Origin of the sequence: Glycomyces sp. YM15 (genome assembly GCF_016918015.1) — a bacterium.
Classification (GTDB): Bacteria; Actinomycetota; Actinomycetes; order Mycobacteriales; family Micromonosporaceae; genus Glycomyces.
This window is the reverse complement of record NZ_JAERMK010000001.1, coordinates 326,805-442,147: the sequence shown is the minus strand read 5'-3', so window position 1 is coordinate 442,147 and position 115,343 is coordinate 326,805. Positions and strand designations below refer to the sequence as shown.

Below are 115,343 nucleotides of genomic sequence, written 5' to 3'. Positions count from 1 at the left end.
CCTCGGCGAGCACCTGGGCGACATCAAGGACTACCTGCGCGGCTCCAACCCGCTCATCCCGTCCGCCGATCTCATGCTCAAGACCACCCCGCCCGGACCCGGCTCCCGACTCCTCGCCGTCGGCGAATCCAACCCGGTCTTCGACACCCTCTTCACCGAACACGACGGCATCCGCTTCGCCGCCACCGGCGGCTTCGTCGACGACGACCTCGGCGTCTCCTGCTATCACTCCAAAGTGGGCGCCGTCGAACTCCTCCTCAACCACCTCGTCGACAGCACCGGCGAATTCGTCGTCGTCGACATGGTCGCCGGCGCCGAAGCCTTCGCCTCCGGCATGTTCACCCGCTTCGACCACACCTTCCTGGTGTGCGAACCGACCCTCCGCAGCGTCGGCGTCTACAAGCAGTACCTCGGCTACGCCGAAGACTACGACGTCCGCATCTCCGTGATCGGCAACAAGATCGACGACGAAGACGACATCGCGTTCCTCCGCGGGCACGTCGGCGACGCCCTCATCGGCTGGTGCACGCGCTCCAAGTACGTCAAGGCCGCCGAACGCGGCAGCGTCGGCCCCGTCGACGCGCTCGAACCCGACAACCTCGCCGTCCTCGACGCCGCCCGCGAACGGGCCGTCGCCGACGGCAAGGACTGGGCCAAATTCACCCGCCAAGCCCACGACTTCCACCGCAAGGCCGCGCTGGCCTGGGGCAACGACCGCGCCGGCGTGGACCTCGCCGACCAGATCGTGCCCGGATTCGTCCTCGGGGAGCACCTGCTCCGCGCCCAGACGGTCTGACCGGAGGGCCGCACAGCGCCGTGCGGCCCGCCTGGACGCTCGCACATCGGACTGAACTGTTTCAGGACCTGTCTGCGTCGATTTCCCGACAGCGGAGAGTCACCGCGACCGAGCACAATGAACCGATTCGAACCGAGAGGAGAACGCATGTCCCTTGACGTCTCTGAAGACCTGCTGCACAAGGCCGAGGCCGGGGAGGTCGGCGACGCCGACTTCATCGACTGCGTCAAGCAGTCGCTGCCGTTCGCGTGGGAGCTCATCGCGAAGGTCGTCAACGACCTGAAGAACGGGGTGGTCTCGTCGAGCGGCTCGACGCAGTTCGCCGACAACACCACGCCGCCGCCGGACGAGCAGTCCCGCGGCCAGCTGCTGCGGGTGCTGGCCTCGGACTCGATGCGCGGTGCGCTCGAGCGCCACTACGGCGTGAAGCTCGCGTTCCAGAACTGCCACCGTATCGCGGCGTTCCCGCTGGCGGAGGTCGACTCGGACACGTACCGCAAGTTCATCTCCCCTCGCGGGCAGCTGCTCAACCAGTCGCCGGAGCTGCGCGACTGCTGAGCCGCCGGCTGAGCGAACCACTGTGAGACAGGCCGAACGGGGCCGGCGGGGCACTCGCCCCGCCGGCCCCGTTCGGCGTCTACTGGGGGCGTCTGGTGATGAGGAAGTCCCGTACGAGCTCTTCGCCCTGCTTCACCAAGGGCCGCAGGATCTTCAGGCGCGACAGGGCGACGACGCGGGCGGCGAGCGGCGCGGTGCGCTGCGCCAGCTCGCGGGACTTCTCCTGGCCGGGGGAGGCGTCGTAGACCCAGTACAGGACCACCACCATCTGGTGGAGCCACAGCATCTCGGGCAGGATGTCCGCCATGTCCTTGGGGACCTTCGTCTTCGAGCCCTCCAGGACCTCCCGGTAGAGCGCGATGTCCCGGTCGCGGCTCTCCGTCGAGTCCGCGGAGAACGGGCTCAGCGGGCTCGACGGGTCGGCGGCGTTCCTGAAGAACTGGCCCGCGAACGCGTGGTAGGGCCCGGCGATGTCCAGCCAGGCGAGCAGCGCCGCCTCGATCCGCTCCGCGAGCGTCTCCTTGCCGTCGAGCAGGCGCGGGGTCAGCTCCGCGTGGCGGGTGGTGGCCTGCTCGTAGAAGCCCTGGATGAGGTGTTCCTTGGACTTGAAGTAGTAGTACGCGTTGCCCACGGACACACCGGCCTCGGCGGCGATCGCCCGCATCGTGGTCTTGTCGTAGCCGCGTTCGGCGAACATGTCGAGCGCGGTCTCGATGATGCGCTGCCGCGTCCGCTCGCCTTTGGAGAGGCGGGCGGACGCGTCGGAAGACTCGGCTTCGGTGCTCACGCAGGCGATCCTACTTCGGGTCAGGCGCCGTATGCCCGCGGCGGCATCGGCGGTTCCAGGGTGGCGAGGGTGCGGGCGTCGACGTGGGCGCGCTTGCGGAAGCCGTTGAGCACGATGACGTTCAGGACGTGGAGCACGCCGAGCACGAGGAGCACGGCGCCGATCTTGACGGCGACGGTCTCGAAGATGCCGCGGGCGGTGAGGATCGGGTCGGCGGTGCGCAGCCACAGTGCCACGAAGCCGAAGTTGAGGAGGTAGAAGCCGACCTGGAGGAGCTTGTTGACGGCTCGGGCGAGCTGCTCGTCGCCGGCGAAGACGTCCTTGATGAAGTGGTATCCGTTGGCGCCGAGGGTGCGGGCGACCCAGACGGTGAGGGGGATGGCGACGAGGAGGTAGGCGATGTAGCCGATGACTGTCAGGTCGTCCATGACAGTGCTCCGTTCTCTGCGGGGTTCAAGGCTTGAGTTGAACATGTTCAACTTCTGGCTCGAAACTACACCTTGTCTTGAACACGTTCAAGTCCGGTGCGGAAATATGGCGGACGACACGACGACCTCCGCCTGTAGGCTTGCCCCGTGACTGTTGCGGTGCGAGTGATCCCCTGCCTGGACGTGGATGCCGGGCGGGTCGTCAAAGGCGTGAACTTCGAGAACCTGCGCGACGCGGGCGACCCCGTCGAGCTCGCCGCCGCCTACGACGCGGCCGGCGCCGACGAACTCACCTTCCTCGACGTCAGCGCCTCCTCCGGGGACCGCGCGACCATGTACGACGTCGTCGCCCGCACCGCCGAGCAGGTCTTCATCCCCCTCACCGTCGGCGGAGGCGTCCGCACCCCCGACGACGTCGACCGGCTGCTGCGCGCCGGCGCCGACAAGGTCGGCATCAACACCGCCGCCATCGCCCGGCCCGAAGTCATCTCCGAGATCGCCGAGCGGTTCGGCAACCAAGTGCTCGTGCTCTCCGCCGACGTCGCCTCCGGACGCGACACCGACTCCGGCTGGGAGGTCACCACGCACGGCGGCCAGAAGCGTCCCACCGGACTCGACGCCGTCGAATGGTGCGCCCGCGCAGCCGAACTCGGCGCGGGGGAGATCCTGCTCAACTCGATCGACTCGGACGGCATGAAGCAGGGGTTCGACCTCAAACTCATCGCGGCCGTCCGCGCCGCCGTCGACATCCCGCTGATCGCCTCCGGCGGCGCGGGCAAAGCCGCCGACTTCCCGCCCGCGGTCGACGCCGGCGCCGACGCGGTCCTCGCCGCCTCGATCTTCCACTTCGGCGACGTGAGCATCGGCGAGGTCAAGCGGGAGCTGCGCGAAGCGGGCCACGCGGTTCGGTGAAGCGGCCGGGGCCGCCCGAGTGACGGTCACCGCGAATCGGACGGTTCGGCCGACTGACGGCTCGCAAGCGCCGCCGAGACCGGGTCGGTATCGATCCCGCCCGGTGAGCCGGGCAATCCGCCGCGGATCTCGGCCGCGAATGTGAGCGGAGAGTCCCGGCAAAAAGGACATCGGTGGGCCCCCGGTCTCAACCCTGACCTAGGGGTACGACACGCTGTCGATGCGTGGCGAACGGTGCGTGACGGCGCCGGGAGGTGCCGCAGGGTCGAATTGCGGTTGGCGACTGTCGCCCACGCGAGGCATGATTGCTAGCGGTTGCTTGCCGACCGGCTAGCCAGCGCACACGACGGCTGGCACCCGCACCCACCGACCGGAGACCCAATGACGCTGCCCACCGGCGCCGCCGCATCGTCCCTCGACGATCAGCCCGCTGACGACCGCATCCTCCGCCAAGGACTGCGCAACATCGGCGACATGATCCGGCTCGAGCCCAAGCCGTTCGCGGTAGGCGCCGCCGGGGCCATGGCCAACACCGCCGTCACGCTCTTCCTCTCCTTCGTCGTCGGCTGGGTCGTCTCCGCCATCGCCGTACCCGCCTATGAGAACGGCGAAGTCGTCTTCGGCACCGTCATGGTCGGTGCGGCCGCGCTGCTCGGCACCTCCATCGTCCGCTTCTCCACCATGTGCGCCCGCCGCATCGGCGCCGGCGTCATGATGTTCGGCGTCCAAGCCCACTGGCGCCGCCGCATCACCCGCCGCTACCTCGCACTCCCCGTCTCCTGGCACCAGAGACACCCCACCGGCACCCTCCTCTCCAACGCGAACGCCGACGTCGAAGCCGCCACCCGCCCCCTCGCACCGCTGCCGTTCGCCGTAGGCACCCTCTTCATGGTCGTCGTCGCCATGGGCGCCTTCTTCTGGATCGACTGGGCCATCGCCCTGGTCGCCCTCGGGATGTTCCCCGCCCTCTTCGCCCTCAACGCCCTCTTCGCCACCAAGATGGCCCCCCGCGCCAAACGAGCCCAGGAACTCCGCGCCGAAGTCTCCGCCGTCGGCCACGAATCCTTCGACGGCGCCCTCGTCGTCAAGGCCATGGGCCGCGAAGCCGCCGAGACCGAACGCTTCAGCACCTCCGCCGAAGCACTCCGCGACGCCATGATCGGCGTCGGACGGCTCCGCGCCGCCTTCGAACCCGCCATCTCCGGCCTCCCCGAGGTCGGCGTCCTCGTCGCCCTCCTCGTCGGCCTCGCCCGCTTCGAAGCCGGCGCGATCGACCTCGGCCAGCTCGTCACCGTCTCCTTCATGTTCTCCGTGCTCGCCTTCCCCGTCCGCGCCATCGGATGGGTCCTCGGCGACCTCCCCGGCTCCGTCGTCGGCCGGCGCCGCGTCGACCACGTCCTCTCCGCCACCGGCGACATGACTTACGGCACCAAGGAACTCCCCGAGACCACCACCCCCGCCCGACTCGAATTCGACGCCGTCGCCTACGCCTACCCCGACGGCCACGAAGCCCTCCACGAAGTCACCTTCACCGTCGAACCCGGCACCACCGTCGCCCTCGTCGGCGCCACCGGCTCCGGCAAATCCACCCTCGCCCACCTCGCCGCCCGTCTCATCGACCCCACCCGCGGCACCGTCACCCTCGACCACGAAGACCTCCGCGACCTCACCCACGCGACCCTCGCCCGCACCACCGCCCTCGTCCAGCAGGTCCCCTTCGTCTTCGACGACACCATCCGCGCCAACCTCGCCCTCGACCGCGCCGGACTCACCGACGACCGCCTCTGGGACGCCCTCGTGGCCGCCGGCGCCGAGAAATTCACCGCAGCCCTCGACGACGGCCTCGACACCGAAGTCGGCGAACGCGGCACCACCCTCTCCGGCGGCCAGCGCCAGCGCCTCACCCTCGCCCGCGCCCTCGCCGGCACCCCCCGACTCCTCATCCTCGACGACGCCACCAGCGCCGTCGACCCGAAGGTCGAATCCCAGATCCTCACCGGCCTCAAACACTCCGCCGACGTCGCCAGCGTCCTCGTCGTCGCCTACCGCAGAGCCACCATCGCCCTCGCCGACGAAGTCGTCTTCCTCGAAGACGGCCGCATCACCGCCCGCGGCCCCCACCAGGACCTGCTGCAAACCCACCAGCCCTACGCCGACCTCGTCACCGCCTACGAACGGGCCGAGGCCGAACGCGAATTCGAAGGCGAATTCAACGACGAGGAGGCCACGGCGTGAGCCCGCAGGAAGACACCCGGACGCAACCCGGCCCGTGGCAGACCGTCAAACGCGGCCTCCGGCTCTCACCCGAACTGCGCCGCGGCCTCGGCTTCACCGTGTTCCTCGCCGCCGTCACCTCGATCGGCCGCCTGGTCGTGCCGGTCGGCGCGCAGCAGGTCCTCGACAAGGGCCTGCTCGGCGAAGGCGGACCCGACATCGGGTACGTCGTGCTGGTGGCCTCGCTCGGCGTCGCGGCCCTGCTGGTCACGACCGGCACGAACTATCTGATGAACCGCCGTCTGTTCGTCATCTCGGAGCACGCGCTGGCGTCGCTCCGGCGCAGGACGTTCCGGCACATCCACGACCTTTCGATGCTGCACCAGCAGTCGGAGCGGCGCGGCGCGCTGACGGCCCGCGTGACCACCGACATCGACCAGGTCAGCACGTTCCTGCAGCAGGGCGGCATGGTCCTGGTGACGGCGGCGGCGCAGATCGTCGTGGCGACCGTGGTCATGGCGGTCTACTCGTGGCAGCTGGCGATCGCGGTGTGGATCGTGTTCATCCCGGTGACCTGGCTGATCAAATGGCTGCAGGGACATCTGGCGGCGGCGTACACGGATGTCCGCAAGAGCGTGTCCAAAATGCTCTCGGCCGTTGCGGAGTCGGTGGTCGGGGCGGGCACGGTGCGCGCGTACGGGGTCGGCTCGCGCACGAGCGAGCGGCTGGACGCCTCGATCGACGAGCACCGGCGCGACCAGACCCGGGCGATCAGCCGCTCGGCGTTCTCGTTCGGCGCGGGGGAGCTGGTCTACCTGGGCGTCAATGTGGTCGTGGTGGTCCTCGGGGCGTTCCTGGTCGCGGACGGGTCGATGACCGTGGGCGAGCTGACGGCGTTCCTGTTCCTCGTCATCCTCTTCACCCAGCCGGTGGTGATCGGCACCGAGACGCTCAACGAGGCCCAGAACGCGGTCTCCGGCTGGCGCCGGGTGCTCGACATCGTGGACACCGAACCCGATGTGGCCGACCCGGTTGACGGCGTGGTCCTTCCCGAAGGACCCCTGGGGGTCCGCTTCGAGGGCGTGCGCTTCGCCTACCCGGGCGGTGAAGAGGTCCTGCACGGCGTCGACGTCGAGATCCGCGCGCACGCGAAGGTCGCGGTGGTCGGTGAGACCGGTTCGGGGAAGACCACGTTCGCGAAGCTGCTGACGCGTCTGATGGACCCGACTTCGGGGTCGGTGCGCATCGGCGGCGTCCCGCTCACCGAGGTCACGTTCGCGTCCCTGCGCGGCCGGGTGACGATGGTGCCGCAGGAGGGCTTCCTGTTCAACGGGACTCTCGCGCACAACGTCCGCTTCGCCCGGCCCGACCTGACCGATGCGGAGATCTATGTGGCGTTCGCCGAGCTCGGCCTCGACGACTGGCTGGAGACGCTCCCGGCAGGACTCGACACGGAACTGGGTGAGAGCGGCGCGAACCTGAGTGTCGGTGAGCGCCAATTGGTCTCGCTGGTACGCGCGTACGTGACCGACCCGGACCTGCTCGTCCTCGACGAGGCGACGAGCGCCGTCGACCCGGCCACCGAGCTGCGGCTCTCCTCCGCGCTCGACGCGGTGACCCGCGGTCGCACCACGGTGATCATCGCGCATCGCTTGTCGACGGCCGAGACTTCCGACGAGGTGCTGGTCTTCGATGCCGGGAACCTCGTGCAGCAGGGCCCGCACGCCGATCTCGCCGCCGAGGCGGACTCGGTCTACGCGGGGCTGCACGGCTCCTGGGTGGAGCAGACCCGCTCGAATTGATCCTCGTGGCTCCTGCGTGGCGCCGTCTCCGCGCGGGCGGTGGGGGGGGGGGGGGGGGGGGTCCGGGCCCGACCGCCACGCGCGGCCTCCGCGGCGGCGGAGGGGTGTGGCACCTGGCGGGGACCGCGCGCGGGATCCCGCAGATCCGCGTGAGACCGGTGGCGGACGAGTTGCCAGGTCACCGGCACGCGGCCCGGTCAGGCGACCGTGAGCACGATCTTGCCGATCGTGCGACCCGACTCCAGCGACTCGTGGGCCTTGGCCACTTCCTCCAGCGGGAAGGTCGCCGATACCGTGGGCTCCAGCTTCCCCGCTTCCACCAGTGCGCTGATCGACTGGAGTGCGGCGAGATCGGGTTCGACGAGCATGAACCCGGCCTCGATGCGCCGCCGCTCGGCCTCCGGCAGCGCCACGGGACCGGCGAGGCTGATCAGCGCGCCGCCGTCGCGCAGCACCTTCGCCGAACGCGTCTGGTAGTCCTCGCTGCTGATCGCGTCGATCACGACATCGACGCCGCTCAGCGCCTCGGCGAAGTCGACCGCGGTGTAGTCGATGACCTCGTCCGCCCCGATGCGGCGGAGATACTCGTGCTTCGCGGCGCTGGCGGTCGCGATCACATACCCGCCCTTGGCCTTCGCGATCTGGACGGCGAGGTGCCCGACTCCGCCGGCGGCGGCGTGGATCAGGACCTTCTGGCCCGGTTCGAGCTTCGCGATGTCGACCAGTGCCTGATAGGCGGTGAGTGCGGCCAGCGGCAGCGCCGCTGCCTCCACATGGGAGAGTCCGGCGGGTTTGGGCGCGAGGTGCCGCGCCGGGGCGGTCACATACTCCGAGTAGGCGTCGGCGAAATGCGGGAATCGGGGCATGCCGTACACCTCGTCGCCGACGTTGTAGAGCCGCACGCCGAAGCCGACCGCTTCGATCGTTCCCGAGACGTCCCACCCGAGCCGGAACGGTGGTCGGCGGCCCTGGAGGCCGCCGGTGGCCCGGGACTTCCCGTCGACGGGGTTGATCCCGGCGGCGTGGACCTTGACGAGGACCTCACCGGGGCCCGACTCGGGCTTGTCGACTGCAACGAGTTCGAGCACTTCGGGTCCGCCGAGGTGCTGTTGCGTCACGGTTCGCATGGTGGTCATGGTGGCTTTCCCTCCAACCGGCCGCGCCGATGGTCTCCAGTCGCGCGGCAACGCCGTCCAGTCTCCGGGAACGGCGGTCCGCCGCCCAGAGGCCCGCGGGCCGCGATATGAAAGGATCGGGCCATGGCCGTCTACAGCGCCGCCGGAACTGTCCCTGCCGCACCCCACCGCGTCGCAGTGCTGGCCCTCGAGGGCGTCATGCCGTTCGAACTCGGTGTGCCGCATCGCATCTTCGGCGCCGCCATGCACGACGACCTCACCCCGCGCTACGACGTCCGGATCTGCACCCTCGGCGGCGGTCCAGTGCGCACCGCCGCCGGCTTCACCGTCGCCGCCGAGCACGGGCCCGAACTGCTGGCATGGGCCGACACGGTCATCGTCGCCACCCTCCAACCCGACGGCCCGATCTGCGACATCCGGGAGCTGCCCGACAGCCTGCCCGAGGCCTTCGCCGGCATCAGGCCCGACGCCCGCATCGTCTCCTTCTGCTCGGCTGCGCTCGTGCTCGCGAAGCTCGGCCTGCTCGACGGGAAGACGGCCACGACGCACTGGATGCTCACCGACCGGCTGCGCACTCGGTTTCCGAAGGTCAACGTGGATCCCGACGTCTTGTTCGTCGACGAGGGCCGCATCCTCACCTCGGCCGGAGCCGGTGCGGCCGTGGACCTCTGCCTGCACCTGGTGCGCCGCGACCACGGCAGCCGGGTCGCGAACGCGGTGGCGCGCCGCTGCGTCGTCCCGCCGTGGCGCGAAGGCGGTCAAGCGCAGTTCATCGAGCGGCCCGTCCCCGAGGTCTCCGGCGTCGGCACGGCCGAGGCCCGCGAGTGGGCACTCCAGCACCTCGACCGTCCCTTGTCGATCGACGCGCTGGCGCGGCGGGCACGGATGAGCCGCCGCTCCTTCACCCGCCGGTTCCGGGAGGAGACCGGGCAGAGCCCGACCCAGTGGCTCACCGTGCAGCGCGTGGAACTGGCCCGGCAGTTGCTGGAGTCGAGCGAGCTCACAGTGGACCAGATCGCGCGGCGCACCGGACTGGGCACGGGCGTCTCACTGCGCCAGCATCTTCGCGCCGTCCTGGGCGTCTCTCCGTCGGCCTACCGCCGCACGTTCCGGGAACGCGCGACCGAAGCGACGGCTCCCGTCGCCTCCGAGTGACTCAGGGGATGAGCAGGAGCTTCCCGGTGGTCTTGCGGGCTTCGAGCGCCTGGTGGGCTTCGGGGGCCTCTTCGAGCCGGAAGGTCTCGCCGACGCGCACGAGGAGGTCGTCGTCCTCGATCATCTGGAAGACCTCGCTTGCGCGCCACAGGTATTCCTCGCGGGTGGCGGTGAAGTCGTGGAGTGTCGGGCGGGTGAGGACGAGCGAGCCGCCGTGGTGGAGGACCTGCGGGTCGACGGGCGGTACGGGGCCGCTGGATTGGCCGAAGAGGGCCATGACGCCGCGGCGGCGCAGTGCGGTGAGGCCCTCGCTGAAGGTGGTCTTGCCGACGCCGTCGTAGACGGCCGCCACGCCTTCGCCGCCGGTGAGTTCGCGGGCCTTCTCGCCGAACCCTTCGTAGCGCATGACGTGGTCGGCGCCGTTCTGGCGGGCGAGTTCCGCTTTCGCGTCGGTGGAGACGGTGCCGATGACCTTGCCGCCCTTGGATTTGACCATCTGGGTGAGGAGAAGGCCCATGCCGCCGGCGGCGGCGTGGACGATCACGGTGTCGCCGTCCTGCACCGGGTAGACGGTGTTGCACAGGTAGTGGGCGGTGAGGCCCTGGAGCATGACGGCGGCGGCGGTCTCGACGGCCACCTTCTCGGGGACGGGCACGAAGGCGTCGGCGTCGCCGACGACGAGGTCCGCATAGGATCCGGGGACGCTCTTCCATGCGACTTCGTCGCCGATGGCGAAGCCGGTGACGCCGGCGCCGACGGCCGCGACGTAGCCCCCGCCTTCGAGGCCGGGGGTGAAGGGCAGCGGCAGTCCGTAGGCGCCGGTGCGGTGGTAGACGTCGATGAAGTTGACGCCGGCGGCGGCGACCTTGACGGCGATCTGGCCCGGTCGCGGTCCCGGGTCCTCGCCCTCGAGTACTCGCATCACACCCGGCCCGCCGGTCTGCTCGACCACGATCGCCTTCATGAGGTTTCCTTCCGCCGCAGGGTCACCCCATAAAATAGCAGCGGCGCGGCCGGTCGCCCCGGGGCGCTCGTCGCGTGCCGTGCGGATCGCGGCGGTCACTCCTCGGTGCCGCCACGGCGGCCGCTGCCGACGCCGAACCGGAGCCGTCCACGGCCCCACTTGTTCGGTCCGGAGGTGCGGTTCTCGACCTCTTCGCCGACGACTTTGCGGATGGCTTCGCGGAAGCCCTTGTGCCGCAGCTGGTGCCGCAGCGGGTTCGCCGCCGGGTCGGATTTGAGCTCCTTCATCAGGGCGGCGCACAGCAGGAGCATCACGAACATGAACGGCAGCGCGACGATGATCGTCGCGTTCTTGAGCCCTTCGAGGCCGCCGCTGAGCAGCAGCACCGCGGCGACGCCGCCGATGGTGAGGCCCCAGAACACGACGAGCGGCTTCTTCGGCGCCAGCGACCCCGAGCTGGAGAGGGACCCGAGCACGAGTGACGCCGAGTCGGCGCTGGTCACGAAGTAGTTCGCGACCAGCAGCATGGTGATCCCGGAGACGAGCGCGTAGAGCGGCAGCGACTCGAGCAGCGCGAACATCGCGTACTCCTCGCCTTTCGCGACGGCGCCGCTGTAGTCGGCGTCGGTGTTGGCCTGGTTCCAGATCGCGGTGCCGCCCATGACGGTGAACCACACGGTGGAGGCGGTGGAGGGCACCAGGAGCACGCCCATGATGAACTGGCGCACGGAGCGTCCGCGGGAGATGCGGGCGATGAAGGTGCCGACGAACGGCGCCCACGAGAGCCACCACGCCCAGTAGAAGATCGTCCAGGCCGCCATCCAGTCCTCGCCGCCGAACGCGCCGGTGACGCTCGACATCCGCACCAGGTCGGACAGGTAGGCGCCGACCGAGGACGGCCAGGCGTCGAGGAGGAACAGGGTCGGTCCGGCGATGAACACGAACGCCATGATGAGGGCCGCCAGCAGCACGTTGATCGTGGAGAGCCATTTGACGCCGCGGTGGACGCCGGAGAAGGCCGAGACGACGAACGCGGCCGTGAGCGCCCCGATGACGATGAGTTCCAGCCGCGTCGAGCTCGGTACGCCGGCGACGATGTCGAGGCCGACCGCCACCTGGAGCGCCCCGAAGCCGAGACTCGCGGCGGTGCCGAACACGGTCGCGAAGATGCCCATCAGGTCGATCGCCCGGCCGGCGGCCGGCGCCCAGCGGCGGCCGCCCGTGAGCGGGTGGAACGCCTCGCTGAGATTGTTCCCGCGTCCTTTGCGGAACGTCGAGTACGCCAGCGCGAGCCCGGCGACGGCGTAGATCGCCCAGGGGTGCAGCACCCAGTGGAAGTAGCTGTAGATGAGGGCGCCGCGCTCCCGGTCGTCCTCGAAGTAGGCCGAGCCGGGTTCGAGTTCGAGCGGGGGCGGGACCTCGAAGTAGTGGGAGAGGGGTTCGGCGACGCCGAAGAACATGAGGCCGATGCCCATGCCGGCGGCGAACATCATGGCGATCCAGGGGAGGGCGCCGAATTCGGGTGCTTCGTCGGCGCGGCCGAGCCGGATGTTGCCGAAGCGGCTGGCGGCGATGTAGACGGCGAGGATGAGGAAGATGTTGCCGGCGATGATGAACAGCCAGCCGAAGTTGTTGATGACCCAGTCGAGGGCCGCCGTGGAGGCGGTCTCGAAGTCGTCGGGGAAGAGCGCGCCGAGGAGGATGACGGCGAGGACGACGCTGGCGGCGATGCCGAAGGTGAGCTTGTCGACCGGGAGGGTCTCCTGGCGGGGTTCGGGTCCGGCGGGCGGTGTCTCAGGGGCGGCCGGGGCTTTGGGCGGCGGCTCGGGTGCGGACATCGGCGGGCTCCTTGATCGGCGTGGCGTGCGCTGCAGTCACCCTAAGTGATGGATTGCGCCGCTCTGCCGTTTTCAGGGCGGCCCTGTCGGTCATACCCGCCGGTAGACCAGCAGTGCGACCTCGCCGATCGCGCGCGTCTCGACCAGTGCGAGCGGCCGCTGGGGCGACTGGGGGAACACCGCGGGGTACAGGAACCTCGCCCCGCCCGTCTTGCCGAGGAGGAACGGGGCGATCGCCACGTGCAGCTCGTCGACGAGGTCGGCCGAGAGGAACGCGGTGTGCACGATCCCGCCGCCTTCGATGAGGACCCGTTCGACGCCGCGGCGGGCGAGGTCCTCCAGGACCGCGTGGGGCGGTACGCCGCCGCCGCCGACCGGGACCACTTCGGGGGCCTGCGCGTCCTCCGGCCACGGCTCGGGCCCGAATTCGTCCGCTTCGGGCCCGAGGGGGAACGTGCGGGCGGCGGCCGTGGTCGTGTAGACGATGACCGGTGCCGTCTCGGAGCGGTCGAAGAGCTGCGAGCCGGGGTCGAGCCGACCTGAGGGGGAGATCACGACCCGCAGCGGCGACGCCGGCTTCCCGGCGGCGGTCCGTGCGGCGCGGCGCTCGGACGAGCGGACGAGCAGCCGCGGGTCGTCCGCTCGGACCGTGCCGGCCCCGACCGCGATCGCGTCGACGCTCGCGCGCACCGCGTCCACCCGGTCGAAGTCCGCGGCGTTCGACAGTGTCAGGCGCTCGGGGGAGGCGTCGTCGAGGAAGCCGTCGAGACTCATCGCGGCCGAAACGATCACATAAGGGCGCTCCATGCCCCCGAGAATCCCACGATGCACTCCCGGCCGGGCCCGGGTGGCGGTCGCCGACAGGGAGCGATCACAATCGGTAGACGTGGAAGCAGGACAGACCAGCGACGACGTGATCGCGAACCTCCGATTCAATGCGGACGGGCTCGTCCCCGCCGTCGCGCAGCAGCACGACACGGGCGAGGTCCTCATGCTCGCGTGGATGGACGCCGAGGCGCTGCGGCGCACCGTCGCCACCCGCAAGGCCACCTACTGGTCGCGCAGCCGCGGCGAGTACTGGGTCAAGGGCGAGACCTCCGGCCACCACCAGGCGGTCGTCTCGGTCGCGGTCGACTGCGACGGCGACACCGTCCTGCTCCAGGTGGACCAGACCGGCCCCGCCTGCCACACCGGTACCCGCACCTGCTTCACCGGAAGGGAGATCGCATGAGCGAAGCCACCCGCGAGACCCGCGCCGCCGACCGAGGCGCGGTCGACCGGCGTGCCGCCGAACGCACCCGCGTCCTCCTCGCAGGCGTCCTCGCGGCCGCGCTCGCCGCGCTGGCCGCCTCCCGCGACTGGACCTCCACGACCGACACCGGCCATGCCGGGATCACCGCCACCACCGCCCAGGCCGGCACCGACCTCGCCTCGTGGGCGCTGCCGTGCGCGCTCGCGGGCGGCGCGGCGTTCCTGGCGATGCTCGCCACCGGCAATCGCGCCCGCCGCTTCCTCGGCGTCGTCGCCGCCCTCGCCGGGCTCGCGACCGCCCTCGCCGGCGCCCTCCACTTGAGCGCGGGACCGTGGCCGTGGGCCATGGGCGCCGCCGCGCTCGTCCTCGCGTCCGCGGGGGCCGCGACCACCGCCCGCGCGGGCGGCTGGCCCGACGCGAGCGTCCGCTACGAAGCGGCATCCGACGGCAACACCGCCATAGCAGAGGACCCGGTGTCGCTGTGGAACGCCCTCGACTCCGGCGAGGACCCCTCGTCGCCTAATATCACGGCATCGGCGCAGGAGAAGGGACGATCTTAGGTGAACGTGCTGGAGCAGATCATCACCGAAGTCCGCGCCGATCTCGAACGGCGCCAGACCGAGATCCCCATCGAGCGGATCCGGGAGCGCGCCGAGGCCGCCCGCCCCGCCCTCGACGGGTACGCGGCGCTGTCCGGCGGCGGCGTCAGCGTCATCGCCGAGGTCAAGCGGGCCTCCCCCTCCAAGGGCGCCCTCGCCGACATCCCCGACCCGGCCGTGCTCGCCGCCGAATACGCCGCGGGCGGCGCGTCCGTCATCTCGGTCCTCACCGAGCAGCACTACTTCAAAGGCAGCCTCGACGACCTCGACGCCGTGCGCGCCAAGGTGCAGATCCCGGTGCTCCGCAAGGACTTCGTGGTCTCCCCCTACCAGGTGCTCGAAGCCCGCGCCCACGGCGCCGACCTCGTGCTGCTCATCGTGGCCGCCCTCGACCAGGACACGCTCGTGTCGCTCCACGAGCGCATCGAAGGGCTCGGCATGACCGCGCTCGTCGAAGTCCACACCGAGTACGAGGCCGACCGGGCGCTGCGCGCCGGCGCGAAAGTCATTGGCGTCAACGCCCGCGACCTGACTACGCTCGACGTGGACCGCTCGGTGTTCGAGCGCATCGCCCCGGGCCTGCCCCGCGACGTCGTCAAAGTCGCGGAATCCGGTGTCAGGGGCACCCGCGACCTCATCCGCTACGCCAGCGCCGGAGCCGACGCCGTGCTCGTCGGCGAGGGCGTCGTCAAGACGAAGAGCCCGCGCGACGCCGTCGCCGAGCTGGTCACCGCCGGGTCCCACCCGGCCACGCCGCGCCCGATCTAGCGGTCGCGGACGAAACCACACGCCCGGCGCGCCGGGCGGCGAGTTGCGAAGGGGAGCGAAGCCCGTGCCCAATCCAGATGCCAGCGGCCACTGGGGCGAATTCGGGGGCCGCTTCGTCCCCGAGGCGCTCATCGCGGCCCTCGACGAGCTCGAGGCCGCCCACACGGCCGCGCTCGCCGACCCGGCGTTCACCGCCGAGCTCGAGCAGCTCGGCCGCGAGTACGGGAACCTGCCTTCCCCGTTGTACTTCGCGGAGCGGCTCTCCGAGGAGGCCGGGGTCGAGGTGTGGCTCAAGCGCGAGGACCTCAACCACACGGGCGCGCACAAGATCCGGAACGTGCTCGGGCAGGCGCTGCTGACCAAGCGCATGGGCAAGCGGCGGATCATCGCCGAGACCGGCGCGGGCCAGCACGGCGTCGCGTCGGCGACCGCGGCCGCGTACTTCGGCCTGGAATGCACCGTGTACATGGGCGAGGAGGACACGCGCCGGCAGGCGCTCAACGTCGCCCGGATGCGGCTGCTCGGCGCTGAGGTCGTGCCCGTCACGACCGGTTCGCGCACGTTGAAGGACGCGATGAACGAGGCCCTGCGCGAATGGGTCGCTTCCGTGGACCACACGCATTACCTGATCGGCTCGGTCGGCGGGCCCGCGCCGTTCCCGCAGCTCGTGCGCGACTACTGCCGCGGCATCGGCGACGAGGCGCGCGCCCAGTTCCTCGAACGCACGGGCGCCCTGCCGGACGTGGTGGCGGCGTGCGTGGGCGGCGGTTCGAACGCGATGGGGATCTTCACGGCGTTCCTCGACGACGAGGCCGTGAAGCTGTACGGGTTCGAGGCGGGCGGCGACGGGTACGACACCGGGCGCCATGCCGCGACCATCACGGCCGGGCAGATCGGCGTCCTCCACGGCGCGCGCACGTTCGTGCTGCAGGACGAGGACGGGCAGACCGTCGAGTCGCATTCGATCTCCGCCGGGCTCGACTACCCGGGGGTCGGCCCCGAGCACGCGCACCTCGCCGCCACGGGGCGTGCCGCCTACGAGCCGGTGGACGACGCGGAGGCCATGGCGGCCTTGGAGAAGCTCGCCCGCACCGAGGGCATCATCTGCGCGATCGAGTCCGCGCACGGCCTCGCGGGGGCGCTGCGCCTCGCGAAGGGCCTCAAGGCCGGCTCCCGCGTCCTGGTGAACCTCTCCGGGCGCGGCGACAAGGACATGGGCAACGTCGTCGAGTACTTCGGTTTCGCCGGCGCCCCCGAGAAGAGCGGGGAGTAGTCGTGCACGCCGCTGACGCTTTCGCGAAGACCAGGGCCGAGGGCCGGGCCGCGCTGGTGGGCTACCTGCCCGCGGGCTACCCGACGCTGGCCGATTCGATCAAGGCCGTCGACATCATGATCGACCACGGGGCCGACATCATCGAGCTGGGCCTGCCCTATTCGGACCCGGTGATGGACGGCCCGGCGATCCAGCGGGCCGCCGACCAGGCGCTCGCGGGCGGCTTCCGGACCCGGCAGGTGTTCGAGGTGACCGAGGCGGTCGCCGGCCGCGTCCCGATCCTCGTCATGACCTATTGGAACCTGGTGGAGCGGTACGGGGTCGACCGGTTCGCGCGCGACTTCGCGGCCGCGGGCGGGGCCGGGCTGATCACGCCCGACCTCATCCCGGACGAGGCGGGGGAGTGGATCAAGGCCTCGGACGCGTACGGGCTCGACCGAGTCTTCCTGGTCGCGCCTTCGTCGACGGAGGAGCGGATCGCCGCGACGGTGGCCGCGTGCCGCGGGTTCGTGTACGCGCAGTCGGTCATGGGCGTGACCGGTGCCCGCGCCGCCACCTCCGCGGTCGCCCCGGCGCTCGTGGAGCGCACCCGAAAGCACACCGACCTGCCGATCGGCGTCGGCTTGGGCGTCCGCTCGGGCGACCAGGCCGCGGAGATCGGCGCGTACGGGGACGCGGTGATCGTCGGCTCGGCGATCGTCAACTGCTACCTGGACGCACCGGACATCCCCACCGGACACCAGCGGCTCGCCGAACTGACGGCCGACCTCGCCGCGGGCGTCCGCCGCTGACGCAGCGCGCGGCCCCGCGGGAGCACTCCCGCGGGGCCTTCGCCGTCCCCGCGCGGGGACGGCGTGCGGCCCGGGCGTGGGACCGGCGCGGGGCCGTGCCACGCGCCGCTCACGCAACCGATAGGTTTACTCGTCGTGGACCTCGCATACATTCCGAGCCCGTCGGAGTCCGTCTGGCACCTCGGCCCCATCCCGATCCGCGCCTACGCCCTCTGCCTCATCGCAGGGATCGTCGTCGCCTGCTGGATCGCCGAGGCGCGCCTGCGCTCCCGCGGCGCCCCCAAGTGGGCGGTGCTCGACCTCGCCGTGTGGGCGGTGCCCTTCGGCATCGTCGGCGCCCGCATCTATCACGTCGTCACCAGCCCGGACGCCTACTTCGGGCCGGACGGCGACCCGTGGAAGGCCCTCGCCGTCTGGGAAGGCGGCCTCGGCATCCCCGGCGCGATCCTCCTCGGCGCCGTCGGCATGTGGCTCGGCTGCCGCCAACTGGGCCTGCCGTTCGCGATGGTCGCCGACGCGTGCATCCCCGGCATCCCCGTCGCGCAGGCCATCGGCCGCCTCGGCAACTGGTTCAACCAGGAGCTGTACGGCAAACCGCTCGACGCCTGGTGGGCCGTGTCCATCGACATCGACCACCGCGTGGCCGGATACCTCGAATACGCCACGTTCCACCCCACGTTCCTCTACGAAGCGCTGTGGAACCTCGGCGTCGCCGCCGTCCTCCTGCTCGCCGACCGCCGATGGAAGTTCGGCGCCGGGCGCGCCGTGGCGCTCTTCGCCGCCCTCTACTGGACCGGCCGCTTCTGGATCGAAGGCCTGCGCATCGACCCCGCCGAAGGCTGGGGCGGCCTGCGCCTCAACCAGTGGGTCAGCATCGTCGTCGTGGTCCTCGCCGTGGCCTACCTGCTGACCGTGCGCGGCACCCGCAAGGTGTTCGTCCTCGACGGCGGCGACCGCGTCGTCGTCCCGTGGAACTCCGACCAGGCGAAAGCCGCCGGGTACGTCGACGGGGCCCTCCCCAAGGGCGCCGAACCCGGCGACATCGAATCCGCCGCCAACGAAGCCGAAGCCGAAGCCGAAACCGACGCCGAACCCGACCGGCCCGAGGACGACGTCATCGCCGAACCGACCGCCGAGGAACCCCCGGCCGACGCGGGCAAGACCCGCGACGACAGCTGACCCCTCCCCGGGCAGGTGCAGATGCAGAACCGAAGAGCCGTAGTCGTCGGCGCCGGCGTCGCCGGGCTCGCCAGCGCGATCGTCCTGTCCAACCTGGGCTGGCGGGTCGCGCTGCTGGAGCGGCGCGAGCGCCTCAAGGGCGAGAACCTGGGCATGATCCTGTGGGCCTCGGGCGTGCGCGCGCTGCGCGCGCTCGGGGTCGACGCACTGCTCGACGCGTCCGGGACCCCGGTGGACCGCTTCGAGATCCGCAACGAGGAGCGGCTGTCCAGCTCGTTCGCGGCGGCGATGCTCGGGGCCGATGACGGCACGCCTTCGGTGATGGTGCACACCGCGATGCTGTACGAGGCACTCGTGTCGCGGCTGGGCGACAACGTCCAGGTCCATCCGGCGACGCAGGTCGACCGGATCGACATGGTGGACCTGGCGGCGGGGGACGCCTCGCGCCGCTGGGACGCCGACCTGGTGGTCGCCGCCGACGGCATCGACTCGCCGACACGCACCCTCATCGCCCCCGGGTCGCCCACGGTGGATGCCGGGGTGGTGTGCTTCCGCGGTCTCGTCCCCGCCCACCGCGCCCCCGAACGCACCACGGACGCGGTCGAGATCTACGGGCCCGACCGGCGCCGCTTCGGCTACGGCGACCTCGGGCACGCCGGGGCGTGCTGGTGGGCGACGGTGCCGGGCGGGATGCGGCCCGAGTCGCCGCAGATCCAGCACGAGCTCATCAACCGGTGGTTCGCGGACTGGCCCGCGCCCGTGGGGAAGTTCATCGCCGCGACCCGCCCTTCGGAACTGACGCAGCAGCCGGTCCGGTACGTGTGGCCGGTCCCGCCGGTGCTCCACCAGCCGGTGGGCAACGGCGGCCTGGTGCTGTTGGGCGACGCCGCGCACGGGGTCGCGCCGATCCTCGCGCAGGGCGGCAGCCTCGCCCTGGAGGACGCGGTCACGCTCGGGTGGGCGCTGCGGCGCAGCCCCGAGTCGGTGCCCGCCGCGCTCGGCTCCTACGACCGGGCGCGCACGGCGCGGATCAAGCGCGTCGCGCGCCTCTCGCGGCGCGTCCACACGATCGCCTCCGGCGGCAGGGGCATGACGAAGAGCCTGCTGCGGGCGGTGCCGGACTCGTGGGTGCAGCACCAGGCCGCGTCGCTCTCGGACTGGCAGCCGCCGCGCTGAGCGGCATGTGAGCGGAGGGTCCCGGCGAATCGGACATCCATGGGCCCCCGGTTGCAACCCTGACCTACGGGTACGACATGTTTCGTTGGGGCCGAAGGCGAACGGAGTGTCCTGGCGAAACGGACATCGATGGGCCCCGGTACGACCCCTGGCATCCGGGTGCGACATCGATGCTCGGAGCGGGGCATCGGCGCCGCGCGGGCCTCGACTAGGCTTCCAGGCCATGCAGATCCGTGACGCCCGCCCCGAGGACTGGCCCGCCGTGTGGGCCTTCGCCGCGCCGATCGTCGCCTCCGGCGAGCACTTCACGTGGGAAGCCGACACCGCCGAGGAACGCCTGCGCGCCTTCTGGATCGAGAAGGAGGCGCCCGCGTGCGCCCTCGTCGCCGTCATCGAGGACGGCGCGGGCGGCGACCGTGTCGTCGGGATCGCGGAGATCCACCCCAACCACGTCGGCCGCGGCTCGCACATCGCCAACGCCGGCTTCATGGTCGACCCCTCCGTGCGCGGCAAGGGCATCGGCCGCGCCCTCGGCGAGGCCGCCCTCGCCCGCGCCAAGGCAGACGGCTTCACCGCCATGCAGTTCAACGCCGTCGTCGCCACCAACACCCGCGCCGTCGACCTCTGGCACTCCCTCGGGTTCCGGACCCTCGCGGTCCTCCCCGCGACCTTCCGCCACCCCGCCGAGGGCCTCGTCGGCATGCACCTCATGTTCCGCGAACTGTGACCCGCGCAGCACTTGTGTAGCATCGCAAGCGCTATGAACGAACTGCGCGAGTCCATCCTGTCCGTAGGCGTGGCCGACCCCGAGACGGCCGTCAGCGTCCACGCCCTCCTCGGCTCCGATCCGGCACTCCTGGCGCGGGCCGGCGACCTGCCCCAGAACCGCCGCGAGACCGACGCCTGGGTCAAGTCCGCGTTCCTGCGACCCGAAGGCCCCTTCCTCGAGACCGCGGCGAGCGCCGTCGCCGACGTCCTCGGCGAAGCGCCCGACAAGCCCACGGACGACGTCCTCGCCGCCATCACCACCCGCCCCCGCACCCCCTACGACCTGCGCGCCGCCACCGGCCTGTCCGAAACCGACCTCGACGTGCTCCTTCCGGGCCTCGAAGCCGCAGGCCTCATCCGCGCCGACGCCAACCCCCTCGAACCCGACGCGCCGTTCTGGACCATGGAGCACCGCCTCGCGCGCTTCCACTACGCGATGCTCGCCCAGCACCTCCCGCGCTGGCGGCGCGGGTACATCACCGAAAAACTGTGGCGGATGACCCACGCCCGCTACGACCGGTACGTGTGCCGCCCCGAGTTCCACCGGCTCGCCCGCGAATGGGCGCTGAACGACCCGGCCGCCGCGCAGACCACCCGCCTCACCGTCCCCGACCCGCGCTTCCGGCAGCTGCGCACCATCGAGCTCGCCGTTTGGAGCGAGACCGGCGAGCCGATCGCGCTCGGCACCATCCGCTGGAAGTTCCAGATGGTCGAACGCCAGCTCAAACGCCTCCGCTACGTCAGGCGGCTCCTCGGCGACCCCAAGACGCGCCTCTACTGCATCGCCCCCCGCGTCGAGGCCGCCATCGCCGCCGACCCCGACCCGGACCTGTTCGTGATCGGCCCGGCGCAGCTGCTGCGGCGCGGCGCGAACGAGCCCGCGAACGCCCCGGAAACCGCCTCCAAAGGTGACTTACACCCCATTTCCCGGCTGGTGGGCGCGTCAACGCGGCAGGTAGGCTGAGGCTTCTTTCCCCGTATCCGAAACCTTGAGGAGTGACGATGGCGGCAAGCGTGGACGCGGTAGTGGCTGGAGCCGGCGGCTTCATCGGCGGGCACCTGGTGGCGAGCCTCCTCGCCGAAGGCAAGACCGTCCGCGCCGTCGACGTCAAGCCCCTCGACGAGTGGTACCAGGTCCACGGCGACACCGAGAACCTCCAGCGCGACCTCGCCGACCTCGACGCCTGCCGCGAGGCCGTCGGCGACGGCGCCGGCGAGGTCTACAACCTCGCCTGCAACATGGGCGGCATGGGCTTCATCGAGAACAACAAGGCCCTGTGCATGCTCTCGGTCCTGCCCTCGACCCACATGCTCATGGCCGCCAAGGACGCCGAGGTCGGCCGCTTCTTCTACTCCTCCTCCGCGTGCGTGTACGCCGGCTACAAGCAGACCGAGGCGGACATCGCGCCGCTGAAGGAAGAGGACGCCTACCCCGCCGACGCCGAGGACGGCTACGGGTGGGAGAAGCTGTTCTCCGAGCGCATGTGCCGCCACTTCCGCGAGGACTTCGGGCTCGAGACCCGCATCGCCCGCTACCACAACATCTACGGGCCCGTCGGCACCTGGGACGGCGGCCGCGAGAAGGCCCCCGCCGCCACCTGCCGCAAGATCGCCCTCGCCGCCCTCAAGGGCGAGACCACGGTCGAAATCTGGGGCGACGGCGAGCAGACCCGCTCCTTCACCTACATCGACGACTGCGTCCACGGCACCAAGATGTTCACCCGCGGTGACATCACCGAGCCCCTCAACCTGGGCTCCTCCGAGCTGACCACCATCAACAACCTGTACTACCTGGTCGCCGACATCGCCGGGATCGACATCGAGCTCAAGCACGTCGACGGCGCGCTGGGCGTCCGCGGCCGCAACTCGGACAACACGCTCATCCAGAAGTACTACGGCTGGGAGCCGTCCATCAGCCTCCGCGAGGGCATGACGAAGACCTACGAGTGGGTCTACGACCAGGTCAAGGCTAAGTACAGCCTGTAATGTCCGACCCGAGAATCCGCCGCGTCGACGTCCTCGGCGTGGGCGTCTCCACCGTCAACCAGGAGATGGCGCTCGCCGAGGTGACCCGCTGGGTCGACACCGGCGAACGCCACTACGTGTGCGTCACCGGCGTGCACGGCGTCATGGAGTCCCAGCGCGACCCCGAGCTCCTCGCCATCCACAACGCCTCCGGGCTCACCACGCCCGACGGCATGCCGATGGTGTGGGCCGGGCACAAGGCCGGCGCGGACTGGATGGACCGGGTCTACGGGCCCGACCTGATGCTCAACGTGCTCGCGCGCGCCGCCGAGCGCGGCTGGACCTCGTTCCTCTACGGCGGCAAGGACGGCGTGCCCGAACTGCTCGCGGAGAAGCTCGCCGAGCGCCTCCCGGGCGTCAAGTTCGCCGGCATGTACTCGCCGCCCTTCCGCCCCCTGACGGAGGAGGAGGACGCTGGCATAGTCAAGCGCATCAACGACTCCGGCGCGCAGCTGGTGTGGGTGGGCCTCTCGACGCCGAAGCAGGAGCGCTGGATGGCCGCCCACCGCGACCGCCTCAACGCCCCCGCGATGTTCGGCGTGGGCGCCGCGTTCGACTTCCACGCCGGGCTCGTCCCGCAGGCCCCGCCGTGGATGCAGCGCAACGGCCTCGAATGGTTCTACCGGCTCACGAAGGAGCCGAAGCGGCTCTGGCGCCGGTACTTCCGGAACAACCCGGCCTACCTGCGGGCGATCCGCAAACGGCCCCCGTTCCTGCGCGACTAGCCTGACCTCGCCGCCGCGGCCGCCTCCCACTGCGGGAGGCCGCCGCGGCGAATAGCATCGGAGCCGACGGCTCCTTCCCCGGAGCCCGGTCAAGGGAGCGATGCGATGAGCGGTGCACCGATCGACATGCGCGAACGCGAAGCGCTGTGCGACCTGATGGCCGAACTCGGCCCCGACGCACCGACGCTCTGCGAAGGATGGGACACCATCGACCTCGCCGCGCACCTGGTGCTGCGCGAGCACTTCACTCGGGGCACCGACGAGCACATGGCCGCCGAGAGGGCCAAAGGCCTGCCGGCCCTCATCGAACGGCTGCGCGGCGGGCCGCCGCCGGTGCCGTGGCGCCTCCCGGGACTGCGCACCCTCATGAACGGCCTCGAGTACTTCATCCACCACGAGGACGTCCGGCGCGCCAACGGGCTCGCACGGCGCACCGACCGCCCCGACCTCGACGCGCTCGCCTGGCGCATGTGCGGCTTCGCCGGGCGGCGGGCCGCCCGCCAGATCCGACCCCACAGCCTGGAACTGCGCCCGCCCGGCGGCGACCCCCGCCGGTTCGGCCCGCCCGGAGGCGCTGTGCTGCAAGGCGAACCAACCGAGCTGCTGCTGTACCTCAGCGGCCGCCGCGACGCCGCCCAGGTCCGCCTCACCGGCGACGCCGACGCCGTCGCCGCCCTCCGCGGCGCCGACACCGCGGTCTGAAACCGCGCCCCGGCCCGGCCGGCCCGCACACCGCCCGAGAAGGCCCGCACCGTTCAGCTCTCCCTCCTACCCCGAGCGGCGCAGCGGCGCTAGGCTGTGCCGCATGGTCGACATTCCCAAAGAGATCACGCACACCGGGCACCACCCGCGCATGGCCGTGGTGTGGTCGGTCCTGTCGGCCGAGATCGAGCGATTCGCCGCAGGCACCGGAGCGACCCTCCGCATCCTCGACGTCGGCGGCGGCTCCGGCGGATTCGCCGTCCCCCTCGCCGAACTCGGCCACGACGTCACCGTCGTCGAACCCAGCGCCAACGCGCTCGCCTCCCTCCGCCAGCGCGCCGCCGACGCGGACGTCACCGACCGCGTCCGCGCCGTGCAGGCCGACGCCGACGAACTCCCCGACGTCGCCGAACCCGGCACCGCCGACCTCGTGCTGTGCCACTCGGTCCTGGAGATGGTCGACTACCCGGACACCGCACTCGACGCGCTCGGCCGCGTCTGCGCGCCCGGCGGCGCGGTGAGCATCCTCGTCGCCAACCGCATCGCCGCCGTTCTCGGCAAAGCCCTCGCCGGCCACTTCCAGACCGCGCTCGACCTGCTCACGCACGTCGACGGCGTCATCGACGGCCGCGACACCATCAAGCGCCGCTTCGAGACCGCCACGCTCACCGCGCTCGTCGGCGGCTCCGGCCTCGTCACCGAGCAGGTCCACGGCGTCGGCGTCGTCAGCGACCTCCTCCCGGCCTCGGCCGCGAAGAGCGAGACCGGCACCGGCGAGGCCCTGCGCGAGTTCGAACTCGCCACCGCCTCACGGGTCCCCTTCCGGGACATGGCCACCCACATCCACCTGCTCGCCCGCAAACCCATGCGCTGAACGGCCCCGGGCGGACCCCGACGCGCGCGACCGGGCCGGACTCGTCGCCCTCGCCTACCGGTCGGGCCTCGACATCCCCGAAGCCCGAACCCGCGGCGAGACCACCGGGACGCCGAGCCCGTTTCCCCCGTGGTGTGGCCGAAACGACACGAAACCGGCTAGCCTCGGGCCATGCCTTCGAGCCCGTACCTCACGGCGATGCGGCCCGCCTACGGCACCGGCACACTCGCCGATGTCATGCCGACCGCCCTTGCGGCCCTTGGAATCCCCACCCGAGGTGTGAACCTGCGCAGCGCCGAGCTCGACGGCGTGCGCCGCATCGCCGTGCTCCTCCTCGACGGCTTCGGCTTCCACCTCCTCGGCCAGGCCGCCCAGGCCAGCGCCACCGTCGGCGCGATGCACCACGGCGAACTCGGCACCCTCACCCCGATCACCGCCACGGTGCCGTCCTCGACCCCGATCAGCCTCGCGTCCCTCGCGTGCGGGCTGCCGCCCGGCGAGCACGGCATCATCGGCTTCACCGTGCGCGTCCCCGACACGGGCGACCTGGTCACGCACATCCGCTGGGAAGGCGCCCCCGACCCCGAGACCTGGCAGCCCGAGCCGACCTGCTTCGAGCAGGCCGGCGCCGGAGGCGTGGTCTGCACGGTCGTCTCGAACGGGACGTTCCGCGACACCGGCCTGACCCGCGCGATCTACCGCGGCGCCGACTGGCTCCCCGCGATCGCCCCGCACGAGGTCGCCGAGGGGACCTTGGCGGCGCTGGCGCGCGGGGACCGGAGCCTCGTGTACGCGTACCTGCCGGACGTCGACACGGCAGGGCATTTCCACGGGATCGGCTCGCCCGAGTGGCTCGAGGCGGTGGCGGAGGTCGCCGAGGCGATCGACGGGATCCTCACCGGCCTGCCGAGGGACGCGGCGCTGCTGGTGACCGCCGACCACGGCATGGTGAACATCACCGACCGGCTGCACGTGGACCGGCGGCCCGACCTGACGCACGCGGTCGAGGCGGTCGCGGGCGACGGGCGGATGCGGTACCTGTACGCCGCGCCGGGCGCGATCGAGGACGTCCGGCAGGCGTGGACGGAGGCGGTCGCCGGTCGCGCCGAGGTGATCGGCAAGGACGAGGCGATCGACCGCGGCTGGTTCGGCCCGAAGGTCACCGAGTCGAGCCGGGAGCGCATCGGGGACCTGGTGGTGGTCTGCCGGGACACGTTCGCGATCGTGGGGGTCGAGGGCGAGCCTCCGCATGTGGCGAGGCTCATCGGCCACCACGGCGGCCTCACGGCCGCGGAGATGGCGGTCCCGCTCTGGAGCTACCGCAACGGCTGAGCGACGAGCGGGGAGTGGCCGCGCCCGGTGGTCGGGCGTGACCGCCGGGCGCCGAGCGCGGCGCGTAGGGCATGCCCCTTCCCACCCGCATCCGCCTCCGACCAACCGAAAACGACCACACTCCCACACGGGTCCGACATTCGGGCGTCAGCGCAGGTCATGGGCGTCAGATGGGCGCTGGGCGAGGGCTTCGCCGCTCGGTTGCGGGCGGTTGTCGGACCCTCTGGTTAGGCTTCGGAGGTGGCCAGCGATCTTCATCGGTTCATCGGTCCCGAGCTGTCCGATGACGGCCTCGGGATCATGCACGTCGACATGGACGCGTTCTTCGCGTCGGTGGAGATCGCGCGCGACCCGTCCCTGCGCGGCAAGCCCGTGATCGTCGCCGGGCTCGGCCCCCGCGGCGTCGTCGCCGCCGCCTCGTACGAGGCCCGCGAATACGGGGTGCACTCGGCCCTGCCGACCGCGATCGCGCGCCGCCGCTGCCCGCACGGCGTGTTCATGACGCCCACGACCTCGTACGGAGAGGTCTCGCGCGCGGTCATGGCGATCTTCCGCGAGTACACGCCGCACGTCCAGCCGATCTCGGTCGACGAGGCGTTCCTGGACGTCGCCGGAGCGCGACGCCTCATCGGCTCGCCCGCCGAGATCGCCCGCTCGATCCGCGCGCGCGTCCGCGCCGAGCACGGCATCACGTGCACGGTGGGCATCGCCTCCACGAAGTTCCTGTCGAAGCTCGCGAGCGAGGCCGCCAAGCCCGACGGACTCGGCGTCGTGCCCGCCGCCACCGAGCTCGAATTCCTGCACCGCCTGCCGATCCGCTCCGTGTGGGGCATCGGCGAGAAGACCGCCGAGAAGCTCACCCGGCTCGGCATGCGCACCGTCGGCGATCTGGCCCGTCTCGACCTCGACAGTCTCGCCTCCTCGGTCGGCACCGCCAGCGCCGAGCACCTGTACGCGCTCTCGCGGAACATCGACCCGCGGCCGGTGCGGCCCGAGCGGGTCGAGAAGTCGATCAGCAATGAGACGACGTTCGACCGCGACGCCCCCGACGGCGCGGTGTGGGGGCCGGTGCTGCTGGAGTTGTCGCGGAAGGTCGCTTCAAGGGCGCGCGCGGCGGGCTGGGCGGGCCGCGGCGTGACGGTGAAGATCCGCTTCGGTGACTTCCGGACGATCACACGTTCGAGGATGCTCGCCGCGCCCACCGATGTGGGTCGCGAGATTTATTCGGCTGCAAGAGAACTGGCGGACGCGGCGGCGACGGCGCCGGTGCGGCTCATCGGCGTGAAGCTCGATCACCTGGTCGAGGCGGCCGCCGTGGGCCGTCAGGTGGCGCTCGGCGAGCCCGAGCACGGCTGGCGCGACATCGAGACCGTGATCGACCGGGCGAGCGCGAAATTCGGCAAGGGCGCGGTCCGCTCGGCGGGCCGGCTGGAGCGCCGGGACTCGCGTGTAGACACCCCGGAATCGGGGAACCCCGGGCGTTGAGCGCCATTGCACCGAAGCGGCTCCGTCAGCTCGCGCATCCAGGCCAGAACGGACTGATTCAAGCACGAACTGCCTTCCGCCTCGGGCGAAAGCCTCGTAGACTTGGATGCAAGCAGTGGGGCCGCCGGCTTGGCGACGGCTCCGTGGAGCACTAACGCAGGAGGAGTGTCGTGCCGCTCTCCGATCACGAACAACGCCTGTTCGAGCAAATCGAGCAGTCCTTGTCCGAAGACCCGCAGTTCGCCTCTGCTGTGCGCGCCCACGACCCGGCGCACGTGACCCGGCGCAGGCTCATCCTGGCCGGGATCGTCACGGTCATCGGGATCGGCGTCGTCATCGGCTCCGTGATCGCAGGGGGCGACGTCGCCATGTTCGGCGCTCCGATCGGTGCGGTGCTCATGTTCGGCGGTCTGATCCTCGGCCTTTGGGCGCAGCGCCGCGGCACGAATGTCAAGCTCAAGGCGGTCGACGGCAAAGCCAGTCGGCCCGTCGGCGGCTCGAAGCCCCCCAAACCCGGTGGTTTCACCTCCCGGATGGAGGAGCGGTGGCGTCGCCGCCGAGACAACGGCGACATCTTCTAGTCGACATCTTGCGCTGCGGCACGACCGGCAGCGAGAAAACCGGCCCGGCGGGGGAGTTCCCCCGCCGGGCCGGTTCATGTTGTGCGCCTTCGGGTCTACTTGCCCCGCAGCATCGCGCGGCGGGCGCCCTTGCCGGCGTTGGCGCTGGTCGGGATCGGGCCCTTCGGGATGGCCATGCCGATGCCGAGCGCGTCGAGGCGCTTGGCGATGTGGTTGGCGTCCTTGGAGTCGATGTTCTTCGGCAGTTTCATGAGGCGCTTGCGGACCTCGGTGACCGAGAAGTCGTCGTTCGCGGTCTCGCCGACCAGGAACGTGTAGACCGGGGTGGAGCCGACGACGCGGGAGATGCGCTTCTTCTCCTGGCCGAGGAGCTTGCGGACCTTGCCGCCGCCCTCGCCGAGGAGGACCACGCCGGCCTTGCCGACCGCGCGGTGCACCATCTGCGTCTCCGACAGGGCCGCCACGCCGGGGGTGACCTGCCAGCCGCGGATGCCGTCGATGAGCGCGTACGCCGCACCGGGCTTGCCGACGGCCTCCTTGTTCACCACTTTGCTCGTGCGCATGTTGAGCACGATCAATCCGGCCAGGAGCGCCACGAACAGGGCGCTGACGTACCAGAGCAGCGAGAACTTCGCGAAGATGACCAGCGCGGTGATGATCACGAACGGCAGCAGGATCGCGACGGCCTCCAACGGCAGGAACAGCTTGTCCCGCTGGTGGGTGAACTTGATCGCCATCCCGATGGTCTTCAGGCGGGACCCGAACGTCTCTTTTTCCTGCTGCTTTGCCATGTCGTCAATTCTAGTGGGCGGTCGGAAGGATGAAGCGGGGGCTGCGACCGGATTCATCGACGGCCCGCCGGCGCCGCCGAACTCAGGCTGCGGCGCGCGCCTCGATCGCCTGCCGGTACAGCCGGCCGGCGCGGTACGAGGAGCGGACCAGGGGCCCGCTCATGACGCCCGCGAAGCCGATCTCCTCGGCTTCGGCGGTGAGCTCCACGAACTCCTCGGGCTTGACCCACCGGTCCACCGGGTGGTGGCGCTTGGTCGGCCGCAGGTACTGGGTGATGGTGATGAGCTCGCAGCCCGCGGCGTGCAGGTCCTCGAGCGCCTGGGAGATCTCCTCGCGGGTCTCGCCCATGCCGAGGATGAGGTTCGACTTGGTGACCAGGCCGGCCTCGCGGGCCTTCGTGATCACCTCGAGGGACCGCTCGTAGCGGAACGCGGGCCGGATGCGCTTGAAGATGCGCGGCACGGTCTCGACGTTGTGCGCGAGCACCTCCGGGCGGGAGTCGAAGACCTCGGCGAGCTGCTCGGGGACCGCGTTGAAGTCGGGGATGAGGAGCTCGACGCCGCAGCCGGGGACGGCCGCGTGGATCTGGCGGACGGTCTCGGCGTAGAGCCAGGCGCCGCCGTCGTCGAGGTCGTCACGGGCGACGCCGGTGATCGTGGCGTACTTCAGGCCCATCGTCTGCACCGATTCGGCGACGCGGCGCGGCTCGTCGCGGTCGAGCGCGTCGGGCTTGCCGGTGTCGATCTGGCAGAAGTCGCAGCGGCGGGTGCACTGGGAGCCGCCGATGAGGAACGTCGCCTCCCGGTCCTCCCAGCATTCGTAGATGTTGGGACAACCGGCTTCTTGGCAGACCGTGTGCAGGCCCTCGCTCTTGACGAGGCCCCGCAGTTCGGTGTATTCCGGGCCGGTCTTGGCCTTGACCTTGATCCAGGAGGGTTTCTTCTCGATCGGGGTCTGGGCGTTGCGCACTTCGAGGCGCAGCATCCGGCGTCCTTCAGGCTGTACGGAAGTCACCGGCCCAGCCTACGCCGCGCGGGCGCCGGACGGCAGGTGTCGCTCCGCACAGCCGCGGCTTCGAAGAAACGTAGGATGACGTTCCCGCTGCTCTAATGAGGGCGGGCCGTCGAGGCGGCGGAGCGGTCACGCGGCAAGCGAACAGGGGAGCAGCAGTGGAACTCATTCACCGGGGCAAGGTCCGCGACGTCTACGCCGACGGCGAGGACCTCGTCCTCGTCGCCTCCGACCGCGTGAGCGTCTACGACGTGCCGCTGCCGACGCCGATCCCCGGCAAGGGCAAGCTCCTGACCGCGCTGAGCCTGTGGTGGTTCGAGCAGCTCGCCGACATCGTGCCGGGCCACGTGATCTCCGCCGAGGACGTGCCCGCCGAGTTCGCGGGGCGCGCCATGCGCGTCAAGCGGCTCGAGGTGGTCAAGGTCGAAGCGGTCGTGCGCGGCTACCTCACCGGCTCCGGCCTCGCCGAGTACGAGAAGACCGGGTCGGTGTGCGGCGTCGCGCTCCCCGAGGGCCTCGTCGACGGTTCGCGCCTGCCCGAGCCGATCTACACCCCGACCTCGAAGGCGGACATCGGCGACCACGACCTGCCCATGACCTACGAGGAGACCGCCGAACTCCTCGGCGCCGACCTCGCCGCCCGCATCCGCGACCTCGCCCTCGAGCTCTACCGCCGCGGCGCGGCGATCGCCCTCGACAAGGGCATCATCATCGCCGACACGAAGTTCGAGTTCGGCATCGACGCCGAGGGCACCCTCCGCCTCGCCGACGAAGTGCTCACCTCCGACTCGTCCCGCTTCTGGGACGCCGCCGCCTGGAAGCCCGGCCAGACCCAGCCGTCGTTCGACAAGCAGTTCGTGCGCGACTGGGCCAAGTCCACCGGTTGGAAGCCCGACGACGCCGAAGCCCCCGAGATCCCGCAGGCGATCGTCGACGCCACGCTCGCCCGCTACATCGAGGCGTACGAGCTCCTCACCGGCCGCCGCTGGAAGTAGGCACTCAACGGGTCGCAGCGACCCGCGGCACCCACACGCGCACAACCCAACCGCCCTCGGGAGTCGGCCCCGCCTCGAAGCGGCCGCCGAGCAGCTCGGCCCGCTGCCGCAGCCCCAGCAAGCCGTGCCGCGAGCCCGGCAGCTCCAGCACCGGGCGCGCACTGGGCGCGTTCACGACGCTGACTTCCGCGCCGTCACTGGTGTCGACCACCGCGACCGCGACAGCCGCCCCCGGCGCGTGCTTGCGGGCGTTCGTGAGTGCTTCTTGCACGGTTCGGTACACCGCGCGCTGTCCGGCCGGATCGAGGTCGGCGATCCGTTCGAGGTGCAGCTCCGCTTCGATCCCGGAGCCCGCGACGAGCGCGCCCAGTTCCTCCAGCGTCGGCTGCGGGGTCAGCTCGGTCGCCCGGATCCCGGAGACCCGCAGCACCTGCACCATGTGCCGCAGCTCCTCCAGCGTCGTGACGCTCAGGCGCCGAATCGTCGAAGCGATCCGGCGGCCCTCATCGTCCCGTGACAGCACCTGCAACGCCCCCGCCTGCACCGCGATCAGGCTGACCTGGTGGGAGACCACGTCGTGCATCTCGCGTGCCAGTTGGGCGCGCTCGGCCGCCAGCGCCTGCTGGGTGAGCAGCAGCTGCTCGTGCTCGCGGGCCTCCTCGATCTCGGCGAGCCGGTCGGCCATGCCCCGCCGGGCCCGCTGGCTGTAGCCGAGGATGGTCGGCACCGCCGCCATCACCACGTAGTACAGGACCAGCCGCAGGAACGACTCGTACGGGTAGAGGTGCACTTGCAGCGCGTCCCACGCCGCCGCGAACGGTGTGACCCGCCACGAGCCGAAGAACAGGTGGTAGACCTGGGTCCCCTGGAGGACGAAGCAGGCCGCGAGCAGCGCCGTCGCGGTGAGCGGCGGCCACATGCGGCGGGACTGGCGGGCGATCGTGTACAGCGCGATCATCGACGCGACCTTCTCGAACACGAGGAATGCCGCCGGGAGGGTCGCCAGGAACACCGCGAACGGCCACCGCCTGCGCAGCACCAAGGCCAGGACCCCGACGCACGCGAGCGTCGCGACCGGCTGGTTGGAGAGGTCGATCACGAACGCCAGGTGGGCGATCGCGACGAGCATGACTCCCGCGTCCCACACCCACTGCGGGAGGCGCTCGGGCAGGCCGAACCTCGTCACCGTCCGGAGTCCTTGAGCAGACCGGCGTCGTGGGCCGTCAGCGCGGCCTGCACCCGGTTGGAGACCTGCAGTTTCGTGAGGATCGAGCTGACGTGGTCCTTGACGGTGCCCAGGCCGAGGAACAGCTCCGAGGAGATCTCGCCGTTCGACTTCCCCTCGGAGATGAGCAGCAGGATCTCCCGCTCCCGTTCGGTGAGTCGTTCGATCCGCGGGTTCGGCTTCGACTCCGCCGACCGGTCCAGGTATCCGGCGACGACGGCGCGCGTCACCTTCGCCGAGAGCACCGCGCCCTCGGTAGCCAGCGCCCGCACCTGGTAGGCCAGGTGCTCGGGTTCGGTGTCCTTGAGGAGGAAGCCCGCCGCGCCGAGTCGCAGCGCCTCGTACACGTACTCGTCGGTGTCGAAGGTGGTCAGTGCGGCCGTGACCGGCGGGTGCGACAGCTCCCGCAGCCGCTTGAGGATCGTGAGGCCGTCCATGTCGGGCATCCGGATGTCGAGCAGCATGACGTCCGGCCGCAGCGACAGCACCCGGTCCAGGGCGTCGGCCCCTGACACGGCGCCGACGACCTCGATGTCCTCTGCGGCACTGAGGATGTGGGTGAAACCTGATCGGATCAGCGCTTCGTCGTCGACGATCAGCACTCGGATCACGTGCGCCTCCCAGTGGCCTATTCGCTATATGAGTCCTCATCATCCCCAAGAGAGGCAACCCGTCGAAGGTCGGGTGCGATCCCCTCCACATGGCGGAGGAATCCACCCGACCTGCGGCGGGTGCATCGCAGACCTTCGGCTGCATCCGGACGAGTCCACCGGACGGATTCGCGGAGGGACCTTCATCGGGGCGGTTCCGGCGCTTCGCCGGAGGCGGACGCCCCCGCAGCGAAGGAGCCTGGAATTCCACCCGACCCCCGAACTGGAGGCACCATGTGCGGCTTCGCAGTCCGCGCCGGAGCGCGCACCGATCCCGAAGGCGACCGGTTCACCGCGGCCCTGGCGCGCCTCGACCACCGCGGCCCCGACGAGACGGCCGTCCTCACCTCGGGCGACCAGGTTCTCATGGGCTTCAAACGACTCGCGGTGATCGACGTCGAAGGCTCCCATCAGCCGATGCGCCGAGGCGACGGCGCCGACCCCGACCGCTACGCGATCGTCTTCAACGGCGAGATCTACAACTTCCTCGAACTGCGCGACGAGCTTGTGCGCGTCCACGGCGAGGTGTTCACCACCCGCGGCGACACCGAGGTCGTCCTCGCCGGCTATCGCCATTGGGGACCCGACCTCGTCCACCGCCTCCGAGGCATGTTCGCGTTCGTGATCCACGACCGCGCTGCGGACCTGCTCTTCGCCGCCCGCGACCCCTTCGGGATCAAACCCCTCTACTGGACGCAATGGGACGGTTCCACCTGGCTCGCCAGCGAGAAGAAGGCCCTCCCCGGCCTCGCCCACTCCGACCTGGTCGACCCCGACCAGGTAGCCCACTACGCGACCTTCCAGTACGCGCCCGAGCCGGCCACCCTCCACCGGCACGCCCACCGTCTCGAAGCCGGGCACTTCGCGATGTTCCGGCCCGGTGCGACCCCGCGCCCGCAGCGGTACTTCCAGCCGATGTTCCGGCCCGAGCCCGTGGCCGACGCGGACCGCCTCCACACCGAGATCCTCGCCGCCCTGCGGGATTCGGTGCGGATTCACATGCGCTCGGACGTGCCGGTCGGCGCACTCCTGTCCAGCGGCATCGACTCGACCGCCGTCGTCGCCCTGGCCCGCGAGGTCAACCCCGGGCTCGTGACGTTCACCGCGCAGTTCACCGACCCGGGCCTGTACGACGAGCTGTCGGTCGCCGCCGCCTCCGCCGCGGCCCTCGGTGTGCGCTCGATCCCCGCGCCCGTCTCGGTCGAGGACGTCATCGCGGCACTGCCGAAGATCGTGTGGCATCTGGACGACCCGGTCGCCGACCCGGCCCTGGTCCCGCTCTACTTCGTGGCGAAGAAGGCCGCCGAGCACGTCACCGTCGCGCTCGGCGGGGAAGGAGCCGACGAGCTCTTCGGCGGGTACACGATCTACCGCGAACCGCATTCGCTCAAGCGCCTCGAGGCCCTGCCCGACCCCGCCAAGGGCCTGCTGCGCAAGGCTTCTGCGGCCCTCCCAGAGGGCGTCAAGGGCAAGAGCTTCCTCGAGCGCGGCACCGCCGAACTGCGCGAGCGGTTCGTAGGCAACGCGAAGGTCTTCACCGGCGAGGACAAACGGCGGCTCCTGCGCCGCGAAGGCCCACCGCACCGCGCCGTCACCGACCCGATCTGGGACGAGTCGGAGCACCTCGACCCGACCACGCGCATGCAGCACTTGGACCTCTCCACCTGGATGAAGGGCGACATCCTTGTCAAGGCCGACCGGATGTCCATGGCGCACAGCCTGGAGCTGCGCGTGCCGTTCCTCGACCGCGTCGTGTGGGAGACCGCCTCACGCGTCCCCGTCGAGCACCGGCTGCAGGGCCGCCAGACCAAGACCGCGCTGCGCCGGGCCGTCGCGAGCCTCGTCCCGCCAGGCATCGTCGAACGGCCGAAGCTCGGCTTCCCGACCCCCCACCGGCAGTGGCTGGCCGGACCCATGTTCGAGTGGGCCGACCACGTGATGGCCGCGAGCGGATGCGGGCACCTGCTCGACCTCGACGTCGCGCGCGGCCTCCTGCGCGCGCACCGCTCCGGGGAAGCCGACAACGCCCGCAAGATCTGGGCGGTCATGGTCTTCTGCCTCTGGTACGACCAGCTCGACCGGCCGCCGCTCGGCTGGGACGACGCGCGCCCGCCGCGCCGGTCCGCGACCGGCGTTCAGGGTCTCGCGCCGGTCGTGTGACGCCGGAGTGCGGACCGCTCTCGCGAGCGGCCCGCACCGCCACCATCACCTTCAGGCTTCGAACAGCCCCTGGCCGACGTAGCCGCCCTCGGGCGCGCCCGGCGGGAGCACGAAGACCGCGCTGCCTTCGGCGGTGACGAACTCGTTCAACCGGTCCGAGGCCGCCATCTTCTCCTGCGTGTCGATGAACACCTGCGGATCCGCCTGGAACGACGCGAACAGCAGCCCCGCGTCATAGGGGTGCTCGGCGTGCATGTGGCCGTCCAGGTGCCCGTCGGTCGCCGCGTCCGAGCTCACCTCGCCCTGCGTCAGGAACCCGTAGTCGTAGTTGTAGCCGCGCCGCACCATCGCCGCATCGTGCACGACGGCCACATGCGAATCCGCCGGGACCGCTTGCAGCCCTGCACTGTCGAGCACCGCGAAGTCGGGGTGGTCGAACTCGCCGCCGCCGCTCAGCGGCGCACCCGAGTCCCGCTCGCGCCCGAACGTCAGGTTCTGGTCCTCGGCGGTGAGCATCGACCAGTCCGGCAGCCGCATCCGGATCTTGCGGAACACCAGGTACGTGCCGCCCTCGAACCACGACGGCTCCGAATCGACCGCCCACACCCGCTCGTCGAACAGCTCGGACCCGGCCTCCGGGTTCGCGCTGCCGTCCTTGAAACCCATGAGGTTCCGCGGCGTCCCGCCGTCGGGCGCCGACGAGAACCCGTGCTGCATCCACAGCAGCCGCCCGGCCGCGACGGCCCGTTTGCGCAGCTCCAGGAACGCGTTGCTCACCACCTGCCGGTCGTCACCGCAGATCTGCAGCAGCAGGTCCCCGCCCGACCAGGCCGGATTCAACTTGTCGCCGTCGAACTCGGGCAGCTCGACGAGCTTCGACGGCCGCACGGCCTCCAGACCGGCCTTCGCGAACGCGGCCGGGCCGATCCCGAACGTCACGGTGAGCCGCGCCGGGTCGAGCCCCGCGGCGACGGCCTCGGCGTCGAACTGGTCGTCACCGTCGATCGGCGCCTTCGGCGGCGCCTCACCGGCCGCGAGCGCCGCGGCGACCGCCGACCACTCCTTGAGCAGCGCTTGCAGATTCGCCGCGACCGCGGCCGCATCGAGCGCCGCGCCCGTCCCCAGCTCGGTCTCGGCGAGGTCGAACGCCGCGAACAGCGCGTGCCGCTGCGCCGGCGTCTCGATCCCCGCCTGCCTCGCACCGTAGAACGGCTCCACGCCGGTCGAGTGGTCGTGCCCGGCCTCGCCGCCGTCCTCATGCTCGTGGTTCTCCCCGATCGCGGCGCCCACACCCGCGCCCGCGGCGACCGTGACGGTGGCCGCCGCCAGCGCCGTCCGCCTCGAGACGACCACCTCGCCGTGCTCGTTCTCCATGGGCGGCTTGCGGAACCGCGACCACCACCCGACGAGCACGTCGATCACGACGAATATCGCCAGCGAGATCCCCAGCAGCGGAAGGAACCACCCGACACCGGCCGCGACCACCGCGATCGCCGCGACGAGCGGCCACGGCAGCCGCCGCAGCGCACCGCGCCGATACGGCCGGCCCACCAGCGCGCCCCTCGGACGGCGCTGCCACCACATCCGGTAGCCCCACACGATCATGCAGACCAAAGCGACCATCACCGCCGCGAGCAGCAGCTGGTTCGCCAGACCGAACAGCAGGCCCATGTGCGCGGCGATGGCGACGTTCGTCACCCGCGCCATGAACGGCCAGTCCGCGAACCGCAGCTCCTCGGCCACCTCCGGTGCGCCCGAGCCGGTGTCGACGACCATCTGGTCCTGCTCCAGCGGCAGCGCCCGGTGCGTCTCGGCCACCAGGTACTGCGTGCCCGACCCGGTCGGGAGCGTGATCTGCAAGGGGCCGTTCATGTCCGCCTCGCGCGCGGTCGTGTACACGCTGTCGAGCAGCGCCACCGCGAACGACGAGACGCCCTCCGCGCCCGCGTGGTGGTGCTCGGCATGGTCGCCGCCGCTCGCGTCCGAGTCGACGGCGACCGACGGCGTGGTCCAACTCAGGGCCTCGCGGAGCTCCGAGACGTGCTCGCCCGCGTACCGCGACCAGGTCAGGCCCGTCGCCGACAGGAACAGCAGGACCGCGCACAGCCATAGCCCCACCGGCCCGTGCCAGGCGAGCGTGCGGGAGCGACCGGTGCCGGCCGGTTCGGGACGGACCAGGCCAGCCCGGCGGCGCTCACGAGCCGGAGATCGGCTCGAGCGGCGCCTTCGGGTGATCCACAGGACCAGCCCGCCGAGCGCCACCACCCACAGCCAGCTCGCCGCGAGCTCGCTGTACAGGCGGCCCGCTTCACCGAGATGCAGACTCCGGTGCAGCGTCGAGATCCACTCGCGCAGCGGCCCGGCCTGCGAGGACCCGTACGTCGTCGAATCGCCGAGCAGCGCACCGGTGTACGGGTCGACGTAGACCGCGGCGATCGCGCCTGATTCGCGGGCCACGCCGTCGTCGACCAGCACCACCGTCGAGGCGTCGTCCTCCGCGGCGGGCCGCACCGCCGTCACGGTCCAATCCGGGTGCGCGGCGGTGACGGCATTGACCTGGTCGGCCAGGCGCAGGCGCCCGTCACCGACGTCGACCGTGCGAAGGTCCGCGTAGAGGGCGTCCTCCACTGGGTAGGACAGCGCGTAGGCCAGCCCGGACACGGCCGAGACCAGCAGGAACGGGGCGATGAGTATGCCGGCGTAGAAATGCAGCCGGAGCAGCAGCTGCCTGAGGGCAGCCGGAATCCTTGAATTGTCTGACATCATTCGCTTTCTGAGCGGCCCGGGAGCGCGCGGCAGCGGAGCCGAACCGGGATCCGGGCAGGAGTCAGCGCCGAAGGCGCTGGGGGACAAAGAGACTCAGGAGAAAGCGAACAGCGGTGGCCCGCGGCGGGAGATCGGGGCGCGCACCGCCGGAACCGGACGCGGCGTCTGCGTCCGCAGTGTGAACCGGCGCGGCCGGATCATCACGGGCGCGCCCGCACCGAGCACGCGGATCACCCGCGCGAAGAACAGCGTCACGACGTCGAGCAGCCTCGCGAGCGCGGCATCGCCGCGCGCGAGCCACGACGCCTGCGCCAGCGCTGCGGCGACGTGCACCAGCCACATGCTCAGGCCCGCGCCGTGCGCGTGGCCCGCCGCGGCGGCGGCGCCGAGCTCGAAGCACTCGTGCAGCCCGTACTGCGCCACGAGACACAGTGGAGCGAGTGTGAGGAAGCCGCGCTGGCGCCCGCCGATGCCGTACGCGGCGGCGAAGAGCACGCTGACGGCGGCCGCGAACTGGAGCGGACCGGGGGCGTTCCCGCCGCTCCAGAGGTGCAGCAGGAGCGAAGCGGACCCCGAGACCGCGGCGAACACGGCGGCCCGCAGCAGTCGGAACGGAGTCTCCCTCACTTGCACGCGCGTATTGTGCCACGCCGCCCGAAAAGGCGGAACCCCCGCGTCGGCAAAGCGACGCGGGGGTGTCGGGTGTTCGTCAGGCCCGTTTGCGGCCGTAGGTGAGGCGTCGGAGGAGGACCTCGAAGGGGCCGCGCTTTCCGGCCTTGTCGAGCGCGACCGCGACGGCGACGGTGACCAGCCAGGTCCCGAACGCGACGCCGAACGCCGCGAGGTAGCCCATGTCCTCGCCGAGGCCGAAGCCCCAGGCGGTGAGCAGCGGGGCCATGATGATCGACTGCAGCAGGTAGCTCGTGAGCGAACGCTCGCCGACCGCGGCGAGGGCCCCGGGCACGCCCCGGCGGCCGAAGCCGCGCAGCTTGTGCGCGAGGAGCGCGAAGCCGCAGATGTAGCCGATCCCGGCGTACAGGCCGCCGAGGAGCGTCAGGTACACCGAGGCGATCCAGACGCCGTTCGACGGCTCCCAGGCACCGAGTGCGATGAGCGCCACGGGAAGCGAACTGAGGACGTTCACGATCATGCCGGTGATGAAGACCTTCTTCAGCTGCGGCAGATGCGATTCGGGGTGCTCGATCCAGCCGGCGCGGTGGAGCATCATGCCCGCGATGATCAGCGGGAAGAACGAGCCGGTGAGCACGATCGCGATCGTGCCGGCCGGCGAGGCGATCGCGCCCATGACGATCTGGCCGACGTACGGCGGCAGGCCGTCGCTCCCGGGCGGCGTTCCGGCGGCGGTGTAGAAGAACGCCATGATCGGGTTGCCGATGAGGACCACGTAGGCGAGGGAGCCCCAGAGCCACTTCTTGAGCGACTTGTCGGAGAGGCTCACGAAGAACAGGGCGATGAGCCCCATGGCGCCGTACGGGGCGAGGATGTCGCCGAAGAACAGGAACGTGGCGTGCAGGAAGCCGAACGCGATGAGCCACCAGGAGCGGCGGCGCAGGATCTTGCGGACGCCCTTGGCCTCCATGCCGCGCGCGAACATGCGCGAGGCCATGATGGCGATGCCGAAGCCGTAGAGGACCGCGAACATCGGGCGGGAGCGCTCGGCGATGAGGAGCTGCTCCACGAAGTAGGCGATGTGGTCGGCGGTCGATTGGCCGGTGTTGTGGTTGTACTTGTCGAGTCCCATGCCCCACAGGTGGATCGGGACGTTCGCCAGGGCGATGAACAGGAGCATGAACCCGCGCGCGATGTCGGGCGCGAGGGATCGCTCGGCCTTGGTGATCGACGCGAGCGGGCCGGGTGGGCCGGTGGTGGCGAGCGGGGTGGCGGTGGACACGACGAGCTCCTCTGTGGTCTTAACGGGCTTACTGTGGTTTCCGGCTTCAGTGTAAGGAAATCGCGGGCACCTCACGGGTACGCAGACCCCGCCTTCGACGGTAGTGCCGGCCACCCTCGGATGCTCCCGCCTGCGGTACCGACCTGTCTCATCCTGAGGAAGGATCAGGTTCGGAAGATGTCGTACCCCGGGAGTATTTCTGCGCCAACCGCGAAGTCACGGCTCGCAGGCTTCGCCGAGGCCGGGTCCCCCTGCTGTCCGTTTGGTGATAGACCGCAGCGGCGCTCCGAGACGCCGTAGGGCCCAGCCGCGAATGCGGCTGGGCCCTACGATGTTCTTGTGTCGCTTACGCCTTCGTGAACAGGAGCGCCGCGTTGTGGCCGCCGAAGCCGAAGGCCGTGTTGAGCGCGGCGTTCAGGTCGACCTTGCGGGCCTCGTTCGCCGCCACGTCCAGGTCCAGGCCCGGGTCGGGGTTCTCGAGGTTGATCGTCGGAGGGATGACCCCGTCGACGATCGCCATGATCGCCGCGATCGACTCGACCGCGCCCGCCCCGCCGAGCAGGTGCCCGGTCATGGACTTGGTGCCGGTGAGCACGACGTGGTCGCCCACGACGCGCTTGATGCCCTTGACCTCCGCCATGTCGCCGACCGGAGTGGACGTCGCGTGGGCGTTGACGTGGCCGATCTCCTTCGGGTCGATCCCTGCCTGCTTGATCGCGGCCGCCATCGCCCGACCGCCGCCCCGGCACTCCGGGTCGGGCTGGACGATGTCGTAACCGTCGGAGGTCAGGCCGGAGCCCGCCACGACGGCGTAGATCCGCGCCCCGCGGGCCTCCGCGTGGTCGCGGCGCTCGAGGATGAGCGCGCCCGAGCCTTCGCCCATGACGAACCCGTCGCGGTCGCGGTCCCAGGGCCGGGAAGCGTGCGTCGGGTCGTCGTTGCGGGTCGACATGGCCTTCATCGAGGAGAATCCGGCCATCGGCAGGCCGCCGATGACCGCCTCCGCGCCGCCCGCCACGACCACGTCGGCACGGCCGACGCGGATCATGTCGGCGGCCCACGAGATCGCCTCGGCCGAGGTGGCGCACGCGCTGGTGGGGGCGTGCACGCCGGCCTGGGCGCCGAATTCCAGACCGACCACGGCGGCGGGGCCGTTGGGCATGAGCATGGGCACGGTGAACGGAGAGACCTTGCGGGCGCCGCTCTGCTCAAGGATGTCGTCCTGAGCGAGCAGCGTCAGCGCACCGCCGATGCCGGAACCGAAGACGACGCCCAGGCGTTCCTTGTCGAGGTCGTCGCTCAGCCCCGCGTCGTCCCACGCCTGCTGAGCCGCGACGAGCGCGATCTGCTCGGAGCGGTCGAGACGGCGCAGCCGGACCCGAGGCAGGACCTCGGAGGGCTCCACCGCCAGCTCGGCGGCGATACGGCAGGGGAGTTCCTGTGCCCATTCGTGCTCGAGCAGGTGGACACCCGACCGTCCGGCCACGAGTGCCTCCCAGGTCGACGCCACATCCCCCCCGAGAGGGGTGGTGGCGCCGAGTCCGGTAACGACTACCTCAGTCACATTTAGCCCTTTTCGATGTAGTTGACGGCGTCGCCGACGGTCTTGAGGTTGGCGACCTCGTCGTCGGGGATCTTCACGCCGAACTTCTCTTCAGCGGCGACGACGACCTCGACCATGGCGAGCGAGTCGACGTCCAGGTCGTCGGTGAACGACTTGGCGTCGGCGACATCGTCGGGGTTGACACCCGCGACCTCTTCGAGAATGTCGGACAGGCCTTCGCGGATCTCGTCACGAGACAGAGCCATGAGTTATTTCCTCTCGATAATTACGGGCAGCGGATGACTTGCCCGGCGTAGGTGAGTCCGCCGCCGAATCCGAACAGGAGGATCGGGGCGCCGGAGGCCACCTTGCCACTTTGTACCAACTTCGACAGCGCCAGCGGCACCGATGCCGCGGACGTGTTGCCGGAGTAGACGATGTCCTCGGCGATGACGCAGTCGTCGCTGAAGTCGAGGCGCTTGGCGATGCCCTGGATGATCCGCAGGTTCGCCTGGTGCGGCACGAAGGCCGCGAGCTCGTTGATCTTGAGGCCCGCCCTGTCGGCGACCTGCTCGATGAGCGGCGCCAGCTGGGTGGTCGCCCAGCGGAACACGGTCTGGCCGGCCTGCTTGATGAACGGCACGTCCTCCTCGATGCGGATGACGTCGCTCATCGACGGCTCGGAGCCCCACACGACCGGGCTGATGGCCAGCTCCGGGTCGTCGGTGCCCTCGACCACGACCGCGCCCGCGCCGTCGCCGAAGAGGACGCACGAGGTGCGGTCCTCCCAGTCGGTGACGGCGGTGAGCTTCTCGGCCCCGATCACGATGGCGCGCTTGGCACTGCCGACCCTGATCGCCATGTCCGCCTGGGCCAGCGCGTACTCGAAGCCGGAGCAGGCGGTGTTGACGTCGATGGCCGCCGGCACGCTGAGCCCGAGGGCTTCGGCGACGCGGCAGGCGGTGTTGGGGCAGGTGTCCTTGGCGGAGACCGTCGCGACGATGACCATGTCGATGTCACCGGGGCCGTACCCGGAGTTCTCGAGGGCCTGCCGGGCGGCGTGGACGGCCATGTCGGCCACCTTCTCGTCGTCGGCGGCGATGCGGCGTTCCTTGATGCCGACACGGGAGACGATCCACTCGTCGTTGGTGTCGACGATCTTGGAGAGGTCCTCGTTGGTGAGGATCTTCTCCGGCTGGTAGTGGCCGACGCTGACGACACGCGATCCGTTGACGCTCACTCGACTCCTTCATTCGCTGCGAGTCCGGCGGCAGCGGCCAGGTCCTCGGGGGTGTTCACGTTGACACGGTCGACGCCCTTGAGTGCCCGCTTGGCCAGTCCGGTGAGCGTCCCTGCGGGCGGCAGCTCGATGACCGCCGTGACGCCCTGTTCTCCAAGCGTACTCATGCAGGCGTCCCACCTGACCGGTGACGTGACCTGAGCCACGATCTGCTGCAAGGCGGTCTTGCCGGAGGTCACGGCCCTGCCGTCGCGGTTGGACAGGAGCGTCCGCACCGGGTCGGCGGTGGCGATCTCGGCGGCGACGGCTTCGAGCGCCTCCTGCGCGGGCGCCATGTGCGGCGTGTGGAACGCGCCGGCGACCTTGAGGGGGATGATCCGGGCCTTTTCGGGCGGGCTCTGGGTGAGCTTCTCGATGGCGGCCACGGGGCCCGCGGCGACGATCTGACCGGCGCCGTTGCGGTTCGCCGGCCAGGCGCCCGCCGCTTCGATCGCGGCGAGGACCTCGTCCTCGATCCCGCCGAGCACGGCGGCCATCGTGGTCGGCTCGATGTTGCAGGCGGCGGCCATCTCGCGGCCGCGCACGGCGGCGAGGCGGACGGCGGCCTCGGGGGTCAGGACCCCGGCGATGGCGAGCGCGGTGAGTTCCCCGACGGAGTGCCCGGCGACGACCAGGTCCGCTTCGGCGAGGTCGCCGGTGAGCAGCCGCTCGGCGGCCAGCAGTCCGGCGGCCACGAGCAGCGGCTGGGTATTGGCGGTGTCGGTGATCTCGTCCTGCTCGGCGGTCGTGCCGAGGCGGACGAGGTCGAGGTCGATGATCTCGGACCACTCGCGGAGGCGGGCCTCGGCGGAGGGGTCTTCGATCCACGGCGTCAGGAACCCGGGCTTCTGCGAGCCCTGCCCGGGAGCGAGAATGGCAAGCACACTAAGACTTTCGCATCGACAACAGGTCATACGGGAGCAGTCGGAGGACTGAAAGCCCGTTCGGTTCTTGTATGGAATCTACAACACTCGTTGTCAACTGCGAGAACGCCGGGTGCTCGAAGCGTTCTCGAGGCGTCCTATGGTCAACCCCACACGGAGGACGAAGGCCTCATGCGGTTCGGTGGGGGAGAAACCGGTCACCTCTTGGATGCGGCGGAGACGGTACCGGACCGTGTTGGGGTGGACGTACAGCTCGCGCGCGGTCCCCTCGAGGACGCCGCCGGAGGCGATGAACGCGTCCATGGTCTCCAGCAGCTCGCCGCCCGCGCGGCGCAGCGTCATGTAGACGTTCTCGCGCAGGACCCGGCGGGCCTCCTCGTCCCCGGCGATGGCCCGCTCGGGGAGGAGCTGGGTCGCGGTGACGGGCCGGGGCGCGTCGGGCCAGGCCGGTGCGGCCCGGTGCCCGGCGACGGCGGCGAGCGCCGACGTGGACGCGTCCGCGAGGCCGTTCACGGTGGGGCCCACCACGACGGGTCCGTCGCCGAACTGGCCGGTGAGCTTCTCTACGATCTCGACGGGATCTTTGACGCCGCCGAGGAGGAGCACGAGGCGGGCGCCGTGGACGCCCGCGAGGATGTCGAGCCCGAGCCGCCTGGCGGCGCGCTGGACCGAGTGGAGCACGAGCGTGGCCTCGCCGCCGGGAGTGGCACCGCAGACGACGGTGATCGTCTGCGTCTCGGACCAGCCGAGGGCCGCGGCGCGGCTGATGAGCTCGTCGGAGTTGTCGCCGCGCAAGAGCGCGTCGACGAGCATCGCCTGGAGGCGCGCGTCCCAGGCGCCGCGGGTCTCGGCGGCACGGGCGTACACGCGTGCGGAGGCGAAGGCGATCTCGCGGCTGAAACGCAGCACCGATTCGCGCAGCTGGTCCGTCTCGCCTTCGGCGGCGAGCGCGGGCACCTGCTCCTCGACCACGTCGATGACGACCTGGATGAGGGCGACCGTGTGCTGGAGGCTGATGGCGCGGGCGAGCTCGACGGGGGCGGCCTCGAAGACCATGTCGGAGGTGCCGAGGTCCTCACCGCCGTTGCGCAGCCATTCCAGGAACTGCCGCACCCCGGCTTGGGCCACCAGGGTGACCATCGAGCGTTGCTCGGCGGGCAGGTCGCGGAACCAGGGCAGGCGTTCGTCCATCCGGGTGAGGGACTGCGTCGTCAGCGCCGACGAGGAGCGTTCGATGTTCTGAATGGTCGTGGCCAGATCCATGCCCTATAGCCTGCCAGACGTGGCGCGCGCCGCGCATGGCCGTCTGTCGGAATAGCTCGGCCGCCACTACTGTTGCGCGGAAGAGCACGACTGAAGCCACGACAAGAGAGGCGGCCACATGGCCACGGTTGCACTGACCAAGGACAACTTCGAGGAGACCGTCACCGGCAACGGCATCGTGCTGGTGGACTGGTGGGCCGACTGGTGCGGCCCGTGCAAGATGTTCGCTCCGACGTTCGAGGCGTCGAGCGAGAAGCACCCTGACGTCGTCTTCGGGAAGATCGACACCGAGGACCAGCCGGAGCTCTCGGGCGAGGCCGGGATCCAGTCGATCCCGACGCTCATGGCCTTCCGCGACGGCATCCTCCTCTACAGCCAGCCCGGCGCGCTCCCGCCGGCCGCGCTCGAGGAGATCATCGGCAAGGTCAAGGAGCTCGACATGGACGCCGTGCGCGCCGAGATCGAGAAGGAAGAGGCCGAAGGCCACGACCACGCTCACGAGGGCCACAGCCACTAGGTACGGGCACGCGATAGGGCGGGGGGGGGGGGGCGGCGCCGCCGCGGCCCCCCCCCCCCAGGACGGGGGCCCCCGCCCCCCGCCACTGCGCCGGGCCCCGCGTGGGGGGGGGCCCGCTCGAAGGGCCCGCGCCCCCGCCCTATCGCGTACTAGGAGCCGCCGGCCCCCGCCGCCCGGCGCCGGCCGCCCAGCCGCGCCTGCGGCAGGCCGCCCGCCAGCTCGCGGAACGCCCCGACGGCGTCGGACTCCTCGATGGTGGTGAGCTGATCGCTCGTCAGGGTCGACGGGGACGGCTCGTGGGGCTCGTTGTGGGCCTCGATCAGCCGCAGGTCGCGGCGGGCCGCGGCCTTGCGGCACACCTCGCGGGCGAAGCGGGCGTTGCCGAGCGGGTCGATCGCGCCGGAGGCGACCACCGTCTCCAGCAGCTCCAGCAGCGCCTCCGCAGCCTCGCGCGAGAGCCGCTCCCCGTCGGCGTCGAGGACCAGGTGGGCGATCTCGAGGAGCTCCGGCGCCGAATACGAAGGGAACTCGACCACCGTGGGGAAGCGCGAGCGCAGACCCGGGTTCGTGCCGAGCAGCTGGTGGATCTCGTCGGGGTAGCCCGCGAGGACGATGACGAGTTCGTCGCGGCGGTTCTCGGCGGCCGTGAGGATCTCCTGCAGCGCTTCGTCGCCGAACGCGTCGCCGCCTTGGATCCCCTCCTGCGCGAGCGAGTACGCCTCGTCGATGAACAGGACGCCGCCCACGGCCTCCTCGATCTTCTCCCGCGTCTTCTGCGCGGTGTGCCCGAGGTGCTGGCCGACCAGGTCGCCGCGCTGGGTCTCCACGACCTTGCCGTGCTCGAGCAGGCCGAGCCCGGCGAGCAGCTCGCCGACGATGCGGGCCACGGTCGTCTTGCCGGTGCCGGGCGGGCCGGTGAACACGAAGTGCTGCGGCCGGCTCGCCGCCCGCAAACCCCGCTCCTTCTTCAGGGCCGCCATCCGGTACTGCGCCTCGAGCATGTTGATCTGCTGTTTGACCGGTTCGAGCCCGATCATCTCGTCGAGCCTGCGTGCGGCCCGCCGGAGGTGGGCCTCCTGGTCGTTCCCCGTCCACTCGGGGGCGATGTCGGGGTCCTCGTCCCGGACCATGTTGAGCTGGACCTTCACCTGCGCCGTGTTCGCCCGCGAGGCGAGCGCCTGCTCGGCGAAGCCCTCGGCGTCGGGGGCGAGCCGGTAGGCGCGCTGGTAGGCCTGCGCGGCCTCCTCGGTCCGGCCGAGGCCTTGCAGCGCGTGGCCCCGGACGAAGACCGTGTACGCCTCGAAGTACGGGTTCTCCGTGGCGTGCGCGAGGCCGTCGAGGACTTTCAGTGCCTCGTGGTAGGTCTGCAGATGCACCAGCGACGATCCGATGTAGAGCTGCGCCTCGTCGCCCATCGGGCCGTCCCCGATCTCGCGCGCCTCGGTGAGCACCCGCTCCCAGTCCTCCTGCTCGAACGCGCAGCGCGTCAGGAGGAACCGGGTCGTGTCGTCCTGCGGGTCGACCGCCTCCAGTTCGCGGCGGGCCCGCTCGAACTCGCGCTGCTCGATCAGCCGCGCCATCTGCGCGAGCCAGGCCTCCCACGGGTTCTCCAGCGAGTATCCGACGAACGACCCGAGCAGGAACGAGGACTGCAGCCGGATGCCCGTCTCCTCCCGGAGCCGCCCGGTGTACTGGTGATACTCCACCATCCGCTGCAGCGCCTCGCCCTGGCGCTCCCCGCAGGCGTGGAGCCCGAGCCACGCGTCGAAGGCCCGCGGGTCGTAGTCCAAGAGGTGCTCGAAGCAGTCCGCGGCCCGAACCAGGTCCTCGTCGCCGAGGAGTTCGACGCCGCGGACGAAGACGTCGGCGAGGGATTCGGAAGGGGTGTCGAAGGACATGTCGGCTCCGTACGGCGAGGGTGCGGCGAAGCCCTCAGCGTAGCCGCGCGCGTCCACCGGCCGGAGCGGACGAAACAGGCCGGGAAGCGGATGCTTCCCGGCCCGTTTCGTTGTGGCGCTTTACGAATCGCCGCCCGCTTCGCCGGCTTCGGCGGCGGTCGGGTCGGTGATCTGGTACTTGGCGGCCGCCTGGGCTGCCAGCTCCGGCTTGACCTCGCCGCGGGCGGCGAGCTGCTGGAGGGCTGCCACGGTGATCGACTCGCCGTCGACGTTGAAGTGGCGGCGCAGGGCCCCGCGGGTGTCGGAGTGGCCGAAGCCGTCCGTGCCCAGCGAGGTGTAGTCGCCCGGCACCCAGCGGCTGATGAGGTCCGGCACGGCCCGCATGTAGTCGCTGACGGCGATGAACGGGCCCTCGGCGCTCGAGAGCTTCGAGGTCACGTACGGGATCCGCTTCTCGGCCTCCGGGTGGCGGAGGTTGTGGCGGTCCGCGTCGATGCCGTCGCGGCTCAGCTCGGTCCACGAGGTGACCGACCAGACGTCGGCGGCCACGTCCCAGTCGGCGGCGAGCAGATCAGCGGCCTTCATGGCCCAGGCCATGCCCGAACCCGAGGTCAGCAGCTGTACTCGGGGGCCGGAGCCCTCCGCGGACCGGACCTTGTGGATGCCCCTGAGGATGCCCTCGACGTCCACGTTCTCGGGCTCGGCGGGCTGCACGATCGGCTCGTTGTAGACGGTCATGTAGTAGAAGACGTGCTCGCCCTCGCCGTACATGCGGCGCAGGCCGTCCTGGACGATGTGCCCGATCTCGTAGCCGTACGCCGGGTCGTAGGACACGACCGCCGGGTTGGTGTGCGCGAGGAGCAGCGAATGGCCGTCCTCGTGCTGCAGGCCCTCGCCGTTGAGCGTGGTGCGGCCGGCGGTGGCGCCGATGAGGAAGCCGTTGGCGAGCTGGTCCGTGGCGGCCCAGATCGAGTCGGCCGTCCGCTGGAACCCGAACATCGAGTAGAAGATGTAGAACGGGATCATCGGCTCGCCGAGCGTGTCGCTCGCGGTGCCCGCGGCGGTGAACGCGGCCATCGAACCGGCCTCGTTGATGCCCACGTGCATGAGCTGGCCCTGCGCGGACTCCTTGTAGGAGAGGAACAGGTCGCGGTCCACCGACAGGTACTGCTGGCCGTGCGTCGACCAGATCTTCGCAGTCGGGAACATCGCGTCCATGCCGAACGTGCGCGCCTCGTCGGGGATGATCGGCACCCAGCGCTTGCCGGTCTCCTTGTCCCGCATGAGGTCCTTGAGCAGGCGGACGAGCGCCATGGTCGTGGCGGCCTTCTGCTTGCCCGAACCGCGGCGGGTCGACTTGTACGCCTCCTCGCCGGGCAGGCTCAGCGGGATGACCGTGTTGCGGCGCTTGGGGATCGAACCGCCGAGGGCGGCGCGGCGGGCGCGCAGGTACTCATCCTCGGCCGAACCGGCCTCGGGCTTGATGTACGGCGGCAGGTACGGGCTGGCCTCGAGCTGCGCGTCGGTGACGGGCATGTCGAGGGCGTCGCGGAAGCCCTTGAGGTCGTCGAGCGAGAGCTTCTTCATCTGGTGGGTCGCGTTGCGGCCCTCGAAGGTCGAGCCCAGCTTGTAGCCCTTGACGGTGTGCGCGAGGATCACCGTCGGCTGGCCCTCGTGGTCCATCGCGGCCTTGTACGCGGCGTAGATCTTGCGGTCGTCGTGGCCGCCGCGGCGCAGGTTCCAGATGTCGTCGTCCGACAGGGGCTGCGCGAGCGCCTTGGTGCGCGTGTCGCGGCCGAAGAAGTGCTCGCGGATGAACGCGCCCGACTCGGCCTTGAACGTCTGGAAGTCGCCGTCGGGGGTGGTGTTCATGAGGTTCACCAGCGCGCCGTCGGCGTCGGCGGCGAGCAGCGGGTCCCACTCGCGGCCCCACATGACCTTGATGACGTTCCAGCCCGCACCGCGGAAGTACGACTCGAGCTCCTGCACGATCTTGCCGTTGCCGCGCACCGGGCCGTCGAGGCGCTGGAGGTTGCAGTTGACGACGAACGTGAGGTTGTCGAGCTCGGAGCCGGCCGCGAACTGCAGCGCGCCCCTCGACTCGACCTCGTCCATCTCGCCGTCGCCGAGGAACGCCCAGACCTGCTGCTTCTTGGTGTCCTTGATGCCGCGGTCGTCCATGTAGCGGTTGAACAGCGCCTGGTAGATCGCGTTGATCGGGCCCAGGCCCATCGACACGGTCGGGAACTGCCAGTAGTCCGGCATGAGGCGCGGGTGCGGGTAGGAGGGGAGCCCGCCCTGCGGCCGCGAGACCTCCTGGCGGAAGCCGTCGAGGTCGTCCTCGGTGAGGCGGCCTTCGACGAAGGAGCGGGCGTACATGCCGGGGGAGGCGTGGCCCTGGAAGAAGATCTGGTCGCCGCCGCCCTCGTGGTCGCGGCCGCGGAAGAAGTGGTTGTAGCCGACCTCGTAGAGGTTCGCCGCGGAGGCGTAGGTCGAGATGTGGCCGCCCACGCCGATGCCGGGTCGCTGCGCGCGGTGGACCGTCATCGCCGCATTCCACCGCACGTACGAGCGGATGCGGTGCTCGACGGCCTCGTCGCCGGGGTAGTGCGGCTCGGCCTCGACGGGAATGGTGTTCACATAGTCGGTGCTCGTGGACGCCGGTACGCCGATCTGGCGCTTGCGGGCGTGCTCGAGCAGTCGCTGCATGACGTAGCGGGCACGGGTGCGCCCGCCGCCGTCGAGGAGGCCGTCCAGGGATTCCAGCCACTCGCTGGTCTCCCCAGGGTCAGTGTCCGGTCCTTGGGTCGGCAATCCGTCACTGATGGGCGGCCGGTTCTGTTCCGTGGTCACGGGCGATCCCTCGTTCTAAGACTGCGGCTTTGCAGGGTTGCTCTTCAGGCAGCAGAGTGTCATCGTTTTCTACCATCCTCCCTTGAATCTACCGCGAGCATCGTCGACCCACCCGCCTTGATGCGACCGCGCCCACACTCCCCGCGACTACGAAACCCGCTCACCTGCAGCGCCGTGAAGGCCGTCCCGGAAAGCGAGATCACCGCCATGTGAACGTGTCCGCACGAAGCCCTTGAACGGCTTTGCGAACCGACGCGCGCCCCCTCTTTCCGCGCGCGTGCGCGAGCGCTGGATATGACACGGCGCCTATGGTCTACTTCATATGCTGTGCAGAGCAGAGCGGACGCTCTGGCAGCCCGACCAATGGAGGGGACGCAGTGAACGCTCCGAGCAGCCCGGTGGACTCATCGAGCGTGGTGCAGCGACTCGGACTCGAAGGCGTCGAGTCCGTCATGGAGATCGGCTTCGACACCGACGTCGACGCCGCCTTGCGCAGGGCCGTCATCGAGGCGGTCGGGGAACTCCTCGACGAGGACTCCGACGAGATCGTGGGGGCGGTGCTCCTGTGGTGCCGAGAAGAGGACGGCGACCTGGTCGACCTCCTCCTCGACGCCCGCGGCCCGCTCGCCGACGACGGCGTCGTGTGGCTGCTCACCCCCAAGGCGGGACGGCCCGGCCACATCGAACCGGCCGACATCGAGGAGTCGACGACCCTCGCCGGTCTCAAATCGACCAAGACCCTGCACGCCTCCCCGGACTGGGTCGCGTCCCGGATGGTCGTCGCCCGCCGCTGAGCCCTCGGAATGTCGTGAGGGTCCGCTTTCGGGCGGCCCCGGTCACCGGTGCGGACGCCTGGCGCTAACGTTCAGCGCGTCAGGAATCAGAGGCCCTCCGCCGAGGGCCGCACCGCGAGGAGCGCGCATGCCGATCGAGACCGGAACCAAGGCCCCCGGCTTCACCTTGAAAGACCAGAACAACCAGGAAGTGAGCCTCGCCGACTTCCTCGGCGAGAAGCACGTCCTGCTCGTGTTCTACCCGTTCGCGTTCACCGGCGTCTGCGAGGGCGAGCTCTGCGGCATCCGCGACAACCTCGACGCCTACCAGAGCGACGAGGTCCAGGTCCTCAGCGTCTCCGTCGACTCCCCGTTCGCCCACAAGGTCTGGGCCAAGCAGCAGGGCTTCGAGTTCCCGCTGCTCAGCGACTTCTGGCCGCACGGCGCGGTCGCGCAGGCCTACGGCGTCTTCAACGACGAGAAGGGCATGGCGAACCGCGGCACCTTCGTCATCGACAAGACCGGCGTCGTCCGCTTCGCCGAGATGAACCTGCCCGGCGAGGCCCGCGACCAGGGCGCCTGGCAGAAGGCGCTGTCCGAACTCCAGGGCTAAGACGACCACGCAGGGCCGCCGGGGACTCCCGGCGGCCTTTCGCGTTCCCATCACATTGACATAGTCGAATGCTTGACAAGGCGATCCGCTTGCGGAAAGCTTGGGCAATCGGTTGCAAGCAACCGCTTTCCCTTCACACGCCCCTGAAAGGACATTCGACGATGAACGGTCCTGTCAAACGCCTCCTCACCGCCACCGCGCTGGCCGCGCTGGCCGCCACCGCCGTCCCCGGTGCGGCCGAAGCCGGCGGCCGCCACCAGGATCTCGGCCGCCAGGTCCTCGCCGCCGACGACGGGTGGGCCGCCTACGACGGCGGCACCACCGGCGGCTCCGACGCCGACCGCGACCACGTGTACACCGTGGACACCTGGGCCGAGCTCAAGGCCGCCGTGCAAGGCGACGAGCCCAAGATCGTCAAGGTCAAGGGCGACATCGACGCCTGGACCGACGCCGACGGCAACGCCCTCACCTGCGAGGACTGGAACGACCCCGGCTACACCTGGGAGTCCTACCTGGAGACCTACGACCCCGAGGTCTGGGGCTGGAACGCCCCCACCGGGCCGGTCGAAGAGGCCCGGGTCCGCTCCTACAAGGCCTACCGCGCGCACGTCCTGCTCGCCATCGGCGCCAACACCACCATCATCGGCGACGGCGCCGCCTCGGTCACCCACGGCTCGTTCTACATCAGCAACGTGGACAACGTGATCGTCCGCAACCTCGGCATCCACAACTCCTACGACTGCTTCCCCGCCTGGGAGGGCGACGCCTGGGACGGCGAGTTCGACAACTTCGAGCTGAGCGGCGCCACCCACGTGTGGCTCGACCACCTCACCGTCGACGACGGCGACTACGACGACTACGCCGAACCCGAGATCTGGGGCGCCCACGTCGAGCGACTCGACGGCGGCATCGACATCGTGCGCGCCTCCGACCTCGTCACCGTCTCCTGGTCGCACATCGGCGCGCACGACAAGACCATGCTCATCGGCAACACCGACTCCGACCGCTACGGCGAGGCCGACAAGCTGCGGGTCACCATCCACCACAACTGGTTCGACACCACCGGCCAGCGCTCCCCGCGACTGCGCTGGGGCCAGGCCCACGTCTACAACAACTACTTCACGCGGGACCCCGACACCGACTACCCGTACTACTACTCGATCGGCGCGGGCAAGTTCTCGGCGATCTACGCCGAGAACAACGCCTGGGAGATGGAGGGCGTCGAGCCCTCGCAGGTGCTCTACAACTGGGGCGGCGACGCCATGCACATCGAGGGCAGCCTCTTCAACGGCGAGCGGGTCGACCTCCTGGCGGCCTGGAACGAGGCGCACCCCGAAGCGCCCATGACGGGCGAGATCACGGAGTTCCCGGAGCTCCACGGCAAGATCCACACCACCAGGGCCGTGCCGTACCTGGTCCAGGCCTGGGCCGGGGCGGGAAAGCTCTGCTGACGGCGGAACCCGGGCGCACCGGTCGATCGGATCGGTGCGCCCGGCCGCCTCGCGGAGGCGGCCCTTTCGCGTGCCGGAGAAGAAGCCGCGAAGCGGTGCAACCCGAGCACGGGCCCGACGCGTCTACGCGGCGACGACTCCGACGAATGGGATCCCCGTGCTGCGAAAGCGAATCGGCACCGCCGCCCTGACCGCCTCGGTCCTCACCGCCGCCTCCGGCTGCGCCTGGTTCGAAGGCGAGGAGGAGCACCTCGACTTCGCCGCCTACGACGGCCGCCTCACCGAGATGTACAACGAAAGCATCCGCCTCACCACCGAACTGGACGCCGCCGAGGCCCGGATCGTCCAGGACTGCCTCGAAACGCAGGGCTTCACACTCCACGACCAGGCCCGATTCGAGAACATGGTCCCGGCCGAACGCGAGTCCTTCCTGGGCGAGCCCGAGTACGCCGCCTTCCTCCCCACCGTCGAGGACGCGGAGCGCCGCGGTTTCTGGCAGTGGGCCGCCCTCGACGGCGCGCAGGAAGCGGAGCCCGAACTGTACGCCGAGTGGCTGATCGAGCAGGAGGCCTTCCTCGCGGCGACGCTTTCGCCCGAGTTCGCCGCGCAGGCGTTGGAAGTCCTATCGGGGGAGGCGACCGAGCTCGACGAGTTCTACCTCCAGGACCCCGAGGACCAGTACGCCTGGTACGTCGCGTACGCGGGCGAGCCGTGGGCCGCTGACAACCATCCGGAACTGGCCGGCGACTCGGCCGACCCGAGCGGTGGGGACGCCTACGGCGGCCCGCCGCCGGAAGGCTGCCTGCTCGAGATGATCGAAGCCGTCTACGGCGAACTCGAACCGGTGGAGAACGAAGAAGAGGGATTCACCGACTGGATCTCCCGCCCCGAACCGCCCACGGGCGACGGGCAGGGGCTGCACGAGCGGTACGTCGTGCGCACGGCCGACGCCGAAGCCGACCTCCTCGACTGCCTCGACGAGCGCGGCTCGACCGGCTGGGAGTTCCAGAACGGCCGGATCCTCGTCCGCGAATACCTGGTGGCCTCCGGTGAGACCGTGAACCCGGCCGACATCGGCACCCCGACCACCGGCGCCTGGCCCGAGATCCCCGCGGAGGCACCCGACGTGACCGATGTGGAGGGATGGCTCGGGTTCGAGCGGGAGCTGGCGGTCGACTTCGCCGAGTGCGGCGACGAATCCGGCTACCGCGCCGCCGCCGCTGAGGCCTGGGAGCAGGCGCAGCTGCGGTACTACCTCGACATCGAGGAGGAGACCTACGCGTGGCAGGACGGGATGCGGGGCTACCTCGAAGCCGCCCAGGAGGTCATCGGCGAGTGATCTCGCCGAGCTCCCGGGGCGCTTCGCCGCCTTCCGGGGCGTCGCCCCACGGGCTCAGGAACACGTACCGCACCATCGGGAATCGCTCGCGCAGCCGGGCCTCGACCGCGCGGCTCGAGCGTTCGATGGCCTCTCCGGTCGCGCTGTCGCGGAAGTCGATCTTGGCCGCGATCAGTACCGAGTCGGGTCCGAGCTGGAGCGTCAGGAGCTCCTGCACGGCCGCGATGTCCTCGCCCGTTTCGAGTTCGGTGCGCACCGCGTCACGGAACCGGGGCGGCAGGCTCAGTCCGATGAGGAACGCGATGTTGGCGCGGCCGAGCAGGACGGCGACCGCGAGCAGCAGCCCGCCGATGAGGATCGAGGCGATCCCGTCCCACATCGGGTCGCCGGTGATCTGGGCGAGTGCGAGGCCCGCGGCGGCCAGCAGCAACCCGATGAGCGCGGCGAAGTCCTCCAGGAACACCGCCTTCACGGTCGTGTCGGGCGTCCGCCGCAGGAACCGGACCGGGCTCACCTTCCAGTACCGCGACTCGCGCCGCACCTGCGTGATCGTCCGAATGAACGAGATGCCCTCGAGCGCGAACGAGATCGCCAGGACCACGTAGGAGAGGACGTAGTCGCTCTCGGCGCCGTCGCGCAGCGAGTGGAACCCGTGCGTGATGGAGAACAGGCCGCCCGCCACGAACGTGAACGCCGCCGCGAGCGCCGCCCACAGGTAGGCCGCGCTGCCGTAGCCGAACGGGTGCGGCTCGTCGGCGGGCTTCGCGCTGCTGCGCAGGGCGACGTACAGCATGACCTGGGTGACGGTGTCGGCCGCCGAGTGCGCGGCCTCCGAGACCATCGCCGCCGAGCCCCCGAGGACCCCGGCGACGAGCTTCGCCAGGGCGATGGCGAGGTTCATCAGCGCGGCGACGAGCACCGTGATCACGCTCTCGGACTTGACCTCCGCCGCTGCACCGCTCACGGCTCCGAGCCTAGGCGAGCCGTCATGCTCCGAAGCCCCATTCCCCCACGTTGTAGAAGACCCGCATGGTGGTCGCCCAGTTGTCGCGCACGTTCACGACGTCCCGGTGGACCATGACCAGCTGCGGAGTCCATGCCAGCGGCAGCTGCACGGACCGGTCGATGGAGATCTGCGCGGCCCGGTTGTTGAGCTCGGCGGCGCGGTCGCGGTCGAGGGTGGTGGCGAGCTCGGCGATGATCGCGTCCACTTCGTCGTTCTGGAAGCCGGTGTGGCCCTGCGGACCCCAGTAGTCGGCCGCGGAGGACGCGAACAGCGGGGTCTCGATCCAGGAGAACAGGATGAGGTCCCAATCGCGCGCTTCGAGCACCGAGTTCAGCTCGCCGCCGGGAATCGGGTCGGTGGTGAGGTCGATGCCGAGGTCGCCCAGGTAGGTGATGACGAGGTCCTGGATGATCGGCGTGAACGCCTCGCCTTCGAGGCCGGTGCGGAACCGCAGCGACACGGGCTCGCCATCGGGGGTGAGCAGCGCGTCGCCCTCCCATGTGTACCCGGCGTCCTCGAGGATGGCCCGGGCGGCGGCCTGGTCGCCCGATCCGAGGCCGGAGTCGCCGATCTGGTCGGTGTGGTACTCCGAGTCGGGGCGGAAGAGCACGTTCGTCATCGTCTCGGTGCCTTTGAAGGCGGTGCCGTAGGCGCGGGCGTTGATCTCGCCGGCGTCGATCGCGGTGAAGACCGCGCGGCGCAGCGGCTCCTCGGCCAGGAACCGGTTGTCGAAGTTCGCGTCGATGTGGGACCAGCCGGACTGTGGCGCGACGCTGTACTTCAGATCCGGTTCGCCGGCGAGCTGGTCGAGGATCTCGGGGTCGAAGCTGGAGGGCGCGGCCCCGTGGATCGTCCCCTGCCGCAGCTCGGTCGCCATGGCGTCGGCGCCTTCGATGTACCTCAGGGTCAAGGAGTCGAGCGTGGAGCGCTGCGAGCCGGTCCACTCGGGGTTCGGCACGTACTTGGCGTAGTCGCCGAGTGCGCCTTCGACCATCCGGAACGGGCCGGCGCTGTAGTCGAGGGGCGGGTTCTCGGAGAAGTCGGCGACGGACGCGGCCATCACGGCGGGGTCGGTGCGCCAGTCGGCGTGGCCGCGGGCCTCGGCGAGGTGCGCGGGGTGGGTGATGACCTGCGCGGCGTACCACTCGGCGTCGAGGTAGCCGTCCTCGTAGGTGACGACGACGGTGTTCCCCTCGCCCTGCTCGATCGAGGCCACATTGGAGCCGTAGTCGGTGGCGGGGGTGCATCCGGCGCATTGGGCGTCGTCGGTCGATGTGGCCTTCCAGTGCCAGAGGAAGTCGTCGAGGCCGATCGGGGTGCCCTCGCCCCAGGTCGCCTCCGGTTTGAGGTGGTAGGCGACGGTGAGCGGCGCTTCCGCGAGCAGTTCGGGGCCTTCGGTGTAGATGCCGTCGTTGTAGTGGATCTCGCCCGCTTGGTCGTACGTGAAGACGCTGGGGCGCAGCGGCTGGTTGATGATCGAAGTGGCGAGGCTGGAGCCGTAGAGGTCGGCCTGACCCCAGGCCTCCCATGTGCCGCCGACGGCCCAGACGAGGTCGCCGCCGTCGACGCGGAGCCCGGAGTTGCAGGTGGTGGGTTCGCTCAGGCAGTCCTCGAAGCCCGCACCGGTCTCGGCGGGTTCCCCGCCGCCGCAGGCGGTCAGGGCGAGGGAGAGGGCGGCCGCCGCGGCGGCGGGGCCGGTGGCCCGCAGGCCGCGGCGGGGTGATGTCTGGGGCATAGCAGGCTCTTTCGCTCTATTCACGGGGAAAGACTCACAGGCGTGCATCACACCATAATGCCGCCCGAAAAGGAAGTCCATTAAAACGATAGGAATACTAGCTAATTGGCCCACGGGGCGCGTGCACGGTCCGGTCCTCCCATGTTCATCGCGTCGAAATCGTTATCCATCGCATCTATCCAACCCTTTATCTATGGGTTAGATTTTGCCTTGTCTTAACTCGCGCCGGCGGCCCGCCGGCGTCCGAACCCCCGACCGCAAGGAGGCGGAAGACATGGTGGACAAGGCTCAATGGCGCAGAGGCGCCGGGCTCGCCGCGACGGTATTGCTCGGTGCGGCGGCCCTGGCGGCCTGCGGCGGAGGCGAGGCCGAGGACGACGGCACCCTCAAGATGGTCGTCTGGGGCGGCGACCTCGACAAGGAGACCTACCAGGCCCGCATCGACCTCTACGAGTCCGAGAACCCCGACACCAAGATCGAACTCCAGCTGATCCCCTCGGACCAGTACGCGCAGAAGGTCCAGACGATGATCGCGGGCGGCGACGGCCCCGACATCATGCAGGTGGCCGAGAACGTCAACTCGTACTCCTCCAAGAGCCAGCTGCTGCCGCTCGACGAGTACATCGAGGGCGCCGGCCTGAACATGGAAGAGCGCTTCGGCCCCGCCGGGGAGCTCTACACCTTCGAGGACCAGACCTACGCGATCCCCGACCGCTCGGGCGCGATGATCCTCTACTACAACAAGGACCTCTTCGACGCCGCCGGCGTCGAGTACCCGACGGCCGCGTGGACCCAGCAGGACGCCCAGGCCGCCATGGAGAAGCTGACCATCCCCGGCGAACAGTGGGGCTTCTCCGGCGCCGGCTGGTGGGCCCAGTGGTGGAGCTTCGCCTACCAGAACGGCGGCCAGATCATCGACGACAGCGGCAAGCCCGCCGTCAACACCCCTGAGGTCGTCGACGCGCTCCAGTGGGCCAACGACCTGCAGTACAAGTACCACTACGCCCCGACCGCGTCCGAGTACGCGGACATGGGCCCGGACATGGGCGGCGACCCCGCCTTCGCCGCGGGCACCGTCGCGATGAACGCCACCGGCTTCTGGGGCATCGGCGGGCTCCTCGAGTCCGACATCAACTGGGGCATCGCGCCGCTGTGGGGCGGCAAGGAGCAGGCGGTCTCCGCCTTCGGTTCCGGCCTGTCCATCACCCGCGACAGCGACAACCCCGAGAAGGCCTTCGAGGCGATCGACTTCCTCACCGACACCGAGGCCCAGACGGTCATCATCGACAAAGCCCAGGACGTGCCCGCCAACATCCAGGTGCAGCAGTCCGACGCGTTCCTCTCGCCCGCGTGGGCGCCCGAGGGCCTGAACATGGCCGCGTTCGGCGAGTCCTCCGAGTTCATCTTCCGCGCCCCCTTCATCCCCGAGTGGGAGGAGATGCAGGCGACCTTCAACGACAACCTCGGCACCTTCTGGAACGAGGGCGGCGACGCGAAGACCGAACTGGACAAGATCCAGACGCAGCTCGAATCGGTCATCGAGTAGGAACGCTCCGATGTCGAACGTCGTCGTTGCCGACGAAGCCCCCGGCGCCGCGCGCGAGTCGCGCGGCGCCGGGAGGCGTCGCCACAAGATGTCCTCGCGGCGCAAGAAGGAGGCCTTCTACTTCTGGCTCTTCATCTCGCCGTGGCTGATCGGATTCGTCGGGTTCCTGCTCGGCCCCATGATCGCCTCCGTCTACATCTCGCTGACGGAGTGGGACTCGTTCACGGCCCCCGAATGGGTGGGGCTGCAGAACTACACCGAAGCGCTCACCGAGGACCCGGTCTTCTGGAAGGCGCTGTGGAACACCTTCTACTACGCGGCGGTCTCCGTCCCGCTCGGCCTCGTCATCGGCGTGTGGCTGGCGAACCTGCTCAACAAGCGGGTGCGCGGACGCAAGCTCTTCCGCACCTTCATCTACCTGCCCACGCTCGTCCCGCTCGTCGCGACGGCGATGGTCTTCAAGATGGTGCTCGCGCCCTCGGGGCCGCTCAACGACATGCTCGGCTGGTTCGGCATCGACGGTCCGAGCTGGCTCATCGACGAGACCTGGGTCAAGCCCGCCCTCATCGTCCTCTCCGCCTGGGGCGCAGGCGGTGCCACGGTGCTCCTGCTCTCGGCGATGAACGGCATCCCGCGCGAGCTCTACGAGGCCGCCGAGATCGACGGCGCCAGTCCCTGGCGCCAGTTCTGGTCCGTCACCTTCCCGCAGGTCACCCCGGTGATCTTCTTCAACCTCATCATGGGCCTGATCGGGGCGTTCCAGATCTTCTCGCAGGTCTACATCCTCACCGCCGGCGGTCCGAACAACGCCAGCAAGACGATGGTGCCGCTGCTGTTCGACGAGGCGTTCCGGTTCTACCACTTCGGTTACGCCTCCGCGGTCGCCTGGCTGCTCTTCATCGTGATCATGGCGTTCACCCTGATCGCCTTCCGCACGTCCCGCAAATGGGTCTTCTACGAGACGGAGGTGCGCTGATGGCCCTCGCCACTGACGCCGCGACGGGAGCCAAGCCCAAGTCCGAGAAGGATTTCGCCACGCGCGGCCTCTCGGTCTTCAAGGCCTCGCCCGCCACGTACGCCGTGCTCCTGGTCGTCTCGGCGATCTTCTTCGTGCCGTTCATCCTCATGATCTCGATCGCGCTCTCGAGCGACCTGACGAGCTCGCAGAACGCGTTCACCGTGTTCCCGACCGAGTTCGAATGGCGCAACTTCACCGAGGTCTTCACCGCCACGGGCCTGCCGGTCGGGCGGTTCGTCGGCAACTCGGTCATCATCGCGACCCTCTCGGCCGTGGGCCAGGTGCTGTCCTCCTCGCTCGTCGGCTACGCCTTCGCGCGGCTGCGCGCGCCCGGCAAGGGCGTCATGTTCATGATCGTGCTCGCCACGATGATGATCCCCGCCCAGATCACCATGATCCCGCAGTTCCTGCTGTTCAAGGAGCTCGGCTGGGTCAACACCTACCTGCCGCTCATCATCCCGAACTTCTTCACCAACGCGTTCAACGTGTTCCTGGTGCGGCAGTTCGTCTCCCGCATCTCCGGGGAGCTCGACGAGGCGGCGCAGATGGACGGCCTCGGCTACTTCGGCGTCTACCGCCGGATCATCCTGCCCATGATGTGGCCGATCCTCACCGCGATCGCGATCTTCACCCTCACGCACGCGTGGGGCGACTTCATGGGCCCGCTCATCTACCTCAACGCCGAGAACCAGATGCCGCTCGCGCTCGGCCTGCAGTACATGACGAGCACGAGCAACGAGATGCAGCTGCCGCCGTGGAACCTCGTCATGGTCGGCTCGATCATCCTGACCCTGCCGATGATCGTCATCTACTACCTCGGCCAGAAGTACCTGTACGAAATGAACCTCCAAGGTGGAAGTGCTGGTGTGAAGTGACTGATCCGTCCACCGCGACCGTCCGGCTCGGACGCTCTGGGCTCGTCCTCGACGACCGCGAGGAAACGCTGCTGTGCGCGTCGCTGTTCTACTTCCGGCTTCCCCGCGAAGTCTGGGAGGCGCGGCTCGCGCAGGTGCGCGCCACCGGTTACCGCGCCATCGACGTCTACCTGCCGTGGAACTTCCACGAGACCGCCCCGGGCGTGTGGGACTTCGAGGGCCGCCGCGACGTCGGCGCGTTCCTCGACCTCGCCCACGAGGCCGGCCTCGCGGTCATCGCCCGGCCCGGCCCGTACATCTGCTCCGAATGGGACGGCGGCGCGCTGCCCTCGTGGCTCGCGCTCGAAGACGGGCTCGAACTGCGCCAGGCGGAACCGAAGTTCCTCGGCAGAGTGCGCGATTGGTTCGACCAGGCCCTGCCGCTCCTCGCCTCGCGCCAGTGGGGCCGCGGCGGCGGCGTCGTGGCCGTGCAGCTGGAGAACGAGCTCGACTTCTTCGACACGCACGACCGACACGCCTACATCAGCGCGCTGCGGGACATGGCGATCGGCCACGGCATCGACGTGCCGCTCATCGCCTGCGCCGGCCAAGGCGACCTGAACGGCGCCACGGGCGGCGTCGACGGCGTCGCCCCGGCGTTCAACTTCTACCCCGACGACCGCTCGCCGTTCATCGAGGCCGAAGTGCGCCGCTACGCCGACCTGGTGGGCGCCGAGGGACTCCCGCTGCTCGTCACCGAGACCAACCGGTCGCACACCACGCTGCGCCGCCTCATGGTGAGCGGCGCGACCCTCCTCGCGCCCTACCTCCAGGCCTCCGGCTACGACTTCGGGTACACGCCCTCGGTCGGCAACTGGGGCGACCCGGGCGGGTTCATGACCCACGACTACGACTTCGGCGGGTACCTGTCCCCTGTGGGCGAATCCCGCCCGGAGACGGCCGAGGCCCGCGTGCTCGCGGCCCTCACCCGAACGCTCGGCCCGGCACTCGCGAACGCGCGCACCACCGAAGCCGCCGGCGTCCTCGGCGTCGACGTCCCCACCAGCGCCTCCGGATCGGCGCTGGTCCTCGACGGCGGCGGCACGCTCACCGGCGTCCCGAACCTCGGCGAGGCACCGGGAACGGCGGTCTTCGCGGCCGCGGGCGGCCTGCCCGAGCTCACGATCGCCTTGGCGCCCTTCTCGTGCGCACTGGTCGTCCGTGACCTGCCGCTGGCGGGCTTCGACCTGCCCGGCACGCTGAAGTTCGCCTCGGCGGACCTCGTTCGCGCCGACGCCGAGGGCCTGGAATTCGCCTCCCGCGTGCCGAGCGTGATCGCGCTCGAAGGCGCCGGCGGCGTGCAGATCGTGGAGATCGAGGCGCCCGGCCCCCGCGGTGCGGTGCTCACCGAGGTCGTCTCCGGCGGCGACCGGTGGACCGTCGTGGTCCACCACCCCGAGGACGTGGCGACCCCGGACGGCACCGCGGGCGTCATCTCCCCGGCCCTGCCCGAACCCGAGAGCCTCACCATCGCAACGCGTCTCGACCTGGAGACCCGCACCGGTGAGACCGCGGCGCACGAGCTGCCCCCGACCTCGGAGGCGGTCGGCGTCTACCGGGGCCGCACTCACTACGCCGCCGGTGTCGAGGGCCTCGACGAGCTCCTGATCGAGGGCGCGGGCGACATCGTGGACCTCGCACTCGACGGCGCCGCGCTGCCGAGCATCGCGAAGTTCGGAGCGACCGTGCGCGTCCCGCTCACCGGAGCCTCGCGGCTCGAGGCGACCGTGGAGACCTGGGGCCACGCGAACTTCGACGACTCGCGACTGCCCGGCCTCGCGATCGGGTCGCTGCGCGGCCTGGGTCGCGTGTGGGCGGTCGTGTCGAGCGAGGACGTCGCCTCACTGTGGACGGTCGACGGCGGTGACCAGTGGGCCGGGGAACCGGCACCGGTGCGCACCCTCGCGGGCTGGAGCAGCACCCGGATCGGACGCCCGGTCACGTACCGGCGCGGCCTGCCCGTGGACGGCGCCGGCCACTACGCGCTGCATCTCGACGGACTCCAGACCCCGTGCGAGATCACCGTCGACGGCGTCCCCGCCATCGTGAGCCCGAACGACCCGTGGGTCCACTTCGCGCCCGGCCAGGGCCGCGAGATCGCGATCACCATGCCGCACTGGCCTGTCGACGGCGGCGGTGCGACCCTGCTGCGCCTGGAGGCCGTGCGAGACTGGCAGGTCGAGGCGCAGGCCGACCACGACCTGCTCGCGCTGTCCCAGAAGGACGGCACCAGGACCGAGATCGCGCTGCCGCTCGAACTCGCTCCGGGAGAGGAAGCCTGGCTCGACGTGCCCGTCCCGTCCGGCGGCCGCTCCCTGCGGTTCGAGGGCGAGCAGGTGCGCGTCAGCGCGTTCGCGGGCGGAGAACTGCTGGGGCGCGTGTGGCTCGACGACGCGGCCCGGCCGAAGTTCACCGGCGGGGATCCCGGTCGACTGTGGATCCCGGGATCATGGAACACCGGCGCGGTGCGCCTGCTGGTCCACGGCACCGCGGGCGGCGACCGGCCGCGCCTCGCGCGCGTCACCGCCGCCGCCTCGCCGGAATGATCCAGTAGCTGCACAGGAGAACCACATGGCCGTCACCAGGCGCACCTCGCGCGACATCCGCAGTGAGTCGCGGCTCGACGTGCTGCACGCGCTGCTGGCGGCGGGCGAGGCGAGCCGGGGCGACCTGGCCGCCGTGACCGGCCTGAGCAACGCGACGGTGGCCACGGTGGTGAGCGACCTGCTCGAAGGCGGCATCGTCACCGAGGCCCGCCGCACCGGCGGGCGCATCGGGCGGCCGACGACCACATTGCGGCTCAACCGGAACCGCGGCCGCATCGTGGGCGTCGACGTCGCGGAGACGTACGTGCGGGCGACCGTGTTCGACTCCGCGCTCGACGAGCTGGCCTCCGCCGAGGTCGCCACCGACGAGCACCACGACGAGCACGACTACGTGGCCGACGCGATCGCGCGCGCCCTCGACGACGCTCTCGAGCAGAGCGCCGCCGAGGGCGCGCCCGCCGCCCGCGACGACGTGCTCGGCGTGGGCATCTCGCTCCCCGGCGGGATGCAGCGCCGCTCCGAGGTCGCCGTGGTGGTGCCGAACGCGCCGTGGCTCCACGTCGACCTGCTGCGCGAGCGCATCGGGCTGCCGATGGTCGTCGACAACCCGCTCAAGGCGATCGCCACCGCCGAGCTCTGGTTCGGGGCGGGCCGGCGGCACAAGAGCATGATCACCGTCAACCTCGGCACCGGCGTGGGCGCCGGGATCGTCCTGGAGGGCACGATCCTGCGCGGCGCCCAGAACGGCGCGGGGGAGTGGGGCCACAGCCTCCTCGCCCTCGACGGCCGCAAATGCCGCTGCGGCCGTTCGGGATGCGTCGAAGCCTATGTGGGCGCGGCGGGCATCCAGCAGACCCTCGCCGCGATCGCCCCCGAGCACCCGCTCGCCTCCGTGCCGATGCAGCGTGAGTTCATCGGGGCCTTGGCGGCGGCGCTCGAACCCCCGGCGCACCCCGCGCTCACCGAGACCCTCGAACTCACCGCCCGCTATCTCGGGTCGGCGATCGCCGACCTGTGCGCGATCGTCAATCCCGAGATGATCACCCTGACCGGTTGGACCGCTTGGGCGCTGGGCGACCATCTCCTCCCGGCCGTGCGCCGCCGCGTGCTGGAGGAGGCCCCCGGCCACTCCGCCGCGGACCTCGCGATCGAGGTCTCCACCGTGCGCGGCAACTCGGTCGCGACCGGGATCGCGACGATCGCGCTCGAGCGCTTCCTCGGCGACGTGGGGCTCGTGACCACCCGGGTGCCGACCGCCATCTGATCCCGAGTGTCGGACCTGGATGGGACACTGCGCCCATGGAGAAGTACGACGTCAAGAAGGCCTACAAGCAGCTGTACTCGCCGCCGCGCGACGCGTTCGCCCTCGTCGAGGTGCCGGAGTTCCGGTACCTGGCCGTCGACGGCCAGGGCGATCCGAACACCGCGGACGCGTACGCCGACGCCGTCGCGGCCCTCTACGGCACCGCGTACACGTTGAAGTTCGCGAGCAAGCGGACCCTCGGCCGCGACTTCGTGGTCGCGCCCATGGAAGGGCTGTGGCGGGCCGACGACCCGGCCGTGTTCCTCACCCGCGAGAAGAGCGCGTGGGAGTGGACCATGATGATCGGCCAGCCCGAGTGGATCACCGAGGAGATGGTCACGGCCGCCACCGGGGAGGCCGCCGCGAAGCACCCGAACCCGGCGTTCGAGCACCTGCGGCTCGTCTCCTTCACCGAAGGGCTCTGCGTCCAGACCCTGCACATCGGCTCGTACGACGCCGAGACGCCGGTCCTGCAGCGCCTGCACGAGCACTACCTGCCCTACAACAAGCTGACCTTCAACGGCGACCACCACGAGATCTACCTCAGCGACGCCCGCCGCACCGCCCCGGCCAAGCTCAGGACGATCCTGCGCCAGCCCGTCAAACGCGTGGAGTGACGCGCGGCCCCCGGGGTACCCGGTCGCTATGAACCCGCTGCTCCAGCCCGAGTCCTACTGGATCGCCTCGACCGAGGCAACCGCGTACCCGCCCGTCGAGGGCGATATCGCCGTCGAGACCGCCGTCGTCGGCGGCGGCATCGCCGGGCTCTGCACGGCCTGGGAGCTGGCCCGCGCGGGCCGGTCGGTCGCCGTGGTCGAGGCCGAGCGGATCGTCACCGGCACCACCGGGAACACCACCGCGAAGCTCAGCGCGCAGCACGGCGCGATCTACACGCACCTGCGCGACGCCTTCGGCGCCGCTTCGGCCCGCGCCTACGCGGACGCGCAGACCGACGCGATCGAGCACGTGGCCGCCGTCGCCGACGAGCTCGGGATCGACTGCGAGTTCGAGCGGTCCCCGTCCTTCGTCTACACCGAATCGGCGGACGGCGTCGAGGCCCTGCTGGAGGAGTCCGAGGCCGCGCGCGAGGCCGGGCTGGACGCGGCGTTCACCACCGAGACCGGCCTGCCGTTCCCCGTCGCGGGCGCCGTGCGGGTCGATGGCCAGGCGCAGTTCCATCCGCGCCGGTTCCTCCTCGGCCTCGCCGCCGACTTCGTCGCCCAGGGCGGCGAGATCTTCGAGCGCTCGCGCGTCACCGGCCTCGAATCCGGCGACGGCGGGCACGTCCTCGCCGTGGAAGGCGGTGGGAGCGTCCGCTGCGACGAGGCCGTGATCGCCACCCAGTTCCCGGTCATCGACCGGATCAAGCTGTTCGCGCGCCTCACGCCCCGCCGCGAAATGGTGCTGGCCGCGCCGATCCCGGCCTCGGCGGACCCCGGCGGCATGTACCTCACCCCCGAGGAGCACCTTCGCTCGGTGCGCACCGCCCCGTACGGCGACGGACGGCGGCTGCTGATCGTCACCGGGGAGGCGGCCACGCCAGGCGACCTCGATGCGAGCCTCCGGCTGGAGCGCTTGACCGCCTGGGCCAGCGGGCGGTTCGAGACCGGTCCGATCGCCTACCGCTGGGCCGCGCAGGACTACACGACCTCCGACCGGGTCCCCTTCGTCGGTCCGCTGTCCGGAGAGGACGGCGTCCATGTCGCCTGCGGCTTCGGCGGGTGGGGGATGAGCAACGGCGTCGCGGCCGCGCGCATCATCGCGGGGGACATGGCCGGCGAGCCCCGGCCCTGGGCCGAGCTGTTCGGTCCCGGCCGGTTCCACCTGCTGAAGGAGGCGGGCCGCATCGCCGCCAACCAGGTCAACGTGGTGCGCCACTACATCGGCGATCGCGTGCGCACGGTCCCCGTCGAACCCGGCGAGCTCGCGCCCGGCGAGGGCGCCGTGATGCGCCTCGACGGCGCGCTCCGGGCCGTCTACCGCGACGAGGACGGCGGCCTGCGCATCCTCTCGTCGACCTGCACCCACCTGGGCTGCGTGGTCGGCTTCAACGACACCGAGCACACCTGGGAGTGCCCGTGCCACGGCTCGCGGTTCTCCACCGGCGGCGCCGTCCTCCAGGGCCCCGCGACCGCCCCGCTCGAGCGGCATCCGCACCACTAGGGCCTGAGCGCGAAGTGACGAGCCTCATTTTGCCGCCCGTCCCCATTCGGGATAGTTTCGGAAATTAGCGAAATACCGAAGGGCGGTGGACGTGCTCGACGAGTGCAAGGCCCTCTCCAACGAGACGCGCCTGCGAATCCTCAACTGGCTCAAAGAACCCGAGGCCAACTTCCCGTGCGGGGACACCGCCGATCTGGGCGTGTGCGCGGGGCTCATCCAGCAGAAGTCGGGCGCCTCCGCCTCCACCGTCTCCGCGCACCTCGCGATCCTCCAACGCGCCGGATTCCTGCAGGCCACCAGGCGCGGCCAATGGATCTACTACCGCCGCGACGAGGCCCGCATCCGCGCGTTCGCCGACGACCTCCACCGCAACCTGTAAGGCCGTGCCTCTTGAGAAGGAAGCTCCGCTCATGCCAGTAGCCCTGTCGATCCTCGATCTGGCGCCGATCGCGCCGGGACGGTCCGCCCGCGAAAGCCTCGCGGCGAGCGTCGAACTCGCCCGCGCCGCCGAACGCAGCGGCTACCGGCGGGTCTGGTACGCCGAGCACCACAACATGCCGACCATCGCCTCCAGTGCCACGAGCGTCGTCATCGGCCACATCGCCCACCACACCGACTCCATCCGCCTCGGCGCAGGCGGCATCATGCTGCCCAACCATTCGCCGCTGGTGATCGCCGAGCAGTTCGGCACCCTCGAGACCCTGTTCCCCGGCCGCATCGACCTCGGCCTCGGCCGCGCCCCCGGCACCGACCGCGAGACCATGCGCGCCATCCGCCGCGACGCGACCTCCGCCGACACCTTCCCGCAGGACGTGCTCGAACTCCAGGGCTACCTCAGTGGACGGTCCCGCGTCCCGGGCGTGCAGTCCGTGCCCGCCCCCGAAGGCGACGTGCCCCTGTACCTCCTGGGCTCCTCCCTCTTCGGCGCGCAGCTCGCCGCCAAGCTCGGCCTGCCCTACGCGTTCGCCTCCCACTTCGCGCCCGCCGCCCTGTTCGAGGCGGTGGCCGCCTACCGCGAGGAGTTCCAGCCCTCCGAGCAGCTCGAGCGGCCGTACGTGATCGCGGGCGTGAACGTCTTCGCCGCCGAAGACCGCGACGAAGCCGAGGCCCAGCGCGCGATCGCCTTCCGCAACCGCGCCCGCGCCTTCATCGCCCGCGGCGACAAGCGCGAGTACACCGACGGCGAGATCGACGCGTTCCTCGCCTCCGCGGGGGGACGGCAGCTTTCGGCCATGGCCAAGTACACCGCCACCGGCGACCTGGAGGACGTGCGCGCCTACTTGGAGGAGTTCGCCGCCGCCGTCCGCGCCGACGAGCTCATCACCGCCCACTACGCCGAGGCGGTCCCCGACCGCATCCGCTCGGTCGAACTCACCGCGAAGGCCATGGCGCACCGGTAGGCGGCGAGGGCCCGGGCGCCGACAGCGCTCGGACCCTCCTTCGCGGTGCGTCGTTCAGGCGGCGAGGGCGGTGACCGGCTCGTGGCTCTTGGGGAGGAGTGAGCCGACCATGATCCGGTTGAGTCCGGGCAGGTGCATGGCGCGGAAGCCCCAGCGGCGCAGCAGCAGTCTGGCCGGAGTGCGCGGCAGGAACCATTCGGTGACGCGGTCGCGGGCCGAGGCCTGCACGTCGGTTGCGACTGGGCGCCAGCGCCGTTCGTAGTCGGCGAGGCCTTCGGCCACGGTGGAGGCGCGGTGCAGGCGTTCGGCCAGGATGTAGGCGCCGGCGATGCCGAGGGAGGCGCCCTGTCCGGCGATGAGGGAGACCGCGTAGGCGGCGTCGCCGAGCAGCGCCACCGGTCCATTGCTCCATCGCGGCAGGTGGATCTGGGCGACCTGGTCGTAGTAGACCTGGTCGGGGGCCGGGCAACTGGCGAGCGCGCGTTCGGCGAGGTCGCCCATGCCCGAGTAGCCGTGTCGGAGGGCTTCCCGCGGGTCCTCGGGCAGTCCCCGCTCGGTGGTGCGGTGCACGGTGAAGACGGCGACGCGGTCGTCGGTGAGCCCGTAGAAGCCCATCTGGCGGTTGAGGGTCTCGGTGAGCACGAACTGGCCGCGGACCTGTTCGAACGCTTCGGGGTCGGTGAAGACGAACGCGCCCGTGCGCATCCCGAGGGAGCGGAGGTAGTCCGGTTCGGGGCCGAAGACGAGGGAGCGGACGCGGGAGTGAATGCCGTCGGCGCCCACGATCAGATCGGCCTCGATCGCGGTGCCGTCGGAGAGGTCGGCCCGGTTGCCGTCGATTCGCTCGATGGTGGTGCGGTAGCGCAGGTCGATGGCGTCGCTCAGGCTTTCGCGGAGCAGTTGTTCGAGGGCGGGCCGCATGATGCTGACGAGTTCGCCCTTGAGGGCTTTGGAGAAGACCGCGTAGTCGAGGGCGACGGTGGTGCGCCCGCGGTCGTCGATGTAGCGGAATTCGTCGACGGGGCTGGCATAGGCGCGGAGCCGGTCGTGCAGGCCCATGGCGGTGAGGGCCTCGAACCCGGGCCCGGAGAAGTCGATCATGTAGCCCTGGGCGCGGGGGCCGCGGGCGTGGTCGACGATGTGGACGTCCCATCCGTGGTGGTGGAGGCGGTTGGCGAGGGCGAGGCCGGCGATGCCCGCCCCGCAGATGAGGGCCTTCATGAGCGTGCTCCGTTCGGGTCGGTGAGATGGCGCAGCATCGGTGCGAGGCGGATGGCCGACAGCCGCGGGTCGAGTCCTTTATGGAGGAGAAAGCCGTCGATGACGGCCATGACGACGATCGCGGCCTCCTCGGGGGAGGGGTGGCCCGAGGCGGACAGGGCCTCGGTCAAGGCGGCGCGGAGGCGGGTCACGAGTTCGCCCATCTGGCCGCGCAGGATCGGATCGCGGGTAGCGGCGAGGTAGGCCTCGATGAACAGCAGGGAGGCGGGGTCGGTGCCGGTGTACCGGTCGATCTCGGCCATGAGCGACTCGACCGCGTCGGCGGGGTTCGGGACGGAGGCGAGGAGCGCGGCCATGTCGTCGAGCATGGGGCGCATCGCCTCCGTTGTCGCCTGGCGCAGGAGCGCCTGCAGCGATTCGAAGTGGTAGTGGACCAGGCCCGGGCGGACCTCGGCCCGCTCGGCGAGGATCCGGGTGCTCACGCCGTTCCAGCCGAGCTCGCCGATGAGCTCCTGCGCGGCGGTGAGCAGTCGCGCGCGGACTTCGCGGCCCCGTTCGGCATTGGTCTGGCCGGTCATGCCCGCCTCCTGGTCGATCGTCTTGGACGAATGACCAACCCTAGCGCGGACCGCGCGATGTCCCGCACCCGGCCGTCGGAGCATCGACTACTCGCAGATGATGAGCCGGTTCGTCAATGGGAGTCGCCTGTTCAACGGGGACTGGGAATCAGGCAACCTCCATGCGCAGATGCCAGGTGGCGCCGGCTTCTTCCTGAATTGGGCGGCGACCGATGAGGAAGCACGGACCATCGAGGTCGAGACCGGCGGTTCGCACCCGATGGGGCCTGCCGACGGTTTCATGCCGGAAGTCGCCGAGGGCTCCGTGACCGCCGCGACGCTCGCAGCGGGTGCGACCATCAGCGAAGCGAACGGGGCGATGGACTTCATCGCCAACGCCACCGGTTCGATCTACGCCCAGAGCTGGACACCCAACCCCCAGAAGCTGGTCGCAGGGGAGCAGACGCCTGAGGGCCTGCTCGATTCAGCGCAAGCCGACTACGAATCGCAGGTCGAGAAGTAGATGTCCACTCCCAGGTCCGCTGGGCCGACGCCTGGATTCCCGAAGCCGCGCTCTCCCGCCAGGCCAGGCGCACTCGCGCCGAATGGCTGCACCGCCTGCTCGCCGAACAAATCCTCACCGAGCCTCCGTCGCGCGCCAAGCGCTCGGCATGATGCGGGCCGTGGAGGACAAGCGCTACCGGGCGCACACCCCAAGGGATATGCGCCCGCGTCATACAGCGGAGCCCGGCCCTTACCGCCGCCGTCCGGCACAACGTCCGGCTGGGGGAGACGGTCTTTCGATCACGGACCTCCTATGGCCACTGAAGGTTTGGGATGGAACATCTAAGCGTCGCGTCTATTGAACTGGGTCCAGGCGACGCCGATGATCAGGGCGGCGAAGACGGCGAACACGCCGCCCGAGGCCCAGCGGTCGAAGAAGCCGTAGTCCGGGGCCGCGGGACCGAATTCCGCCGCGCTGGTCAGCATCAGCTCCGACCCTGCGGTGAACGGTAGGAACCGCACCACCGGCGCCAGCCAGTCGAGGGCCGGGACCATGGTGAGCCCGACGAACAGGGTCTCGATGATCAACGGCATCAGGAATATGACCACCAGTGCCGACGGGACGCCGCGGAACAGCAGCCCCAGGCCGAGTCCGACCAGTGTGTAGATCACGTTGTAGGCCACGTATCCCAGCAGCGCCGAGCGCACCGGGTCGTCGAACAGTCCCGGCGCCCCGCCCCAGAACGCGAGCATCAGGGTCGCGTTGATCGCGATCGACACCAGCGTGACCGCGGCCGTCAGCGCTGTCATCGTGAGGATCTTCGCCAGGATCAGGCGCGAGCGCTGCGGCAGCGCGGTCAGGGTCGGCTGGATCGTGCCGTGCCGGTATTCGTGGCCGGTGGCGAAGATGCCGATCACGGCCATGAACACCGCCAGGAACGGGATCACGAAGGAGGCCCCGCCGTTGAGGCCGAGGTTCACGGAGTCGGCGTTGAGCGGCTCCTCGCCGGCGGCGATGCCGAGGGTCAGCGGGATCGCGGCGGAGGCCACCAGGCCGGAGCCGACCATCCAGTAGGTCGAGCGGAGCGTGCGCAGCCGGGTCCATTCGAATCTGAGCGCGTCAAGCATGCTGGGCACCTCCGGTGGTCGTGGCGAGTACGGGTTCTCGGGCGACGAACTGCTCTGCGGCGCCGGTGGCGGACATGAAGGCTTCTTCGAGTGAGGCCGAGCGGCTGGAGAGCTCGGCGAGCTCGATGCCCTCGGTGAAGGCCAGGTGGCCGACCGCGCCGATCGCCATGTTCGAGACGACGAGTTCGCCGTCGTCGCCCTTGGCGACGGTCGCGCCCTCGGCTTCGAGCGCGGAGAGGAAGGCGTCGGCGGCGGGGCTGCGGACGATCACCGTGGACTGGGTGAACTCGCGCACGAAATCGTCGACGTCGCCGTTGAAGATCATCTGACCGCGGCCGATGACGACCAGTTCGTCGGCCATGAGCTGCATCTCCGAGAGCAGGTGGCTGGAGACGAACACGGTGCGGCCCTCGGCGGCCAGCTTCTTCAGCAGGTCGCGCATCCAGTGGATGCCGTGCGGGTCGAGGCCGTTGGTCGGCTCGTCCAGCAGCAGGACGGGCGGGTCGCCCAGCAGCGCCTGCGCGAGGCCGAGCCGCTGCGCCATGCCGAGCGAGTAGCTCTTGGGCTGCTTGCGCTTGACAGCGCCGAGGCCGACCGTCTCCAGAACCTCGTCGATCCTGGCGTCGGTGATGCCGTTGGCGGCGGCGAGCATCTTCAGGTGGTTGCGGGCGGAGCGGGTGGGGTGGAAGGGCTTGGCCTCCAGCAGGGTGCCGACCTTGTTCATGGGGCGGCGGATGTCGGTGAACCGTTCGCCGTCGAAGGTGGTCTCGCCTTCGCCGTGGTCGAGGCCGAGCATCAGGCGCATCGTGGTGGACTTGCCGGAGCCGTTGGGCCCCAGGAATCCGGTGACGACGCCGGGGCGGACTTCGAACGACAGATCGTTCACCGCCACGGTCTTCTTGTAGTGTTTATGGAGGCCTTTGACGGCGATCATGGTGTTCCAATCGGGAGTCTCGAACGTGATTCGGCTTCGAGTGTTCGGTTGAACATGTTGGGTTCCAACGCGATCAATGGTCAGGGCCGGCCCGGCCCCGCCCCTCACGTCTCGGTCAGAGATGCAGCAGGTCTGTCGCGTTGCGGTGCGCGATGCGTTCGAGGTCGCCGCGGGAGACCGGTGCGGTGCGGAGGAACTCGACCGCCTCGGCGGTTGATTCGTAGGGGTAGTCGACGGAGAACAGCAGTCGGTCGGCGCCGATCGCTTGGACGGCTCCGAGTAGGGCCGCGTGGGAGTACACGCCGCCGGTGGTCGCATAGCAGTTGTTCCGCAGGTAATGGGAGGGCAGTTCTCGCGGCCTGCCCGCGGGGTCGGCCTGGTGGTAGCGGCTGTCGAGCCGGGCCAGTTGGAAGGGAAGCAGTTCTCCCATGTGCCCCAGCGTCACCGAGGCCCCGGGGAACTCGTCGAACACGCCGCCGTAGATCAGGCGGAGTGCGTGGGCGCCGACCGCCGCCGTCCATTCCCAGGACGGCCCGCTCAGCACGGGATGTCCCTCGAACACCTGCCAGTGGTCGGCGGGGAAGAGCGCGGGATGCAGGTAGAGCGTCACTCCGAGCCGTTCGAGTTCGGCCCACACGGGCCGGAACCGCGGCTCGTCGAGGTAGTGGCCTTGAACGTGGTCGTTGTGCAGGACGCCCCCACTCCCGCTCCCAGTCGGGAGGCATAGGGGCCGCGCCCGGCCACGGGATCAGGTCCGGGACGGAGAAGGCCTCTTCGACGGCGATCACCTGCGTGTCGCGCGCCTGGCCGGCGGCGGCCGGCGATGCCACCACGCCTGTCGGCATGTCGGCGCGGGCATCGGCCGCGGCCGATGCCGCTGTGGCGAGGTGCCCGCGGTGAGCGGGGAAGCGGACGATGCGGTCGTCATCACTGTGCCTTTCCATCGATCGCGGGCCCGGGGATCGACGCAATCACTAATAGGTAACCTAATCATAGGTTACCTAATAATGCTTGGTGGTCTCGGAATGCTGGTGATGTCAGTCACCGAGGTCGACCGCCTACCATCGGCGGACCGCGCCGAATCGCCCGTCCCACAGTGAAAGCAGAGCCCATGTCCTCGTCACCGTCCGAATCCGAGCCGCTCATCCGGCTGCTGTGGCGCGCGCACCACTGGTTCCGAGCCGCCCTGACTGCCGCGTTCGAGGCCCAGGAAGGCGGAGTGATCATCAGCGAGGCACACGTGACCCTGCTGAGTCAGCTGCCGTCAGAGGGGACGAGCATCGCCGAGTTGGCTCGGCGCCTGGGCGTCAGCGCCCCGACCGCGCACCAGTGGGTCCATGAACTCGTCGCCCTCGGCGTAGTAACAGTGGAGAGCGACCCACGGTCAGCCCGGTCGAAGCTCGTCCGCCTCACAGCGGCCGGTGCTCAGCGCCGCTCCGAGACGATGCAGATCCTCGCAGGGATCGAAACAGCGCTCGCCGAACACATCGGCACGGATACCGTCGACGCGCTTCGCGCCGCGCTGGAGGAACCGTGGGGATCTCCGGAATCGGCGGCGGCAGAGCTCGCGGAGCGGTGACTGGACTCCCGGATCGGGGCGGCCGCCGTCCCGTGCTCGTCTGGATCTACGGCGGCGGCTTCGACAGCGGTTCTGCCGCGCCGCCGGTGACCGACGGGGCGGCGCTGTCCCGGTTGACCGGCGCCGTCGTGGTCGCGGCGAACTACCGGCTCGGCCCGCTCGGGTACCTGCACCTGGCCGATCTCGGTGGCGAGGACTGGGCCGACCGCACCAACTGGGCCTGCTGGCTCAGGACCGGAGTGTCAGGGAGACTTCTCGGTCGACACCGATCGCCGGCGTGGAGGACGCCATAACCAAGCATGTGGCGACCAGTTGCTTCATAACCGAACCCGGATCATTCGACATGAGATGAAACTGCCTGAATGTCTGGGTTATTTGGATGGTGGGTGCTACAGGGATCGAACCTGTGACCACCTCCTTGTAAGGGAGGTGCTCTACCGCTGAGCTAAGCACCCGGAGGGCGCGCGGGAGCGCGCCGAGCCTGAGAAAGGGTACCTGAACGGAGGCTTGGGCGCGACTGGCGGGTGGCCGGGTCGTTCCGCATCGTGGGCACCGGAAGAGGCGTGCGGCACAGCCCGGAATTCTGTGGAAGCTTCAAGTGTTGGGGGAGGCGTGGAGAAGCTACGCGTGGACATCTGGTCCGACATCGCCTGCCCGTGGTGCTACGTCGGCAAGGCCCGGTTCGACAAGGCCGTTCGGCGGCTCGAGGGGAAGGTCGACGTCGAGATCCGGCACCGCTCCTTCGAACTCGACCCGCACCGCGAACCGGGCGACACCGCCCCGGTCGTCGACATGCTCGTCAAGAAGTACGGCATGAGCCCGGCCCAGGCGCAGGCCGGGGAATACCGGCTCCAAGACCTGGCGAAGGCCGAAGGCCTGGACTACCAGGCGGAGGGCCGCGACCACGGCAACACCTTCGACCTGCACCGCCTCCTGCACCTCGCCTCCGAGCGGGGCCTGGAGGCCGAGGTCTGGCAGGCGTTCTACACCGCGAACTTCGCCGACGAGGCCTCGATCTTCGAACGCGAGCGGGTGATCGACGTGTCGGTCGCCGCCGGGCTCGACAAGGACGAGGTCGTCGCCGTGCTCGACGACCCCGAGGCCTACCGCGAGGCCGTGCGCGCCGACGAGGCCGAAGCCGCCGCGCTCGGTGCCACCGGCGTGCCGTTCTTCGTCGTCGACGAGAAGTACGGCGTCTCCGGGGCCCAGCCCACCGAGCTGTTCGCCGAAGTCCTCGAAAAGGCCTGGGGCGAAAAGCGACCGGCACTCACCTCGATCACCGGCGCCGACGGCGCCGAAGCCTGCGGCCCCGACGGGTGCCCCGTCTAAAACGGGGTCGGGCGTAACTGGCGAAACCTTCACGAACGGGCACCTCCGGGAATATCCTGAGGCGAATTCCGCTCGATCGAGGAGGCGATAGCCATGCCGATGGACCGCGAGACGCAACTCAGGCTGGTGAAACTGCACGACGACACCGGCGTGCTCTCGCTCTACGTCAACGCCGACCCCCGGCAGGAAGGCTCCCAGCCGCCCTGGAAGACCCGGCTCGACCAGGGCCTCAAACAACTGCTCGAATCCGTCGACAACGGCACGCGCTCCGCGCTCGGCCGCCGCCTCGAAGAGATGAAGCTCGACATCGAGCAGCTCGTCCGCCCCGGCGCGCCCGGGATCGGCCGCGCGCTGTTCGTCGGCCTCGCCAGCGGCCAGACCTACAACGTCGAGATGCAGACGCCGCTGACCGACCGGGTCGCACTCGCCCCCCGCTCCCACATCGCCCCGATGTTCGGCGCCTGGGCCGAGGGCTCCCCGATCGGCATCGCCGTCGTCGACGGCAAGGGCATGCGACTCCTCGACAGCCGCTTCGGCAAGTGCGAGGAGGTCTCCGGTCTCCACTTCGAGCTCGACACCGCCGAATGGCGGATCATGAAGGGCCCCAGTGCCTCCCACAGCGCCTGGGGCGGACGCGACGCGTGGGCCTCGTCGAACCAGCACGACCTGTTCGACTACCGCATCGCCGAGCACCTGCAGAAGTTCCTTGCCGCCGCGCACCCCGTCCTGGAGGAGCACGTGGCGACCTTCGGCTGGGAGATGCTCGTCATCTCGGGCGAACCCGAACTCGTGGAGGCCTCCTCGAAGTCGCTGCGCAACGGCTTCAAAGCCGAGGTGGTCCCCTCGCAACTGGTGCTCAGCCAGTCCACGTCGGCGCAGATCCAGCAGGCCCTCGCGCCCGAGATCGCCGCCGCACGGGCGGCCCGGGACCAGCGCCTCACCGACAACTTCGCCGAGTCCCCGCGCAAGACCGTGGCGGGCTCCGAGGCCGTGATCGACGCGCTCCAGGGCGGCCGGGTCGACCGGCTCGTCATCGAGCGAGACTCGGTGTGGAGCGGCCGCCGCATTCCGGACGGCACGGTCCTGGCCGATTCGATCGCCCCTGGCGAGCCCGAACTCGCCACCGCGATCGCGGACGCCCAGCTCGGCGAGGCGATGATCGAGATGGCGCTGGCCTCGGACGCGCGGGTGTCGATCCTCAACGACGGCGTCCAACTCGACGAGAAGGCGGGAGGTGTCGGCGCGTTCCTGCGCTGGTGACCACCGCTTGAAGGCTTAAGTTAGGTTATGCTAACCTATCTTCGGCAGTACGATCCAGGGCCGCGGGTTTCTCACCTCCCGCGGCCCTGAGCCGTTTCAGCTGCCTACTCGTCCTCGAAGGTGGTCGCCAACAGCGCGTCCACCAGCAGGTCGTACTCGTCATCGGCCGACTCGGGCATATAGGCCCCGGACACGAACGCGTTCACCCCGTCGACGTCGACCAGCAGGATCGCCACCCGCTCGGACTCGTCCTCGACGTACTGCGAGGAGTCCCACGAGGCGGTCGACTCCGCGAGCACCCCCGCATGTCCGTCCACGGTGACCTCGGTGAGCACCGGCTCGGACACGGTGCCGTTCTCGCCGATGCCGGCGGCGCCCTCCGCCCAGACGCGGGCGACCGTGGAGGCGGTCTCGCCCATGGTCTCCGGGTCGAACGGCAGCTCGGGAATCGCGTAGCGGCCCGCGGAGAAGGCCGCGTACCAGTTCTCGGCGAGCTCGTAGTTGTAGAGCGATGCGTCGTGGGCGTAGTCGTAGTCGACCGGCCCTTCGGCGAGCTGCCACCGGTCGCTCGGGATCGGCACGCTGGCGCCCAGCGGCTCCACCGTCAGGAACTCGCCGGAGAACGCCGGGGCCTCAGGGGAAGGTGACTCGCTCGGCTCGGCCGCCGTGGTCTCCTCCGCGGCCGTCGAGGTGGACTCGTCCGCGGCAGAGCCGGACTCGTCGCCGGAATAGATGTAGCCCGCCGCGCCTCCGCCGAGCATGAGCGCGACGACGATCGCGATGCCGAGCGCACGTCCGCCCCTCCGATTCGGCTGCGGAGGCGGGGGAAAGGCGCCGTACGCGGTGCCCTGGGCGGGCTCGTGGGGAAGGGCGGGAGCCGGCGCCGTTCCGGGCGGCGTCGGTTCGGGGCGGGCCTCCATGCTCGGCACCGTCGGCTCGGGCGCCGGCGGCTCATCTGAGAAGACCAGGTCGGTGCGGGGTTCGGATTCGGGTTCGGGCATGCGAACGATCCTAAATGAACCCGATCCGGATCGATGTGCTGACGGCCGCCGCCTGGGGCGCGTTGCGCCGACGCGGCCGCGCTCACGGCATCGAACACGACCACCGAAGGAACAGCCCATGAGCCCCAGGGGCAACCCGTCACCGAACCGCCTGCCATGGCCGGCGGCCCCACCTGGACCGGCCATCGCGGTCGCGGCGATCCTCGCATCAGGAGCGTTGCCGCTGTAGGAAACCGGCGATCCGTTCCCGACGGAGTCGGGGACTGAGTCGACGCCCTCCCGGAAGAGGAGGGCGTTTCGCATGGGGCCGAGGTGCATTCACCCCGAATTCACCGGCTGCAGGTTGATGAGAAGTGGCATTTGTCGTTCACTTACCCTCCGCCCGGTTTCACCTGAGATATAGAGGTTTCCATGACCATCCTCAGTAGACGAAACATTCTCGGCGCCGGCCTCGCGGTCGGCGCCTCCGCCGTCGCTTCCGGCGCTTTCGCCGAAGCCGCCCATGCCGAGGAGGCCCTCGGCGGCTCCCTCATCGGCGCCCCCGAGGGCGACCAGCTCCACGTCATCTCCTTCAACCTCCGCTACGAGGGCAGCGACCCCTCGCCGCGCACCTGGGACGAGCGCCGCCCGCTCGTCAAGACGGTCCTCAAGCGAGAGCGGCCCACGATCCTGTTCACACAGGAGGGCCTGTACGGCCAGAACCAGGACGTCCTCGAAGACCTCAGACACCACGACTGGATCCACCTCGGCCGCCTCGGCGGCTCCAAGAGCGAAGCCACCGCGGTCTTCTGGGACCGCAAGCGCCTCAAGGCCCTCGAGTACGACCACCTGTGGCTCTCGGACACGCCGCTGCTCATCGGCTCCAAGCACTGGGGCAACAACGTCGTCCGGATGCTCACCTGGGTCCGCTTCCAAGACCTGCGCACCGGCAAGGACTTCTACGCGGTGAACAACCACTTCGACCACCAGTCCGAGCCGTCGCGCCAGAAGGGCGCGCAGATGAACCTCGACGTCATCGCGCCCTGGACCTCCCCGGTCGTGGTCGCCGGGGACTTCAACAACACCCCGGACACGCCGATCCACCAGATCCTCACCGACGGCGGCCTCGTCGACACCATGCTCGCCGCCGACGAGCAGGTCACCCCCGTCTACGGCACCTGGAACGGCTGGAACCCGGTCCCGACCGAGGAGGAGCGGCGCATCGACTGGATCCTCACCACCCCCGAGGTGCGGATCCTCAAGGCGGGCGTCAACACCTACGCAAAGGACGGGCGCACGCCCTCCGACCACTGGGCCGCCCAGGCGCTCATCGAGCTCCCGTAAACGGTCTGCGGGGCGGCGGCGGCACCGATACCGTTGCAATGGTGAACGACGCGCTGATCGCCGCCCCGCCCGGGCATCCGCTGCTGGGTCCCGTGGATCCGCCGTTCCTGCACGTCATGACCTACAACCTCAAGTCCGCCTCCGGCCGCGCCCCGCATTCCTGGTGGAAGCGCCGCCCCCTCGTCAAGGCCGTGCTCGAGAACGAACTGCCCTCCGTGATCTGCACCCAGGAGGGCCGCTTCCGCCAGCTCCTCGAGCTCCGCGAGGACCTCGACGGCTACGACTGGGTCCACCTCGGCCGCGGCGGCGGCTCCCGCAGCGAGGCCACCGCGATCTTCTGGGACAGCGCCCGGCTCTTCCCGCTCGAATACGACCACCTCTGGCTCTCCAAACGCCCCAACGTGATCGGCTCGCGCAACTGGGGGAGCGGCACCGTTCGGATGCTCACCTGGGTGCACCTGGAGGACCGCGAGACCGGACGCCGCTTCTACATCGTCGACAACCACTTCGACCATCATTCCGAGAAGGCCCGGCGCAAGGGCGCGGACCTCCTGCTGCGGACCATCGCCCGTTTCCTCGACCCGGTCATCGTGGCCGGCGACTTCAACTGCGGCCCCGATTCGGCGACCTACCGGGCGCTCACCGGCGGCGGCCTCGAGGACACCTGGGAGCGCGCGGCCGAGCACGTCACCCCGAACTGGGCCACGTTCAACCGCTGGCGGCCCGCGCCCGTCGAGGGCCCGACCCGCATGGACTGGATCCTCACCAGGCCGAGCCCGGACTGCGCCGTCGAGGTCCACCGCGCCGGCGTCAACGCCTACACCGAGGGCGGCCTGACCCCCTCGGACCACTGGCCGGTCCAGGCGGTGCTCAGACTCGTGCCCCGGCGGGGGTCGCAGCCCGCTTCACACCCAGGAGCTCACGGATCTCGCTGACCGCCGCGCGCCCGGCCCGGTTCGCGCCGATCGTGGAGGCCGACGGGCCGTAGCCCACCAGATGTACGCGCGCGTCGGCCGCCGCCCGGGTGCCTTCCATGACGATCCCGCCGCCGGACCCGCGCAGCTTCAACGGCGCGAGATGATCGAGCGCCGCCCGGAACCCGGTGGCCCACAGGATCGTGTCGACCGCGATGAACCTCTCGTCGCCCCAGCGCAGCCCCTCGGGCGTGATCGCGTCGAACATCGGGAGCCGATCGAGGACGCCTGTGGCCCGCGCGGCCCGGATCTCGGGCGTCAGCGGCACGCCGGTGACGCTGATGACCGACTGCGGACGCAGCCCCCGCCGGACCCGCTCCTCGACCATCGCGACCGCCTCGCGGCCCCGGTCCGGGTTGAAATCCCCTGAGCGCCATCGCGGTTCGCGCCGCGTGATCCAATGCGTGGACGCCGCGAGCGGGTCGATCTCGAGCAGGTGCTGAATCCCGGAGATGCCGCCGCCGACCACGGCGACGCGGCGGCCCGCGAACGCCTCGGGGCCGCGGTACTGAGCGGTGTGCAGCTGCCTGCCTGCGAAGGTCTCCTGCCCCGCGTACCGGGGCCAGAACGGGCGCTCCCAGGTGCCGGTGGCGTTGATGAGCGCACGGGTGATCCAAGTGCCCCGGTCGGTGACGACCTCGAGGCGCTTGTCGGGGAGCGGCCGCACCGCGCTCACGGAGACGGGCCGCTGCACGCGCAGGTCGAACTCGCGCTCGTAGTCGGCGAAGTAGGAGGAGATGACCCCGGAGACGGGCGTGGACGGCTCGGGCTCGGGCACGTCCATGCCCGGGAGCCGGTACACGCCGTTGACCGTCTCGAACGTGAGGGTCGGCCACCGGAACTGCCAGGCGCCGCCCGCGTGCGGGGCGTGGTCGAGCACCGCGAACTCGGTCTCGGGCTCGAAGCGCCGCCGCAGGAAGTAGGCGGCCGAGAGCCCGGCCTGCCCGGCCCCGATGACGACGACCTCGACCTCGCGAATCACCTTCAGTGGAACGAGTCCGGCGAGACGGTGATTCCGAGGGGTGAGGTCCTTCACTCGCTGAGGCGGGGCCCTCTGGCCTCCTGGAGCTCCGGCTTCGGACTGCGCCTTCTGGTTCCCTACGCCTCCGGCTTCGGGAACAACTCCTTCATGGTGAAGGCCTCGGGGGTCGGGCCCTTCTCGCGCAGGATCGTGAGCCGCTTCTCCGCTTCCGGCAGGGTCGGGCGATGCCCTGCCGGGACCCACCACATCGCCGAGTACGCCTCGGTGAGGTGCGCGAACCATTCGCGCCGCCGCTTGAGCATCGCCCGGTGCTGGGGCCCGTACACATAGGCGTTCAAGGCTTCAGGCGAAGTCCACACCGACATGTTGACCGCGAGCCATTCGTCGCCGAATACCCGGAACGCGGTCGCGTCCGACCCCTGCTCGTCGATCAAGCGCCACACGAATCCCTCGGCGGTGTCGGCGACGGCGTTCACCTCCTCCAGCTTGGAGGTGAACCCGTGCATCACCTCGCTGTCGAAGGGCGCCAGGATCCGTCCGATGTTCACCTGCGCCAGTTCATATCCCGCACTCATGCACCGAATCCTGCCAGCGCCCGGCGCGCCTCGTCAACGGCTGCATGAGCATCCCAGTCGGAACCCAGTCGACTGGGATATCGCGGAGGCTCAGTCCCCGATGGGCGTGAGGAACTCCAGGCGGTTGCCGAACGGGTCCCGCGTGTAGCAGCGCCGGTAGCCGATGAAGTCCGCGTCCCATTCGACCCGGTGCCCGGCGGCTTCGAGGCGGGCGGCGAGCGCGTCGAGATCGGCGACGAGGATGCCCGGGTGGGCCTTCGCGGAGGGCACGTGGCCCGCTTCGACGCCGAGGTGGAGTTCGAGGGCGTCGGTGCGCAGCCACAGGCCGCCGCGTTTGGCGAGCTCCGGTGGCTTCTCGACCTCGGTCATGGCGAGGACCCCGACGTAGAACGCGCGGGCGGCGTCCTCGCCCGCGGGGCGGATGGCCAGTTGCACGTGGTGGACGCCGTAGCCGAACGGCGAGTCGCCGCGCGGGTCCCGGTATCGGGCGGGGTCGGTCACGGTCGTCCTCCTCGGGGGCAAGGAAACGGGGCGGGCTGCATGCAGCCCGCCCCCTCAGCGCTCTCCAGCGGTCATTCGGCCAGCAGTCCGCGGAGGACGTACTGGAGGATGCCGCCGTTGCGGTAGTACTCGGCCTCGCCCGGGGTGTCCAGGCGGACCACGGCCTCGAAGGTGGTCTCGGCGCCGTCGGGATTGACGGCGGTCACGGTGACCGTGGCGGGGATGCCGTCGTTGATCGCGGTGACGCCCGAGATCGAGACGGTCTCCTCGCCGGTGAGGCCGAGGCTCTGGTGCGACTCGCCCTCGGGGAACTGGAGCGGGAGGACGCCCATGCCGATGAGGTTCGAGCGGTGGATGCGCTCGTAGGACTCGGCGATGACGGCCTTGACGCCCAGCAGGCGGGTGCCCTTCGCGGCCCAGTCGCGGCTCGAGCCCGTGCCGTACTCCTTGCCGGCGAAGACGACCAGCGGGGTGCCTTCGGCGGCGTAGTTCTGGCAGGCGTCGTAGATGGTCGACACCGGGCCGCCGGCCTGGGTGAAGTCGCGGGTCCAGCCGCCTTCGGTGCCCGGCGCGAGCTGGTTGCGCAGGCGGATGTTCGCGAAGGTGCCGCGGACCATGACCTCGTGGTTGCCGCGGCGTGAGCCGTAGGAGTTGAAGTCGGCCGGGGAGACGCCCTGGCCCTTCAGGTACTCGCCCGCGGGCGAGTCGGCCTTGATCGAGCCGGCGGGGGAGATGTGGTCGGTCGTGACCGAGTCGCCGAGCTTCGCCATGACGCGGGCGCCGGTGATGTCCTCGACGGCGGCCGGGGTGGCCGGCATGCCGTCGAAGTACGGAGCTTTGCGCACGTAGGTCGAGGCGTCGTCCCACTCGAAGGTGTTGCCGGTCGGGATCGGCAGGGACTGCCAGGTCTCGTCGCCGTCGAAGACGGAGGCGTACTCCTTGAGGAACATGTCGCGGCCGATGTTGCCGTCGACGACCTCGCGGATGTCCTCGGCGGAGGGCCAGATGTCGCGCAGGAACACGTCCTGGCCGTCCTTGCCCTTGCCGATCGGGTCCGACGTCAGGTCGAGGTCCATCGTCCCGGCCAGCGCGTACGCGACGACCAGCGGCGGGGACGCCAGGTAGTTCATCTTGATGTCCGGGTTGATGCGGCCCTCGAAGTTGCGGTTGCCCGAGAGGACCGCCGCGACGGCGAGGTCCCCGGCCTGGACCGCGGCCGAGGTCTCCTCGGGGAGCGGGCCGGAGTTGCCGATGCAGGTGGTGCAGCCGTAGCCGACCAGGTTGAACCCGAGCTTGTCGAGGTACGGGCTGAGCCCCGCGCGGTTCAGGTAGCCGGTGACGACCTGCGAGCCCGGCGCGAGGGAGGTCTTGACCCACGGCTTGGAGAGCAGGCCCAGTTCGACGGCGTTCTTGGCGAGGAGGCCGGCGCCGACCATGACGTACGGGTTGGAGGTGTTGGTGCACGAGGTGATCGCGGCGATGACGACGGCGCCGTGGTCGAGCTCGAATTCACCGTTCTCCGACTTGACCGTCTGCGGGTTGTGCGGGCGGTCGCCGTTGGCCTTCTCCGCGGGCGAGTCGGAACCGGGGAAGGACTCCTCGCCGGCCTCGTCGTGGACGTAGTTCGCGACGTCGCGGCGCCACTGGTGCCCGGCCTGGTCGAGCTGGATGCGGTCCTGCGGGCGCTTGGGTCCGGCGATGGAGGGCACGACGGTGGAGAGGTCGAGCTCGAGGTACTCGGAGTACGCGGCTTCCTTGGCCGGGTCGTGCCACATGCCCTGGGCCTTGGCGTAGGCCTCGACGAGCGCGATCTGCTCTTCGGTGCGGCCGGTGAGGCGCAGGTAGTCGACGGTGCGCTCGTCGATCGGGAAGATGCCGCAGGTGGAGCCGAACTCGGGGGCCATGTTGCCGAGCGTGGAGCGGTCGGCGACGGGCACGGAGGAGACGCCCTCGCCGTAGAACTCGACGAACTTGCCGACGACGCCGTGGTCGCGCAGCATCTCGGTGATGGTGAGCACGAGGTCGGTGGCGGTGGTCCCGGCAGGCAGGTCGCCGGAGAGCTTGAATCCGACGACGCGCGGGATGAGCATCGAGATGGGCTGGCCGAGCATCGCGGCCTCGGCCTCGATGCCGCCGACGCCCCAGCCGAGGACGCCGATGCCGTTCTCCATGGTGGTGTGGGAGTCGGTGCCGACGCAGGTGTCGGGGTAGGCGACGCCGTCGCGGGTCATGACGACGCGCGCGAGGTGCTCGATGTTGACCTGGTGGACGATGCCGGTGCCGGGCGGGACGACCTTGAACTCGTCGAAGGCGGTCTGGCCCCAGCGCAGGAACTGGTAGCGCTCGCGGTTGCGCTCGTATTCGCGCTCCACGTTGCGCTTGAAGGAGTCCGGGTGCCCGAAGAAGTCGACGATCACGGAGTGGTCGATGACCATCTCGGCGGGCGCGAGGGGGTTGACCTTGGAGGGGTCGCCGCCGAGGTCGCGGACGGCCTCGCGCATGGTGGCGAGGTCGACGACGCAGGGGACGCCGGTGAAGTCCTGCATGATCACGCGGGCGGGCGTGAACTGGATCTCGGTGCTGGGCTTGGCGGCCGGGTCCCAGGAGCCGAGCGCCCGGATGTGGTCGGCGGTGATGTCCGCGCCGTCCTCGTTGCGCAGCAGGTTCTCGAGGAGGACCTTGAGGCTGTATGGCAGCCGGTCGTGTCCCTCGACCTTGTCGATGCGGAAGATGTCGTATTCGTGTTCGCCGACCCGCAGCGTCTCGCGGGCGCCGAAGGAGTCCGTACTCACCATGAGAGCTCCTCGATTCAGGATTTGAAGGTCGGCTTCAGTCTGCCCCAACCTGAAGGGCCGGGAACCGAGGTCGGGCAGAGCAGCCGCCTTTTAAACAGTACGTCCGTCTTATTTAACGAGGCCAACTGTAGCACCCGGCGTTTCGAGGGAGTTTCTTAGCCGAGCCTAACGAGGGGCTGCGAGGCTGAGTGCTGTTGCGGGAGAGCGCATCCGGGTCAGGGAACGTTAAAGGCCGACGGCGGCCGGTGTGCGGTGATGTCGGCCGCCGTCGGCCCGGTGCGGTGGATATAAGTCTTAATTCGGACTATACGCGCCGCGCTCCCGGGGTTTACACCGGCCCTGTGAGCCACGTCGCCACCTGCGTCTACACAGCGAGGCGGGGCCCCGCCGCACGCTGGGATTCGAGCCAGGACTCCACGTCGTCCGCGGTGCGGGGCAGCCCGGCCGAGAGGTTCTCGCAGCCCTCGGCGGTGACCCGCACGTCGTCTTCGATGCGGATGCCGACCCCGCGCAGCTCCTCGGGCACCAGCTCGTCGTTGGCCTGGAAGTACAGTCCCGGCTCGACGGTGAGCACGAAGTCCTCGGAAACGGAGCCCCGATAGTAGTGCTCGGGACGCGAGTTCGCGCAGTCGTGCACGTCGAGGCCGAGCATGTGGCCGAAGCCGTGCAGCGTCCAGCGGCGGTAGATCAGCGAGTCCTTGTCGAGCGCCTCGTCGACCGAGCCCGGCAGCACCCCGAGGTCCTTGAGCCCCTCGGCCAGCACCCGCATGCAGGTCTGGTGGATCTCCTGGAACTCGGTGCCGGGCTTGATGACGTCCATGCCCGCCTGCTGCGAGGCGTGCACGATGTCGTAGACCTCCCGCTGCAGCGGCGTGAACCGGCCGCTCACTGGCAGCGTGCGGGTCACGTCGGCGGTGTAGAGGTGGTTGTTCTCCACGCCCATGTCCATGAGGATCAGCTCGCCCGGCGTGGTCCGGCCGTCGTTGGTGATCCAGTGCAGCGTGGTGGCGTGCGATCCGGCGCCCACGATCGAGTCGTACCCGAGGCCGTTGCCTTCGAGGCGCGAACGCAGGCCGAACACGCCTTCGAGGGCCCGCTCCGGGATCGAGCCGTGCGACGGGAGCACCCGCGCCACGTCCTCGAAGCCGCGCACGGTGATGTCGATGGCGTCCTGCAGCTGCTCGAGCTCCCAGGCGTCCTTGACCAGGCGCAGTTCGGAGAGCACCGCCGCGAGTTCGCCATCGCGCGACAGCTGCGGCTGGCCTTCGAGGTCCTTCGTCGGCTCCTCGGCCGCGAAGTGCGCGTCCACACCGGCGTCGAAGCCGCGCAGCACGCGGACCTTGCCGCGCTCCACGCCCTGCAGCTCGCTCTCGAGCCGCTCCACGTCGCGGACCTCGATGCCGAGCTCGACACTGGTCTCCTGAAGGGACTTCTTGCGGCCGATCCACAGCTCGCCGTACTTCGCGGAGCGGAAGAACTCGTCGGAGTCGTAGCCCTTGCGCGGGCGCCGGTACAGCACCGCGTCGTGGCCGGAGCCGTTCGGGTGCAGGACCAGCACGCCCTCGGGGTCGAGGTCGCCGGTGAGCCACGCGAAGTCCGAACCCGCGCGGAAGCGGAAGAAGGTGTCGTTCGAGCGGGTCTTCTCGGCGCCGGTGGGGACGACGACCGTCTCGCCGGGGAAGGCCGATGAGACCGCCTCGCGGCGGCGGGCCGTGTAGGCCGCCTGCGCCGACTCGGCCACGTCGAGTTCCGTCGCGCCCCAGCCGGTGCGCATGAAGTTCAGGAACTTCTCGGGGAACTTGGGGTCGTGGGGCCGCTCGCCGGACTTCTTCTCAGCCATGACAGGTCCTTCCAACCAGACTGTGCAAATGAGGTTGTGCCTCATCACGACCGTACCGCAGCGCCGATTCATGGCTCGCACGCTTCGCGCCGAGGGAGGTGAGACCGCGATGGCGGCTAGTGCGAACGCCTGAGCCACCGCTACCCTGGAAATCGTGACCGATCGCGCCAATTCGTCGCTCAATCCTCCCGCGGGGGCGGGCCCCTCGCGCTCGGGCGTCACGCTCTCCGCCTCCCAGCTCGAGCAGATCCGCCGCCTCGTCGCGGTCGGACGGGCCTCCTCGGTCGACGAGTACGTCGCCGCCGCGGTCGCCGAACGCCTCGAGCGGGACCGCTCGCTCAGCGAGCTCCAGGACCTCTTCGAGCGCAAGGGCCACGCCCCCAGCGCCGAGCACCTGGCCTGGGCCCGCGAGAAGCTCGGCATCGACGGCAAAGACGGAGAGGCCAATACGTGATCGGCGGCCGCATCCTGGACGTGTCCGCCATCGTCGGTTTCGCCACCTCCATGCCCTACCCGCAGGCCGTCGTCTTCACCGCGCTCGAGCAGAACGTGGTCCTCGCGATCCCCTCCGGGGCCCTCGCCGAGGCCTGGTCGCAGGCGCGCCGCCGCGACCGCGACGCCCTGCTCGTGCTGCTCGGCCTGCCCGTCACCGTCGTGATGGACCTGGACCAGAAGTCCGCCCGCGACGTCGGCCTCATGCTGTCGCGCTCGCGCCAGCACGGGAACATCGCCGCCGGGCACGTCGCGTGGTGTGGCCTGAACCGCCCCGGCTGGCCCATCGTGACGGGCGAACCCAAGACGCTGCTTGCATTCGACTCGAGCCTCGAGATCGACCAATTGCCTTGAACCGAGGACAGCAGGACAATGGAGGAGTGGGCGTGACCGCCGTACAGGAGCAGACCATGAGCGATCTCGGGCAACTCGACTACCGGCCCCGCAAGTCCCGCATCGGGGCCTGGATCGGCGCGGTCATCGCGTTCGGCGGCTTCACCGCCCTGTCCTTCACCCTCGGCAACCAGACCTACGAGGGCGGCACCGTCACCTGGGTCGACCAGATCGCCATGATCGGCCTCGGCGTCATCGGCGCCGGCATCGCACTCGCCTTCCTGCGCCTGCGCGTCCGCGCCGACGAGAAGGGCGTCGAGGTGACCAACGTCGCGTCGAAGCGCTACTTCCCGTGGCAGGTCGTCACCGCCATCAACTTCACGGACAAGATGACTTGGGCCACCGTGGAACTCGCGGACGACGACGAGATGTCGATCATGGCCGTCCAGGTCAGCGACAAGGAGCGGGCTGTGGCGGCGATCAAACACCTGCGAGCGCTCTTGGAGCAGTCCCGCAGCTAGGTGCTAGTATTGCGTGTCGATCGCACCGTGCCATCTCGAATGGCGAGCGGTGCCGCAAGCGGAGTCCAGCTCCCACCCGCAGCCGGGACCCCTCACGGGGGATCCGACAGGTGAACGGGTCACGTACGGCGACATGATCGCCGTGCCCTTGGAGTGGACCCTGGCTGACGCCGGGGTCTTTTCTTTTGGGGACCTCACCCGCGTGAGGCTGTGCTGGGTCACGCTTGCAACGACAAGCCGCCGGGGCTCCCGCCCCGACGACCGGAACAGCCACAGGGGCGCTGACGTCATGTCAGCGAGAATCGCGAACCAAGGAGGCCCCATCAGCGATCTGCGCATTAACGACCAGATTCGGACCAAGGAAGTGCGCCTGGTCGGCCCGGCAGGAGAACAGGTCGGCATCGTGTCGATCGACAAAGCCCTGCAACTGGCCGCCGACGTCGACCTGGACCTGGTCGAAGTCGCACCCACCGCCCGTCCGCCGGTCTGCAAGCTCATGGACTACGGCAAGTACAAGTACGAGTCCGCCCAGAAGGCCCGTGCTTCGCGCCGCAACCAGCAGCAGACCGTCATCAAAGAGATGAAGCTCCGGCCGAAGATCGACAAGCACGACTACGAGACCAAAAAGGGTCACATCGTGCGGTTCCTCACGGCCGGCGACAAAGTCAAGATCACGATCATGTTCCGCGGTCGCGAGCAGTCGCGCCCCGAGCTCGGCCGGCGCCTGCTGGACAAGCTCGCGGAAGAGCTCAAGGACCTCGCGGTCATCGAGTCCGCCGCCAAGCAGGACGGCCGCAACATGATCATGGTCGTCGCCCCGATCCGCCCCAAGGGCGAGATCGTCAAGAGCGGCGGCGGACGCAAGGGCGGACGCGGCGGCGACGCCGAACAGGCCGAAGCGGCTCCGGAAGAGGCACCTGCGGAGGCTCCCTCGGAAGCCGCCGAAAAGGCGCCCACCGAGACGCCCGAGGCCTGACCCCGAGCACTACTCACCGGCCGGAAGCGGGCGCCCGCGTGCGCCCGCCCCGACCGGCATTGAACACAGAGGAGAAGCACGATGCCGAAGATGAAGACCCACAGCGGTGCCAAGAAGCGGTTCAAGGTGACCGGCTCCGGCAAGCTGATGCGCCGCAAGGCCGGCAAGAACCACCTCATGGAGCACAAGAGCGGTCGGTTCAAGCGCGAGCAGCAGGGCCGCGGCGAGGTTTCCCCCGCCGACCAGAAGCAGGTCCGGAAGCTGCTGGGCCGCTAAGCCCGCACTCCGTTTGACTTACCATCCGCTTTAAACGCAAGGAGACTGAACTGTGGCACGCGTCAAGCGTTCGGTGAACGCCAAGAAGAAACGCCGCGTCGTACTCGAAGAGGCCAAGGGCTACCGCGGGCAGCGCTCGCGCCTGTACCGCAAGGCCAAGGAGCAGCTGCTCCACTCGTACACCTACTCGTACCGCGACCGCAAGAACCGCAAGCGCGAGTTCCGGAAGCTGTGGATCACCCGCATCAACGCCGCCGCCCGCGCGAACGGCATCACCTACAACCGCTTCATGCAGGGCCTGGCCCTCGCCGAGGTCGAGGTGGACCGCAAGATCCTCGCCGAGCTGGCCGTCAACGACGCGGCGGCGTTCACCGCCCTCGTCGATGTGGCCCGCAAGGCCCTCCCCGCGGACGTCAACGCTCCCGCCGAGCAGTAGATGCAGCTTGACTCACCCGGGACGGACGCGCTCACCGCGCGATCGTCCCGGGTCGTCAATGCCCGGAAGCTGCAGCGCCGCCGCGGCCGCGACAAGGCCGAGCGGTTCCTCGCCGAAGGGCCGCAGGCCGTCCGCGAAGCCATCGCCGCCGGAGCGGTGGAAGACCTCTTCTACGACTTCGACGCCGACACCCGCCACTCGGACCTGATCGACGCCGCCGTCGCCGCGGGCGCCCATGTGCACCCGTGCACCGACGAGGGCCTGGCCGCACTGGCCGAGACCGTGACCCCGCAAGGGCTCGTCGCGGTCTGCCGGTTCTTGGACCAGTCCCTTCCCGAAGCGGCGAACCTGGTCGCGGTGCTCCACGGGATCACCGACCCCGGGAACGCCGGGACGGTGCTCCGCGCCGCCGACGCCGCCGGGGCCGATTGCGTGGTCTTCGCCACCGACTCGGTCGACCCCTACAACGGCAAGTGCGTGCGCTCCTCCGCCGGGAGCCTGTTCCATCTGCCGGTGGTCCGCGCCGCGGACACGGCCGACGCGCTCGACCTGTTCCCGCACGCCCAGATCCTGGCCGCGGCCGCCGACGGGGACGACCTGTACGCGCTCGACCGCGCTGGCGATCTCGACGCGCCCACGGTGTGGCTGTTCGGCTCCGAGGCCCACGGCCTCGACGAAGCGACCGCTGCTCTGGCGCACCGCAAGGTGGGCGTCCCGATCTGGGGCGAGGCCGAGAGCCTGAACCTCGCCGTCGCCGCAGGGGTTTGCCTTTATGCCAGTGCTGCGGCCCGGCGTCGAAAGTTAGACTAGTGGCATGTCTATCGGCTACCGCGAATTTATCCAGCCCGCCGGGTGCGGGCTGTGGCGTTAGTCGTCCACGCCTTCTCTTCCCTGGCGGGCTGCGGCCGAGCCGCGTGCCTTCCTTAGACTCCTTTTGGTCCCGCCAGGAGAAAGACGTTATGAGCACAGACATTGAGGCTGGCCTGCTCCAGCCCGAGGCCCTCGCCGAGGCCGTCAAAGACGCCGCCGCGATCATCGCCGCCGCCTCCAACCTCGAAGCACTCGCCGCAGCCAAGTCCGCCACGCTCGGCGACAAGGCTCCGGTCTCCTTGGCCCGCAGGGCGATCGGTTCGATCCCGGGCAAGGAGCGCGGTGAGGCCGGGCGCAATGTGAACGCCGCCCGCACCGAGATCACCGGCCTGTTCGAGGCCCGCGAGGAGATCCTGAAGGCCGCCGAGGCCGCGCGCATCCTCCGCGAGGAGACCGTCGACGTCACGGCCCGCACGGCCCGCCGCCGCGAAGGCGCGCGCCACCCGATCAACGTCCAGATGGACCGCATCGCCGACCTGTTCGTCGCCATGGGCTACGAGATCGGCGAAGGCCCCGAGGTCGAGCTCGAATGGTTCAACTTCGACGCGCTCAACATCCACCCGGACCACCCCGCCCGGACCATGATGGACACCTTCCACATCGCCGACGGCAAGGGCGAGTACGGCTCGAACATGGTGCTGCGCACGCACACCTCGACGGTGCAGATCCACACCATGCTCACGCAGGAGCCGCCGATCTACACGGTCGCGCCCGGCCGCGTGTACCGCACCGACGAGGTGGACGCGACGCACTCGCCCGTGTTCCACCAGACCGAGGGCCTCGTGGTCGACAAGGGCATCACCATGGCCGACCTCAAGGGCACCCTCGACCACTTCGCGAAGTCGGTCTTCGGTGCCGAGGCGATCACCCGTCTGCGCCCCTCGTACTTCCCGTTCACCGAGCCGAGCGCCGAGGTCGACGTCTGGTTCGCCGCGCACAAGGACGGGCCGCGCTGGATCGAGTGGGGCGGCTGCGGCATGGTCAACCCGCGCGTGCTGCGCGCCTGCGGGATCGACCCCGAGGTGTACTCGGGCTTCGCGTTCGGGATGGGCGTGGAGCGCGCGCTCATGCTGCGCCACGGCATCACCGACCTGCGCGACATCATCGACGGCGACGTCCGGTTCCCCGCCGGACTGAAGGTGGAGGAGTAGACGATGAGGATTCCCGTTTCCTGGCTCGCCGAGTACGCCGCCCTGCCCGAGGACCTGACCACGGAGGCGCTCGACGCCGCCCTGGTCGAGGCCGGGCTCGAGGTCGAAGAGGTCGAGGACCTGCGCGGCCGCGTGACCGGCCCGCTCGTGGTCGGCCGCGTGGCCTCCATTGAAGAGCTCACCGAGTTCAAGAAGCCGATCCGCCACTGCTGGGTCGAGGTCGGCGAGGCCGAGCCGCGCTCGGTCATCTGCGGCGCGCGGAACTTCGCCGAAGGCGACCTCGTCGTCGTGGCGCTGCCCGGCGCCGAACTGCCCGGCGGCTTCAAGATCGGTTCGCGCAAGACCTACGGCCGCCTCTCGGACGGCATGATCTGCTCGGCCCGCGAACTCGGCGTCTCCGACGACCACGACGGCATCATCGTCCTCGAGGGCGGCACTGTCGGGGAGGACGCCCGACCGCTGGTCGGCCTCGACGACGTCGTGTTCGAATTGGCGATCACCCCGGACATGGGCTACTGCTTCTCCGTGCGCGGCATCGCCCGCGAGGTCGCGCACCGCCTCGGCGTCGCGTTCACCGACCCGGCCGCGAAGGCCGTGGAGCCCGCCGCGACCGAGCACCCGCCCTACCCGGTGCGGGTCGAGACCGACGGCTGCTCGCGCTTCACGCTGCGCGAGGTGCGCGACGTGGACGCCAACGCGGAGTCGCCGGAGTGGATGGCCAAGCGGCTCACCCAGGCCGGCATGCGCCCGCTGGGCCTGGCCGTGGACGTCACCAACTACCTGATGCTCGAACTCGGCCACCCGCTGCACGCGTTCGACCGCGACGCCCTCGAGGACGTCATGGTCGTGCGCCGGGCGAAGCCGGGCGAGACCCTGAAGACCCTCGATGACGTGGAGCGGGGGCTCGACCCCGAGGACATGGTCATCACCGACGGCACCGGTCCGCTCTCGCTCGCGGGCGTGATGGGCGGCCAGACCTCCGAGGTCGGGCCGACCACCCGCAACGTGCTCATCGAAGCGGCGCACTGGAACCCGACGGCGATCGCGCGCACCTCGCGGCGGCACAAGCTCACCTCGGAGGCCTCGAAGCGCTACGAGCGCGGTGCCGACGCGGGGATCACGCTGCTCGCGGCGCAGCGCGCGGCCGACCTGCTGGTCGAGTACGGCGGCGGGACCCTCGTGGAGGCCGTGGCCGACATCGACCACCGCGAGCCTGCCACGCCGATCGCGATCCCGGTCGACCTGCCGTCCAAGACGATCGGCGTCGACTACGACCGCTCCACCGTGGTCGCGATGCTCGAGGCCGCCGGGTGCACTGTGGATGGTGACGAGGTGCTGACGGTGACGCCCGCATCGTGGCGTCCCGACCTGACCGACCCGGCCGACCTCGTGGAGGAGGTGGCCCGCCTGCACGGGTACGGCCACATCCCGTCGAGCATCCCGCGCGCGATCGCGGGAACCGGCCTGACCTCCTCGCAGCGCCGCCGCCGCCGCGTGGCACGCGCCTTGGCGGACACCGGGTTCGTCGAGACCTACACGTTCCCGTTCGTCTCGCGCGAGCGCGCCGACGAGCTGGGGCTGGACGAGAAGGACCCGCAGCGCGAGGCCGTCGCCGTGCTCAACCCGCTCGACGACGCCGCGCCGCTGCTGCGCACCACCGTGCTCGCGAGCCTGGTCAACGCGGTCCGCCTCAACCTGGCGCGCGGCGCGAAGGACCTCGCGGTGTTCGAGGAGGGCCTGGTCTTCCAGCCCGCCGAGGGCTGGAGCGACCTCGAAGTGGTCGAACTGCCGGTCTCCAAGCGCCCCGAGGACGAGGCCATCGCGGCGGCGATCCGGCGGCTGCCGGTGCAGCCGCGCCACGTCGCGGCGGTCCTGTGCGGGCAGGCCGTGCCCGCCGGTGTCGACGCGCCCGGACGGATCGTCGATTGGGCCGACGCGGTCGAGGCCGCCGAGGTCGTCGCGGCGGCTTCGGGCGTGAAGCTCGAAGTGGCCCAAGGCGAGGCCGCGCCGTGGCACCCGGGCCGGTGCGCGGAGCTGCGCGTGGACGGCGCCGTCGTCGGCCACGCGGGCGAGCTGCACCCGGAGGCCTGCGAACGTCTCGGCCTGCCGCGGCGCACCGCCGCGATGGAGCTGGACTTGACGGCCCTGCCGCTGCCGGACCTGGCGCCGGCTCCCGTGATCTCGCACTTCCCGGCGACGCTCATCGACGTGGCGATCGTGGTCGGCGAGACGGTCCCGGCGGGCGAGGTCGAGGCGGCCCTGCGCGAAGGCGCGGGCGAACTGCTCGATTCGCTGCGGCTCTTCGACGTCTACCGCGACCCGAAGCTCGGTGAAGGCAAGAAGTCGCTCGCCTTCAAGCTGGAACTGCGCGCCGCCGATCGGACGCTCACCAACGAGGAGGGGGTGGCCGTCCGCGACGCGGCGGTCGCGGTCGCGGCCGAGCGCTTCGGCGCCGCCATTCGAGAATAAGCACTGTCAACATTTGGGGCGCGACATCGCAGGTGCGATGGTGCGCCCCATTTGCGTGTCCAAATGGGATGGTTACGCGCCGTAAACGCTGAGCCGGGGGTTAGCACCTGGTCCGCGCCTTTTAAGGTACGTGGTGTGTATAACGGGAACCCCTCTCGCGTCGGCAGGCGGCGGAGGCGGACCGGCTCGCAGGAGGGCGGTTCGCCCGGGCACCGACGAGCCGGGGCCCGCGGCTCCGGCTACAGCGGCAAGCGCCGCGCGGCCGGAGCGGCGGCCATCGCGATCCCCCTGCCCGGCAAGCTCGACGACCTCGAGCTGAACCGGCTCCACCTCGCCGTCGCGGGCGCCGTCGGACTCGTGATCGCCGTCGGCGTCACCATCGTGCTCGGCAACCTCCCCGACGGCGGTGCGGGCGGCGCCGACCAAGAGGACGCCGCCTACCTCTACGCGGGCGGCCAGGCCCTCCCCGACGATTTCGCCGACCGGCACCCCTCGCTGGTCGAGCAGATCAACACCGAACTCGAAACGCGCTACGGCCTCACCCCCGATCAGCTCTACGACGAGGCCTCCCGGCCCGACGGCCCCCGCGTCGTCCTCACCCTCGACCAGATCCTCCAGGAAGCCGCCGAGCAGACCTCCGGCGAAGCCGGTGTCGTCGCCGTCGAACCCGGCACGGGCGCGGTGCGCTGCTACTACGGTGCCGAGGGCGCCACGGGCACCGACCAGGTCGGCGCCGACGCGCCGCACCCGCCCTCCTCGGTGTTCGACATGATCACCGCCGCCACCGCGCTCGAAGCGGGCGCCTCCATCGAATCCTGGTGGACCGACCAGGACAACGACGTCACGCTCGCCGCGGCCGTGCAGGAGTCCCGGACCGGCGCCATGGACGCCGTCGCGGTGAAGTACGGCGTCGAAACCGTGCTCGAAACCGCGAAGGGCATGGGCCTCAACACCATCGCCGACGGCAAAGGCACCGTCTACGACCTGGAGACGGGCGAGTACGGCGGACTCGACGCCGCCGACTTCGGCACCTACCCCGTGAGCGTCGTCGACATGGCGAGCGTTTACGCCACCATCGCCGCGGACGGCCTCCACGCCGACACCCACTTCATCGAGCGCGTCATCGACATCGGCGACGAGGAGATCCCGCCCGAGCAGGACATCGCCACGGACCGGGCGCTCGCCGAGACCACCGCCCAAGACCTCCAGTTCATCGGACTCGGCGAAGCCCAGGCCATCGAGGACCGTGACTTCTTCGGCGCGGGCGCCGACTACCACGGCGAGACCACCCAGGCCTGGTTCGTCGGCGCGATACCCCAGCTCAGCGTCGCCGCCTGGGCCAACGGCCAAGCCGCCGCCGACGGCGGCGTATCGCTGTGGCGCAACGTCATCGACACCGCGATCGAAGCGAACGGCTACGAAGCCGAAACGCTGCCGGGAGCCTCCGGCGAAGGCGAGGACCTCACCGACGACATCGTGGGCGACGACGGCCGGATCGACCCCGACAGCGCCTACTGCCAGACCAACCCCGACGCCGAGGGATGCGACGGCGCATCGTCCTCCCCGAGCGCCTCCGACTCGCCCTCACCGGACGACACCACCGACGACCCCGACCCCGACCCCGACCCCACCTCCTCGGAACCCGAACCCGAACCCCCGAGTTCCGAAGAGCCCGACCCGGAGCCCTCGACCACGGAGGAGTGCAACTGGCCGTTCTGCTGACCGTGAGCGCTTTCGGTTCCCGGTTGTCGTACCCCTCGCCTCGCCTTGAACGGTGCTCCTTCGTCCGGTTTCGGGTGTACCCGACAGCGCCGCAGCGGGCCTCGCTCGCGCGGGCGTTCGGGTCCGCGCGGGTCGTCTACAACGACGCCGTGGCGGCGAGGAAGCACGCGCGTCGTGAGGGCCTGACGTACCCGGCGACGGCACAATCGTCGAAGTCGCCGATCACCGAGGCGAAGCGGACTCCGGAGCGGGCTTGGCTCGGTCCATGCCCACCCGTAGCGGTGTCGTGTCACCGGCGCCCGAGCCGGGAATCCTCGCCCCTTTAGGATGAGGATGCCAAGGTGCTCGCGCAACCTTGCCCGATTAAGAGGAGCCCGTGATGACGTTCGACCCCTACGCGCAACAGCAGTCCCAACCCCCCGGGATGCAGCCGCAGCCCCCGGCCTACCCCCAGCAGGCCCCCGGCTACCCGCAGGCCGGGGTCGAGATCAACGGCAAGGCCGTCGCGGCCCTCGTCTGCGGCGTCCTGTTCTGCACCGGCCTGCTCGGCATCATCTCGCTCGTGCTCGGCAAGAGCGCCCAGCGGGAGATCGACATGGGCATGGGCATCGGCCGCCCGATGGCCAAGGCCGGGCGCGTCCTCGGCTGGATCGGCATCGCCTTCTCGCTGGTCTGGGTCGCCTACTTCATCATCATGATCTCCGTGGTCTCCACCGCGGCGACGACCATCTCGAACTCCCCGGGCTACTAGCGTGACTCCCAACGGCTTCCCGCGGTCGCGACTGCTCCTGGCCCTCGCGATCGCGGTGCCGTTGGCGGTGCTCGGCGACGCGATCTGGTTGCGCACCGACCCTGAAAGCCCGCCATGGCAGGGCCTCGACGACTGGTGGAACGGCCTCGTCGGCAGCCCGGTCGACAGTCCCCTGTGGCATGTCTCGGAATTCTTCAACTTCCTCGGCGGCGAACTCGGCCTCGTCCTCGGCACCGCCGCGGTCGTCGCACTGCTCGTCGTACGGCGCTGGCGTTCCGCCGTCTACGCCATCGCGGCGCTGGCCGCCACCAAACTCATCACCGACGGGATCAAAGCCGTCGGGGAGCGGCCGCGCCCGATCGACATCACGGTCGACACCGGCTCCTGGGCGTTCCCCTCCGGGCACGCCTCCCGCATGGCCGCGGTCGTGGTCGTCATCGCCGTCCTGGTGGTCCCCGCCCGGCACCTGAAGCGCTGGTGGCCGGTCGCGGTGGTCTTGACCTGCGCCATGATGCTCTCCCGGAACTGGCAGCACGCCCACTGGCTGACGGACACGATCGCGGGCACCGCGACCGGTGCGGCCGTGGCCGTCTTCACCTGGTGGGCGTTCTCGCCCCTCCTCGACCGCGAACGCGCCCTTCGGGAAGGGGTTCTCGAGACGGCGGACGCCTCGGGGGCACAGGGGACTGGCTCGGAGCGCTTAAGCTGTGGGCAGTTCTTTCTGAGAGGTGCCCCGGATGACCACGCCCGATCCCGGTTCCCAGCCACAGGAACCGCCGCAGTACCAGCAGCCAGTACCACCTCCGTACGCTCCGTACCCGCAGCAGCCCTACGGGTACCCGCCGTACGTGCCCCCGCGCCCCACGAACGGCATGGCCATCGCGGCGATGGTCTGCGGCATCGTCGGCGTGTGCAGCCCGCTGGGCATCCTCGCGCTCATCTTCGGCAACATCGCGAAGCGCCAGATCCGCGAGACCGGCGACCAGGGCGACGGCATGGCCACCGCCGGAGTGGTGCTCGGCTGGATCGGGGTGGCCGCGACCATCTTCTGGATCGCCTACTACATCTTCGTGTTCGTGGTCGTCGGCAGCGCGTTCAACGAGCTCGAGGAAGGCGACTGGTACTCCGACTTCCCGACCGACGACCCGACCTGGGCGTTCAGACTGCTGGGCAGTCTGTTCAAGGGCGGGTCCTGACATAGGTCGTCACCGCGGTGCTGGCGGCGGCCAGCACCGCGAACGCGACCGCCGCGGCCGAATGGCCCACGTCCCACAGCGCCAGCGCGGCGCCGCCGAAAGCGGCCAGTTTGAAGACGACGGTCCACGGCGTCGGCAACGGGTAGCGGGCCTTCGGTGAGACCAGCAGGCCCCAGAGTGCCGCGTACGCCCCGAAGGCCGCCACGGCGAGCGGGATCCGCGCCCACAGCGCGAGGTCGAGCGCGAGGACCCACCAGACGACGAAGGCGAACATCGCCAGCTCCAAGACGAGCGCCGAGAGCGCGTTGAGCAGGACGAGAGTGCGGGAGGGGCCCGTGTAGCGGGCCCATTCGGCTTCGCCGGGATCGTGGTTCGAGGGTGGCACGCGTCCATGATGGCGGTACGCGCGTGGTGCGCACGCGCCGGGTGCGACCAAAGTCGGAGTTCGGGATCGGCATCCAGACCGACGCCCCGGCCCGCCGGGCATGATGGGATGGGGCCATGACCAGCCCGCCCTGCCGCAGCGTCCTCAACCTCCGTGCGGTCAAACGCCCCGATGCGATCGCGGCCGTCCTCCTGTTCGCCGTGGGCTCGCTGCTGCTCGCGCTCGGCAGCTACGAGCGGTTCGGCATCGAGGTGCCGCACTGGGTGCGGTTCATCCCGCTGGCCTTCGTCTGCACGGGTGTCGTCCTGCGGCGTGCCCGGCCCGGACTGACCCTCGCGTTGGGCCTCATCGGCTTCGGCGCCGAGGTCGCGATCGGGTTCTCGCTCGCGGTCGTGTTCGTCTTCACCGACAACCTGTACGCGTACGCCCGCTACGGGTCCCGGCGCGGGCTCCGGATCATGCTGCCCGTCGCCGTGGCCGCGGTGCTGGCGACCGGGGTCTACGTCGCGGTCGCGGACGGCAGGGCTGCCGCGGTGATCAGCATGCTGGCGATCGCCGCGCTGGTCCTCGCCTCTCCGATCTTCACGGCGATCATCGTCCGCCAGGCCCACGAGCGGGCGATGCTCGAATCCGAACGGGCCGAGCAGACCGCGCGGCTCGCGGACGTGCGGCGCCGCGAGGCGGTCCTGCGCGAGCGCACGCTGATGGCGCGCGAACTGCACGACACCGTCGCGAACTACCTCTCGGCGATCGCGTTGCAGTCCACCGCCCTGCAGGCCCGCAAGGATCTCGACGCCGAGACCGTGCGCATGTCCGTGGCCGCGATCCGCTCCTCGAGCGTCGAGGGGCTGGCAGAGCTGCGGCGCATCATCGGTCTGCTGCGCGCCACGGACAACGGGACCGGTGAGGAGCTGGCGTCGTTCCGGCTCGACCAGGTGCCGGAGCTGGTCGAGCGGATGCGGAAGGTCGGTCTCGACGTGGACTTCACCGTGGAGGGGCCCGAGCGGGCGCTGCCGGGGGAGGTGGAGCTGACCGCGTACCGGGTGGTGCAGGAGGCGCTGACGAACGTGCTCAAGTACGGTTCGGACGCCGCCGTCGCGATCCGGTACGGGGACGGGCGGATCACGGTCGAGGTCGAGAACGCGGTGCGTCCCGGCGGGGACGAGGTGCCCAGCGGGGGAGCGGGCCTGGTCGGCATGACCGAGCGGGTGCGGATCCTCGGCGGCGAGGTGCGGGCCGGGCCGGAGGGCCGCCGCTGGCGCGTCCGCGCCGAGATCCCCACCGGCGGCCTCGACGAGCCCGCACCGCCGGCGCCTGCCGGCCGCTTCCTGAAACGGAGTGCACGTTGATGATCAAGGTCCTGCTCGCCGACGACCACGCGGCGGTCCGCGCCGGGTTGCGGATGCTCCTGGACAGCGCCGACGACATCGAGGTGGTCGGCGAGGCCGCCGACGGCGTCGAGGCGGTCGCGCTCGCGGGCGACCTCCGCCCGGACGTGGTCGTCATGGACGTGCGGATGCCCCGCAAGGACGGCATCGCGGCCGCGGCCGAGCTGCGCGGCGTCGCGGACGTGCTGGTGCTGACCAGCTACGGCGAGGACGAGAACGTGTTCGACGCCCTCCGGGCCGGGGCCAGCGGGTTCCTTCTCAAGGACGCCGACGCCGAGACGCTGGTGGAGGCGGTGCGCACGATCGCGCGCGGTGACGGGCTCATCTCGCCGGCGGTCACGCGCGGGCTCATCGCCGAGTTCGCGCGCTCGCGTCCGGCCTACGCGCCGATCGCGGTCGACGACGCGGGACTGGCGAATCTGACACCGCGCGAGACCGAGGTGCTCGCGCTCATCGGCGAGGGGATGTCGAACGCGGAGATCGCGGGGGAGCTCGGTATGGCCGAGGCTACGGTGAAGTCGCACGTCACGCGGGTGCTCGCGAAACTCGGGTTGGCCAGCCGGGTGCAGGCGGCCATCTTCGCCCGCGAGCAGGCACGCTGAGGTCGGGGCGGGGCTTCTGGAGGCCGGGGGTCGGATGTCGCGCGAACAGGGCGATGATCACGTCTCAGCTTCCGGTATACAAGCGCGACGCCCGGTCTGAATGCTGATACAGTACTCTGCATAGTCATTCAACATGGAGGTTTCCAGTGACTTTTCAGGTCGCCGTGGCGGGCGCCAGCGGCTACGCCGGGGGCGAGGTGCTCCGGCTGCTCGCCGACCACCCGCAGCTCGAGGTCGTGGCAGCGGGCGCGCACAGCAACGCCGGTGAGTACATCACCGCAGTCCACCCCCACCTCACCGCGTACGGCGACCGACGCTTCACCCCGACCGACCCGGAGGCCTTCGCGGGCGCCGACCTGGTCATCATGACCCTCCCGCACGGCCAGTCGGCCGCGCTCGCCGCCCAGCTCCCCGCCGATCAGAAGATCGTGGACCTCGGCGCCGACCACCGGCTCGAGAGCGCCGCGGCCTGGGAAGCCTACTACCCGGGCCCCCACGCCGGGACCTGGACGTACGGACTGCCCGAGCTCCCGGGCCAGCGTGAGGCCATCGCCGCTGCGACGCGGGTCGCCGCGACCGGCTGCTACGCCGTCGCCACCATCCTCGCCCTGCGGCCGCTCCTCGACGCCGGCATCGCCTCGCCCGAGGACGTGGTGGTCGTCGCGGCCTCCGGCACCTCCGGTGCGGGCAACGCCCCCAAGAAGAACCTCCTCGCGAGCGAGGTCATGGGCGCGATGAGCGCGTACAAGGTCGGCGCGCACCAGCACGTGCCCGAGATCAAGCAGGCCACCGGTGCCGCCTCGATCTCGATGACGCCGCTGCTCGCCCCGATGCCGCGCGGCATCATCTCCACGGTGACCGCCAAGGCCACCGCCGAAGTGACGGCCGCCGACGTGCACGCCGCCCTGTCGAAGGCCTACGACGGCGAGCACTTCGTGCACGTCCTCCGCGAAGGCCAGTGGCCCTCCACGGCCTCCACGTTCGGCACCAACGCCGTCCAGCTCCAGGGCACGGTCGACAAGGACTCGGGCCGGATCATCGTCACCTCGGCGATCGACAACCTCGGCAAGGGCGCGGCCGCGCAGGTCGTGCAGTGCGCCAACCTCATGCTCGGCCTCCCCGAGGCCGCGGGCCTCACCGTGAACGGAGTGGCACCGTGACGACCCGCACCCGTCGCCCCGCCCGCCGGCTCGCTTCGCTCGCCGTTCCCCAGACCGGAGTAGACGCATGACCATCACGACTCCCAAGGGCTTCAAAGCCTCCGGCGTCACCGCGGGCCTGAAGGCCTCCGGCAAGCCGGACACGGCGCTCGTCGTGAACGAGGGCCCGCTCCAGGTCGCCGCGGGCCGCTTCACCGGCAACCGCGTGAAGGCCGCCCCGGTCAAGTGGACCCAGCAGGTCCTCACCACCGGGCAGCTCAAGGCCGTCATCCTCAACTCCGGTGGCGCGAACGCCTGCACCGGCGCGCAGGGCTTCCAGAACACGCACGCCACCGCCGAGAAGACCGCCGAGCTCCTCGATTGCGGCGCAGTCGAAATCGCGGTCTGCTCCACCGGCCTCATCGGCGAGCAGCTGCCCATGGACAAGCTCCTGCCCGGCGTCGAAGCCGCAGCGGCCGCGCTCACCGCCGACGGCGGCGAGCAGGCCGCGGCCGCGATCATGACCACCGACACCGTGGCGAAGAACGCCGTCGTGCACAGTCCCGCGGGCTGGTCGGTCGGCGGCATCGCCAAGGGCGCGGGCATGCTGGCCCCGGGCCTGGCCACGATGCTCGTCGTGCTCACCACGGACGCCGTGGTCGACCAGCCGCTCGCCGACACCGCGCTCGGCACCGCCTGCCGGTACTCGTTCGACCGGCTCGACTCCGACGGCTCGATGTCCACCAACGACACCGTCCTCCTCCTCGCCTCCGGCGCCTCCGGCGTCGAGGCCGAGCCGGACGCGTTCATCTCGGCGCTCACCGAGCTGTGCCGGGATCTCGCGCAGCAGCTCCTCTCCGACGCCGAAGGCTCCACCAAGGACGTCGCCATCACCGTCTCGGGCGCCGAGGTCGAGGACGACGCCGTCGAGGTCGCCCGCTGCGTCGCCCGCGACAACCTCGTCAAGACCGCCCTGTTCGGCTCCGACCCGAACTGGGGCCGCATCCTCGCCGCCGTCGGCACCTCCAAGGCGCCCTTCGACGCCGACGCGGTCGACGTCGCCGTCAACGGCGTGTGGATCTGCAAGGCCGGCGCCGCCGGGGAACCGCGCGAACTCGTCGACCTCAAAGGCCGCGAAGTGAAGATCGACATCCAGCTCCACAACGGCCCGGCCTCGGCCACCATCTGGACCAACGACCTGTCCCACGACTACGTTCACGAGAATTCGGCGTACAGCACATGAGCTTTGCAGAATCGGGTCTCGACGACCTCGCGCCCCACCTCCAGAAGGCCCTCGGCAAGGCCGAGACCCTCATCGAGGCGCTGCCGTGGCTCCAGCGCTTCACCGGCTCCATCGTGGTGGTCAAATACGGCGGCAACGCCATGATCAACCCCGAGCTGCAGGCCGCGTTCGCCGCCGACATGGTGTTCCTGCACTACGTCGGCATCAAGCCCGTCGTCGTGCACGGCGGCGGCCCGCAGATCTCCGCCATGCTCGCCAAACTCGACATCGCCTCCGAGTTCAAGGGCGGCCTGCGCGTCACCACCCCCGAGGCCGCCGACGTGGTCCGGATGGTCCTGGTCGGCCAGGTCGGCCGGGAACTGGTGGGGCTCATCAACAACCACGGCCCGTTCGCCGTCGGCATGTCCGGCGAGGACGCCCAGCTGTTCACCGCGAAGCGGCGCTGGGCCGACGTGGACGGCGAGCAGGTCGACGTCGGCCGCGTCGGCGACGTCGCCTCCGTCAACACCGCCGCCGTGGACGACCTCATCGCCGCCGGGCGCATCCCCGTCGTCTCCACCGTGGCCCTCGACCACGATGGCGTCCTCTACAACCTCAACGCCGACACCGCGGCCGCGGCGCTCGCCGAAGCCCTCGGCGCGCAGAAGCTCATCGTCCTCACCGACGTCGAAGGCCTCTACGAGAACTGGCCCGACAAAGACTCGCTCCTGCGGCAGATCACCACCGACCGCCTCGCGGACATGCTGCCCTCCCTCCAAGCGGGCATGGTCCCCAAGATGGAGGCCTGCCTGCGCGCGGTCAAGGGCGGCGTCCCGCAAGCGCACGTCATCGACGGGCGCGTCCCCCACTCCACACTGCTGGAGATCTTCACGACCGACGGCGTCGGCACGATGGTCCAGGAGACGAAATGACCTACACCGAGCAGATCAAGGCCCGGTACGCCGCCGCCCTCATGGGCAACTACGGCCTCCCGCCCGTCGCCATCCGCGAGGGCGAGGGCCGCACCGTGACCGATGTGGACGGCAACACCTACCTCGACATGATCGGCGGCATCGCCGTCTCCAGCCTGGGGCACAACCACCCCGCACTGGTCGAGGCCGTCAGCGGCCAGGCCGCCCGCCTCGCCCACACCTCGAACCTCTTCCTGCACGAGAAGGAGATCGAGCTCGCCGAGAAGCTCCTCGAGCTGTGGGGCAACCCCGGCAAGGCCTTCCTGTGCAACTCCGGCACCGAGGCCAACGAAGCCGCGCTCAAACTCGCGATCCTCCACGGCACGGCCACCGGCAAGACCCGGATCGTCGCCACCGAGAACGGCTTCCACGGCCGCACCCTCGGCGCCCTGTCGATCACCGGCAAGGCCGCGATCCGTGAGCCCTTCGCGCCCTACGGCCGCGACGTCGTGTTCGTGCCCTACGGCGACATCGACGCCCTCAAGGCCGCCGTCGACGAGTCCGTCGCCGCCGTGTTCCTCGAGCCCACCCAGGGTGAGACCGGCGTCGTCCCAGCCCCGGCCGGATACCTCAAGGCCGCAAGGGAACTCACCGCCGAGCACCACGCGCTCCTGATCCTCGACGAGATCCAGTCCGGTTTCGGCCGCACCGGCGCCTGGTTCGCCCACCACGCCGAAGGCATCGTCCCCGACGTCGTGACCCTCGCCAAGGGCCTCGGCGGCGGCGTCCCGATCGGCGCGGTCCTCGCCACCGACGAGACCGCCGCGCTCTTCACCAAGGGCGTCCACGGCTCCACCTTCGGCGGCAACCCGATCGCGTGCGCCGCGTCCCTCGCGGTGATCGACACGATCGAGCGCGACCACCTCTTCGAGAACGTGCTCGCCCTCGGCCGGCGCCTCGGCGACCGGCTCCTCGCCGACCCGCGGATCACCGAAGTGCGCGGCCAGGCCCTGTGGCGCGGCATCAACCTCGCCGCACCCGTCGCGGGCGAAGTCGTCGAGCACCTCATCGGCCTCGGCGTGCTCGCCAACGCGCCCCGGCCCGACACGGTCCGGATCGCGCCGCCGCTCACGATCACCGAATCGGAGTTGGACGCGTTCTGCGACAAGCTCGTCGAAGCCCTCGACACCGCTCTCCCACACCCGCCGGCGCCGCTTCGCGACGTCTCTCCCCACACCGGAGGGGCTTCGCCCCGCAAGCCGCATGCGCCCGGAGGTCGACCGTGAAGCACACCGCCCCGCCCAAGCACTTCTTGAAGGACGACGACCTCACCGTCGCACAGCAGGCCGAGGTCCTCGACCTCGCCGCGAAGATGAAGGCCGATCCCTACGCCTACCCCGCGCTCGCGGGCCCCAAGTCGGTCGCGGTCGTCTTCGAGAAGCCCTCCACCCGCACCCGGCTCTCCTTCGACATCGGCATCGCCGAGCTCGGCGGCCACTCGGTCGTGATCGACGCCCAGTCCACGCAGCTGGGCCGCGGCGAGACCGTCGGCGACACCGCGCGGGTCCTCTCGCGGTACGTGAGCGCCATCGTGATCCGCACCTTCGGCGACGACCGCATCGAAGAGCTCGCCGCGAACGCGAGCGTGCCGGTCGTCAACGCGCTCACCGACGGCTGGCACCCCTGCCAGCTCCTCGCCGACCTCCAGACCGTCGCCGAGCACAAGCCGCTCAAGGGCACGAGCATCGCCTACCTCGGCGACGCCGCGTTCAACATGGGCAACTCCACGGTGATCGCCTGCTCGATGGCAGGGATGCACGTCCGCATCGGCGCCCCCGAGGACTACCAGCCCGCGCCGGAGGTCCTGGCCCGCGCGGCCGAGATCAACGCGGCGACCGGCGGCTCCGTCGTCGTCACCGAGGACCCGGTCGAGGCCGTGGCCGGCGCCGACGTGGTCTCCACCGACGCCTGGGTCTCGATGGGTATGGCCGACAGCGAGAAGCGCATCGAGGAGCTCACCCGCTACCAGCTCAACGGGGAACTCCTCGCGCACGCAGCCGACGACGCGATCGTCCTCCACTGCCTCCCCGCCCACCGGGGCGAGGAGATCACCGACGAGGTCATGGACGGCCCCCACTCGCGCGTGTTCGACCAGGCCGAGAACCGGCTCCACGCCCAGAAGGCCCTCCTCGCCTGGCTGCTCAGGGAACGCTGATGAACCAACCGACCACGAAGGCGGCCCGCCAGGCCCGCATCGTCGAGTTGATCTCGGGCCGCCCGATCCGCTCCCAGACCGAGCTCGCGAACCTCCTCGCCGCCGACGGCATCGAGGCCACCCAGGCCACGCTCTCGCGCGACCTGGAAGAGCTCGGCGCGGTCAAGGTGCGCGGCACCGACGGCGGCAGCGCCGTCTACTCGATCTTTGCGGAAGGCGAACGGCCCCTTCGGGACACCGAGGTCGCCTCCGACCGCCTCCAGCGGCTCCTGCGCGAACTCCTCGTCGGCGCCGACCACTCCGGCAACATGGCCGTCCTGCGGTGCCCGCCCGGCGCGGCCCAGTACCTCGCCAGCGCCATCGACCGCTCCGGCCTCTCGGACGTCATCGGCACGATCGCCGGGGACGACACGATCGCCGTGATCGCCCGCGACGGTGTCACGGGCGCCCACGTGGCCGACCAGATGCTGCACTGGGCCGGCAAGGGGCCCGACCCCTACGCCGCCGACGAGTCCGCGAACGACGCCAAGGAGCACCAGCAATGACCGTGAAGCACACCAAGGGAGACGCGGCGTAATGGCGAAACTGTGGGGAGGCCGCTTCTCCGGCGGCCCGGCCGCCGCCCTCGAGGCCCTGAACGCCTCGATCGGATTCGACTGGCGCCTCGCGCCGTACGACCTCAAGGCCTCGAAAGCCCATGCGCGCGTGCTCAACCGGGCCGGCCTGCTCAGCGCCGACGAGCTCGCGACGATGCTCACCGCGCTCGACGAGCTGGGCGAGGACGTCGCCTCCGGCGCCTTCACCGGCACCGTCGCCGACGAGGACGTGCACACCGCGCTCGAACGCGGCCTCGTCGAACGCCTCGGCGACCTCGGCGGCAAGCTCCGCGCGGGCCGCTCGCGCAACGACCAGATCGCCACGGACCTGCGCCTGTACTGCCGCGATCACGCGCGCGGCCTCGCCGCCGACCTCACCGACCTGGTCGCCGCCCTGACCGAGCAGGCCGCCGGTCTCGTGGACGCGCCCGCTCCGGGCATGACCCACCTCCAGCACGCCCAGCCGATCACCCTCGGCCACCAGCTCCTGGCCCACGCGCAGGGCCTTCTGCGCGACCTGGACCGCTTGCGGGACTGGGACAAGCGCGCCGCGCTCTCTCCGCTGGGCTCGGGGGCGCTCTCGGGTTCGTCGCTGCCGCTCGACCCGGTCGCGGTCGCGGAGGAGCTCGGTTTCGACGGCCCCGTGGCGAACTCGCTCGACGGCGTGTCCGACCGCGACTTCGCGGCCGAGCTCCTGTTCGTGTGCTCGATGGTCGGGATCCACCTCTCCCGCCTGGGGGAGGAGGTCATCCTCTGGTCGAGCCAGGAGTTCGGCTGGGTCACGCTGGACGACGCGTTCTCCACCGGTTCCTCGATCATGCCGCAGAAGAAGAACCCCGATGTCGCGGAGCTCGCGCGCGGCAAGTCGGGCCGCCTCGTCGGCAACCTGACCGGCCTGCTCGTCACGCTCAAGGGCCTGCCGTTCACGTACAACAAGGACCTTCAGGAGGACAAGGAGCCGGTCTTCGACTCCCTCGACAACCTGGCGCTCCTGCTCCCGGCCGTGACCGGCATGGTCGCGACCATGAAGTTCAACGTGGAGGTCCCTCGCGCGTCGGCCCCCACGGGCTTCAGCCTCGCCACCGAGATCGCGGACTGGCTGGTGCGCAAGGGCGTCCCGTTCCGCAGCGCCCACGAGATCGCCGGTTCCTGTGTGGCCCACTGCGAGACGCGCGGCATCGAGCTCCACGACATCGCCGACGCCGACCTGGCGGGCATCTCCGAGCACCTCGACCCGTCCGTGAAGGCCGTGCTCGACGTGGACGGCGCCCTGGCGGGCCGCACGACCCCGGGCTCGACGGGCCCGAAGCCGGTGGCCGACCAGCTGGCGCTGGTGCGCGAGCAGATCGAGGCCTGGCAGCACTGGGCGGGCTGACGGACACAAGGCTCGAGGGCAGCGCGGTTCGCCAGCGCTGCCCTCAGCCCGTCCCGGCGGCCGCGAGGTGCGCCTCAGCTCCCGAACGGCGCCCGAGCCGGCGCAGCAGCCAGATCCCGTAGCCGACGAAGCCCACGGCCACGCCCAACTGGAGCAGCCAGTGCGCCGCACCGGGGGAGGCGTACTGCGCGAAGTTGTAGATCGCATGCGCCGCTACCAGGGGCCAGATCGTGGCCAGGTGGAATCGCACTGCCGCGTAGCCGAAGCCGAACGCGGCGGTACTGACGACCTGGAAGAGGGTGTCGCCGAGGTCCCGATTGAACCAGAGGCCCGACAGCGCGTGTCCGAGCCCGAAGAGCACCCCGACCCAGACGGCCGCCCGAACGCGGCCCAGCCCGTTGAGCGCCTGCTGCACCACGCCTCGCGACAGACTCTCCTCGCAGACGCCGACCACCAGGCAGAACAGCGCGAGCCGGAGCAGGGTCTCCGCGTCGCCTTCGATCCCGGGGACGAGGTACACGGCGCTGACCAGGAACAGCGGGACCGCGGTCCAGAGCGCGGGGGTGGCGGTGCCCATGGGCGCGATGCCGCTGTAGCGCCAGTCGCCCATGGCGACGGCCGCCGCCAACGGTATCGGCAGAGTGGCCAGGGTGATGAGGGTGACGCCGAGATAAGGCGGCTGCTGCGAGGGGATGAGTTCGGCGGCCGCGAACAGCGCCGCATGCCACAGGAGTGTCAGCGAGGCCGCGAGGGCGAGCGGGTGCACAGTGAACTTGGATATGCGAGGGGACACCCCCGCAAGGTTAGGCGATCGCGATCGTCTCAGGTGTCCCGAGCCCGTGGTGGTCCCGGGGTCACCGGGTCGTGTCCCCCGTGCTCCGTCGTCGACGGTCCTAGAAATCCGTGAAGTCCTGGCGGGCGTCAAGCTCCTTCGCCAGACGGCGGAGCCGCACCGCGGTGAAGACGGTGAAGAATCCCCAGATGATCGCGAAGAACCCGATGGTCACGACCAGCGCGACCGCGCCCTCTCCCGGGTTGAACAGCAGCAGGATGCCCAGCACGACCCCGACGAGGCCGGAGAGGACGAACAGCCAGCGCCCGCCCGCGTCGCGCGAGAGGGCGAAGCCGCTCATGATCGAGCCGACGCCGGAGATGATCGCCCAGGCGGCGATCACGTACAGCAGCGCGAGGGCGCTCATGCCCGGCCAGATGAGGACGACGAGGCCGGCGACCACGCCGACGACGCCTATGAGGATGAGGAGGCCGCGTCCGCTGGACCGCCTCGCGCCCATGGCGATAGCGGAGACGCCGTCGACGATGGCGTAAGCGCCGAACAGGATGACGAGCACGTACAGCGTGATCCCGGGCCAGAACACCGCCATGGCGCCGAAGACGATGGTGAAGATGCCCCGCACCAGCACCCAGGCCCAGTTCTTGGCGAGCAATTCGAGCATCGCAACCACCCCGTTCCACCTGCGATAACACACCTTTACCCGAGGCTAGACCCAACCGGACCCACCAACGCGACTTCCCTGGAAACCCGACACGTCGGGCATCGATTTCCTGAACCGCGACGACATGGAACAGGTCGAGTACGCCGTAGTCCGGTACCTCGGACTCATGGCCTGACCCGATCCGGGCGGACGGTGGCCGAAAAATCGATTCGCCCTCTCTCGGCGACTGCGTAGGCTGCGGGCGTGAGTGATGTGCTGCGCGACTTCCCGTCCGATCCGGCCGCTCTGGCGGCGCTGAACCATCGGGAGGCGGCCGGGTGGCTGCTGGCCGACGGCTGGAACGTCTGCGGGGTCGGCGACTGGGCGACGGTGTGGCGCTCGCCCGACGGCGCGCTGGCCGCCCGGATCAGCCCGTTCGAACCGGCCTATGCGGTCTTCGTGCGCCTGTGCCGGGCGCTCCCCGGCAATCCGCTCCTGCCGCGCATCGAACTCGACTCACCGCTCGAAGGCGGCGGCAGAATCACGGTCCTTGAGTTCCTGACCCCGGCCGACGCCGACCAGGCCTCCGCGGTCTGGAAGCGCTGGGACGAGGCGGCGGCCGATGACCCGGTCGTCGCGGTGCGGCGCGAGGCCGAACTACTGGATCGGGAAGCTGCCGAGGCGATCCCGCACTGGGCCGGCCTCGACCGCAACCCGCGGAACGTGATGTCGACTCCTGCGGGCGAGCTCCGCCTGGTCGACCTTTTCTACGCCGACGGCCTCGCGATCTACGCCGGACTCTTGGAGGACCCGGCCAAGATCCTCGCGGGCTTCCCCGCCGAGCGGCGCAAGTACATGGCCGAGATCGGGGCGGTCACGCGGATGTCGAGACCCGCCGAGATCGCCGAGATACGGACGGCGAGCGCGAAACCTGAATCCTTGAAGTGAACCGCAGCGTCGAAGCAGTCGCCCGGCGCGATTGCGGCAGCCGTCCGGGCCGAATCGCGTGTCAGAATCCTTTCATGGCTGCACCCCGAGATCCCCGCTCTCAAGCCGAGCGCCGGACCGCGACGCGGCCCGGAACGTCGGCCAGGGGTTCGGGCGAGAACGCCAAGGACCCGACGCTCCGCACCGGGTCCTTGGCGTTCCTGTTTCCGTTCGGTTCAATCAGGCCGGGGTTCGACCCGTCGTCTTCGGTTCTAGCGGGCCGCGACCGGTTCGCGTTCGGCCCGCTTCGGCTCGGTCTCCGGTTCGACGGTGACGTGCGGGAGTGCCCTGTCGAGCCACTTGGGGATCCACCAGGCGCCGCGTCCCATGACCTTCATGATCGCCGGGACCAGGAGGCTGCGGATCACGAAGGCGTCGATGAAGATCGCGACGGCCATGCTGATGCCGAACTGCTGCAGCAGCCGCGCGTCGTCGAGGACGAACGAGCCGAAGACGGCCATCATGATCGCCGCGGCGGCGGTCACGACACTGCCCGTCGACGCCAGGCCCCGGCGTACCGCTTCGGTCGCGTCGCCGGTGCGCTGCCATTCCTCGCGCATGCGGGACATGAGGAACACCTCGTAGTCCATCGAGAGCCCGAAGATGATCGCGAAGGACATCACCGGCACGAACGCCTCGACCGGGCCCGCGGGGATGCCGAACATGCCCTCCTGGAAGATCCAGGCCACGACGCCGAGGCTCGCGCCGATCGTCATCAGGTTGAGGATCGCGGCCTTGACCGGGATCAGGATCGAGCGGAACACGACCATCAGCAGTAGGAGCGAGAGGCCGACGACGAAGAGGAGGAACAGCGGGGCCTTCTCGATCATGATGTCGCTGAAGTCGATCGCGGCGGCGGTGGAGCCGCCGACGAGCTGCGTGCCCGCGACGTCGTTCAGCACGTCGTCGCGGAGTTCATGGACGAGGTCCACCGTGGCCTGGTCGGCGGGACCGGCCGTGCCGACGACCGTGGACATCCACAGGCCGTCGCCGATCGTGAACGGCGGCGAGACCATTTCGACGGTGTCCATGCCCGACATCGCATCGTAGGCGGCGTTCGCCTCGGTCTCGGTGCCGTCGGTGACGACCATGAGCGGGCCGTTGAAGCCCTCGCCGAACCCGTCGGAGAGCAGGTCGTACGCCTCGCGGCTGGTCGTGCCCTCCGTGTCGGTCCCGGCGTCGGCGAAGCCCAGCCGCAGGTCGAGCAGCGGCGTCGCGAGTGCCGCGAGCCCGGCGGTGACCAGGACGATCGCGAGCCACGCCCGCTTCTCGACGAACCGCGACCAGCCGATCCAGCGGGAGCCCGGGGCGCGCTCGGCCTTCGCGGCCTTCTTGCGCACGGACTTCTCGATCCGCTTGCCGAAGAGCGCCAGCAGCGCGGGCAGCAGCGTCACCGAGGCGAGCATCGTCACGAGCACGGTGAGCGCCACCGCGATCGCGACCGCCTGGAGCGAGCCCAGGCCGAGCGCGAACAGTCCCATGAGCGCCACGATCACCACTGAACCGGCGAACAGGACCGAGCGCCCGGCCGTGTCGAGCGCGGTGGCCGCGGCGGACTTGCGGCTCGCGCCGTGCTGGAGTTCGGCGCGGAAGCGGGCGAAGATCAGCAGCGCGTAGTCCACGCCCACACCGAAGCCGACGAGGAACATGATGGGCGTCAGGAACGTCGGCAACGTGACCACATGGGACACCAGCATCGACAGGCAGAACGCGGTGCCCACGGCGAACACCGCGGTGATGAGCGGGAGGCTCGCGGCCAGCAGTGACCCGAACATGAACACGAGGATGACCAGGGCGGCGAGCATCCCGATGCCCTCGGCCGCACCGCCGCCGCCTTCGGTCGCCTCGCGGATCACGTCGCCGCCGAGCGCGAACGTCACACCGTCACCCGAGGCCTCCTCGGCCTCGTGGATCAGGTCAGCCGCTTCGGCGGTGGTGCCGTCCCAGGTCAAGGTCGCGTAGCCGACCGTGCCGTCCTCGCTGATGGCGCCGTACTCGGCGAACGGGTCGTTCACGCCGGTCACTCCGGGCGCATCGGCCAGGTCGTCAAGGAAGGCCGCCACCCGGTCCTGTTCGGCGGCGACGTCTTCGGCGCCGAAGACCACCTGCACGGTCGATTCGTTGGCTTCAGGGGCGCGCTCGTCGAGGAGGTCGGAGAGCTCCTGCGATTCGGTGCCGGGCATCGAGTTGTCGTCTTCAAACGCGGAGCCGACAGCGCTCGACGCGCCGATGGCGGCGGCGAACACGAGGATCCAGAGGAGGAGCGCGATCAGCGGGCGCCGCTGCGTCCAACCGGACAAGCGCGCGAGCGCTGAAGGCTTTGCGTCAAGGTGTGGCTTCATGTCGGCAACTGTCGTCGTCCGCGCCGCCCGCCCGCATCGGCTCGGCAGCGGTAATCGCCCTACGTCCCAGGGATGAGGCCCTTCACCCGGCCTACATCACCGGTCGCATCGCCCGCGCCCCGGCAGGGAGTCCGCTCGATTCGTCGTCATCGGCGCCCTGCCGTCCGCACGGGCGGCCCGGTCGGGCGGAACCATCCGGAATTCATAAGACTGCGTCATATCGGTTGAATGCGTGATTGAGTAGCCATTACGTGCTCTTCGAGCATTCGCTCAAGACGATCGTCGTTCCGGCATGGAACTCCGCGCCGGACGGCGGAAACGGGGGAATCGAATGAAGGCAGCCCTGCGGAGACTTCCACGGCGAACACTCACTCCGGTGATCGCCGTACCCGCGACAGTGGGCATCGTCGCCGCCTTGATCATCTCGTACTCGGGCGGCGCCCAGGCGCAGGAGGCGCCGGTCGGATTGGGGACCGCCGCCGACTACTCGGTCCTGGCGGGCTCGACGGTCACCAACACCGGGGACACCACCCTGGAACAGAGCCTCGGCGTCAGCCCCGGGAACACGGCCCCGGGCTTCCCGCCCGGCATCGTCGGCGGGGAGACGCATCTGGCCGACGCGGCTGCCGACCAGGCGAAACTCGACCTCACGACCGCCTACAACGATGCGGCCGGACGCACCCCGTTCACGAATCTGGACGCGGAACTGGGCGGCGAGACCTTGACGGCCGGAGTGTACCGAATCTCCGCAGCGCAGCTCACCGGTCAACTGACGCTCGATCTCGAGGAAGACCCCGAGGGCGTCTTCGTCTTCCAGATCGATTCGACGCTCATCACCGCGTCGGACAGCAGCGTCGTCTTCATCAACGGCTCCTCGCCGTGCAACGTGTACTGGCAGGTCGGCAGTTCGGCGACGCTCGGGACCGGGACCGACTTCATCGGGAACATCATGGCCTCGGCGTCGATCACCATGAACACGGGAGCGACCCTGGAGGGCCGCGCACTGGCGCAGACCGCTGCGGTGACGCTCGACACCAATACCATCACCGCACCGGCTTGCGCACCGACGTCCCCGCCGACGGACAACCCGACCGACGGTTCCGGCGGGACCGGTGGGCCCAGCGGCGGACCCGGTGGCCCGGGTGGGCCCGGCGGGCCCGGCGGCGGTTCCGGTGGCTCCGGCGGGTCGACGTCCTCCTCGGACAACGACGACGCGGGCTCGGGCGCGAATGATGCCGCCGACGGTTCCGGAAACGGAGAAGGACTGCCCACGACCGGCGACGGAGCTTGGACCGGTGTCACGGCCGCGGGACTCGCGCTCATCGCAGCAGGCGGACTGCTCGCGATCTTCGCATGGCGCCGCGCACGACAGGAGTGATCGATGCCGGCCGGTCCGTCTCCGCACGGACCGGCTCCCGGCACATCGGACCTCCCCGGACGGCAGGTGCCCCGGGATCCTCACCCCGGGGTCGATTCACTCGCCGTCGGTCCAGGTCGGGCGGACCAGGCCCGATTCGTACGCGGTGACCACGAGCTGCGCCCGGTCGCGCGCCGAGAGCTTCGACATGATGCGGCTGACATGCGTCTTCGCCGTGGCGGGGGAGAGGAACAGGGACCCGGCGATCTCGTCGTTGCTCATGCCGGTGGCCACGAGCTTGAGCACCTCGGTCTCGCGCTCGGTGAGCGCGTTCAGCCTCGAGCTCGGCTCGGGGCGGGCGACGCGCCCGGCGAACTCGCCGATGAGCCGCCGCGTCACCTTCGGCGAGATGAGCGCGTCGCCGGCCGCGACCACGCGGATCGCATGGAGGAGCTCATCCGGGTCGGTGTCCTTCACCAGGAAGCCGCTCGCGCCCGCGCGCAGCGCCCGGTACACGTAGTCGTCCTCGTCGAAGGTCGTCAAGATCACCACTTTGACGCCGTCGAGCTTCGGGTCGCGGCCGATCCGCTCGGTCGCCTCCAAGCCGTCCATATCGGGCATCCGGATGTCCATGAGCGCCACGTCGGGACGGTGCCGCCGCGCCAGCTCCAGGGCCTCGGCCCCGTTGCCCGCCTCCGCGACCAGCTCGATGTCCTCCTCGTCGCCGAGGATCGAGGCGAACCCCGCGCGCACCAAGCGCTGATCGTCCACCAGCATCACCCGGATCACCTGTCAACCTCCAGCGGCCACGTGGCCTCCACCGAGAAGCCGCCGTCGTCGCGCGGCCCCGCGTCGAAGGTACCGCCGAGGCTCTCGGCCCGCTCGCGCATCCCCGTCAGGCCGTTGCCGGCCCCTTTGGCGCCCTTGGCATCGCCGAGCCCGTCATCGGTCACGGCCACCGCCAGCGTCGAAGTCCCCGTGACCACCTTGACCAGCACCCGCTTCGCCTTCGCGTGCCGCAGCACGTTCGTCAGCGACTCCTGCACCACCCGGTACGCCGCCGCGTCCACCGCCACCGGCAGCTCCGCGCTGCCGTCCACCCGCAGCTCCACCTCCAGGCCCGACGCCCGCGCCGCGGCCAATAGCGAAGGCAGCTGCTCCAGGCTCGGCCCCGGCCCGGTCGGCGAATCCTCCCCGGGTTCGCGCAGCACCCCGACCATCGCCCGGAGCTCCCGCAGCGACAACCGGCTCGTGTCCGCGATGATCTGCAGCGTCTCCTCAGTGCGGAACGCCGGATCCCGCTTGAGCTTCCGCAGCGCCGCCGCCGTCTGCACGTTGATGAGCGACAGGTGGTGCCCGACCGCGTCGTGCAGTTCCCGCGCGATCCGCAGCCGCTCCTCGGCCACACTCCGCTTCTGCGTCTCCGCAAGGGCCACCGCCGTTTCGGCCCGGTACCGCCGGAAGCTCGCCACGACCGCCCCGATCGCCGGGACCGCGACGACCCACCCGCCGAGCATGAACGTCTCGCTCTCGGTCATGTGCGCGAAACCCGAGACGACCTCCGAGACCACGATGACCGTGAACGTCAGCCCCGCGATCACGCCCGCCGCGAAGATCCGTCCCAACGCGGCCAGCGTGTACAGCGAGATGACGAACCCCATGAGCATCGGCCCGTCGACGGATGAGGCCGGGTAGTACACGACCGTGCAGGCCAACATGATGAGCGTGACCGCGAGCGGGAACGAACTGCGCCAGAACAGCGCGACCACCGTGACCGCCAACATCACCCAGGCCAGCGACTCGTTGAGCCCTTGCGCGTCCCGCACCCGCAGCGACCACGCGATGAGCGACCACCCCAGGACGATCACGGCGTTGACGAGTCCGACGATCAGATCGATGCGTTCGACGGCGAAGCGGTGCAGCACGGCTCCCAGCCTAATGAGGAGCGCCCGGCGGTGCCGCCCGGCGCGCCGGGGCTAGCGGCGGGGGGGGTTCTTCGTGTGCCCCGCGCGGCGCCGCC

107 protein-coding genes, 1 tRNA gene and 2 pseudogenes (1 of these 110 only partly in view) are annotated in these 115,343 nt (G+C 70.3%); 70 read left to right on the top strand and 40 right to left on the bottom strand.

All coding sequences use genetic code 11. From position 1 onward, the window contains the following. Positions 1-796, top strand: the 3' portion of a protein-coding gene (locus JHY01_RS02020; protein ID WP_205323912.1) for an ATP-binding protein. 173 nt of this gene lie to the left of the window's left edge; only the last 796 of its 969 coding nucleotides appear in the window; the start codon falls outside the window, past its left edge; it ends in the stop codon at positions 794-796. A gap of 147 nt (positions 797-943) precedes the next feature. Further along, positions 944-1,354 (top strand): SCO5389 family protein, encoded by a 411-nt coding sequence (locus tag JHY01_RS02015; RefSeq protein ID WP_205323911.1) that lies wholly within the window; start codon positions 944-946, stop codon positions 1,352-1,354. 79 nt (positions 1,355-1,433) lie between these two features. Here JHY01_RS02015 and JHY01_RS02010 read toward each other — a convergent pair whose 3' ends face one another. Then, the gene (locus JHY01_RS02010) at positions 1,434-2,141 is read right to left on the bottom strand and encodes a TetR/AcrR family transcriptional regulator (protein WP_205323910.1); all 708 of its coding nucleotides are present in this window, start codon (positions 2,139-2,141) and stop codon (positions 1,434-1,436) included. 20 nt (positions 2,142-2,161) lie between these two features. Further along, positions 2,162-2,569, bottom strand: a complete 408-nt coding sequence (locus tag JHY01_RS02005) for a hypothetical protein (RefSeq protein WP_205323909.1) — start codon at positions 2,567-2,569, stop codon at positions 2,162-2,164. Between the two features lie 147 nt (positions 2,570-2,716). Here JHY01_RS02005 and hisF point away from each other — a divergent pair, with 147 nt between their 5' ends. From hisF to JHY01_RS01990, 3 genes are all read left to right on the top strand, one after another. After that, positions 2,717-3,481, top strand: a complete 765-nt coding sequence (gene hisF / locus JHY01_RS02000) for an imidazole glycerol phosphate synthase subunit HisF (protein ID WP_205323908.1) — start codon at positions 2,717-2,719, stop codon at positions 3,479-3,481. Positions 3,482-3,862: 381 nt separating this feature from the next. Beyond that, on the top strand, positions 3,863-5,716 hold the full coding sequence (locus JHY01_RS01995) for an ABC transporter ATP-binding protein (RefSeq protein WP_205323907.1): 1,854 nt from the start codon (positions 3,863-3,865) through the stop codon (positions 5,714-5,716). After that, the gene (locus JHY01_RS01990; RefSeq protein WP_205323906.1) at positions 5,713-7,497 is read left to right on the top strand and encodes an ABC transporter ATP-binding protein; all 1,785 of its coding nucleotides are present in this window, start codon (positions 5,713-5,715) and stop codon (positions 7,495-7,497) included. The genes JHY01_RS01995 and JHY01_RS01990 overlap by 4 nt, the downstream gene beginning before the upstream one ends. A gap of 197 nt (positions 7,498-7,694) precedes the next feature. On the opposite strand, the gene JHY01_RS01985 is transcribed toward JHY01_RS01990, so the two are convergent. Continuing rightward, the gene (locus JHY01_RS01985) at positions 7,695-8,624 is read right to left on the bottom strand and encodes an NADP-dependent oxidoreductase (protein WP_374199477.1); all 930 of its coding nucleotides are present in this window, start codon (positions 8,622-8,624) and stop codon (positions 7,695-7,697) included. Between the two features lie 132 nt (positions 8,625-8,756). Between JHY01_RS01985 and JHY01_RS01980 the strand changes: the two genes are divergently transcribed. Further along, positions 8,757-9,788, top strand: a complete 1,032-nt coding sequence (locus JHY01_RS01980) for a GlxA family transcriptional regulator (RefSeq protein ID WP_205323904.1) — start codon at positions 8,757-8,759, stop codon at positions 9,786-9,788. Between the two features lies 1 nt (position 9,789). Here the strand turns inward: JHY01_RS01980 and JHY01_RS27180 are convergent, their stop codons facing one another. The 3 genes from JHY01_RS27180 to JHY01_RS01965 all read right to left on the bottom strand — a co-directional run bounded on the left by JHY01_RS27180 (position 9,790) and on the right by JHY01_RS01965 (position 13,397). Next, positions 9,790-10,752: a quinone oxidoreductase gene (locus tag JHY01_RS27180; protein WP_205323903.1), complete on the bottom strand. Its 963-nt coding sequence runs from the start codon at positions 10,750-10,752 to the stop codon at positions 9,790-9,792. A 95-nt stretch (positions 10,753-10,847) separates the two neighbouring features. Beyond that, positions 10,848-12,590, bottom strand: coding sequence for a BCCT family transporter (locus JHY01_RS01970; RefSeq protein ID WP_205323902.1), 1,743 nt, complete (start codon positions 12,588-12,590; stop codon positions 10,848-10,850). A gap of 90 nt (positions 12,591-12,680) precedes the next feature. Further along, positions 12,681-13,397, bottom strand: coding sequence for a RibD family protein (locus tag JHY01_RS01965; RefSeq protein WP_205323901.1), 717 nt, complete (start codon positions 13,395-13,397; stop codon positions 12,681-12,683). Positions 13,398-13,476: 79 nt separating this feature from the next. On the opposite strand from JHY01_RS01965, the gene hisI reads away from it, so the two are divergent. The 16 genes from hisI (at position 13,477) to JHY01_RS01885 (ending at position 28,120) form a co-directional block, all read left to right on the top strand. Further along, entirely contained in the window at positions 13,477-13,821 is a 345-nt protein-coding gene (gene hisI, locus JHY01_RS01960; RefSeq protein ID WP_307814155.1) for a phosphoribosyl-AMP cyclohydrolase, read from the top strand. After that, on the top strand, positions 13,818-14,402 hold the full coding sequence (locus JHY01_RS01955) for a Trp biosynthesis-associated membrane protein (protein WP_205323899.1): 585 nt from the start codon (positions 13,818-13,820) through the stop codon (positions 14,400-14,402). The genes hisI and JHY01_RS01955 overlap by 4 nt, the downstream gene beginning before the upstream one ends. A gap of 6 nt (positions 14,403-14,408) precedes the next feature. Further along, complete coding sequence (gene trpC / locus JHY01_RS01950) at positions 14,409-15,209, top strand: indole-3-glycerol phosphate synthase TrpC (protein ID WP_374199476.1); 801 nt, start codon at positions 14,409-14,411, stop codon at positions 15,207-15,209. Between the two features lie 64 nt (positions 15,210-15,273). Next, entirely contained in the window at positions 15,274-16,482 is a 1,209-nt protein-coding gene (gene trpB / locus JHY01_RS01945) for a tryptophan synthase subunit beta (RefSeq protein ID WP_205323897.1), read from the top strand. A 2-nt stretch (positions 16,483-16,484) separates the two neighbouring features. Beyond that, positions 16,485-17,273: a tryptophan synthase subunit alpha gene (trpA, locus tag JHY01_RS01940; RefSeq protein WP_205323896.1), complete on the top strand. Its 789-nt coding sequence runs from the start codon at positions 16,485-16,487 to the stop codon at positions 17,271-17,273. A 135-nt stretch (positions 17,274-17,408) separates the two neighbouring features. Next, positions 17,409-18,452: a prolipoprotein diacylglyceryl transferase gene (lgt, locus tag JHY01_RS01935; RefSeq protein WP_205323895.1), complete on the top strand. Its 1,044-nt coding sequence runs from the start codon at positions 17,409-17,411 to the stop codon at positions 18,450-18,452. Positions 18,453-18,473: 21 nt separating this feature from the next. Continuing rightward, positions 18,474-19,628, top strand: a complete 1,155-nt coding sequence (locus JHY01_RS01930) for an NAD(P)/FAD-dependent oxidoreductase (RefSeq protein WP_205323894.1) — start codon at positions 18,474-18,476, stop codon at positions 19,626-19,628. A 223-nt stretch (positions 19,629-19,851) separates the two neighbouring features. Continuing rightward, a complete protein-coding gene (locus JHY01_RS01925; RefSeq protein ID WP_205323893.1) occupies positions 19,852-20,355 on the top strand; it encodes a GNAT family N-acetyltransferase in 504 nt (167 codons plus the stop codon). Between the two features lie 33 nt (positions 20,356-20,388). Then, complete coding sequence (locus JHY01_RS01920; RefSeq protein WP_205323892.1) at positions 20,389-21,360, top strand: hypothetical protein; 972 nt, start codon at positions 20,389-20,391, stop codon at positions 21,358-21,360. A 38-nt stretch (positions 21,361-21,398) separates the two neighbouring features. Further along, positions 21,399-22,382 (top strand): NAD-dependent epimerase/dehydratase family protein, encoded by a 984-nt coding sequence (locus JHY01_RS01915; protein ID WP_205323891.1) that lies wholly within the window; start codon positions 21,399-21,401, stop codon positions 22,380-22,382. Then, on the top strand, positions 22,382-23,146 hold the full coding sequence (locus JHY01_RS01910; RefSeq protein WP_205323890.1) for a WecB/TagA/CpsF family glycosyltransferase: 765 nt from the start codon (positions 22,382-22,384) through the stop codon (positions 23,144-23,146). Before JHY01_RS01915 ends, JHY01_RS01910 begins: the two co-directional genes overlap by 1 nt. A gap of 105 nt (positions 23,147-23,251) precedes the next feature. Then, the gene (locus JHY01_RS01905) at positions 23,252-23,848 is read left to right on the top strand and encodes a maleylpyruvate isomerase family mycothiol-dependent enzyme (RefSeq protein ID WP_205323889.1); all 597 of its coding nucleotides are present in this window, start codon (positions 23,252-23,254) and stop codon (positions 23,846-23,848) included. A gap of 103 nt (positions 23,849-23,951) precedes the next feature. Further along, positions 23,952-24,722 carry a methyltransferase domain-containing protein gene (locus JHY01_RS01900; protein WP_205323888.1) on the top strand — a complete coding sequence of 257 codons (771 nt, stop codon included), beginning with the start codon at positions 23,952-23,954 and terminating at the stop codon, positions 24,720-24,722. Positions 24,723-24,893: 171 nt separating this feature from the next. Further along, entirely contained in the window at positions 24,894-26,054 is a 1,161-nt protein-coding gene (locus tag JHY01_RS01895; RefSeq protein WP_205323887.1) for an alkaline phosphatase family protein, read from the top strand. 300 nt (positions 26,055-26,354) lie between these two features. After that, entirely contained in the window at positions 26,355-27,539 is a 1,185-nt protein-coding gene (dinB, locus tag JHY01_RS01890) for a DNA polymerase IV (RefSeq protein ID WP_205324045.1), read from the top strand. 170 nt (positions 27,540-27,709) lie between these two features. Next, positions 27,710-28,120 (top strand): DUF3040 domain-containing protein, encoded by a 411-nt coding sequence (locus JHY01_RS01885; protein ID WP_205323886.1) that lies wholly within the window; start codon positions 27,710-27,712, stop codon positions 28,118-28,120. 95 nt (positions 28,121-28,215) lie between these two features. On the opposite strand, the gene JHY01_RS01880 is transcribed toward JHY01_RS01885, so the two are convergent. Together JHY01_RS01880 and lipA are read right to left on the bottom strand one after the other, a co-directional pair. Continuing rightward, a complete protein-coding gene (locus JHY01_RS01880) occupies positions 28,216-28,911 on the bottom strand; it encodes a DUF4191 family protein (protein ID WP_205323885.1) in 696 nt (231 codons plus the stop codon). Positions 28,912-28,993: 82 nt separating this feature from the next. Next, entirely contained in the window at positions 28,994-29,896 is a 903-nt protein-coding gene (gene lipA, locus JHY01_RS01875) for a lipoyl synthase (RefSeq protein ID WP_240192295.1), read from the bottom strand. 185 nt (positions 29,897-30,081) lie between these two features. Here lipA and JHY01_RS01870 point away from each other — a divergent pair, with 185 nt between their 5' ends. Continuing rightward, positions 30,082-30,918, top strand: coding sequence for a phosphoribosylaminoimidazolesuccinocarboxamide synthase (locus JHY01_RS01870; RefSeq protein ID WP_307814152.1), 837 nt, complete (start codon positions 30,082-30,084; stop codon positions 30,916-30,918). 4 nt (positions 30,919-30,922) lie between these two features. Here the strand turns inward: JHY01_RS01870 and JHY01_RS01865 are convergent, their stop codons facing one another. Together JHY01_RS01865 and JHY01_RS01860 are read right to left on the bottom strand one after the other, a co-directional pair. Beyond that, positions 30,923-32,104, bottom strand: coding sequence for a histidine kinase (locus JHY01_RS01865; RefSeq protein ID WP_307814151.1), 1,182 nt, complete (start codon positions 32,102-32,104; stop codon positions 30,923-30,925). Then, entirely contained in the window at positions 32,101-32,754 is a 654-nt protein-coding gene (locus JHY01_RS01860; protein WP_205323882.1) for a response regulator transcription factor, read from the bottom strand. Before JHY01_RS01860 ends, JHY01_RS01865 begins: the two co-directional genes overlap by 4 nt. 273 nt (positions 32,755-33,027) lie before the next feature. On the opposite strand from JHY01_RS01860, the gene asnB reads away from it, so the two are divergent. Then, complete coding sequence (gene asnB, locus JHY01_RS01855) at positions 33,028-34,953, top strand: asparagine synthase (glutamine-hydrolyzing) (protein ID WP_205323881.1); 1,926 nt, start codon at positions 33,028-33,030, stop codon at positions 34,951-34,953. Between the two features lie 51 nt (positions 34,954-35,004). Here the strand turns inward: asnB and JHY01_RS01850 are convergent, their stop codons facing one another. The 8 genes and pseudogenes from JHY01_RS01850 to JHY01_RS01815 form a co-directional block, all read right to left on the bottom strand. After that, positions 35,005-37,716 (bottom strand): Dyp-type peroxidase, encoded by a 2,712-nt coding sequence (locus tag JHY01_RS01850; protein WP_205323880.1) that lies wholly within the window; start codon positions 37,714-37,716, stop codon positions 35,005-35,007. A 96-nt stretch (positions 37,717-37,812) separates the two neighbouring features. Beyond that, the gene (locus JHY01_RS01845) at positions 37,813-38,352 is read right to left on the bottom strand and encodes a hypothetical protein (protein ID WP_205323879.1); all 540 of its coding nucleotides are present in this window, start codon (positions 38,350-38,352) and stop codon (positions 37,813-37,815) included. Between the two features lie 76 nt (positions 38,353-38,428). Continuing rightward, on the bottom strand, positions 38,429-39,631 hold the full coding sequence (locus JHY01_RS27565) for a DUF418 domain-containing protein (protein WP_205323878.1): 1,203 nt from the start codon (positions 39,629-39,631) through the stop codon (positions 38,429-38,431). Positions 39,632-39,977: 346 nt separating this feature from the next. Next, positions 39,978-41,195 carry a beta-ketoacyl-ACP synthase II gene (gene fabF / locus JHY01_RS01835; protein WP_205323877.1) on the bottom strand — a complete coding sequence of 406 codons (1,218 nt, stop codon included), beginning with the start codon at positions 41,193-41,195 and terminating at the stop codon, positions 39,978-39,980. Positions 41,196-41,197: 2 nt separating this feature from the next. Then, positions 41,198-41,434, bottom strand: a complete 237-nt coding sequence (locus JHY01_RS01830; RefSeq protein WP_374199475.1) for an acyl carrier protein — start codon at positions 41,432-41,434, stop codon at positions 41,198-41,200. 26 nt (positions 41,435-41,460) lie between these two features. Further along, positions 41,461-42,414 (bottom strand): beta-ketoacyl-ACP synthase III, encoded by a 954-nt coding sequence (locus tag JHY01_RS01825; protein WP_205323875.1) that lies wholly within the window; start codon positions 42,412-42,414, stop codon positions 41,461-41,463. A gap of 14 nt (positions 42,415-42,428) precedes the next feature. Continuing rightward, positions 42,429-43,337, bottom strand: a pseudogene (locus JHY01_RS01820) (ACP S-malonyltransferase); the annotation flags it as partial. Between the two features lie 93 nt (positions 43,338-43,430). Next, positions 43,431-44,600, bottom strand: a complete 1,170-nt coding sequence (locus tag JHY01_RS01815; protein ID WP_205323873.1) for a CdaR family transcriptional regulator — start codon at positions 44,598-44,600, stop codon at positions 43,431-43,433. A 118-nt stretch (positions 44,601-44,718) separates the two neighbouring features. Here JHY01_RS01815 and trxA point away from each other — a divergent pair, with 118 nt between their 5' ends. Next, positions 44,719-45,117: a thioredoxin gene (trxA, locus tag JHY01_RS01810; RefSeq protein ID WP_205323872.1), complete on the top strand. Its 399-nt coding sequence runs from the start codon at positions 44,719-44,721 to the stop codon at positions 45,115-45,117. A 149-nt stretch (positions 45,118-45,266) separates the two neighbouring features. On the opposite strand, the gene JHY01_RS01805 is transcribed toward trxA, so the two are convergent. Next, entirely contained in the window at positions 45,267-47,015 is a 1,749-nt protein-coding gene (locus JHY01_RS01805) for an AAA family ATPase (protein ID WP_205323871.1), read from the bottom strand. A gap of 120 nt (positions 47,016-47,135) precedes the next feature. Next, entirely contained in the window at positions 47,136-49,868 is a 2,733-nt protein-coding gene (gene aceE / locus JHY01_RS01800) for a pyruvate dehydrogenase (acetyl-transferring), homodimeric type (RefSeq protein WP_205323870.1), read from the bottom strand. A 377-nt stretch (positions 49,869-50,245) separates the two neighbouring features. Here aceE and JHY01_RS01795 point away from each other — a divergent pair, with 377 nt between their 5' ends. The 4 genes from JHY01_RS01795 (at position 50,246) to JHY01_RS01780 (ending at position 54,044) form a co-directional block, all read left to right on the top strand. After that, complete coding sequence (locus tag JHY01_RS01795; protein WP_307814148.1) at positions 50,246-50,662, top strand: DUF3052 domain-containing protein; 417 nt, start codon at positions 50,246-50,248, stop codon at positions 50,660-50,662. Positions 50,663-50,789: 127 nt separating this feature from the next. After that, positions 50,790-51,254, top strand: coding sequence for a peroxiredoxin (locus JHY01_RS01790; RefSeq protein WP_205323868.1), 465 nt, complete (start codon positions 50,790-50,792; stop codon positions 51,252-51,254). Between the two features lie 161 nt (positions 51,255-51,415). After that, complete coding sequence (locus tag JHY01_RS01785; RefSeq protein WP_205323867.1) at positions 51,416-52,705, top strand: polysaccharide lyase family 1 protein; 1,290 nt, start codon at positions 51,416-51,418, stop codon at positions 52,703-52,705. Positions 52,706-52,862: 157 nt separating this feature from the next. Then, positions 52,863-54,044 (top strand): hypothetical protein, encoded by a 1,182-nt coding sequence (locus JHY01_RS01780; RefSeq protein ID WP_205323866.1) that lies wholly within the window; start codon positions 52,863-52,865, stop codon positions 54,042-54,044. Here the strand turns inward: JHY01_RS01780 and JHY01_RS01775 are convergent. Continuing rightward, positions 54,031-55,008 (bottom strand): cation diffusion facilitator family transporter, encoded by a 978-nt coding sequence (locus JHY01_RS01775; protein ID WP_307814147.1) that lies wholly within the window; start codon positions 55,006-55,008, stop codon positions 54,031-54,033. The genes JHY01_RS01780 and JHY01_RS01775 overlap by 14 nt on opposite strands. 22 nt (positions 55,009-55,030) lie before the next feature. Then, positions 55,031-56,785 (bottom strand): ABC transporter substrate-binding protein, encoded by a 1,755-nt coding sequence (locus JHY01_RS01770; protein ID WP_205323865.1) that lies wholly within the window; start codon positions 56,783-56,785, stop codon positions 55,031-55,033. Between the two features lie 274 nt (positions 56,786-57,059). Here JHY01_RS01770 and JHY01_RS01765 point away from each other — a divergent pair, with 274 nt between their 5' ends. The 9 genes from JHY01_RS01765 (at position 57,060) to JHY01_RS01725 (ending at position 67,675) form a co-directional block, all read left to right on the top strand. Beyond that, positions 57,060-58,331 carry a sugar ABC transporter substrate-binding protein gene (locus JHY01_RS01765; RefSeq protein WP_205323864.1) on the top strand — a complete coding sequence of 424 codons (1,272 nt, stop codon included), beginning with the start codon at positions 57,060-57,062 and terminating at the stop codon, positions 58,329-58,331. Between the two features lie 88 nt (positions 58,332-58,419). Beyond that, the gene (locus JHY01_RS01760) at positions 58,420-59,307 is read left to right on the top strand and encodes a carbohydrate ABC transporter permease (RefSeq protein ID WP_374199474.1); all 888 of its coding nucleotides are present in this window, start codon (positions 58,420-58,422) and stop codon (positions 59,305-59,307) included. After that, positions 59,307-60,224 (top strand): carbohydrate ABC transporter permease, encoded by a 918-nt coding sequence (locus JHY01_RS01755; RefSeq protein ID WP_205323862.1) that lies wholly within the window; start codon positions 59,307-59,309, stop codon positions 60,222-60,224. Before JHY01_RS01760 ends, JHY01_RS01755 begins: the two co-directional genes overlap by 1 nt. Further along, positions 60,221-62,809: a beta-galactosidase gene (locus JHY01_RS01750; RefSeq protein WP_205323861.1), complete on the top strand. Its 2,589-nt coding sequence runs from the start codon at positions 60,221-60,223 to the stop codon at positions 62,807-62,809. The genes JHY01_RS01755 and JHY01_RS01750 overlap by 4 nt, the downstream gene beginning before the upstream one ends. A 25-nt stretch (positions 62,810-62,834) precedes the next feature. Beyond that, on the top strand, positions 62,835-64,073 hold the full coding sequence (locus JHY01_RS01745) for an ROK family transcriptional regulator (protein WP_205323860.1): 1,239 nt from the start codon (positions 62,835-62,837) through the stop codon (positions 64,071-64,073). A 35-nt stretch (positions 64,074-64,108) separates the two neighbouring features. Continuing rightward, positions 64,109-64,729, top strand: coding sequence for a GyrI-like domain-containing protein (locus JHY01_RS01740; RefSeq protein WP_205323859.1), 621 nt, complete (start codon positions 64,109-64,111; stop codon positions 64,727-64,729). Between the two features lie 28 nt (positions 64,730-64,757). Further along, complete coding sequence (locus JHY01_RS01735) at positions 64,758-66,275, top strand: FAD-dependent oxidoreductase (RefSeq protein WP_205323858.1); 1,518 nt, start codon at positions 64,758-64,760, stop codon at positions 66,273-66,275. An 85-nt stretch (positions 66,276-66,360) separates the two neighbouring features. Further along, positions 66,361-66,654, top strand: a complete 294-nt coding sequence (locus JHY01_RS01730) for a helix-turn-helix transcriptional regulator (RefSeq protein ID WP_205323857.1) — start codon at positions 66,361-66,363, stop codon at positions 66,652-66,654. Positions 66,655-66,685: 31 nt separating this feature from the next. After that, positions 66,686-67,675: an LLM class flavin-dependent oxidoreductase gene (locus JHY01_RS01725; RefSeq protein ID WP_205323856.1), complete on the top strand. Its 990-nt coding sequence runs from the start codon at positions 66,686-66,688 to the stop codon at positions 67,673-67,675. Between the two features lie 54 nt (positions 67,676-67,729). Here JHY01_RS01725 and JHY01_RS01720 read toward each other — a convergent pair whose 3' ends face one another. Beyond that, entirely contained in the window at positions 67,730-68,896 is a 1,167-nt protein-coding gene (locus tag JHY01_RS01720) for an FAD-dependent monooxygenase (RefSeq protein ID WP_205323855.1), read from the bottom strand. Next, positions 68,893-69,474 carry a TetR/AcrR family transcriptional regulator gene (locus JHY01_RS01715; RefSeq protein ID WP_205323854.1) on the bottom strand — a complete coding sequence of 194 codons (582 nt, stop codon included), beginning with the start codon at positions 69,472-69,474 and terminating at the stop codon, positions 68,893-68,895. Before JHY01_RS01715 ends, JHY01_RS01720 begins: the two co-directional genes overlap by 4 nt. A 100-nt stretch (positions 69,475-69,574) precedes the next feature. On the opposite strand from JHY01_RS01715, the gene JHY01_RS01710 reads away from it, so the two are divergent. After that, positions 69,575-69,976, top strand: a complete 402-nt coding sequence (locus JHY01_RS01710; RefSeq protein WP_205323853.1) for a hypothetical protein — start codon at positions 69,575-69,577, stop codon at positions 69,974-69,976. Between the two features lie 323 nt (positions 69,977-70,299). Here the strand turns inward: JHY01_RS01710 and JHY01_RS01705 are convergent, their stop codons facing one another. From JHY01_RS01705 to JHY01_RS01695, 3 genes are all read right to left on the bottom strand, one after another. Further along, the gene (locus tag JHY01_RS01705) at positions 70,300-71,085 is read right to left on the bottom strand and encodes a hypothetical protein (RefSeq protein ID WP_205323852.1); all 786 of its coding nucleotides are present in this window, start codon (positions 71,083-71,085) and stop codon (positions 70,300-70,302) included. Continuing rightward, positions 71,078-72,019 carry an ATP-binding cassette domain-containing protein gene (locus JHY01_RS01700; RefSeq protein ID WP_205323851.1) on the bottom strand — a complete coding sequence of 314 codons (942 nt, stop codon included), beginning with the start codon at positions 72,017-72,019 and terminating at the stop codon, positions 71,078-71,080. The genes JHY01_RS01705 and JHY01_RS01700 overlap by 8 nt, the downstream gene beginning before the upstream one ends. A 115-nt stretch (positions 72,020-72,134) precedes the next feature. After that, entirely contained in the window at positions 72,135-72,710 is a 576-nt protein-coding gene (locus tag JHY01_RS01695; protein WP_205324042.1) for an amidohydrolase family protein, read from the bottom strand. A gap of 420 nt (positions 72,711-73,130) precedes the next feature. Between JHY01_RS01695 and JHY01_RS01690 the strand changes: the two genes are divergently transcribed. Both JHY01_RS01690 and JHY01_RS01685 read left to right on the top strand, forming a co-directional pair. Continuing rightward, positions 73,131-73,598: a MarR family winged helix-turn-helix transcriptional regulator gene (locus tag JHY01_RS01690; RefSeq protein ID WP_205323850.1), complete on the top strand. Its 468-nt coding sequence runs from the start codon at positions 73,131-73,133 to the stop codon at positions 73,596-73,598. Continuing rightward, positions 73,595-73,891 (top strand): carboxylesterase family protein, encoded by a 297-nt coding sequence (locus tag JHY01_RS01685; protein ID WP_205323849.1) that lies wholly within the window; start codon positions 73,595-73,597, stop codon positions 73,889-73,891. The genes JHY01_RS01690 and JHY01_RS01685 overlap by 4 nt, the downstream gene beginning before the upstream one ends. Positions 73,892-73,978: 87 nt before the next feature. Here JHY01_RS01685 and JHY01_RS01680 read toward each other — a convergent pair. After that, a tRNA-Val gene (locus JHY01_RS01680) sits at positions 73,979-74,053 on the bottom strand. Positions 74,054-74,210: 157 nt separating this feature from the next. On the opposite strand from JHY01_RS01680, the gene JHY01_RS01675 reads away from it, so the two are divergent. Together JHY01_RS01675 and JHY01_RS01670 are read left to right on the top strand one after the other, a co-directional pair. Continuing rightward, entirely contained in the window at positions 74,211-74,927 is a 717-nt protein-coding gene (locus JHY01_RS01675; protein WP_205323848.1) for a DsbA family oxidoreductase, read from the top strand. A gap of 93 nt (positions 74,928-75,020) precedes the next feature. Then, complete coding sequence (locus tag JHY01_RS01670; RefSeq protein WP_205323847.1) at positions 75,021-76,187, top strand: VLRF1 family aeRF1-type release factor; 1,167 nt, start codon at positions 75,021-75,023, stop codon at positions 76,185-76,187. A gap of 104 nt (positions 76,188-76,291) precedes the next feature. On the opposite strand, the gene JHY01_RS01665 is transcribed toward JHY01_RS01670, so the two are convergent. Further along, positions 76,292-77,188: a hypothetical protein gene (locus JHY01_RS01665; RefSeq protein ID WP_205323846.1), complete on the bottom strand. Its 897-nt coding sequence runs from the start codon at positions 77,186-77,188 to the stop codon at positions 76,292-76,294. A gap of 411 nt (positions 77,189-77,599) precedes the next feature. On the opposite strand from JHY01_RS01665, the gene JHY01_RS01660 reads away from it, so the two are divergent. Then, a complete protein-coding gene (locus JHY01_RS01660) occupies positions 77,600-78,511 on the top strand; it encodes an endonuclease/exonuclease/phosphatase family protein (protein WP_205323845.1) in 912 nt (303 codons plus the stop codon). 41 nt (positions 78,512-78,552) lie between these two features. Continuing rightward, positions 78,553-79,446 carry an endonuclease/exonuclease/phosphatase family protein gene (locus tag JHY01_RS01655; RefSeq protein ID WP_205323844.1) on the top strand — a complete coding sequence of 298 codons (894 nt, stop codon included), beginning with the start codon at positions 78,553-78,555 and terminating at the stop codon, positions 79,444-79,446. Here JHY01_RS01655 and JHY01_RS01650 read toward each other — a convergent pair. The 5 genes from JHY01_RS01650 to JHY01_RS01630 form a co-directional block, all read right to left on the bottom strand. After that, positions 79,382-80,473: an NAD(P)-binding domain-containing protein gene (locus tag JHY01_RS01650; RefSeq protein ID WP_240192284.1), complete on the bottom strand. Its 1,092-nt coding sequence runs from the start codon at positions 80,471-80,473 to the stop codon at positions 79,382-79,384. The genes JHY01_RS01655 and JHY01_RS01650 overlap by 65 nt on opposite strands. A 110-nt stretch (positions 80,474-80,583) precedes the next feature. Next, the gene (locus JHY01_RS01645) at positions 80,584-81,042 is read right to left on the bottom strand and encodes a DUF3291 domain-containing protein (RefSeq protein ID WP_205323843.1); all 459 of its coding nucleotides are present in this window, start codon (positions 81,040-81,042) and stop codon (positions 80,584-80,586) included. 90 nt (positions 81,043-81,132) lie between these two features. Further along, on the bottom strand, positions 81,133-81,543 hold the full coding sequence (locus JHY01_RS01640; protein WP_205323842.1) for a VOC family protein: 411 nt from the start codon (positions 81,541-81,543) through the stop codon (positions 81,133-81,135). Between the two features lie 71 nt (positions 81,544-81,614). Beyond that, positions 81,615-84,335: an aconitate hydratase AcnA gene (gene acnA / locus JHY01_RS01635; protein WP_374199473.1), complete on the bottom strand. Its 2,721-nt coding sequence runs from the start codon at positions 84,333-84,335 to the stop codon at positions 81,615-81,617. A gap of 367 nt (positions 84,336-84,702) precedes the next feature. Beyond that, entirely contained in the window at positions 84,703-86,178 is a 1,476-nt protein-coding gene (locus JHY01_RS01630; protein ID WP_205323840.1) for an aminopeptidase P family protein, read from the bottom strand. 154 nt (positions 86,179-86,332) lie between these two features. Here JHY01_RS01630 and JHY01_RS01625 point away from each other — a divergent pair, with 154 nt between their 5' ends. From JHY01_RS01625 to JHY01_RS01560, 14 genes and pseudogenes are all read left to right on the top strand, one after another. Beyond that, the gene (locus JHY01_RS01625) at positions 86,333-86,632 is read left to right on the top strand and encodes a hypothetical protein (RefSeq protein ID WP_205323839.1); all 300 of its coding nucleotides are present in this window, start codon (positions 86,333-86,335) and stop codon (positions 86,630-86,632) included. After that, positions 86,629-87,024, top strand: a complete 396-nt coding sequence (locus JHY01_RS01620) for a hypothetical protein (RefSeq protein ID WP_112140276.1) — start codon at positions 86,629-86,631, stop codon at positions 87,022-87,024. The genes JHY01_RS01625 and JHY01_RS01620 overlap by 4 nt, the downstream gene beginning before the upstream one ends. A 32-nt stretch (positions 87,025-87,056) precedes the next feature. After that, the gene (locus JHY01_RS27560; RefSeq protein WP_205323838.1) at positions 87,057-87,524 is read left to right on the top strand and encodes a PH domain-containing protein; all 468 of its coding nucleotides are present in this window, start codon (positions 87,057-87,059) and stop codon (positions 87,522-87,524) included. 337 nt (positions 87,525-87,861) lie between these two features. Further along, positions 87,862-88,500: a translation initiation factor IF-3 gene (infC, locus tag JHY01_RS01610; protein ID WP_205324040.1), complete on the top strand. Its 639-nt coding sequence runs from the start codon at positions 87,862-87,864 to the stop codon at positions 88,498-88,500. A gap of 81 nt (positions 88,501-88,581) precedes the next feature. Further along, complete coding sequence (rpmI, locus tag JHY01_RS01605) at positions 88,582-88,776, top strand: 50S ribosomal protein L35 (RefSeq protein WP_205323837.1); 195 nt, start codon at positions 88,582-88,584, stop codon at positions 88,774-88,776. A gap of 52 nt (positions 88,777-88,828) precedes the next feature. After that, positions 88,829-89,212: a 50S ribosomal protein L20 gene (gene rplT, locus JHY01_RS01600; protein ID WP_205323836.1), complete on the top strand. Its 384-nt coding sequence runs from the start codon at positions 88,829-88,831 to the stop codon at positions 89,210-89,212. After that, complete coding sequence (locus JHY01_RS01595) at positions 89,213-90,022, top strand: RNA methyltransferase (protein ID WP_205323835.1); 810 nt, start codon at positions 89,213-89,215, stop codon at positions 90,020-90,022. A gap of 149 nt (positions 90,023-90,171) precedes the next feature. Next, the gene (pheS, locus tag JHY01_RS01590) at positions 90,172-91,233 is read left to right on the top strand and encodes a phenylalanine--tRNA ligase subunit alpha (protein WP_205323834.1); all 1,062 of its coding nucleotides are present in this window, start codon (positions 90,172-90,174) and stop codon (positions 91,231-91,233) included. 3 nt (positions 91,234-91,236) lie between these two features. Next, positions 91,237-93,702 (top strand): phenylalanine--tRNA ligase subunit beta, encoded by a 2,466-nt coding sequence (gene pheT, locus JHY01_RS01585; protein WP_205323833.1) that lies wholly within the window; start codon positions 91,237-91,239, stop codon positions 93,700-93,702. 135 nt (positions 93,703-93,837) lie between these two features. Beyond that, a complete protein-coding gene (locus JHY01_RS27175) occupies positions 93,838-95,424 on the top strand; it encodes a penicillin-binding transpeptidase domain-containing protein (protein WP_205323832.1) in 1,587 nt (528 codons plus the stop codon). Continuing rightward, complete coding sequence (locus JHY01_RS27965; RefSeq protein ID WP_374199463.1) at positions 95,403-95,750, top strand: helix-turn-helix domain-containing protein; 348 nt, start codon at positions 95,403-95,405, stop codon at positions 95,748-95,750. Before JHY01_RS27175 ends, JHY01_RS27965 begins: the two co-directional genes overlap by 22 nt. A 53-nt stretch (positions 95,751-95,803) precedes the next feature. Further along, complete coding sequence (locus JHY01_RS01570; protein WP_205323830.1) at positions 95,804-96,175, top strand: DUF4190 domain-containing protein; 372 nt, start codon at positions 95,804-95,806, stop codon at positions 96,173-96,175. 1 nt (position 96,176) lies between these two features. After that, positions 96,177-96,725: pseudogene (locus JHY01_RS27960) on the top strand (phosphatase PAP2 family protein); the annotation flags it as partial. Between the two features lie 187 nt (positions 96,726-96,912). Next, positions 96,913-97,371 carry a DUF4190 domain-containing protein gene (locus JHY01_RS01560; RefSeq protein ID WP_205323829.1) on the top strand — a complete coding sequence of 153 codons (459 nt, stop codon included), beginning with the start codon at positions 96,913-96,915 and terminating at the stop codon, positions 97,369-97,371. Here the strand turns inward: JHY01_RS01560 and JHY01_RS27170 are convergent. Further along, entirely contained in the window at positions 97,355-97,756 is a 402-nt protein-coding gene (locus JHY01_RS27170; RefSeq protein WP_205323828.1) for a YrdB family protein, read from the bottom strand. The genes JHY01_RS01560 and JHY01_RS27170 overlap by 17 nt on opposite strands. Positions 97,757-97,872: 116 nt before the next feature. Here JHY01_RS27170 and JHY01_RS01550 point away from each other — a divergent pair, with 116 nt between their 5' ends. The 9 genes from JHY01_RS01550 (at position 97,873) to argH (ending at position 107,204) form a co-directional block, all read left to right on the top strand. After that, positions 97,873-99,105: a sensor histidine kinase gene (locus JHY01_RS01550; RefSeq protein WP_205323827.1), complete on the top strand. Its 1,233-nt coding sequence runs from the start codon at positions 97,873-97,875 to the stop codon at positions 99,103-99,105. After that, entirely contained in the window at positions 99,102-99,746 is a 645-nt protein-coding gene (locus JHY01_RS01545; protein ID WP_205323826.1) for a response regulator transcription factor, read from the top strand. Before JHY01_RS01550 ends, JHY01_RS01545 begins: the two co-directional genes overlap by 4 nt. Before the next feature lie 146 nt (positions 99,747-99,892). Further along, positions 99,893-100,906: an N-acetyl-gamma-glutamyl-phosphate reductase gene (argC, locus tag JHY01_RS01540; protein WP_205323825.1), complete on the top strand. Its 1,014-nt coding sequence runs from the start codon at positions 99,893-99,895 to the stop codon at positions 100,904-100,906. Between the two features lie 67 nt (positions 100,907-100,973). Continuing rightward, a complete protein-coding gene (argJ, locus tag JHY01_RS01535; RefSeq protein ID WP_205323824.1) occupies positions 100,974-102,128 on the top strand; it encodes a bifunctional glutamate N-acetyltransferase/amino-acid acetyltransferase ArgJ in 1,155 nt (384 codons plus the stop codon). Next, positions 102,125-103,039: an acetylglutamate kinase gene (gene argB, locus JHY01_RS01530; RefSeq protein WP_205323823.1), complete on the top strand. Its 915-nt coding sequence runs from the start codon at positions 102,125-102,127 to the stop codon at positions 103,037-103,039. Before argJ ends, argB begins: the two co-directional genes overlap by 4 nt. Further along, a complete protein-coding gene (locus JHY01_RS01525) occupies positions 103,036-104,304 on the top strand; it encodes an acetylornithine transaminase (RefSeq protein ID WP_205323822.1) in 1,269 nt (422 codons plus the stop codon). Before argB ends, JHY01_RS01525 begins: the two co-directional genes overlap by 4 nt. Continuing rightward, entirely contained in the window at positions 104,301-105,233 is a 933-nt protein-coding gene (argF, locus tag JHY01_RS01520) for an ornithine carbamoyltransferase (protein ID WP_205323821.1), read from the top strand. Before JHY01_RS01525 ends, argF begins: the two co-directional genes overlap by 4 nt. After that, positions 105,233-105,778: an arginine repressor gene (locus JHY01_RS01515; RefSeq protein WP_205323820.1), complete on the top strand. Its 546-nt coding sequence runs from the start codon at positions 105,233-105,235 to the stop codon at positions 105,776-105,778. The genes argF and JHY01_RS01515 overlap by 1 nt, the downstream gene beginning before the upstream one ends. Positions 105,779-105,809: 31 nt before the next feature. Next, positions 105,810-107,204 (top strand): argininosuccinate lyase, encoded by a 1,395-nt coding sequence (gene argH / locus JHY01_RS01510; RefSeq protein WP_205323819.1) that lies wholly within the window; start codon positions 105,810-105,812, stop codon positions 107,202-107,204. 43 nt (positions 107,205-107,247) lie between these two features. On the opposite strand, the gene JHY01_RS01505 is transcribed toward argH, so the two are convergent. Together JHY01_RS01505 and JHY01_RS01500 are read right to left on the bottom strand one after the other, a co-directional pair. Next, a complete protein-coding gene (locus JHY01_RS01505) occupies positions 107,248-107,997 on the bottom strand; it encodes a CPBP family intramembrane glutamic endopeptidase (RefSeq protein ID WP_205323818.1) in 750 nt (249 codons plus the stop codon). A 100-nt stretch (positions 107,998-108,097) separates the two neighbouring features. Beyond that, entirely contained in the window at positions 108,098-108,658 is a 561-nt protein-coding gene (locus JHY01_RS01500; RefSeq protein WP_205323817.1) for an HdeD family acid-resistance protein, read from the bottom strand. Between the two features lie 243 nt (positions 108,659-108,901). On the opposite strand from JHY01_RS01500, the gene JHY01_RS01495 reads away from it, so the two are divergent. Then, complete coding sequence (locus JHY01_RS01495) at positions 108,902-109,585, top strand: hypothetical protein (RefSeq protein ID WP_205323816.1); 684 nt, start codon at positions 108,902-108,904, stop codon at positions 109,583-109,585. A gap of 251 nt (positions 109,586-109,836) precedes the next feature. On the opposite strand, the gene JHY01_RS01490 is transcribed toward JHY01_RS01495, so the two are convergent. After that, entirely contained in the window at positions 109,837-111,966 is a 2,130-nt protein-coding gene (locus JHY01_RS01490) for an MMPL family transporter (protein WP_205323815.1), read from the bottom strand. 376 nt (positions 111,967-112,342) lie between these two features. On the opposite strand from JHY01_RS01490, the gene JHY01_RS01485 reads away from it, so the two are divergent. Beyond that, complete coding sequence (locus JHY01_RS01485; protein ID WP_205323814.1) at positions 112,343-113,344, top strand: ice-binding family protein; 1,002 nt, start codon at positions 112,343-112,345, stop codon at positions 113,342-113,344. Positions 113,345-113,440: 96 nt separating this feature from the next. Here JHY01_RS01485 and JHY01_RS01480 read toward each other — a convergent pair whose 3' ends face one another. Continuing rightward, on the bottom strand, positions 113,441-114,112 hold the full coding sequence (locus JHY01_RS01480) for a response regulator transcription factor (protein WP_205323813.1): 672 nt from the start codon (positions 114,110-114,112) through the stop codon (positions 113,441-113,443). After that, positions 114,109-115,248, bottom strand: a complete 1,140-nt coding sequence (locus JHY01_RS01475) for a sensor histidine kinase (RefSeq protein WP_205323812.1) — start codon at positions 115,246-115,248, stop codon at positions 114,109-114,111. Before JHY01_RS01475 ends, JHY01_RS01480 begins: the two co-directional genes overlap by 4 nt. Positions 115,249-115,343 lie beyond the last annotated feature (95 nt).

Bases quoted from the DNA above. Each gene is read 5' to 3' on its own strand.
- JHY01_RS02015 (WP_205323911.1), top strand. From the start codon at position 944: ATGTCCCTTGACGTCTCTGAAGACCTGCTGCACAAGGCCGAGGCCGGG.
- JHY01_RS02005 (WP_205323909.1), bottom strand. From the start codon at position 2,569: ATGGACGACCTGACAGTCATCGGCTACATCGCCTACCTCCTCGTCGCC.
- JHY01_RS01995 (WP_205323907.1), top strand. From the start codon at position 3,863: ATGACGCTGCCCACCGGCGCCGCCGCATCGTCCCTCGACGATCAGCCC.
- JHY01_RS01985 (WP_374199477.1), bottom strand. From the start codon at position 8,624: ATGCGAACCGTGACGCAACAGCACCTCGGCGGACCCGAAGTGCTCGAA.
- JHY01_RS01980 (WP_205323904.1), top strand. From the start codon at position 8,757: ATGGCCGTCTACAGCGCCGCCGGAACTGTCCCTGCCGCACCCCACCGC.
- JHY01_RS27180 (WP_205323903.1), bottom strand. From the start codon at position 10,752: ATGAAGGCGATCGTGGTCGAGCAGACCGGCGGGCCGGGTGTGATGCGA.
- JHY01_RS01970 (WP_205323902.1), bottom strand. From the start codon at position 12,590: ATGTCCGCACCCGAGCCGCCGCCCAAAGCCCCGGCCGCCCCTGAGACA.
- JHY01_RS01965 (WP_205323901.1), bottom strand. From the start codon at position 13,397: ATGGAGCGCCCTTATGTGATCGTTTCGGCCGCGATGAGTCTCGACGGC.
- JHY01_RS01955 (WP_205323899.1), top strand. From the start codon at position 13,818: ATGAGCGAAGCCACCCGCGAGACCCGCGCCGCCGACCGAGGCGCGGTC.
- JHY01_RS01930 (WP_205323894.1), top strand. From the start codon at position 18,474: ATGCAGAACCGAAGAGCCGTAGTCGTCGGCGCCGGCGTCGCCGGGCTC.
- JHY01_RS01925 (WP_205323893.1), top strand. From the start codon at position 19,852: ATGCAGATCCGTGACGCCCGCCCCGAGGACTGGCCCGCCGTGTGGGCC.
- JHY01_RS01920 (WP_205323892.1), top strand. From the start codon at position 20,389: ATGAACGAACTGCGCGAGTCCATCCTGTCCGTAGGCGTGGCCGACCCC.
- JHY01_RS01915 (WP_205323891.1), top strand. From the start codon at position 21,399: ATGGCGGCAAGCGTGGACGCGGTAGTGGCTGGAGCCGGCGGCTTCATC.
- JHY01_RS01910 (WP_205323890.1), top strand. From the start codon at position 22,382: ATGTCCGACCCGAGAATCCGCCGCGTCGACGTCCTCGGCGTGGGCGTC.
- JHY01_RS01905 (WP_205323889.1), top strand. From the start codon at position 23,252: ATGAGCGGTGCACCGATCGACATGCGCGAACGCGAAGCGCTGTGCGAC.
- JHY01_RS01900 (WP_205323888.1), top strand. From the start codon at position 23,952: ATGGTCGACATTCCCAAAGAGATCACGCACACCGGGCACCACCCGCGC.
- JHY01_RS01895 (WP_205323887.1), top strand. From the start codon at position 24,894: ATGCCTTCGAGCCCGTACCTCACGGCGATGCGGCCCGCCTACGGCACC.
- dinB (WP_205324045.1), top strand. From the start codon at position 26,355: ATGCACGTCGACATGGACGCGTTCTTCGCGTCGGTGGAGATCGCGCGC.
- JHY01_RS01880 (WP_205323885.1), bottom strand. From the start codon at position 28,911: ATGGCAAAGCAGCAGGAAAAAGAGACGTTCGGGTCCCGCCTGAAGACC.
- lipA (WP_240192295.1), bottom strand. From the start codon at position 29,896: ATGCTGCGCCTCGAAGTGCGCAACGCCCAGACCCCGATCGAGAAGAAA.
- asnB (WP_205323881.1), top strand. From the start codon at position 33,028: ATGTGCGGCTTCGCAGTCCGCGCCGGAGCGCGCACCGATCCCGAAGGC.
- JHY01_RS01850 (WP_205323880.1), bottom strand. From the start codon at position 37,716: ATGTCAGACAATTCAAGGATTCCGGCTGCCCTCAGGCAGCTGCTGCTC.
- JHY01_RS01815 (WP_205323873.1), bottom strand. From the start codon at position 44,600: ATGGATCTGGCCACGACCATTCAGAACATCGAACGCTCCTCGTCGGCG.
- trxA (WP_205323872.1), top strand. From the start codon at position 44,719: ATGGCCACGGTTGCACTGACCAAGGACAACTTCGAGGAGACCGTCACC.
- JHY01_RS01805 (WP_205323871.1), bottom strand. From the start codon at position 47,015: ATGTCCTTCGACACCCCTTCCGAATCCCTCGCCGACGTCTTCGTCCGC.
- JHY01_RS01790 (WP_205323868.1), top strand. From the start codon at position 50,790: ATGCCGATCGAGACCGGAACCAAGGCCCCCGGCTTCACCTTGAAAGAC.
- JHY01_RS01785 (WP_205323867.1), top strand. From the start codon at position 51,416: ATGAACGGTCCTGTCAAACGCCTCCTCACCGCCACCGCGCTGGCCGCG.
- JHY01_RS01770 (WP_205323865.1), bottom strand. From the start codon at position 56,785: ATGCCCCAGACATCACCCCGCCGCGGCCTGCGGGCCACCGGCCCCGCC.
- JHY01_RS01765 (WP_205323864.1), top strand. From the start codon at position 57,060: ATGGTGGACAAGGCTCAATGGCGCAGAGGCGCCGGGCTCGCCGCGACG.
- JHY01_RS01760 (WP_374199474.1), top strand. From the start codon at position 58,420: ATGTCCTCGCGGCGCAAGAAGGAGGCCTTCTACTTCTGGCTCTTCATC.
- JHY01_RS01755 (WP_205323862.1), top strand. From the start codon at position 59,307: ATGGCCCTCGCCACTGACGCCGCGACGGGAGCCAAGCCCAAGTCCGAG.
- JHY01_RS01745 (WP_205323860.1), top strand. From the start codon at position 62,835: ATGGCCGTCACCAGGCGCACCTCGCGCGACATCCGCAGTGAGTCGCGG.
- JHY01_RS01740 (WP_205323859.1), top strand. From the start codon at position 64,109: ATGGAGAAGTACGACGTCAAGAAGGCCTACAAGCAGCTGTACTCGCCG.
- JHY01_RS01735 (WP_205323858.1), top strand. From the start codon at position 64,758: ATGAACCCGCTGCTCCAGCCCGAGTCCTACTGGATCGCCTCGACCGAG.
- JHY01_RS01725 (WP_205323856.1), top strand. From the start codon at position 66,686: ATGCCAGTAGCCCTGTCGATCCTCGATCTGGCGCCGATCGCGCCGGGA.
- JHY01_RS01720 (WP_205323855.1), bottom strand. From the start codon at position 68,896: ATGAAGGCCCTCATCTGCGGGGCGGGCATCGCCGGCCTCGCCCTCGCC.
- JHY01_RS01715 (WP_205323854.1), bottom strand. From the start codon at position 69,474: ATGACCGGCCAGACCAATGCCGAACGGGGCCGCGAAGTCCGCGCGCGA.
- JHY01_RS01710 (WP_205323853.1), top strand. From the start codon at position 69,575: ATGAGCCGGTTCGTCAATGGGAGTCGCCTGTTCAACGGGGACTGGGAA.
- JHY01_RS01705 (WP_205323852.1), bottom strand. From the start codon at position 71,085: ATGCTTGACGCGCTCAGATTCGAATGGACCCGGCTGCGCACGCTCCGC.
- JHY01_RS01700 (WP_205323851.1), bottom strand. From the start codon at position 72,019: ATGATCGCCGTCAAAGGCCTCCATAAACACTACAAGAAGACCGTGGCG.
- JHY01_RS01690 (WP_205323850.1), top strand. From the start codon at position 73,131: ATGTCCTCGTCACCGTCCGAATCCGAGCCGCTCATCCGGCTGCTGTGG.
- JHY01_RS01670 (WP_205323847.1), top strand. From the start codon at position 75,021: ATGCCGATGGACCGCGAGACGCAACTCAGGCTGGTGAAACTGCACGAC.
- JHY01_RS01665 (WP_205323846.1), bottom strand. From the start codon at position 77,188: ATGCCCGAACCCGAATCCGAACCCCGCACCGACCTGGTCTTCTCAGAT.
- JHY01_RS01660 (WP_205323845.1), top strand. From the start codon at position 77,600: ATGACCATCCTCAGTAGACGAAACATTCTCGGCGCCGGCCTCGCGGTC.
- JHY01_RS01645 (WP_205323843.1), bottom strand. From the start codon at position 81,042: ATGAGTGCGGGATATGAACTGGCGCAGGTGAACATCGGACGGATCCTG.
- JHY01_RS01630 (WP_205323840.1), bottom strand. From the start codon at position 86,178: ATGGCTGAGAAGAAGTCCGGCGAGCGGCCCCACGACCCCAAGTTCCCC.
- rpmI (WP_205323837.1), top strand. From the start codon at position 88,582: ATGCCGAAGATGAAGACCCACAGCGGTGCCAAGAAGCGGTTCAAGGTG.
- JHY01_RS01595 (WP_205323835.1), top strand. From the start codon at position 89,213: ATGCAGCTTGACTCACCCGGGACGGACGCGCTCACCGCGCGATCGTCC.
- pheS (WP_205323834.1), top strand. From the start codon at position 90,172: ATGAGCACAGACATTGAGGCTGGCCTGCTCCAGCCCGAGGCCCTCGCC.
- pheT (WP_205323833.1), top strand. From the start codon at position 91,237: ATGAGGATTCCCGTTTCCTGGCTCGCCGAGTACGCCGCCCTGCCCGAG.
- JHY01_RS01570 (WP_205323830.1), top strand. From the start codon at position 95,804: ATGACGTTCGACCCCTACGCGCAACAGCAGTCCCAACCCCCCGGGATG.
- JHY01_RS01560 (WP_205323829.1), top strand. From the start codon at position 96,913: ATGACCACGCCCGATCCCGGTTCCCAGCCACAGGAACCGCCGCAGTAC.
- JHY01_RS01550 (WP_205323827.1), top strand. From the start codon at position 97,873: ATGACCAGCCCGCCCTGCCGCAGCGTCCTCAACCTCCGTGCGGTCAAA.
- argJ (WP_205323824.1), top strand. From the start codon at position 100,974: ATGACCATCACGACTCCCAAGGGCTTCAAAGCCTCCGGCGTCACCGCG.
- argB (WP_205323823.1), top strand. From the start codon at position 102,125: ATGAGCTTTGCAGAATCGGGTCTCGACGACCTCGCGCCCCACCTCCAG.
- JHY01_RS01525 (WP_205323822.1), top strand. From the start codon at position 103,036: ATGACCTACACCGAGCAGATCAAGGCCCGGTACGCCGCCGCCCTCATG.
- JHY01_RS01515 (WP_205323820.1), top strand. From the start codon at position 105,233: ATGAACCAACCGACCACGAAGGCGGCCCGCCAGGCCCGCATCGTCGAG.
- argH (WP_205323819.1), top strand. From the start codon at position 105,810: ATGGCGAAACTGTGGGGAGGCCGCTTCTCCGGCGGCCCGGCCGCCGCC.
- JHY01_RS01500 (WP_205323817.1), bottom strand. From the start codon at position 108,658: ATGCTCGAATTGCTCGCCAAGAACTGGGCCTGGGTGCTGGTGCGGGGC.
- JHY01_RS01490 (WP_205323815.1), bottom strand. From the start codon at position 111,966: ATGAAGCCACACCTTGACGCAAAGCCTTCAGCGCTCGCGCGCTTGTCC.